Source organism: Thermonema lapsum (genome assembly GCF_011761635.1).
GTDB classification, from domain to species: Bacteria; Bacteroidota; Bacteroidia; order Cytophagales; family Thermonemataceae; genus Thermonema; species Thermonema lapsum.
Genome location: NZ_JAASRN010000002.1, coordinates 230,686 through 346,028 on the forward strand (window position 1 = coordinate 230,686; position 115,343 = coordinate 346,028).

The 115,343-nt window shown below is 47.5% G+C and carries 102 protein-coding genes and 2 tRNA genes (2 of these 104 only partly in view); 44 read left to right on the forward strand and 60 right to left on the reverse strand.

The window, feature by feature from the left end; all coding sequences use genetic code 11:
* The 3 genes from efp to FHS56_RS06335 form a co-directional block, all read left to right on the forward strand.
* Positions 1-220, forward strand: partial view of an elongation factor P gene (efp, locus tag FHS56_RS06325; RefSeq protein ID WP_166919058.1) — the 3' end only. Its footprint begins 341 nt before the window's first position; only the last 220 of its 561 coding nucleotides appear in the window; the start codon falls outside the window, past its left edge; it ends in the stop codon at positions 218-220.
* Positions 221-330: 110 nt separating this feature from the next.
* On the forward strand, positions 331-501 hold the full coding sequence (locus FHS56_RS06330; RefSeq protein WP_166919059.1) for a hypothetical protein: 171 nt from the start codon (positions 331-333) through the stop codon (positions 499-501).
* A 55-nt stretch (positions 502-556) separates the two neighbouring features.
* A complete protein-coding gene (locus FHS56_RS06335; protein ID WP_166919060.1) occupies positions 557-1,363 on the forward strand; it encodes a virulence RhuM family protein in 807 nt (268 codons plus the stop codon).
* 207 nt (positions 1,364-1,570) lie between these two features.
* Here FHS56_RS06335 and FHS56_RS06340 read toward each other — a convergent pair whose 3' ends face one another.
* The 5 genes from FHS56_RS06340 to FHS56_RS06360 form a co-directional block, all read right to left on the reverse strand.
* The gene (locus tag FHS56_RS06340) at positions 1,571-1,864 is read right to left on the reverse strand and encodes a Bor family protein (protein WP_166919061.1); all 294 of its coding nucleotides are present in this window, start codon (positions 1,862-1,864) and stop codon (positions 1,571-1,573) included.
* A gap of 993 nt (positions 1,865-2,857) precedes the next feature.
* Positions 2,858-4,291 carry a TolC family protein gene (locus FHS56_RS06345; RefSeq protein ID WP_243844171.1) on the reverse strand — a complete coding sequence of 478 codons (1,434 nt, stop codon included), beginning with the start codon at positions 4,289-4,291 and terminating at the stop codon, positions 2,858-2,860.
* Entirely contained in the window at positions 4,275-7,559 is a 3,285-nt protein-coding gene (locus FHS56_RS06350) for an efflux RND transporter permease subunit (RefSeq protein ID WP_166919062.1), read from the reverse strand. The genes FHS56_RS06345 and FHS56_RS06350 overlap by 17 nt, the downstream gene beginning before the upstream one ends.
* A 35-nt stretch (positions 7,560-7,594) precedes the next feature.
* Positions 7,595-8,680: an efflux RND transporter periplasmic adaptor subunit gene (locus tag FHS56_RS06355; protein ID WP_166919063.1), complete on the reverse strand. Its 1,086-nt coding sequence runs from the start codon at positions 8,678-8,680 to the stop codon at positions 7,595-7,597.
* Between the two features lie 125 nt (positions 8,681-8,805).
* Positions 8,806-9,195: a hypothetical protein gene (locus tag FHS56_RS06360; protein ID WP_166919064.1), complete on the reverse strand. Its 390-nt coding sequence runs from the start codon at positions 9,193-9,195 to the stop codon at positions 8,806-8,808.
* 160 nt (positions 9,196-9,355) lie between these two features.
* On the opposite strand from FHS56_RS06360, the gene FHS56_RS06365 reads away from it, so the two are divergent.
* Positions 9,356-11,029 carry a capsule assembly Wzi family protein gene (locus tag FHS56_RS06365; protein WP_166919065.1) on the forward strand — a complete coding sequence of 558 codons (1,674 nt, stop codon included), beginning with the start codon at positions 9,356-9,358 and terminating at the stop codon, positions 11,027-11,029.
* 189 nt (positions 11,030-11,218) lie between these two features.
* Here the strand turns inward: FHS56_RS06365 and FHS56_RS06370 are convergent, their stop codons facing one another.
* The 13 genes from FHS56_RS06370 to FHS56_RS06430 form a co-directional block, all read right to left on the reverse strand.
* Entirely contained in the window at positions 11,219-12,883 is a 1,665-nt protein-coding gene (locus FHS56_RS06370; RefSeq protein WP_166919066.1) for a type I restriction-modification system subunit M, read from the reverse strand.
* Positions 12,884-12,998: 115 nt separating this feature from the next.
* A complete protein-coding gene (locus tag FHS56_RS06375; RefSeq protein WP_243844172.1) occupies positions 12,999-13,394 on the reverse strand; it encodes a four helix bundle protein in 396 nt (131 codons plus the stop codon).
* 125 nt (positions 13,395-13,519) lie between these two features.
* A complete protein-coding gene (locus FHS56_RS06380) occupies positions 13,520-14,824 on the reverse strand; it encodes a restriction endonuclease subunit S (protein WP_166919067.1) in 1,305 nt (434 codons plus the stop codon).
* Entirely contained in the window at positions 14,821-15,429 is a 609-nt protein-coding gene (locus FHS56_RS06385; protein ID WP_243844173.1) for a GIY-YIG nuclease family protein, read from the reverse strand. Before FHS56_RS06385 ends, FHS56_RS06380 begins: the two co-directional genes overlap by 4 nt.
* A gap of 11 nt (positions 15,430-15,440) precedes the next feature.
* Entirely contained in the window at positions 15,441-18,431 is a 2,991-nt protein-coding gene (locus FHS56_RS06390; RefSeq protein WP_166919069.1) for a type I restriction endonuclease subunit R, read from the reverse strand.
* Between the two features lie 45 nt (positions 18,432-18,476).
* A complete protein-coding gene (locus FHS56_RS06395; protein ID WP_166919070.1) occupies positions 18,477-18,767 on the reverse strand; it encodes a hypothetical protein in 291 nt (96 codons plus the stop codon).
* A gap of 140 nt (positions 18,768-18,907) precedes the next feature.
* Positions 18,908-19,150 carry a heavy metal-binding domain-containing protein gene (locus tag FHS56_RS06400; RefSeq protein WP_166919071.1) on the reverse strand — a complete coding sequence of 81 codons (243 nt, stop codon included), beginning with the start codon at positions 19,148-19,150 and terminating at the stop codon, positions 18,908-18,910.
* Between the two features lie 13 nt (positions 19,151-19,163).
* A complete protein-coding gene (locus tag FHS56_RS06405; RefSeq protein WP_166919072.1) occupies positions 19,164-19,301 on the reverse strand; it encodes a hypothetical protein in 138 nt (45 codons plus the stop codon).
* A gap of 19 nt (positions 19,302-19,320) precedes the next feature.
* Entirely contained in the window at positions 19,321-21,108 is a 1,788-nt protein-coding gene (locus FHS56_RS06410) for an efflux RND transporter periplasmic adaptor subunit (RefSeq protein WP_166919073.1), read from the reverse strand.
* Positions 21,105-21,386, reverse strand: a complete 282-nt coding sequence (locus tag FHS56_RS06415; protein WP_166919074.1) for a hypothetical protein — start codon at positions 21,384-21,386, stop codon at positions 21,105-21,107. Before FHS56_RS06415 ends, FHS56_RS06410 begins: the two co-directional genes overlap by 4 nt.
* 4 nt (positions 21,387-21,390) lie before the next feature.
* On the reverse strand, positions 21,391-22,635 hold the full coding sequence (locus FHS56_RS06420; RefSeq protein ID WP_166919075.1) for a TolC family protein: 1,245 nt from the start codon (positions 22,633-22,635) through the stop codon (positions 21,391-21,393).
* A complete protein-coding gene (locus FHS56_RS06425; RefSeq protein WP_166919076.1) occupies positions 22,613-26,446 on the reverse strand; it encodes an efflux RND transporter permease subunit in 3,834 nt (1,277 codons plus the stop codon). The genes FHS56_RS06420 and FHS56_RS06425 overlap by 23 nt, the downstream gene beginning before the upstream one ends.
* A gap of 88 nt (positions 26,447-26,534) precedes the next feature.
* Positions 26,535-26,984, reverse strand: a complete 450-nt coding sequence (locus FHS56_RS06430; RefSeq protein ID WP_166919077.1) for an HYC_CC_PP family protein — start codon at positions 26,982-26,984, stop codon at positions 26,535-26,537.
* Between the two features lie 186 nt (positions 26,985-27,170).
* Here FHS56_RS06430 and FHS56_RS06435 point away from each other — a divergent pair, with 186 nt between their 5' ends.
* Positions 27,171-28,037: a substrate-binding periplasmic protein gene (locus tag FHS56_RS06435; RefSeq protein WP_166919078.1), complete on the forward strand. Its 867-nt coding sequence runs from the start codon at positions 27,171-27,173 to the stop codon at positions 28,035-28,037.
* Positions 28,038-28,051: 14 nt separating this feature from the next.
* Complete coding sequence (locus FHS56_RS06440) at positions 28,052-28,564, forward strand: NUDIX domain-containing protein (protein WP_166919079.1); 513 nt, start codon at positions 28,052-28,054, stop codon at positions 28,562-28,564.
* A 52-nt stretch (positions 28,565-28,616) separates the two neighbouring features.
* On the opposite strand, the gene FHS56_RS06445 is transcribed toward FHS56_RS06440, so the two are convergent.
* Positions 28,617-28,689, reverse strand: a tRNA-Phe gene (locus FHS56_RS06445).
* Between the two features lie 99 nt (positions 28,690-28,788).
* Between FHS56_RS06445 and FHS56_RS06450 the strand changes: the two genes are divergently transcribed.
* On the forward strand, positions 28,789-30,111 hold the full coding sequence (locus FHS56_RS06450) for a (Fe-S)-binding protein (protein WP_166919080.1): 1,323 nt from the start codon (positions 28,789-28,791) through the stop codon (positions 30,109-30,111).
* A 68-nt stretch (positions 30,112-30,179) separates the two neighbouring features.
* Positions 30,180-30,971: a (Fe-S)-binding protein gene (locus FHS56_RS06455; RefSeq protein ID WP_166919081.1), complete on the forward strand. Its 792-nt coding sequence runs from the start codon at positions 30,180-30,182 to the stop codon at positions 30,969-30,971.
* Between the two features lie 94 nt (positions 30,972-31,065).
* Here the strand turns inward: FHS56_RS06455 and FHS56_RS06460 are convergent, their stop codons facing one another.
* Complete coding sequence (locus FHS56_RS06460) at positions 31,066-31,869, reverse strand: cysteine hydrolase family protein (protein WP_166919082.1); 804 nt, start codon at positions 31,867-31,869, stop codon at positions 31,066-31,068.
* 38 nt (positions 31,870-31,907) lie between these two features.
* The gene (locus FHS56_RS06465; protein ID WP_166919083.1) at positions 31,908-33,305 is read right to left on the reverse strand and encodes a DUF4403 family protein; all 1,398 of its coding nucleotides are present in this window, start codon (positions 33,303-33,305) and stop codon (positions 31,908-31,910) included.
* Between the two features lie 81 nt (positions 33,306-33,386).
* Between FHS56_RS06465 and FHS56_RS06470 the strand changes: the two genes are divergently transcribed.
* Together FHS56_RS06470 and hisH are read left to right on the forward strand one after the other, a co-directional pair.
* A complete protein-coding gene (locus FHS56_RS06470) occupies positions 33,387-35,936 on the forward strand; it encodes a DUF5686 and carboxypeptidase-like regulatory domain-containing protein (protein ID WP_166919084.1) in 2,550 nt (849 codons plus the stop codon).
* Between the two features lie 62 nt (positions 35,937-35,998).
* Positions 35,999-36,592, forward strand: a complete 594-nt coding sequence (gene hisH, locus FHS56_RS06475; RefSeq protein ID WP_166919085.1) for an imidazole glycerol phosphate synthase subunit HisH — start codon at positions 35,999-36,001, stop codon at positions 36,590-36,592.
* Positions 36,593-36,600: 8 nt separating this feature from the next.
* On the opposite strand, the gene FHS56_RS06480 is transcribed toward hisH, so the two are convergent.
* Both FHS56_RS06480 and FHS56_RS06485 read right to left on the reverse strand, forming a co-directional pair.
* Positions 36,601-37,218 (reverse strand): RNA polymerase sigma factor, encoded by a 618-nt coding sequence (locus tag FHS56_RS06480; protein WP_166919086.1) that lies wholly within the window; start codon positions 37,216-37,218, stop codon positions 36,601-36,603.
* The gene (locus FHS56_RS06485; protein WP_166919087.1) at positions 37,209-38,342 is read right to left on the reverse strand and encodes a glycosyltransferase; all 1,134 of its coding nucleotides are present in this window, start codon (positions 38,340-38,342) and stop codon (positions 37,209-37,211) included. The genes FHS56_RS06480 and FHS56_RS06485 overlap by 10 nt, the downstream gene beginning before the upstream one ends.
* 165 nt (positions 38,343-38,507) lie before the next feature.
* Here FHS56_RS06485 and tgt point away from each other — a divergent pair, with 165 nt between their 5' ends.
* From tgt to FHS56_RS06500, 3 genes are read left to right on the forward strand one after another with little or no spacing between them, the layout of a single operon-like run.
* Positions 38,508-39,638: a tRNA guanosine(34) transglycosylase Tgt gene (gene tgt / locus FHS56_RS06490; protein WP_166920149.1), complete on the forward strand. Its 1,131-nt coding sequence runs from the start codon at positions 38,508-38,510 to the stop codon at positions 39,636-39,638.
* A gap of 34 nt (positions 39,639-39,672) precedes the next feature.
* A complete protein-coding gene (gene rsmG, locus FHS56_RS06495; protein ID WP_166919088.1) occupies positions 39,673-40,299 on the forward strand; it encodes a 16S rRNA (guanine(527)-N(7))-methyltransferase RsmG in 627 nt (208 codons plus the stop codon).
* 1 nt (position 40,300) lies between these two features.
* Positions 40,301-41,437 carry a lycopene cyclase family protein gene (locus FHS56_RS06500; RefSeq protein WP_166919089.1) on the forward strand — a complete coding sequence of 379 codons (1,137 nt, stop codon included), beginning with the start codon at positions 40,301-40,303 and terminating at the stop codon, positions 41,435-41,437.
* Positions 41,438-41,673: 236 nt separating this feature from the next.
* On the opposite strand, the gene FHS56_RS06505 is transcribed toward FHS56_RS06500, so the two are convergent.
* On the reverse strand, positions 41,674-42,558 hold the full coding sequence (locus FHS56_RS06505; RefSeq protein WP_166919090.1) for a DNA/RNA non-specific endonuclease: 885 nt from the start codon (positions 42,556-42,558) through the stop codon (positions 41,674-41,676).
* A 206-nt stretch (positions 42,559-42,764) separates the two neighbouring features.
* Here FHS56_RS06505 and FHS56_RS06510 point away from each other — a divergent pair, with 206 nt between their 5' ends.
* Both FHS56_RS06510 and FHS56_RS06515 read left to right on the forward strand, forming a co-directional pair.
* Entirely contained in the window at positions 42,765-43,208 is a 444-nt protein-coding gene (locus FHS56_RS06510; RefSeq protein WP_166919091.1) for an FKBP-type peptidyl-prolyl cis-trans isomerase, read from the forward strand.
* Positions 43,209-43,308: 100 nt separating this feature from the next.
* Positions 43,309-43,947, forward strand: coding sequence for a DUF4230 domain-containing protein (locus tag FHS56_RS06515; RefSeq protein ID WP_166919092.1), 639 nt, complete (start codon positions 43,309-43,311; stop codon positions 43,945-43,947).
* Positions 43,948-43,961: 14 nt separating this feature from the next.
* On the opposite strand, the gene cdaA is transcribed toward FHS56_RS06515, so the two are convergent.
* Together cdaA and folP are read right to left on the reverse strand one after the other, a co-directional pair.
* Positions 43,962-44,804 (reverse strand): diadenylate cyclase CdaA, encoded by an 843-nt coding sequence (gene cdaA / locus FHS56_RS06520; RefSeq protein ID WP_166919093.1) that lies wholly within the window; start codon positions 44,802-44,804, stop codon positions 43,962-43,964.
* 23 nt (positions 44,805-44,827) lie between these two features.
* Complete coding sequence (folP, locus tag FHS56_RS06525; protein WP_166919094.1) at positions 44,828-45,676, reverse strand: dihydropteroate synthase; 849 nt, start codon at positions 45,674-45,676, stop codon at positions 44,828-44,830.
* A 37-nt stretch (positions 45,677-45,713) separates the two neighbouring features.
* Between folP and FHS56_RS06530 the strand changes: the two genes are divergently transcribed.
* From FHS56_RS06530 to FHS56_RS06540, 3 genes are read left to right on the forward strand one after another with little or no spacing between them, the layout of a single operon-like run.
* Positions 45,714-46,307: a DUF1599 domain-containing protein gene (locus tag FHS56_RS06530; protein ID WP_243844174.1), complete on the forward strand. Its 594-nt coding sequence runs from the start codon at positions 45,714-45,716 to the stop codon at positions 46,305-46,307.
* Positions 46,294-47,424: a BT_3928 family protein gene (locus FHS56_RS06535; RefSeq protein ID WP_166919095.1), complete on the forward strand. Its 1,131-nt coding sequence runs from the start codon at positions 46,294-46,296 to the stop codon at positions 47,422-47,424. Before FHS56_RS06530 ends, FHS56_RS06535 begins: the two co-directional genes overlap by 14 nt.
* 30 nt (positions 47,425-47,454) lie before the next feature.
* The gene (locus FHS56_RS06540; protein WP_166919096.1) at positions 47,455-48,576 is read left to right on the forward strand and encodes an ABC transporter permease; all 1,122 of its coding nucleotides are present in this window, start codon (positions 47,455-47,457) and stop codon (positions 48,574-48,576) included.
* Between the two features lie 111 nt (positions 48,577-48,687).
* Here FHS56_RS06540 and floA read toward each other — a convergent pair whose 3' ends face one another.
* The 8 genes from floA to FHS56_RS06580 all read right to left on the reverse strand — a co-directional run bounded on the left by floA (position 48,688) and on the right by FHS56_RS06580 (position 56,491).
* The gene (gene floA, locus FHS56_RS06545) at positions 48,688-49,674 is read right to left on the reverse strand and encodes a flotillin-like protein FloA (RefSeq protein ID WP_166919097.1); all 987 of its coding nucleotides are present in this window, start codon (positions 49,672-49,674) and stop codon (positions 48,688-48,690) included.
* Between the two features lie 20 nt (positions 49,675-49,694).
* Entirely contained in the window at positions 49,695-50,177 is a 483-nt protein-coding gene (locus FHS56_RS06550) for an NfeD family protein (protein ID WP_166919098.1), read from the reverse strand.
* Positions 50,178-50,258: 81 nt separating this feature from the next.
* The gene (locus FHS56_RS06555; RefSeq protein ID WP_166919099.1) at positions 50,259-50,786 is read right to left on the reverse strand and encodes an OmpH family outer membrane protein; all 528 of its coding nucleotides are present in this window, start codon (positions 50,784-50,786) and stop codon (positions 50,259-50,261) included.
* 60 nt (positions 50,787-50,846) lie between these two features.
* A complete protein-coding gene (locus FHS56_RS06560; protein ID WP_166919100.1) occupies positions 50,847-51,392 on the reverse strand; it encodes an OmpH family outer membrane protein in 546 nt (181 codons plus the stop codon).
* A 3-nt stretch (positions 51,393-51,395) separates the two neighbouring features.
* On the reverse strand, positions 51,396-53,879 hold the full coding sequence (gene bamA, locus FHS56_RS06565; RefSeq protein WP_166919101.1) for an outer membrane protein assembly factor BamA: 2,484 nt from the start codon (positions 53,877-53,879) through the stop codon (positions 51,396-51,398).
* 4 nt (positions 53,880-53,883) lie between these two features.
* On the reverse strand, positions 53,884-54,630 hold the full coding sequence (locus tag FHS56_RS06570; RefSeq protein ID WP_166919102.1) for an isoprenyl transferase: 747 nt from the start codon (positions 54,628-54,630) through the stop codon (positions 53,884-53,886).
* A 94-nt stretch (positions 54,631-54,724) separates the two neighbouring features.
* Entirely contained in the window at positions 54,725-55,423 is a 699-nt protein-coding gene (gene porG / locus FHS56_RS06575) for a type IX secretion system protein PorG (protein WP_166919103.1), read from the reverse strand.
* Positions 55,424-55,495: 72 nt separating this feature from the next.
* Entirely contained in the window at positions 55,496-56,491 is a 996-nt protein-coding gene (locus tag FHS56_RS06580; RefSeq protein WP_166919104.1) for an outer membrane beta-barrel protein, read from the reverse strand.
* A gap of 178 nt (positions 56,492-56,669) precedes the next feature.
* Here FHS56_RS06580 and FHS56_RS06585 point away from each other — a divergent pair, with 178 nt between their 5' ends.
* Positions 56,670-57,518: a dienelactone hydrolase family protein gene (locus FHS56_RS06585; RefSeq protein ID WP_166919105.1), complete on the forward strand. Its 849-nt coding sequence runs from the start codon at positions 56,670-56,672 to the stop codon at positions 57,516-57,518.
* 148 nt (positions 57,519-57,666) lie between these two features.
* Here FHS56_RS06585 and FHS56_RS06590 read toward each other — a convergent pair whose 3' ends face one another.
* The 10 genes from FHS56_RS06590 to FHS56_RS06635 form a co-directional block, all read right to left on the reverse strand.
* A complete protein-coding gene (locus FHS56_RS06590; RefSeq protein WP_166919106.1) occupies positions 57,667-58,137 on the reverse strand; it encodes an ExbD/TolR family protein in 471 nt (156 codons plus the stop codon).
* A 2-nt stretch (positions 58,138-58,139) separates the two neighbouring features.
* Complete coding sequence (locus FHS56_RS06595) at positions 58,140-58,703, reverse strand: ExbD/TolR family protein (RefSeq protein WP_166919107.1); 564 nt, start codon at positions 58,701-58,703, stop codon at positions 58,140-58,142.
* Positions 58,704-58,711: 8 nt separating this feature from the next.
* A complete protein-coding gene (locus FHS56_RS06600) occupies positions 58,712-59,119 on the reverse strand; it encodes a hypothetical protein (protein ID WP_166919108.1) in 408 nt (135 codons plus the stop codon).
* Positions 59,120-59,160: 41 nt separating this feature from the next.
* Entirely contained in the window at positions 59,161-59,976 is an 816-nt protein-coding gene (locus FHS56_RS06605) for a MotA/TolQ/ExbB proton channel family protein (protein ID WP_166919109.1), read from the reverse strand.
* A 66-nt stretch (positions 59,977-60,042) separates the two neighbouring features.
* A tRNA-Ser gene (locus FHS56_RS06610) sits at positions 60,043-60,131 on the reverse strand.
* A gap of 119 nt (positions 60,132-60,250) precedes the next feature.
* Positions 60,251-61,327, reverse strand: a complete 1,077-nt coding sequence (locus FHS56_RS06615; protein ID WP_166919110.1) for an asparaginase — start codon at positions 61,325-61,327, stop codon at positions 60,251-60,253.
* Positions 61,328-61,330: 3 nt separating this feature from the next.
* Positions 61,331-62,107, reverse strand: coding sequence for a TatD family hydrolase (locus tag FHS56_RS06620; RefSeq protein WP_166919111.1), 777 nt, complete (start codon positions 62,105-62,107; stop codon positions 61,331-61,333).
* Between the two features lie 83 nt (positions 62,108-62,190).
* Positions 62,191-62,964 carry an AMP nucleosidase gene (locus FHS56_RS06625; protein WP_166919112.1) on the reverse strand — a complete coding sequence of 258 codons (774 nt, stop codon included), beginning with the start codon at positions 62,962-62,964 and terminating at the stop codon, positions 62,191-62,193.
* Between the two features lie 98 nt (positions 62,965-63,062).
* Positions 63,063-63,944 (reverse strand): prolipoprotein diacylglyceryl transferase, encoded by an 882-nt coding sequence (gene lgt, locus FHS56_RS06630; protein WP_317165658.1) that lies wholly within the window; start codon positions 63,942-63,944, stop codon positions 63,063-63,065.
* A gap of 3 nt (positions 63,945-63,947) precedes the next feature.
* A complete protein-coding gene (locus tag FHS56_RS06635; RefSeq protein WP_166919113.1) occupies positions 63,948-65,687 on the reverse strand; it encodes an AMP-dependent synthetase/ligase in 1,740 nt (579 codons plus the stop codon).
* 90 nt (positions 65,688-65,777) lie between these two features.
* Here FHS56_RS06635 and FHS56_RS06640 point away from each other — a divergent pair, with 90 nt between their 5' ends.
* The 18 genes from FHS56_RS06640 (at position 65,778) to FHS56_RS06725 (ending at position 87,382) form a co-directional block, all read left to right on the forward strand.
* On the forward strand, positions 65,778-67,106 hold the full coding sequence (locus tag FHS56_RS06640) for an MFS transporter (RefSeq protein ID WP_166919114.1): 1,329 nt from the start codon (positions 65,778-65,780) through the stop codon (positions 67,104-67,106).
* A gap of 102 nt (positions 67,107-67,208) precedes the next feature.
* On the forward strand, positions 67,209-67,556 hold the full coding sequence (locus FHS56_RS06645) for a 4Fe-4S dicluster domain-containing protein (RefSeq protein WP_166919115.1): 348 nt from the start codon (positions 67,209-67,211) through the stop codon (positions 67,554-67,556).
* A 126-nt stretch (positions 67,557-67,682) separates the two neighbouring features.
* On the forward strand, positions 67,683-68,303 hold the full coding sequence (locus FHS56_RS06650) for a fumarylacetoacetate hydrolase family protein (protein WP_166919116.1): 621 nt from the start codon (positions 67,683-67,685) through the stop codon (positions 68,301-68,303).
* An 18-nt stretch (positions 68,304-68,321) separates the two neighbouring features.
* The gene (locus FHS56_RS06655; RefSeq protein WP_166919117.1) at positions 68,322-70,211 is read left to right on the forward strand and encodes a M23 family metallopeptidase; all 1,890 of its coding nucleotides are present in this window, start codon (positions 68,322-68,324) and stop codon (positions 70,209-70,211) included.
* A gap of 149 nt (positions 70,212-70,360) precedes the next feature.
* A complete protein-coding gene (locus FHS56_RS06660; RefSeq protein WP_166919118.1) occupies positions 70,361-70,888 on the forward strand; it encodes a hypothetical protein in 528 nt (175 codons plus the stop codon).
* Between the two features lie 117 nt (positions 70,889-71,005).
* Entirely contained in the window at positions 71,006-71,770 is a 765-nt protein-coding gene (locus tag FHS56_RS06665) for an O-methyltransferase (protein WP_166919119.1), read from the forward strand.
* Between the two features lie 14 nt (positions 71,771-71,784).
* The gene (locus tag FHS56_RS06670) at positions 71,785-72,087 is read left to right on the forward strand and encodes a DUF202 domain-containing protein (protein WP_166919120.1); all 303 of its coding nucleotides are present in this window, start codon (positions 71,785-71,787) and stop codon (positions 72,085-72,087) included.
* Positions 72,088-72,159: 72 nt separating this feature from the next.
* Positions 72,160-74,598 carry a heavy metal translocating P-type ATPase gene (locus FHS56_RS06675; RefSeq protein WP_166919121.1) on the forward strand — a complete coding sequence of 813 codons (2,439 nt, stop codon included), beginning with the start codon at positions 72,160-72,162 and terminating at the stop codon, positions 74,596-74,598.
* 2 nt (positions 74,599-74,600) lie between these two features.
* On the forward strand, positions 74,601-74,771 hold the full coding sequence (gene ccoS, locus FHS56_RS06680; RefSeq protein WP_166919122.1) for a cbb3-type cytochrome oxidase assembly protein CcoS: 171 nt from the start codon (positions 74,601-74,603) through the stop codon (positions 74,769-74,771).
* 64 nt (positions 74,772-74,835) lie between these two features.
* Positions 74,836-75,063 carry a DUF2905 domain-containing protein gene (locus FHS56_RS06685; RefSeq protein ID WP_166919123.1) on the forward strand — a complete coding sequence of 76 codons (228 nt, stop codon included), beginning with the start codon at positions 74,836-74,838 and terminating at the stop codon, positions 75,061-75,063.
* 178 nt (positions 75,064-75,241) lie between these two features.
* Positions 75,242-76,486, forward strand: a complete 1,245-nt coding sequence (locus tag FHS56_RS06690) for a restriction endonuclease subunit S (protein WP_166919124.1) — start codon at positions 75,242-75,244, stop codon at positions 76,484-76,486.
* 286 nt (positions 76,487-76,772) lie between these two features.
* Positions 76,773-77,219, forward strand: coding sequence for a glycosyltransferase family 2 protein (locus FHS56_RS06695; protein WP_166919125.1), 447 nt, complete (start codon positions 76,773-76,775; stop codon positions 77,217-77,219).
* Positions 77,123-79,102 carry a glycosyltransferase gene (locus FHS56_RS06700; RefSeq protein WP_166919126.1) on the forward strand — a complete coding sequence of 660 codons (1,980 nt, stop codon included), beginning with the start codon at positions 77,123-77,125 and terminating at the stop codon, positions 79,100-79,102. The genes FHS56_RS06695 and FHS56_RS06700 overlap by 97 nt, the downstream gene beginning before the upstream one ends.
* 325 nt (positions 79,103-79,427) lie before the next feature.
* Complete coding sequence (gene tsaB / locus FHS56_RS06705) at positions 79,428-80,120, forward strand: tRNA (adenosine(37)-N6)-threonylcarbamoyltransferase complex dimerization subunit type 1 TsaB (RefSeq protein WP_166919127.1); 693 nt, start codon at positions 79,428-79,430, stop codon at positions 80,118-80,120.
* Positions 80,117-80,629, forward strand: coding sequence for a DUF2480 family protein (locus FHS56_RS06710; RefSeq protein WP_166919128.1), 513 nt, complete (start codon positions 80,117-80,119; stop codon positions 80,627-80,629). Before tsaB ends, FHS56_RS06710 begins: the two co-directional genes overlap by 4 nt.
* 9 nt (positions 80,630-80,638) lie before the next feature.
* On the forward strand, positions 80,639-81,640 hold the full coding sequence (locus tag FHS56_RS06715) for a YpdA family putative bacillithiol disulfide reductase (protein WP_166919129.1): 1,002 nt from the start codon (positions 80,639-80,641) through the stop codon (positions 81,638-81,640).
* Positions 81,603-84,920, forward strand: coding sequence for a PAS domain S-box protein (locus tag FHS56_RS06720; protein ID WP_166919130.1), 3,318 nt, complete (start codon positions 81,603-81,605; stop codon positions 84,918-84,920). Before FHS56_RS06715 ends, FHS56_RS06720 begins: the two co-directional genes overlap by 38 nt.
* Positions 84,921-85,000: 80 nt before the next feature.
* On the forward strand, positions 85,001-87,382 hold the full coding sequence (locus FHS56_RS06725; RefSeq protein ID WP_166919131.1) for an efflux RND transporter permease subunit: 2,382 nt from the start codon (positions 85,001-85,003) through the stop codon (positions 87,380-87,382).
* Positions 87,383-87,481: 99 nt separating this feature from the next.
* On the opposite strand, the gene purQ is transcribed toward FHS56_RS06725, so the two are convergent.
* Positions 87,482-88,174, reverse strand: coding sequence for a phosphoribosylformylglycinamidine synthase subunit PurQ (gene purQ, locus FHS56_RS06730; RefSeq protein ID WP_166919132.1), 693 nt, complete (start codon positions 88,172-88,174; stop codon positions 87,482-87,484).
* Positions 88,175-88,268: 94 nt separating this feature from the next.
* On the opposite strand from purQ, the gene FHS56_RS06735 reads away from it, so the two are divergent.
* The 3 genes from FHS56_RS06735 to porU2 are packed head-to-tail and all read left to right on the forward strand — an operon-like array spanning position 88,269 to position 95,282.
* A complete protein-coding gene (locus FHS56_RS06735; RefSeq protein ID WP_166919133.1) occupies positions 88,269-89,144 on the forward strand; it encodes a YicC/YloC family endoribonuclease in 876 nt (291 codons plus the stop codon).
* Between the two features lie 53 nt (positions 89,145-89,197).
* Positions 89,198-90,268, forward strand: a complete 1,071-nt coding sequence (locus FHS56_RS06740) for a putative type IX sorting system protein PorV2 (RefSeq protein ID WP_243844175.1) — start codon at positions 89,198-89,200, stop codon at positions 90,266-90,268.
* 4 nt (positions 90,269-90,272) lie between these two features.
* The gene (gene porU2 / locus FHS56_RS06745; RefSeq protein WP_166919134.1) at positions 90,273-95,282 is read left to right on the forward strand and encodes a putative type IX secretion system sortase PorU2; all 5,010 of its coding nucleotides are present in this window, start codon (positions 90,273-90,275) and stop codon (positions 95,280-95,282) included.
* Here porU2 and FHS56_RS06750 read toward each other — a convergent pair.
* Complete coding sequence (locus tag FHS56_RS06750; protein ID WP_166919135.1) at positions 95,267-95,440, reverse strand: DUF5522 domain-containing protein; 174 nt, start codon at positions 95,438-95,440, stop codon at positions 95,267-95,269. The genes porU2 and FHS56_RS06750 overlap by 16 nt on opposite strands.
* Positions 95,441-95,610: 170 nt before the next feature.
* On the opposite strand from FHS56_RS06750, the gene FHS56_RS06755 reads away from it, so the two are divergent.
* On the forward strand, positions 95,611-96,024 hold the full coding sequence (locus FHS56_RS06755; RefSeq protein WP_166919136.1) for a hypothetical protein: 414 nt from the start codon (positions 95,611-95,613) through the stop codon (positions 96,022-96,024).
* Positions 96,025-96,081: 57 nt separating this feature from the next.
* Here FHS56_RS06755 and FHS56_RS06760 read toward each other — a convergent pair whose 3' ends face one another.
* From FHS56_RS06760 to FHS56_RS06810, 11 genes are all read right to left on the reverse strand, one after another.
* A complete protein-coding gene (locus tag FHS56_RS06760; protein WP_166919137.1) occupies positions 96,082-97,269 on the reverse strand; it encodes a class I SAM-dependent rRNA methyltransferase in 1,188 nt (395 codons plus the stop codon).
* Complete coding sequence (locus FHS56_RS06765; protein ID WP_166919138.1) at positions 97,269-98,480, reverse strand: NAD(P)-dependent oxidoreductase; 1,212 nt, start codon at positions 98,478-98,480, stop codon at positions 97,269-97,271. Before FHS56_RS06765 ends, FHS56_RS06760 begins: the two co-directional genes overlap by 1 nt.
* A gap of 214 nt (positions 98,481-98,694) precedes the next feature.
* Positions 98,695-98,913, reverse strand: coding sequence for a YtxH domain-containing protein (locus tag FHS56_RS06770; RefSeq protein WP_166919139.1), 219 nt, complete (start codon positions 98,911-98,913; stop codon positions 98,695-98,697).
* Between the two features lie 61 nt (positions 98,914-98,974).
* Positions 98,975-99,874: an ACP S-malonyltransferase gene (fabD, locus tag FHS56_RS06775; RefSeq protein ID WP_166919140.1), complete on the reverse strand. Its 900-nt coding sequence runs from the start codon at positions 99,872-99,874 to the stop codon at positions 98,975-98,977.
* Positions 99,875-99,993: 119 nt separating this feature from the next.
* Positions 99,994-100,641, reverse strand: coding sequence for a LolA family protein (locus tag FHS56_RS06780; RefSeq protein WP_166919141.1), 648 nt, complete (start codon positions 100,639-100,641; stop codon positions 99,994-99,996).
* Between the two features lie 36 nt (positions 100,642-100,677).
* Positions 100,678-103,323, reverse strand: coding sequence for an FtsK/SpoIIIE family DNA translocase (locus FHS56_RS06785; protein WP_166919142.1), 2,646 nt, complete (start codon positions 103,321-103,323; stop codon positions 100,678-100,680).
* 50 nt (positions 103,324-103,373) lie between these two features.
* On the reverse strand, positions 103,374-104,408 hold the full coding sequence (locus FHS56_RS06790; RefSeq protein ID WP_166919143.1) for a quinone-dependent dihydroorotate dehydrogenase: 1,035 nt from the start codon (positions 104,406-104,408) through the stop codon (positions 103,374-103,376).
* Positions 104,409-104,417: 9 nt separating this feature from the next.
* A complete protein-coding gene (locus FHS56_RS06795) occupies positions 104,418-106,070 on the reverse strand; it encodes an ArnT family glycosyltransferase (RefSeq protein ID WP_166919144.1) in 1,653 nt (550 codons plus the stop codon).
* The gene (locus FHS56_RS06800) at positions 106,067-106,837 is read right to left on the reverse strand and encodes a glycosyltransferase family 2 protein (protein ID WP_166920158.1); all 771 of its coding nucleotides are present in this window, start codon (positions 106,835-106,837) and stop codon (positions 106,067-106,069) included. Before FHS56_RS06800 ends, FHS56_RS06795 begins: the two co-directional genes overlap by 4 nt.
* A 479-nt stretch (positions 106,838-107,316) precedes the next feature.
* Positions 107,317-108,171: a GLPGLI family protein gene (locus tag FHS56_RS06805; protein WP_166919145.1), complete on the reverse strand. Its 855-nt coding sequence runs from the start codon at positions 108,169-108,171 to the stop codon at positions 107,317-107,319.
* Positions 108,172-108,206: 35 nt separating this feature from the next.
* Positions 108,207-110,969 (reverse strand): carboxypeptidase-like regulatory domain-containing protein, encoded by a 2,763-nt coding sequence (locus tag FHS56_RS06810; RefSeq protein WP_166919146.1) that lies wholly within the window; start codon positions 110,967-110,969, stop codon positions 108,207-108,209.
* Between the two features lie 182 nt (positions 110,970-111,151).
* Between FHS56_RS06810 and FHS56_RS11990 the strand changes: the two genes are divergently transcribed.
* The gene (locus FHS56_RS11990) at positions 111,152-111,283 is read left to right on the forward strand and encodes a hypothetical protein (RefSeq protein ID WP_262886445.1); all 132 of its coding nucleotides are present in this window, start codon (positions 111,152-111,154) and stop codon (positions 111,281-111,283) included.
* A 40-nt stretch (positions 111,284-111,323) separates the two neighbouring features.
* Here the strand turns inward: FHS56_RS11990 and FHS56_RS06815 are convergent, their stop codons facing one another.
* Positions 111,324-111,749, reverse strand: coding sequence for a hypothetical protein (locus tag FHS56_RS06815; RefSeq protein WP_166919147.1), 426 nt, complete (start codon positions 111,747-111,749; stop codon positions 111,324-111,326).
* 262 nt (positions 111,750-112,011) lie between these two features.
* Here FHS56_RS06815 and FHS56_RS06820 point away from each other — a divergent pair, with 262 nt between their 5' ends.
* Both FHS56_RS06820 and trpA read left to right on the forward strand, forming a co-directional pair.
* Positions 112,012-113,028 carry a helix-turn-helix transcriptional regulator gene (locus tag FHS56_RS06820; RefSeq protein ID WP_243844176.1) on the forward strand — a complete coding sequence of 339 codons (1,017 nt, stop codon included), beginning with the start codon at positions 112,012-112,014 and terminating at the stop codon, positions 113,026-113,028.
* Positions 113,029-113,048: 20 nt separating this feature from the next.
* Positions 113,049-113,843: a tryptophan synthase subunit alpha gene (gene trpA / locus FHS56_RS06825; protein WP_166919148.1), complete on the forward strand. Its 795-nt coding sequence runs from the start codon at positions 113,049-113,051 to the stop codon at positions 113,841-113,843.
* Between the two features lie 110 nt (positions 113,844-113,953).
* Here trpA and FHS56_RS06830 read toward each other — a convergent pair whose 3' ends face one another.
* Positions 113,954-114,556, reverse strand: coding sequence for a DUF5606 family protein (locus FHS56_RS06830; protein ID WP_166919149.1), 603 nt, complete (start codon positions 114,554-114,556; stop codon positions 113,954-113,956).
* Positions 114,557-114,667: 111 nt separating this feature from the next.
* A protein-coding gene (locus FHS56_RS06835) for a GAF domain-containing protein (protein ID WP_166919150.1) crosses the window boundary here: on the reverse strand, positions 114,668-115,343 show its end. Its footprint extends 1,532 nt past the window's final position; 676 of the gene's 2,208 nt are visible here — the last part of the coding sequence; its start codon lies beyond the right edge, outside the window; its stop codon occupies positions 114,668-114,670.

Here is a 115,343-nt window from a genome sequence, read left to right on the forward strand (position 1 = left end):
CTATGACGGAGAAGAAGCCGTGATGGTAGAGCTACCGCCCAACGTGGATTTGGAAGTAACCTACACCGAGCCGGGCATTCAAGGCGACACTGCCACCCGCACCCTGAAGCCGGCAACCCTTGAAACGGGGCTGGAAGTACGCGTTCCCCTCTTTATCAACATTGGCGACGTGGTGCGCATCGACACCCGCACCGGCGAATATGTATCGCGTGCAAAATAAATGTACGCATCTACTTACACTTTTTGAAAGGGCACAAAAGGCAAGCTTTGTGCCCTTTTGATTTGCTGTGTGAACTAGCGCACAAAGTAAAGTATTAAAAGCCTTTGTGCATGGCTATTTTAGCAGGAGTGTTAACTAAAGAGCTTGTTTTAGAACATTTCAATAGAATGCAAGGGTTTGATTTTGCGCGGTTTTCAAACGAAAAGACGCTTTTTATCTTTGAAAGTACAGACCAAAAGTCAATACCCGAGATTTGGATTATAAACTCATTAAGCCGTTGATTTGGTAGGAGTAATTCAAATTGTTCCAAGATGGAACGGGTTGAAAAAATAAACCATGACAGAAAAAGAAATCAAAAAAGGTGAAATCATCATCTACAAGTCCGAAGACGGACCGAAGTTAGAAGTGCGGCTGGAAGAAGAAACCGTCTGGCTTACTCAAAAGCAGATGGCTTTGCTTTTTGATAAGGATGTAAGAACAATAAATGAACACATAAAAAATATATATAAAGAAGGAGAATTGCTTGAAAAAGCAACTATCCGGAAATTCCGGATAGTTCAAAAAGAAGGCAAAAGAGAAGTAGAAAGACAAGTGGATTTTTATAATCTTGATGTGATTATTTCGGTGGGCTATCGAGTTAAATCGCTTCGTGGCACGCAATTCCGCATCTGGGCAACTAAAACGCTCAAAGAACACATCATCAAAGGCTACACCCTAAACGAGCAACGACTACTTCAGACCCAAAACACACTTAAAGATTTACAGGAAACGATTGCCTTGCTTCAAGAGAAGGCAAAACACGAGTTGTTTGCCGGACAAGAACAGGAAATTTTAAGCTTGCTTTCAAATTACGCTAAAACACTGACTTTGCTGGAACAATATGATAAAGAAAAACTGACCTTAAAAAAGGGTGGAAAAGAAAAATTTATTTTACAGTGGGAGGAAGCAAAGGAAGTTATCAAAAATATCAAACAAGAACTGCTCGCAAAAAAAGAAGCAAGTGAACTTTTCGGTCAAGAAAACAACGAAAAATTCCAAGGTATTTTAGGCACTGACTACCGCATTTTTTGCATTGCTCTGTCAATTTGCATTTTTTTGCCAATCAGCTGTTTTCTTTTTGCTAATTCCAAAATAAATCAATAGCAATCCTATGACCAACAAAATTATTGAGCCCCAGAAGTAACCTTTACCGCATTCTGTCAGAGCGTTATAATCAGGAAAATATCTAAAGCCCTGAAAAAACGGTCAATGATGGAGCAATTCCTATTATTATAAGGGCAATCTTTTTCATTTCTTAAAATTTAAAATAAGTCAGGGCTACGGATACGCAACCCTGACTGTGGTTTAAAACTATTTTTTTACAATGGTTGTGGTTGGAGTATAAAGTCCAAAAGTTAAATAACTTATTAAACCATCAATAAATGTGTGTGTGATAGTTACGGTGTAATCCTTTGAATTGCCAGCCATTTTCGTGGGGTCAGAAGTTTTAAGTGGAGCTAACCCACCAATTAAATAATGGTTTTTCTCCCTAACCTCAACACCTGTTTTAGCTCCTTCGCCAACTGAATAAGTCAGGGTGTAGCAGGAAGTAGCTAGAAATGAAATAGCAAATGCAAAAACTAAATTTAAAAGATTTTTTTTCATACTTCTTTCATTTTAAAGTTGTCCCTACTCGTATGGCTTTTCGGAATCGCCCCGTTTTTTATAGTGGTTTCTGGTCTCCACTTTTCTTCTTTTAAAATACCAATCTATTACAATAATGTCAAGTCCTTGAGCCATATTTTTGAGTGCACATTGAAGAAATTCGCGACATACTGCCTCTTCTAAAATTAAGGAAAAAAGTAAAATTAGAGAGTGTTAAGTGAAGATAGATAAAAACTTGTTTGGAAAAATTTCATAGAATCCATATTTATTTAGACAACAGCTTATTCTTAATGAAATATCTATTCTCTCTATAGATTTTGATACTATCTTACTTTTTCTTGTTATCCGCCCAAGATAATGCCTTACATGCGAGTTGCTCTGCTCTATTTTATGCTTTGTATCAACTTATCTTCTGGTATTATCTTTTTATAAACTTCCCAATCATAAAATCTCTCAGCCTTGTCTTTTAATCGTTCACATAATTTCTTGAAGTTTTGAGCATCACGATTGCCAATAATCCACCGATGGTTTTACCTCTAAGACAATCCACAGCTTGCCAGCCTTATGCCTTTGGGTTCTACGTACGACTCACATTTACAAGTCGTGCTATCATTCCAGCAGTTGCTTTACCACTGTCATAAAGTAACAGAGTAAGAGCTTTTGTTTCTGGCTTTACTTTTCTCCTGCATCTCCAATGATAAAATTATAACCACAATGTTTGCATTACTTATGTCTGACTACCCCATTTTTTACTACGCTCTGACTACCGCATTTTTTGCATTTATTTGGCAAAGAGTTCATATGAGAAAATATTGAACAAAATACTTTATATAACACTCTCTAAAATTTTAGTCGTTAATTATATTTCACCAAAACCTCACTTTACACACTACACACTTTCTGGAACAGCATCAGCTACGGCTCAAAACAACAAAAACAGCACTACCCGAAGCAGGCAGTGCTGTTTGCATTTGATGGCTTGTGCACTCCTTTCTATTGCCAGCCACCTCCTAAAGCGCGATACAATTGCACCTTCGCTTGCAGTTGTTTTAGTTTCACTTCTACCAGTTCCAAACGGGCGTCCATGGCTTCGATTTGGGTAAGCAAGACCTCCAGATAATCGGCGTCGGCTGCCCGATACAAAGCATTGGCAATGTTAATAGACTCGGTCAGGATACGTACCTCTTCGCTTTTCAGCTGCAGACTTTGGGTGTAGTTGTCCAGCTTTGCCAGTTGGTTCACCACGTCGGTATAAGCTTGAATCAAAGTCTGTTCATAGGCATAAAGCGCCTGCAACTGACGGGCATTGGCTGAGTTGTAGGCGGCTCTTATGGCGTTCCGGTTGATAAGCGGTGCCATCAAATCACCGGCAAGGTTATAGAGCATGGATTCAGGCGCCAGCAGGAATGCCGGATTGAAAGCCTGAAAGCCTATGCCTGCGCGCAGGTCTAACGAAGGGTAAAACAGCGCTCTGGCTGACTGCACATCCAACTTGGCAGCTGCAAGTTCCAGCTCGGCACGGCGCACATCCGGGCGGTTTTGCAGCAAACGGGCGGGGACACCCGTCAAGATGGAATCTGCCGGCAACTCAAGGAAGCGCCCCGATGAGCGCACAATAGAATCGGGCAGCTGACCTGTCAAGAAACGCAGGCGGTTTTCGTTTTCGGTGATGCGTTGCCGGATGGCATAGCGCAGGTTTTTGGTTTTGAGCAAACGCGCCGCAAAACGATTGACTGCCAGACGGGTATCACGCCCTGCCTGTAGACGCTGACGCACCAGCTCCAAGGCATTTTCTTGTATACGGGCATATTCCTCGACAATAGCCAAGAGATTATCCAGCGCCATCAGCTCGTAGTATGCCTCTGCCACCTCGGCAATCACTTGGGTTTGCACGAAGCGACGCCCTTCAATACTTGCCATATAACGCAAGGCAGCTGCTTTTTTGGCATTACGCAAGCGCTTCCATATGTCTATTTCCCAAGAAGCATAAGCCCCCAGCTCGAAGTGCGAAAAAGGCTCGGGAAACACCTCGCCCGGACGTATGTCCAACTGTTTCTCTACGGCTCCGTAGCGGGTGTACTCTCCCACTTTGTCTACTTCGGCGGCGGCGCCCAAGCGTACGAAAGGCAGGTATTCCCCTTTTCGAGCAAGCACTTCATTCTGAGCGATGACGATTTCTTGCAGCAATATGTTCAACTCTCTGTTGTGATGGAGCGCCGAGTCGATGAGTGCCTGCAGCTGTTTGTCTTCAAAGAAAGTGCGCCAGTCGGGCTGCACCGTAGCAAGCGTATCGGCAGTTTTGCCGAAAGTGGCAGGCAACTGCACCCGGCTATCGGGCAGGGTGTAGCGCGGACCCACACATGCCCCTGCCAATACAAGCCACAGCACCGCCCACACATATATTTTCACCTTATGCATTGTCTTCATCGTCTTTTGAATTGTTTTTGTTTTCACTTCTGCTTTTAGCCTTGCGTTCGGCAGCTTTCCACACCACATCCAAATGCATCAACTTTTTCAACATGCTGGCTTTGCGTGCATCTTCTACTATTTCCTCACTCAGGGGCGATTCTTCTTGCTCTTGAATGAGATGCTTGCCTTCGGTCATCTTGGCAAAGAGATAGTAAAGCCCAGGAATCACGAACACGCCAAAGACGGTACCTATGAGCATGCCTCCCATGGCGGAGCTCCCAATGGTGCGGTTGCCTACGGCGCCGGCGCCATGAGCAATCACCAGAGGTATCAAACCTGCCACAAAGGCAAAAGAGGTCATCAAGATGGGGCGGAAACGCACCTTTGCCCCTTCAATGGCAGCATGTAGGATGCTCGTGCCTTGTTGATGCTTCTGGACAGCAAATTCGACTATCAACACAGCGTTTTTGCCTAAGAGCCCCACCAGCATGATAAGGGCTACCTGTGCATACACGTCATTGGCTAAGCCCATGAGCTTCAAGGCAAGGAAAGAGCCGAAGATACCCACTGGCAGCGACAGTATCACCGCCAACGGCAAAATGAAGCTTTCGTATTGAGCAGCCAGCACCAAATACACAAAGGCAATTACAATGATGAAGATATAAAGCGCTTCATTCCCTCGGTTTGCTTCGTCGTAGGACAAACCTTCCCATGCTATGTCGTACCCTTTGGGCAAGGTTTTAGCAGCTACTTCTTTGATAGCCTCGATGGCATCGCCAGTGGTATAACCCGGCGCTGGCAAGCCGCGAATCGCTGCAGAGTTGTAGAGGTTGTAGCGTGTCAGCTCGTTGGGACCCTGCCGCTTCACCATGCGCATGAAAGCCGAATAAGGCACCATCTCCCCTGCTTCGTTCTTTACATACAGGTTGAGCAAATCGGAAGGGAAGCGACGAAACTCCGGCGCTGACTGCACATATACTTTAAAGAAACGCCCAAAGCGAATGAAACCCTGCTCGTAGGTACTGCCTATAAGTATGTTCAGGTTTTCCATGGCTTTGCCAATAGAAACGCCCTTTTGCATAGCCACCTGATTGTCAATCATCAGTTCGTATTGCGGATAGTTGGCAGCAAAGAAGGTAAACAAACCAGTAAGCTCTTTTCGCTTGCGCAGCTCATCCATGAAGTTTTTGACGATGCGGTCAAACTCTTGATAATCGAAAGAGCCCGTTTTGTCGAGTAAACGCAGCGAGAAGCCGCCAGAGGTACCAAAACCGGGCACTGCGGGTGGTTCAAAGTATTCTATAATAGCCCCCAAGCCTTGCGACTTTTCTTCGAGCTCCTCCATGATTTCATGTACTGAACGTTTGCGCTGCGACCAGTCTTTCAAGTTCACCAGCACAGTACCAGCATTAGAGCCCCGCCCCTCGGTCATGATTTCATAGCCAGCCAGTGAAGTAACCGATTCCACTTCGGGGATTTTCTCACATATTTTTTGCAGTTGCCGCGCTATTTCGTTGGTGCGCTCTAGTGTAGAACCGGGCGGTGTCTGTATGATGGCATAAATGGTTCCTTGGTCTTCATTGGGCACAAAACCGGAAGGGAGTACTTTGTTAACACCCACGATACCGGCACTAAATGCCAACAACACAGCGAGCGTTACCAGACGACGGTCTACTATTTTGCTAAGGATGCTCACATATCTGCCGGTCAGGCGCTCAAACCAACGATTGAATTTATCGATAAACCACTCGACGGGTGTTTTTTTCTTTGCTGGTTTCCAATGGGGGTTTTTCAAAATCATGGCGCACAGCACCGGCGTAAGTGTAAGTGCCACGAATGCCGAAATGATGATGGAACTCGCCATGGTGATAGAAAACTGGCGGTAAAAGACGCCTACGGGACCCGACAAGAAGGTAATGGGCACAAATACCGATACCATCACGAGGGTAATGGCAATGATAGCCCCACTGATTTCGCCCATCACTTTCTGCACTGCCTGATAAGGCGACAGATTGTCGTGCTCCATTTTGGCATGCACGGCTTCGACCACCACAATGGCGTCGTCCACTACAATACCAATAGCCAGCACCAAAGCAAAAAGGGTAATGAGGTTGATGGACAAGCCCAGCAGAGAAATGACAAAGAAAGCCCCAATAAGCGACACAGGCACGGCGATGATGGGAATGAGCGTAGAACGCCAATCGCCCAAAAAGAGGAATACGACCAGTGCCACCAAGATAAAAGCATCGCGTAGGGTGTGCACTACCTGCTCAATGGAGGCATCCAAAAAACGCGACACATCATAGCTAATGCTATATTTCATGCCGGGCGGAAAATCTTTTTCCAGCTCTTTGAGCTTGGCTTTCGTCTGCTCGATTACCTCTTGTGCATTACTGCCTACGGTTTGTTTGAGCACAATAGAAGCCGACGGGCGCCCGTCTAAGCTGGAGTAGATGTCATAAAACTCAGAGCCCAGCTCTACGCTTGCTATGTCTTTGAGGCGCAAGATTTCGCCTTCTTCGGTCGCGCGTATGATGATGTTTTCGTATTGCTCCGGTTTGTTGTATCTATCTTGATAAATCAAGACGTATTCCAGCGACTGAGCCTGTTTGCCAGAACTTTGCCCCAAGCGCCCCGGGCGGGCTATGATGCTCTGCTCCATCATAGCTTCCATTACCTCTTCTGCCGACACATTGTAGGCACGCATGCGGTCGGGGTTGAGCCATACCCTGATGGCATAGATGCGGCTCCCCAATATTTTGGCACTGGCAATTCCTTTGATGCGTTGAATCTCCGGAATCATCCGGGTATAAGCGTAGTTGTAGAGGAATTTCTCGTCTGCTTCTTTGTCTGTGCTATATAAGTTCACATACATGAGCATACTAGGCTGAATGGGGGTGATAATCACCCCTTCGCGCTGTACCAAAGGAGGCAACAGAGGCATTACTTGGTCTACACGCGTTTTGACCCGCACCATCGCGTCGTTGGGGTCAGTACCCGGTTCAAAAATTACTTGTATAGTACCCTCACCGGCGCTAGTAGCGTCGGAGGTAATGTAACGCATGCCCTCTACCCCGTTGATGGCTGTTTCTAAGAGAATGATGGTGGACTTGATGAGCACGTCGGCACTAGCGCCCGGGTAGGCAATGAATATATTCACTGTTGTGGGGGCTATTTCGGGAAACTGCGATACTGGTAAACGATTGATTGCCAACAAGCCCGCAAACACTATGATGATAGACGACACTATGGCAAGTACTGGTCTATGGAGGATTCTGCTAAACATCTTTTTTCTTGTTTTGAAAGCTTACACCATCGAGCCTATTCGGCATACAACTCCAACTGTTTCCATGCTTCTGCTGGCGGAAGATATGCCGCCTTGATTTTTTCGCCTTCACGCACCTTGTTCAATCCATCGAACAGTAGGCGGTCTTTTTCGCTCACGCCTTCTACGGCATACAGATGCGGAAACTCAGCCACTACTTTTACAGGGTGTGCTTTCAAAGTGCCGTCTTTTTCTACCAGATACACATATTTTTTATCCATCACTTCGAAGGTACATTTTTGAGGGATGAGATGTACTCCCCGCAAAGGAATAGTTATCAGAATGTTGCCAGTTTCGCCATGACGCAGCAAGTTTTTGGGGTTGGGAAAGGTAGCACGGAAAGCCACCGTACCGGTTTTATTGTCGAACTCAGATTCTATGGCTGTTATCTTTCCTTTTTGGTCAAAAATTTGCCCATTAGCCATGCGCAACTGCACCTCCCGCGTATTGGCATTATTCGCTCCTTGCATGTAATCGAGATATTCAGGTTCTGGCATGTTGAAATACACCCACAATTGGCTTACATCCGAGAGGGTGGTCAGCAGTTCGCCTTCTTCGAGCAGCGAGCCCAAACGCACATGAAAGCGCCCGACCAAACCATCGAAAGGTGCTGTGATTTTGGTGAAAGAAAGATGCGATTGCGCCAGTGCCAGCTCGGCTTGGGCTTTCTTTAACTTGGCATACACCAGTGCCAGCTGTGCCGGCGAAATGATGTTGCTGTCGGCAAGCGCCTTCGCATTGTCATATTCTACTTGGGCATAATACACTTCGGCTTGTGCCTTTTGGAGTTCTGCCTGATAGACTATCGGCAGAATCTGAAAGAGCAATTGCCCTTTTTTCACCGGCATCCCTTCGTCTACATATATATTTTGCAGGTAGCCCTCTTCGAGCGCTCGCACTTCGATGTGTTGTATGGCGTGTATTTGGCAAACATACTCCCGAACGATGGAAGTGTCTTTGCGCAGAGGAGAAGTAACTGGCAACTGCACCACCTCCCCGTGGTGTTTTTTGTGCTTTTCACAAGCAGCGAGGTTAAATAAGAGTGCTATCAATACCCAATAAGTCCATTTTCTATTTTTCATGATGGGAAATGATTTTTTTAAAGTACAAAGGATAAAGAACGACAAAACAAACTGATGCACTTGCTTTTTTGGAAAAAGCAGTTACAGCCTGTGCCAGCCGAATGATAAAGGGGGTGGGAAAGCTACTAAGGGGCTTCGCTAAAGGCATACCATAGGTAGAGACGGAGAAAAGCCCGATGACATGGCTTGCTTGTAAGGGAGTTTTCATCGACCTTATTCTCTACCGGCAGTTTTCTGAAGGTAGAAAAAGCAGGGTGTGCTTCAGCGATTCCGCGGTACTTTTCCTCTTCTTCTTTCTCTTTTTCTTCGCCGGTGGTGCTGTCCTTGCTACCTATAAGTGCTACAAGCTCGCCTCGGGACGCATGAGGCAAAATGTCAGCATGATGAAAAGACTCACCAATGAATGCCTCGGCAAGGGCAGGTAGGTCGAAATCAAAAACGTGTGCGTGAGTTTGGGCAATAGGCACCAAGCTCAAAAGCAAACTCACAACCAACATGACAACTTTTCGCCCCATGCCCTGCATTTGTTTTTGGCGGCATGATTTAAAATGCCTTATTTTAACGTGTCAAAGGTAAAGATAGTCTCTCAAATATAAAAGTATTTTCATGTTTTTTGCGAGATGCTCACCTCTTTGTTATCTTTCTTTTTTGCTGAGGCTTGTAATTCGTAAAATCATGAGACGTTTTTTCTACATCTTATTGACAAACCACCTACTGTTCAGCATCTTATGGGCAGGCTATGCCCAAGCGCCTTTGTATGACTTAGACGAGGACTATACCCACCTGCTGCGCCGCTATGAGCTGAAAGGCAAGCACTGGGATACGCTTTGGCACTACAGCCAACTACCGGCAAGCAGGCAGGCAATACTCAACCTACTGCAAGACAGCAGCCGCTTTACTTCGGCTGCCGACCGCTTCAATCGTCATTATCTGCAAAAAGACAACTGGGAGCAAAGCGACAGCCTCGCCCAGCTTTACGAAAGAAAGACCGAACAAGGCTTTTGGGGGCAGTTCTATCGTCAACCGGCGGCGCTCTACAGCGCACGTGTGCCCAGCTTCTGTGTGGTCGTCAATCCGGTATTGGATTTACAGGTAGGCAAAGACAGCCGCCTTGAAACGTGGACATACCAAAATACGCGTGGGGTGCGCTTGCGCGGCACTATAGACCGGCGCCTCAGTTTCTTCACCTACCTGACCGACACCCAAGCGCGCTACCCCCTGTATGTGCAAGAATATGTGGACCGCTACCGGGCACTGCCCCATGAGGGCTATTTTAAAGACGGCGACCGCCCCTCGCCTACTACCTACGATTTCTTGACGGCGCGCGGCTATGTTGTTTTTCGCCTGCTGCCTTCGGTAGAGCTACAATTTGGGCACGACCGCAATTTTATTGGCTACGGCAAGCGCTCGTTGATATTGTCGGATTTTTCTGCCCCCTACACTTTTTTGAAACTCACCACGCGCGTGTGGAAGCTGCAATATCAAAACTTGTTTGCTGAAATGGTTGCCGACGTGTCGGAAGCCGACGGGCTACGCCCTAAAAAGTATTTTGCTTTTCATCGTTTGAGCACCCACCTAAACCCGCGCTTAGAAGTAGGGTTGTTTGAAAGTGTAGTTTTTGGGCGGCAAGGGGGCTTCGAGCTGCACTACCTCAACCCCATCATCTTTTACCGCAGTGTAGAACAGCATGTAGGTAGCCCCGACAATGCAATTTTAGGGGGGGACTTCCGTTGGATGGCGCTGCCTCGGCTGGCGCTCTATGGTCAGGTGGTCATCGATGAGCTGGTGGTGTCGGAAATACGCAGCGGCAAGGGCTGGTGGGGCAATAAGCAGGCGGTGCAGCTGGGGCTGCATTATGTCGATGTTTTAGGTATTGACAATCTGGACCTGCAAGCCGAAGCAAATATGGTGCGCCCCTATACTTACACCCAAGACGCTCTCACCAAGGCATACACCCACTACCGTCAACCATTGGCACACCCTGCGGGTGCTAATTTTTATGAGCTCTTAGGTGCGCTGCGTTATCAGCCTTTGCCTCGCTGGCGCTTCGAAGGGCAGGTGTTTTATATAGTGAAGGGCGAAGACCGCAGGGGTGAAAACTGGGGCGGTAATATTTTACTGGACAACCGCACCCGCATGCAAGAATATGGCAACCGTTTGGCGCAGGGTGTGCGCAGCACTACCACTTTGGCAGAGCTGCGTGCCAGTTATCAGCCCTACCAAAATGTGTTTTTAGAGGCGTCGTATTTGTGGCGACAGTTCAGCCAAGAGACAGGCACACGCAGCCATACTTCTTTTGTATCGGTGGGTTTGCGCGTGAATGCTGCCCGGCGGCGTGCAGACTTTTAGTTTCTGGTTGAGGCAAGCCAAAAGAGCGCTTCTCTCGCCTTGCTGCTTCGTCTCTGCGGGGGGATGGCTTTTTGTTTTGCCCTTGCGGTCTTTTTCTCCGCTTTGTTTTTCGCTCTTTTGTTGGGGATATGGCGGGGCAGCTTTGGGCTTCGGTTGGCTGCGCTGTCCCGCCATAGAAACCCATGGGCACTACATCAAAGGCGGCAAGCCCAATTCTTTGAGGTATTCGTTGTGCTTGTCTTTTGCTTCTTTTATTTTCCGCTCTATTTCTACCATCTTTTCATGCACTTGTAGCAAATCGATGGGTTCTTCGGCTACTGCTGTGCTTACATAGCGCGAAATGTTCAGGTTGTATTCGTTGGCGATGATTTCATCCATGCTTACCCTACGCGAGTAGCGCTCTTCTTCTTTGCGGTATTGGTAAGTAGAAACAATTTTTTCGATGTGTTCGGGCAGCAAGGTATTTTGCCGCTTGCCTTTTTCGTAGTGCTCGGCTGCATTGATGAACAGCACATCGTCAAACTTTTTGCATTTTTTGAGTACCAGTATGCAAACCGGGATGCCGGTAGAATAAAACAGGTTGGCAGGCAGACCTATGACGGTGTCGATGTGGCCATCTTCTAACAGTTTTTTTCTTATTTTTTCTTCTGCACCGCCTCGAAACAACACACCGTGCGGTAAGATAATCGCCATGGTGCCCTCTTTGCTTAAGAAGTGAAAACCGTGTAACAGAAAGGCAAAGTCGGCAGCCGACTTGGGCGCAAGCCCATAGTCTTTAAAACGGAAGTCTTCTGCCATGGCTTCGGTGGGCTCCCAGCGATAGCTAAAGGGCGGGTTGGCTACTACGGCATCGAATTCTATTTTTTTGGCGGGGTTTTCTTCCCTTAACAAGTCCCAATCATTGAGCAGCGTATCGCCATGGTAGATTTCGAACTCGGTGTCTTTCACGCCGTGCAACAGCATGTTCATGCGGCATAGGTTGTAGGTGGTAATGTTTTTTTCTTGTCCGTAGAGCTTGCCGATGGTTCCGCCCGAGTCTATCATTTTTTTACGCACATTCAACAACAACGAGCCCGAACCGCAGGCAAAATCTAACACGCGTTCTATCTTTTTCTTTTTGCCCTTACTTGGGTCTTGGCTGTCGAGCGTTACAATTTCTGAGAGGATGGTAGAAACCTGCTGCGGGGTATAAAACTCACCTGCTTTTTTGCCCGAGCCTGCTGCAAATTGACCGATAAGGTATTCGTATGCATCGCCGAGGATGTCGGTATCTGTTGAAAATTGCGCCAGCCCCTCAGCAATTTTTTGTATGATGTTGCAAAGTTTTTTGTTTCGCTCGGTATAGCTCTTTCCTAATTTTTCAGAATCGAGGTTGATTTCTGAAAACAAGCCTTGAAAGGTGTTTTCGAACGATTCGTTTTCAATGTATTTAAAACCTTCTTGCAAGGTGCTGAGCAGCTCGTTGCTTTGTGTTTTAGCCAAATAGACAATGTGGGTCCACAGGTATTGGGGCTTGATGACATAATGTATTTTTCTGCGCATGAGTTTTTCAAATTCTTCCACATAGTCGGGGTTTTGTTCGTACCAAATGGACAGAGGTGTTTTGCCCCCATTGCCGTGAAGGGTGGGGTATTCGTTTTTTAGTAATTCTTTGGCAGCTGCTTCGTAGTTGTCGCTCAGGTAGCGCAGAAACAAAAACGAAAGCATGTAATCGCGAAAATCGTCTGCATTCATTGACCCTCGCAGTTCGTCTGCAATTTTCCAAAGGGTTTTGCCTAAGTTTAATTGAGAATTGAAAGTTGAAAATTGAGAATTGAGGGTTGAGGGTTGAGGGTTGTTTTTGGTGGTATTCATTTTTTCCATGTTTTAGTTGAGAGTTGAGAATTGAGAATTGAGAATTGAAAATTGAAAATTGAGAATTGAAAATTGAAAATTGAGAATTGAGAATTGAGAGTTGAGAATTATTTTTTCATTTTTTTAAGTTCTTTTTTGATGACTTCACAATACTAACCAACAGCTTTAGCAATTCTTCGGAATCGGAATAGATGGATTCAAATTCTTTTTCACTGATAAAATCACTATCTTTTAGTAGGTGAAGCCAATAAGCAGTTTCATTCGCTTCTTTCAAAGCTATGTTCATTTTACTGATAAAATCGGCTTTTGATTGGGCGTGTTCACTTTCTTTGATTAAAGCACCGATGGCAGTGCCACTTCGTAGAAGCTGCTTACTTAAAACAAACTCCTTCTTTTCAGACGTTAAGTATTTATACAAATTGATTACCCTCAACGCAAAAGCGTAAGATTTATTCATTACAATATTTTCCCTTACCCTTTCCATTTCAATTTTCAATTTGAAATTTTCCATTACAAATTACAAATTCTCCATTATCCATTCTCCATTTTCCATTTTCCATTCTCCATTCTCCATTCTCCATTCTCCATTCTCCATTCTCCATTTTCCATTTTCCATTCTCCATTATCAATTCTCAATTATCCATTCCCCACTGGAAACAGCCCCTGCAACAGCCCCTTTTTGTGCTGCTCCAGCAATTCAATTTTTTCCGTTTGGGCAGCGATGAGGTCGTCTAAGGACGAGAGGCAAGCGGCGATTTTTTGTTGTTCGGATTTGTTTTTTGGGAATTTGATTTTAACATTTGAAATTCTTGTTGCTGATATTCCAAACACTTTTGCACCTTGTGCCTCTTTTTGAATTTGTTTTCTAACCCATTCTGATTTAAAGAGATAACCACCAAAACCAATGACTAAAAGATTTTCTTTTTGTCGAGCAAGTAATGTATGTAAGCCTGAAACGACTTTTTCATTATTCAAATTTATGATTTCAATGCTTTTGCCAACATCATTTAAGTCTTCTGATGCATCTGCAAAAATTATATCTCCTTCTTTACAATAACTTTCTTCTTTAATTTTTTCAATCGGTAAATATGGGTTTATAAAAGGAACTTTTTCTTTTGAAATGTCAAAAAGGGTATCAAACTTCGTATGAATATCTCCATAATGAATGTTCTTTACTAAACCATTTTCATAATTTAGACAATCTCTGGAGAAGGAATTTGTTGGTTTAAATTCATAAACCTCCCCCAACCTCTTCACCTCCCACTCTCCTGCATTTTGGAATTCCGGGAAGCGGAGGCGGGGCACGGTTTCGCCCTCTTGTGGGAAGAGCTGTTGCAGCAGTCCTTTTTTGTGTTGTTGCAGCAGGGCTAACTTTTCCCGCTCGCCTGCTATCACTTCATCTAAAGACGAGAGGCAAGCAGCGATTTTTTGTTGTTCGGGGAGGGAGGGGAACTGCACAATTATTTTTTTAAGTGCTTTTATAGGAAGAGCAAGCCTTGTTCCGCCTTGTGTTAATTTAAAAATTTGATTTTTTACTACTCTGGAAAAGTTAAGATAATAATACAAGAATAGTCGATTTGTATTTTTTTCTGAAATATAAAAGACAGGATATGCAGGAGAAACAATTCCTTTTTCTAATATACTCTGAATATTAAATGTAAAATCACCAGAATCACTCATTGAACGATAAGTAAAATCATTCCTGAAAATTATTTTATAACCAATGTTACTAAGACTTGCAATTTGTTTGTCAAAATACTCTTCTTGAAGGAAAATTCCTTTTTTGCTGGATGTAAGAAGAGGATATTGATTTTTTATAGTTGTTCTTTCGTTTCTTTCTTCTATTACCTCCCCCAACCTCTTCACCTCCCACTCCCCTGCATTTTGAAATTCGGGGAAGCGGAGGCGGGGTACTAGTTTATTTTGGTTGTTCTTACTCATGGGTTTTTGGGTTTTTTGTTCTTACTGTTGCTGGTGTTGTCGCTGCTGTTTCCTTCGCCGCTGCCGTTTCCTTTGCCGCTGCCGTTTCCTTTGCCGCTGCCTTCGACAGGCTCAGGCAGCGGCGAGGGCTCAGGCAGCGGATTATTTTCACCGGTGGCTGAGTTTATCGTTTTCCCGGTGGCTGAGCTTGTCGTTTCACCGGTGGCTGAGCTTGTCGAAGCCACCGGTATATTGCTACTGCCGCTGCCGTTTCCTTTGCCGCTGCTGTTTCCTTTGCCGCTGCCTTCGACAGGCTCAGGCAGCGGCGAGGGCTCAGGAAACGGCTCAGGCAGCGGCTTGGTATAACTCCTCGAAAGCTGTTTTAACAATTCATAGTCGCCTCTTATGAGGGCTTCTTTCTTTTTTCTGCTCCAGCCCTGCACTTGCTTTTCTCTGTAAAAGGCATCTTGTATCCGGTCGAAGTATTCACAATAAACCAGCTTCACGGGCAAGCGTTTTTTGGTGTGGTTGGCACCCTCGCCTGCCTGATGTTGTGCCAAGCGCCGTTCAAGGTTGGTGGTGCTACCGGTATAGTAGCTTCCATCGGCACATTGTAATATGTACATCCAACCGCCCTTCATCGGCTTTGCTCATAGGCTCTCAATCCACTAATTTCCCGACCTTCGGCTTTCTTTTTCAACCAAGGAATCAAATCTTGCATCAAGGCGGATTCTCTTTTAGAGAGTTCTCGCCAGTCAAGGTCTAAGGGTTCAAAGAGTTTGGTGAGTGCACCGCCATCAAGAATCATGCGGTCAAGGATGCTGTCGGTAAATTGCTGCAAAGTGGCAAGCTCCAAACCATGTTTGTGCGCTATTTCGGCTAATTGCTTGGCTGTTTTTTCTTCTTTAAATCTTTGATAGCCTTCTCTTATTTGTTGTTCATCGAGCGGCTTGCCTACTTCCAGACTGTTGATGTAGTCAATCATATCGTCGCGTTCTTCCATCAGGTTGGCGCTGCTGCTCAACAAACTAATGAGTTGTTCACGGGTCATTTGCTGCTTCTTGGCTGTGCCTTGCGTGTATTTGGCAATGAGTTTCATGATGTAGTCGTAGTCTACCAGCGCAGAGGCGAACAGCACAAATTCGAAGTCTAATTGCTGAATGTTCTCGGGGGCTTGGTTGCCTTCTTTTTGCTGAATGTCGCGAAGTTGCTTGGCAATTTCCAGATACGAGCTGCGGAAGGCACGCAATTGCTCTTCGGGCAACAATTGCTCAATTTCGGCTTTTTGTTCGTAGGTCAAGTCGGTGTATTGGTCAAGTTTTGTTTTTAGCCTTTGCACTTCTTTAAAGCGATTGATGAATTCGGCACGGGCGGCATCGCCTCTGATGTTGTACACCTCTTGTGGTTCGGCTACCATATCTTGTGCTGCCATCCATTCTTTCATTGCTTTTACAGCCTCCCGGTATTTTTCAATCACTTTGGGGGCGGGTTCAACCAGCCAGATTTCCTTAGAACGCTCGTCGTTTTCTCCGCTAAAAAGGACAATGGCTTTTTCTACTTCGTTCTGTTGTTGCCTAAAGTCTAAAATGTTTCCGTGAGGTTTGCTGCTGTTCAACACGCGGTTGGTACGGCTGAAGGCTTGAATCAAGCCGTGGTATTTTAGGTTTTTGTCCACATAGAGCGTGTTGAGGTATTGGCTGTCGAAGCCTGTGAGCAGCATATCTACCACAATCACTATATCAATTTTGTTCTTGTGCGGGTAGTCGGCATTGCTGAATTTTTGGGCTTTGATGCGTTGTTGAACATCCTGATAATACAAGTCAAATTCTGCAATGCTGTGGTTGGTGCCGTACTGTTTATTGTAATCGCTGATAATGGCTTCCAGAGCCTTTTTCTTCTTTTCGGGTTCTACTTGGTTGTCGGCTTTTTCTTGCTGTAAATCTTCCTGCAGTTGTGCTACATCTTTGTTGCCATCGGCGGGTGGCGAAAACACACAAGCGATGTTTAAAGGAATGAAGTTTTCATTTTCTTTGGCTTTGCGTGCCTGAATGTCTTTGAACAGTTCGTAATATTCAATGGCATCGTTGATGGAAGCAGTGGCAAAAATGGCATTAAAGCGCCGTTGGCTGGTGGCGGCATCGTGTTTTTTCAAAATGGTATTCACTACAGCTATTTTGTGCTCCCTACTTCCAATGGGCACGTCTTTTTCAGGCTTGAAATACTCAATGTGAAAGCGCAATACGTTGCCGTCTTCGATGGCGTTGGTGATGGTGTAGCTGTGCAGTTGTTTTTCAAAAATATCCTTTGTGGTTACATAAGAGCCAACGGTGCCGTCAACTTGCTTGTAGGTGGCATTTTCTTCGAAAATAGGCGTGCCGGTAAAGCCGAACAGCTGTGCTTTTGGGAAAAATTCTTTGATGGCTTTATGATTTTCGCCAAACTGCGAACGGTGGCACTCGTCAAAGATGAAAACGATGCGTTTGTCGCGAAGCGGTTGCAAGCGTTCTTTATAGTCATTCTTGCTTCGTGCTGAGCCTGTAGAAGGACTTGAGTTTAGCGCCAAACCTAATTTTTGAATGGTAGTAACGATTACTTTGTTGGCATAATCGTCCGAAAGCATTCGTCTTACCAGCGTTTCGGTGTTGGTGTTTTCTTCCACACAACCTTCCTGAAACTTGTTGAACTCCTCACGGGTTTGTCTGTCTAAGTCTTTGCGGTCAACCACAAACAAACATTTTTCAATGTTTGGGTTGTCTTTCAGCAAGGTAGATGCTTTAAATGAAGTGAGTGTTTTGCCGCTTCCGGTGGTATGCCATATGTAACCGTTGCCCCTATTTTGCTCGATACAATCTACAATGGCTTTTACGGCATAAATCTGGTAGGGTCGCATCACCACGAGCTTTTTTTCGCTGGCAACCAACACCATGTATTTGCTTATCATTTCGGCTAATGTGCACTTGCTCAAAAACTTTTCGGAAAAGTCGTCGAGGTGGGTAATTTTTTTATTGGCTTCATCGGCAAATTGATAGATGGGCAGGAAACGTTCTTCTGCATCAAAGTTAAAGTGTTCTGAGTTGTTGTTGGCAAAATAATAGGTATTGGTGCGGTTGCTCACAATAAACAACTGCACGAAGCAAAGCAATGAATTGGTGTAGCCATTACCCGGGTCGCTTTTGTAGTCCACAATTTGTTGCATGGCTTTGCGCGGGTTGACGTCAAGGCTTTTTAATTCAACCTGTACGACCGGAATGCCATTTATCAGCAATATCACATCATAGCGGTGATGACTGTTTTTGGTGTTTATCCGCAGTTGATTGACAAGCTCAAAATCGTTTTTGCACCAATCTTTCAAATTCACCAGCTGATAATGCAGAGAGGTTCCGTCATCGCGCAAAAAGGTGTTTTTCTCTCTTAGCCTTTTAGAAGCAGCAAAAACATCTGAGGTGGTTATTTCGTCTACCAACCTTTCAAATTCCTTATCGGTCAATTGTACCTTGTTTAGTTTTTCAAATTTTTCTCTGAAATTCTTCTCTAAACTTTCACGGTCACGAATATCAGGGCGGTAGGTATATTTCAGCTCGTCTTGCAGTTTGTCAATGAAGCGCTGCTCTATGTCTCTCTCTTTCATTGGACTAAGGGTTTATTGTGGTTCAACCGAACAGAAATAGACAGCTTAATTTAGCGATAAAACAAAAAAAAATCCTGCTTGCAAGCTTGTCATTGAACGACAAGGGCAGGCTTTTGGAAAGCGTAGCCAAATGGATGGAGGGTATTTTTTCGATAAAAACCACCCTAAAAAGCGCCCTTTGGGCAGATGTTTGATGAGGTTCATACCGGCAAAGCCTCCGCCAACAACCAGCAGACGGGGCAAGTTGGAAGCGGGCAAGCAAATGGGTTGATTGGGGTAAGCCATAGCTGTGATGGTCATGACTGTGATACCATAAATAAAATAAAGCATTGCCATGCAAGACAGGCTGCAGGCGCTGTGAGCAATAACAAGCCGAATAGGTAGTTCATGAGGGTTGAATGTATTTCTCAAAACAAGAAGCGGCAGGGAAGTATGTTTCCTGCCGCCTTGAGCTTGCCCTATGCTGTTTTGGGGGCTTAGTCTTTTACCTCTACTTTCTCCAGAGGCATACCGCAAACTGGGCAGTCGCCTTCTTCGTCGTACATCTTGTCTTCTTCGCACTTCATGGGGCACTGATACATCACCCCAGCTTGCTGCATGTGCTTTTTGTGCGTGGGCGTCTGCCCGCTTGATTGTTCTTGTTCCTGCTTTTCGATAGAGCAGGCAGTCAGGCTCATGGCAAAAGCCACGGCAAGGACTACTGCAATTTTTTTCATCATAATTTTTGTGTTTTTAAGGTTTAAAGATTTGAAAAAGAAATATGCTTAGCATCAGCAGCCCCAACAAGAGGCTAATGATTTGATTGAGCCAGTGCTTCCATGCCTTTGGGGGCTTGTGGTGGTGCAACAACTCTTTGCAACAGTCTTTCATCTATCAAGTGCTTTGGGTTTTATTTTGCGGGTGTAAGTGTCTGCTTCACCGAACCACAACGCAACATAGTGCTGCCAAAGTAAGGATTTTGTATGTTTTTTTCACGGCTAAGCCAATAACCTCCCTTGTTGTTGCTTGCCATAGGGCAGTACTGCAGGTATAAGGTATCTTCGGCTACGGGCAAACGGCTTGCCCAAGCAATAAAGGCATCTGAAAGCGTCAGGAAAGCCCGGCGCATGTCTTCTATATTTTGGGCTTTGGCGATGGTGGTGGCTGCCTCTCCGATGCGCTCAGCCTGTGGCATCCCAAAACGATGCATCTCTTCCTCCCATGTTTCCATAGGCACTTGTTTGAGATGATTCAGCATGCCTTGTGCTGCTTTGCGGGCAACCGCGGGTTTATCCTCTACCAAAGCATTTTTCAATTGGTCGTAGTCATCGAGCAGCTGCCGCAAGGGCTCCCTTAAAGCAGAGGGGACTGCTTGGCTTGTAGTGGAAGGTGTCGCCCCATGGGTACCGCCATGGTGCATATGAGGGCTAAGCATCACGCCTCCTTGGCGATTCATCATACTGGGTTTTCCGGCAAGTTGGGCTGCCGCATCGATGGCAAAGGTAGCATGAACGACCACCTCTTCGCCTTCTTGCAAGCCGCTTTCTATTTCGTAATCATCTCCCAAAGAAAGTCCCAACACTACTTCCCGCATTTCGAAATAAACCGCCTCTTGGCTACGGCTCATCACATACACCAAAGAGCGCTTGCCGGTCCACATCACAGCCGTTTTGGGCACGATGAGGGATTGAGGCGCTTGCTTGTGCCCGGCTTGCCCCTCTGCCACCACCAGCATGCCGGGCTTCAGTTGCCCGCCCGGGTTGGCTTGCACCACACGGGCGCGTGCCACACGGCTTTGGGGGTCTACCACCGGGTCCACGTAATCAACCGTACCTTCGAAGGTATTGCCCGGCAAGGCTTGTACATGATAACTGAGCCGCATGCCGGGCTGTATCCATGGAAGGTCTTCTTCATACACATCCAGCAGTATCCAAACGGTAGAGAGGTCGGCAATTTCAAAAAGGCTTTGTCCGGTGTTTACATAATCCCCCACATTTACCTGCTTGCGTAGCACATAACCTGTGGTAGTGGCAAGTACGGGAAAGACCGTTTGCACGCTGCCCGCTGCCAAAATATGGGCTATTTGCTGGTCGGAGAGTTTCCAGCTACGCAACTTCTCTTTGGCTGCCTGTGCCAGCGGCGAGGCTTCGCCCTGCAAGCGCACTGCCTGCAGCAACTCTTCTTGGGCACTTATCAACTCGGGCGAATAAATATAAGCCATCACCTGTCCACGTTGCACATACTGCCCAGTAAAGTTCACCAGCAGGCGTTCGACGCGCCCCGGTATGTGAGCCGGCTGGGTCGCCACGCTCTGCTCATTGACGGCTACCTGCCCGTTAAGACGCAATGGCTTGAACAGCTTCCCTTTTTTCACCTTGAAAGTCTGCACCTGTGCCAATGCCATGGCTGTGGGCGTCATCTTCACGGCATAAGCAGAGGCGTGCCCACCATCATCAAGCGCAGGGGCAGGCACCAAATCCATACCGCAAAGGGGGCACTTGCCCGCTTCGTTTTGGCGTATTTGGGGGTGCATAGAACAGGTCCACATTGGTGCCTGCGTGTGTTCGTGTTCCTCGTGGGCAACAGGCTCCTGAGCAGGGGTTGAACGACTGAGCCAATACCCTACCATCCAACCGGCAACAAACAAGAACAGAGCCTGCAGACGGCGACCTTTCAAATATCGAAGTATGGTTTTCATGACCAATGCCATTTTGCTTGTTTTTTCAATAATTGAGCATTCAAAGCAACCATAATGGTGCGTTCACACATTAACACAGCCCCAAAGGCAGCATGCAACATGATAGCAACACAGGCAACAACCAAAGCAAGTGCAGAGTAGGTATCAAAAGCAATCCCAAAGCGGTACCGGAAATCAGATGCCATCTGGGCATGATGGTCGTGCTCGTGGCAGGGCTCTTTTGCATCTCTATGAGCATGCCGTGGGTAGTCCTTGTGTTTAGAAGTGTTTTGATTCATGGCTTTAGTAGGTTTGTGTGTTCAGATACTCCCATTCGGCTTTGGCTTGTTGAAAGCGCACATAAGCCGATATTTGTTTTTTCTTGTATTCAAACAGCTGCTGCTGCAGACGAAGCACCTCCTCGAAATCCTGACCGCTTTGAGCATAGCTGCTTATCAAGAGCTGCAAGGTGGTATTGAGCTTCTCGATGCTACTGGCATAGAGGTAGTACCAGCGATAGCTTTCCCATAATTCAAAGCGAACCTCTGCCCAATTGCTTTGCAATTCATTGACCGTTGCCGTCAGCTCGTACTCCAGACGTTGCTGCCAAGCAATACTTTCCGCTTCGGCTGCTTGGTAGCGTTTCCCCCACAGAGGCAGCGACACCGACACCATAGGCATGAGTATGTCGCGCCCGTTTTGAGGCGGATTCATGTCCGATAGTTTACTTACCACCACATAGTCCAAGCCTACTCCCAAGCGTGGTTTGCGCAGCAGCTTAGCCAAAGTTCGCTGTTCTTCTGCCGCTGTCCATTGATGTTGTATTGCCTGCACTTGCGGATGGTCGTTCATCATCTGGCTATCGACCGCTAACCAAAGGCTATCAAGAGGGAATAAGGTATCGGGCGGCACGATGGAAGTGCTGTCTGGACGGTCGAGCATACGGTTCAACTTCACCTGCCACGGATAGACTTTCTGCTTGAGTGCTTCCAAAGCAAGGCGTACCTCTTGTAGACGCACATCCAAACGCAAGTAATCTGCCATAGAAGCCGCGCCAGCTGCCAGACGGCTGCGCAGTATGGGCTCGAACTGTTCTAACCACTGCAGGTTCTGCTCTTCGATGCTGTACCATGCCTGCCACTCGAACCAACTCCAATAAGTTTTGCTGAAGGTTGCCCATTCGCGTGCTGTTGCTGCTTGCAGGCGCATCTCTTGGCTATGATAGGCGGCGTCGGCAAGGCGGCGTTCAGCTTTTAAGCTGCCTGCCCACGGCAGCGTTTGATTCACTGAAAGGCGCAGACGCTGCGCGCCCAAGCGTGTTTCGACCGGCAGCAAAAACCAACCGGCACTCAAAGTGGGCTCCGGCAAATAGCCGCTTTTCAGACTGCGTTGATAGTAGGCTTCCACGCTCTTGCGTTGGGCTTGCAGTACAGGGCTGTGTTCGGTCAACTGCTGGCGATAGTGTAGTGGTATTTGAGCCCAAACATTGCCAAACAACAAGAGGGCAAGCAACAGCAGATGCAATCTATGTTTGATTTCGTTTTTCATCTTTTTTCAGTTTCAATGATTCGTGCCAATACACCAAAACAGGCACCAGAAAGTAAGAGCTGATGTCGATAAGCATACCCCCTATAGTAGGGATAGCCATGGGAATCATGATGTCGGCACCGCGCCCAGTAGAAGTAAGCACAGGCAGAAGAGCAATCACGGTGGTGGCAGTAGTCATAGCACATGCCCGGATGCGGCGAGCCCCCCCTTCTATGACTGCCTTTTTGAGGGCTTCCATGCTGACAGGACGGTTCTTTTTCAAAGACTGCTGCAAGTAGGTGCTCATCAATACGCCGTCGTCGGTGGCTATGCCAAACAGGGCAATGAAGCCCACCCATATGGCTACACTCAGGTTGATGGGATGCATGCTAAACAGCTGGCGAAGATTCTGCCCGAACAAACTAAAATCGGCAAACCAAGGCTGTCCCCAAAGCCAAATGAGCACAAAACCACCGCTGAAAGCTATTGCCACGCCGGTAAAGACCATCAGGGTCATGGACACCTCGCGCAGCTGCCAATAGAGAATCAGGAAAATAAGCAGCAAAACCAGCGGCACAATGACAGTAAGGCGCTTTTCGGCACGTACTTGGTTTTCGTAGCTCCCCGAAAATTTAAAACTCACGCCAGCAGGCACTTTTAACTCTCCTGCCGCCATGCGTTGCTCAATAGCCCGGCGGGCAGCTTCTACCACTTCTACCTCAGAGAATCCTTCTTTTTTATCAAACAACACGTAGCTCACCAAGAAGCCATCTTCACTCTTGATTTCTTGCGGTCCTTGGGTGTATGCTATCTCTACGACCTGCTCCAGAGGTATTTGTGCGCCTGTGGGGGCAGCAATCAACATCTTGGCGATGGATTCGGGCGTATCGCGCAACTCCCGCGGGTAACGCACCCGCACCGCGTAGCGCTCGCGTCCTTCAACTGTGGTGGTCAGGGGCATGCCTCCAATAGCCACTTCTATATACTGCAAGATGTCTTCTACCTTCAAACCGAAGCGAGCGGCTTCTTCGCGCTTGATGCGCAGTTGCAAATAAGGCTTGCCAATCACACGGTCGGCAAATACGGTCTCTGGTTTCACCAATGGTACTTGCTTAAGTATTTTTTCCAGCTCGAAGCCAAATTGTTCGATTGTCGGCAGGTCTGGACCATACACTTTGATGCCCATGAGCGCACGCATGCCTGTCTGAAGCATTATCAAGCGTGTTTCTATGGGCTGCAATTTGGGAGCGGCAGTGAGCCCCGGTATTTGCGTGCGTGCCACTATCTCTTGCCAAATGTCATCGGGCGATTGAATATGGGCACGCCAGTTGCGAAAATACAAGCCTTCATCATCACGAATGAGCTCCTGTGGCGACACCCCCGCCTGCAAGGCTTCTTCATGGGTGTATCTTTTGCCCGAGCGGGTGATGAAACGCCCCGCTTCATCTACCTTGAAACGCAGGCGATGCCCTCTTTCGTCGGTTACATATTCCGGCTTATAGTTGATGATGTTTTCAAACATCGACAAGGGGGCGGGGTCTAAGGCAGACTCTACCCGCCCGGCTTTGCCCACTACCGACTCCACTTCCGGAATGCTGGCTACCAACCTATCGACCTGCGCGAGTACCTCTCGGTTGTGTTCCACACCGGCGTGCGGCATGTTGGCAGGCATCAGCAAGAAGCTACCTTCATCCAACGAAGGCATAAACTCTTTGCCTATACCGGGAAAGGCATGCCACATGGTGCTCCACAGGGTAGTGGTGCGTATGTTCCACCCCACAGCATCGAAACCACGAGCCACCCACCCAAACAAACTTTCAAAGCCCAGCCACACCAGCAAGCCCCAAAGCAACAAAATTGAAGGAACTGCCAGATAAATATTTTTGTGTTCTATGCACCACGCAAGCATGGGACGATAATAGCGCTCCAGCAGCACAAACAACAACAACACACTGCCTGCCATCAAAGCCACCATCAACATATTTTGCCAGAAGGGGCGCGCAGCCCCCAAAGGCATCCAATAGTCTGTTAACAACCACAGCACCGCAAAGACGACAATCAAGAGGGCAGCATATTGGCGGTTGAAGGCGCTCACCGCCGAGGGAAGATACTTTTGTAAGAAGGGCAGTTCCAAAAGAGTGCGAAAAGCAAACAAAGACAGCACAACGGCAGCCCAAACACTTGCCCCCCACCAAGCAAGCAAAGCTACGGGAAGCAGCAGCAAGCGCCCCCAGCGCAATTTTCTTTTATCGAAACGTACACCAAAGAACCAATGAGCAAAGGCAGGCAGTATAAGCAAAGCCACCAAGAGGGAAGCCAGCAGCGCAAACGTCTTGGTATATGCCAAAGGGGTAAATAGCTTGCCTTCAGCCGCTTGCAAAGCAAATACCGGCAAAAAACTCACCACCGTAGTGGCGACGGCAGTTACTATAGCGCCCGAGACTTCGATAACCCCTTTGTACACTGTTTCGCGCATGCTTTGCCCCGGCGGTGCCTGCTCCATCTGCTGAATGATGCTCTCAGAAAGCACGATACCCAAATCGACCATGGTACCAATAGCAATGGCAATGCCCGACAGCGCCACAATGTTGGCATCGATGCCAAAAGAGCGCATAGCAATAAAGCACATCAGCACGGCTATGGGCAGTAAAGATGCAATCAGCATCGACGCCCGCAGATTCAACACCATTACCACTACCACCAGTATAGTAATAAGGATTTCGAGCGTCAGCGCTTCTTCCAAAGTGCCAAGGGTTTCGTAAATAAGCTTCGAGCGGTCATAAAAAGGCACGATGGTGAGCCGACTCACACGCCCATCTGACAACTCTTTTTTAGGCAAGCCGGGGGCTATCTCTCGTATCTTTTCTTTTACTTTTTGAATCACTTCCAGCGGATTGGCGCCATAGCGGGCTACTACCACGCCCCCCACCACTTCGGCACCCTCTTTGTCAAGCAGACCACGGCGAGGTGCTGGACCAACGCTCACCCAAGCCAGTTCTTTGAGACGGATGGGTGCCCCTTGTCGAACCGTTACCACAGCTTCTTCTAAATCCTTCACACTTTTGACATACCCCAAACCCCGCACCAAATACTCTACGCGGTTCACCTCGATGGTTCGAGCGCCACCGTCACGGTTCGAGCGTCGCACCGCTTCCACCACTTCTTCCAAAGCGATGCCATAAAGTTTCAGCGCCGCAGGATTCACTTCTATTTGATACTCTTTCACAAAACCACCAACAGAAGCTACCTCCGATACGCCCTCTACCGAATTCAAGGCATAGCGCACGTAGTAATCTTGAACACTACGCAGCTCGTGCAAGTCCCAACCTCCTGTAGGGCGCCCCTGCTCGTCGCGCCCTTCGAGGGTGTACCAAAAAACCTGCCCCAAAGCCGTGGCATCGGGTCCCAAGGCAGGTTGCACACCCGGCGGCAACAAACCTGCGGGCAGGGCACTCAGTTTTTCCAAGATGCGTGCCCGCGACCAATAAAAGTCCACCTCCTCTTCGAAGAGGATGTAAATACTCGAAAAGCCAAACATAGAGGTGCTGCGAATGGTCTTTACGCCGGGTACCCCCAACAGATAGGTCGTCAAGGGATAGGTGATTTGGTCTTCCACGTCTTGTGGGGAGCGTCCTTCCCACTCCGTAAATACAATTTGCTGGTTCTCGCCTATGTCGGGGATAGCGTCTATGGGCACCGGGTCGCGCGGCAAAGCACGCATAAAATCCCAGTCGAAGGGAGCAGTGAGCATCCCCCACCCCGTCAATAGCAGTAAAAGAAGGACAGTAAATAGTTTATTCTCAATAAAAAAGCGAATCATGGCGCTTAGCATACGTCTGTCTGTTTAGTTGAAACCACAAAAACAAAAGCATAGCCCGCAGGTAGCAAGTACCCGCCAGCTTAGTCAGACGTATGCCAGCTTATATTCTCCAGCAGCAGATATGAGACAACCAACGCCTACCCTTTCGCCGCAAATTGGCAGAAACGACAGCAGGCGGCAGTACTCGCGAAAGAGGGAAGACAAGAAAGGAAGGGAAGAAAACAAGCAACAGCAAGACCCACACCGGCGCACTGAGGGGCAACCCTGCCAATGCAGGTGTGTAGTCTTCCTTCAATTGAAAGACCATCAGCTCATTGCTGCAGCAGTGGGTTTTGGTAAGAGCTTCGCCCGAACAGTCTGCTGCCGCCTTTACTTGGCTTTGTTCCATGCCGCACCCCTTAGGGTGCACGACGATGCCCACTTGCTCATTTACCAGCCGAGTGCCGCAATAATGACGCGCCACACTCAAACCTATCTGGCTGAGCAGCGTCATCACGGCAAAACATATGGACAAAAAGGCTTTCATGAGCGAATGAGCAGAATGCTTCACTTTTTCGCGAAATTAAAAAATGTCGCACTTAGTTGCAAGATAACAACGAGCACAGGGCTTAGGTTTGTATATATACACAGCCATAAAAACCAAAGAAAGCTTTGTTCTTTATAGAAGTCTGGTTACCTATACAGTTTTTTTTCTAACTTTGATAAGGGTTCCATCCTCAAAATCAAAACCGTAACTATGCACTGGGTACCTCGATTGATTATGATGTGCGCCTGCACTCTTTTGTTTGCGAGTACCGCTCAAACGCAAACCATACGCCTGAGCGGCGACAGCTGGGAGCTTACCGAAAAACGCGGCGTGGGGCGTATCACCATCACTTATATAGAAACCCCTTTGTTCATTTACACCAACGAAGCAGGCAAGCTCAGTGGCGTGTGTGTCGATATACTCAAAGAGTTCCTTCTGTTTTTGGAGAAAGAAAAAGGAGTGCGCGTGGTGCTTTCTATCTACAAACCCAACGACGATTTCAACATATTTCTCAGCAATGTCATCAATGCCGAAGGTGGCGTGTTTGGCTTAGCCAACATCACCATCACCGATGCCCGCAAGAAAGTGATGAAGTTCACGCGCCCTTATATCAAAAACCGGGCAATGCTTGCCTCTCATAAAGACCTACCTACACTCTATAACTTGGACGACATGCCCAAAGTATTTGCCGGCTGCACTGCCTTTACCGTACGCAATTCCACTTTTGAACAAGACCTGCTAGAGTTGAAGCAAAAATATTTCCCCGACATGAACATAGAGTATGTGAGCTCAGCGGGTAGTTTGGCGTATAAAATAGCCGAAACACCCAAGTCTTTCGGTAAGATAGATTTTCCTTATTATGTGGAAGCCATACAAAAAAACCTGCCCGTGAAAGCACATCCTGTGGGCAGCTCTTATGAAGATTTTGGCTTCATCATGCCCCTCAACAGCGACTGGAAGTCGGTCTGGGATGAGTTTCTCGAGGCTTTTGTGCGCAGCGCGCGTTATCGTCAACTGCTCATAAAGCATTTTGGCGAAGCCCCCACCGACCTTTTACTAGGTACTGCCCAACCATAAAAACCACCGATTCGATGCCTTATACCTACGACTATCCACGCCCCGCCCTCACTGCTGACATTCTGTTGCTGGGTATCGCCCAAGACCAAACAGCCCACTTGCTGCTCATCGAACGGAAACACCCCCCTTTTGCTGGCTGTTGGGCACTGCCCGGCGGTTTCATGGACGAACAAGAGCCTATAGAAACTACTGCGATGCGGGAACTGAAAGAAGAAACGGGTTTAGAAGGCGTGCCGTTGTATCAGTGGCGCACCTACAGCACTCCCGGGCGCGACCCGCGTGGGCGTGTCGTGTCGGTAGTGTTCATAGGTGGTTGTCTCATAGAGCAACACCCAACCGTTGCCGCCGATGATGCCGCCGCTTTACGCTGGTGGTCCTTGCATGCCTTGCCTGCTATGGCTTTCGACCATGGGCAAATCGTGCGTGAGGCATTCGACTACCTGCGGCAATTGTCAGAGAGCAGCCTGCAATATCTCTACCCTGCCTTGGCAGTGCATCGCCACAGCTGGCTGAAATCTATTCGCTAAAAGGAAGAAAAATAAAAAGAGGACACTCCATTTTAAAGTGCCCTCTTTGCAGTGGAACGGGGCGGACTCGAACCGCCGACACAAGGATTTTCAGTCCTTTGCTCTACCACCTGAGCTACCGCTCCCTTTTTTGTTCGATTTGCCATGCAAATTTAGAGCAAACATTCTATATTTACAAACAATTCTATGCAAAAAAATTAACACAAAACTAAAAAACGTTGGCTATGAGTTATTTACCCCAAATTCTTTTTGTGCTATGTTTGAGCATAGCCGGCTTCTTTATCTACAAAAGGGTAAACTTTATCCGAAAAGCCATCCTGCTGGGCAAAAAAAAGTCGGTCAATGACAGAAAAAGCGAGCGCCTGCGCCATATGTTATTGCTGGCTTTTGGGCAGAAAAAAATGTTTGACAAACCACTGGTGGGCGTCATGCACTTTATTATCTATGCTGGCTTTTTAATCATCAATATCGAGGTGTTGGAAATTGTACTCGATGGCATCACTGGCGCACACCGCCTCTTTGCCCCCTATTTGGGCGAAGCTTACAGCTGGCTCATCAACTTGTTTGAGTTGTTTGCCGTAGGGGTGATTGTTACTTGTGTTATCTTCCTTATCCGACGCAATGTATTGAAACTACCCCGCTTTTGGTCGGCTGAAATGAAAAAGTGGCCCCGCTTGGATGCCAACCTCATTCTCATCTTCGAGATTACGCTTATGTGGTTTTTCCTTAGTATGAATGCAGCCGATTCTATTCTGCAAAGCCGCGGCGTAGAGCACTATGTGCAAGTAGGTAGCTTCTGGTTTAGCCAATGGCTGCAGCCATTGTTTGCTAATATGCAGACTTCAAGCTTGGTTTTTTATGAGCGTTTTGCATGGTGGTTCCACATCTTGGGTATTTTGGGCTTTGCCATTTATATTACCTACTCCAAGCATCTGCACATAGCCCTTGCTTTCCCCAACACCTACTTTGCCTCGCTGGAGCCCAAGGGCAAAATACCGAATATGGATGAGGTAACTAAAGAGGTTAAAATAGCCCTGGGACTAGCTCAAGCCGACGACAGCCCAGCCCCTGAGCGCTTTGGTGCCAAAGACGTAACCGACCTCAACTGGATTCAGCTGATGAATGCTTTCAGCTGTACCGAGTGTGGGCGTTGTACTGCCAACTGCCCCGCCAACATCACCGGCAAAAAGCTATCGCCTCGTAAAATTATGATGGATACCCGCGACCGTGCCGAAGAGTTTGTGCGTCAACTGGAGCAGGGCAAAGCAATCGAAGAGATTAAGAGCGAAAAAAGCCTCTATGGTGATTATATTACCAAAGAAGAAATCATGGCTTGCACCACTTGCAATGCTTGCGTGGAAGCCTGCCCAGTGAGCATCAATCCGCTGTCTATCATCTTGGATATCCGCCGCTATGTGGCTATGGAAGCAGGCGATACGCCCAACGAATGGAATGTGGTGTTCAACAATCTGGAAACCAGTATGTCGCCATGGAAGTTTCCGCCTACCGACCGCTTCAACTGGGTGGAATTGGTCAATAAAGACTAAAGCGGACGTTTTGCAATCCTTCATTCCTATTTTCAACTTCATCAAACTGAATTTAAAAGACTTGAATCATGAGCGAACCAATAAAAGTACCGACTTTAGCCGAATTGCAGGCACAAGGCGAGAGCCCCGAAATCGTTTTTTGGGTAGGCTGCGCCGGCTCTTTCGACGAACGATACAAAAAAGTAACTGCCACCCTCTGCAAGATACTGCACAAGGTGGGCATTAAGTTTGCCGTACTGGGCACAGAAGAGAACTGCACCGGCGACCCTGCCCGTCGTGCTGGCAATGAATTTTTGTTTCAGATGCAAGCCATCAGCAATATAGAAACGCTCAATATGTACGGGGTGAAGAAAATCGTAACCGCTTGCCCCCACTGTTTCAATACCTTGAAAAATGAATATCCCGACTTGGGCGGTAATTATGAAGTAATTCACCATACACAGCTGCTGCAAGAACTGATTGACAGCGGCAAACTGCGCATCAAAGAGGGCGGTCCCTTCAAAGGCAAGCGCCTTACTTACCATGACTCGTGCTATTTGGGGCGTGCCAATGATGTGTATGAAGCCCCCCGTCAAGTCATCGAAAGCTTGGATGCCGACCTTGTAGAGATGAAGCGCTCGCGCCGTTTCGGTCTGTGTTGTGGTGCCGGTGGAGCCCAGATGTTTAAAGAACCGGAAGAGGGCAAAAAGGATATCAACATAGAGCGTATAGAAGAAGCCTTGGAAACCCAACCCGAAGCGGTGGTTGCCAACTGTCCTTTCTGCTTGGTGATGCTCACCGACGGCGTGAAAAACAAAGAAAAAGAAGACAGCATCAAAGTATATGACTTGGCAGAGCTTGTTTGGATGTCGCAAGAATAGACACACAAGACAAGCAAGCTGTCAAAACGCAAAGCCCGGATGCTAAGCCGGGCTTTTGTTATGCCAAGCATAGAAGCCGCTTGACTTTCTGCTATTACACAGCTTTTAGGCTCAGCTCGCTGCTTTTTACGAAATGGGCACCTTGTGCCCTCAGCGCTTCGTATATAGGTTTTGCCAAATGCCCCAGCCCTTCCACATCGGACATGCAGTCTTCTATGATATGCAGTTTTTTGACCATCGCAGGACGATACTGCATGATTTGCTTGAGGCTGGTTGCCACACAATGCGATTTGGCTTCGCCGGCTACCCATAAGTGGTCATAGGCATCGAGGGCGTCCAAAAAAGCTTCGTTCAGTTGGGTCTCAGGCGCATCGGCACGGGGCACCTGCGCCCGAAATACCCCAAAGTGCTCGGTAAGCGGGTGCGTACCCTTCACCACCACTTCGTAGTTCTTGCCGCGGTGCCGCGCCCATATGGTGCAGGCTTCGGCTACGGACGGATACAATGCATTTCCTTTGGTGCCCCACAGACAGTGCTCGGGCCAAATAAAATGCGGGTATTCGCCCTGTGCTTCCAGCTGCTCAAGGTATGCCAACGCCTCATCGGGTGCAAAACGGGCTTTCCATTGCCCTGCTTTCACCTCGGCAGCCGTGATTTGTGTAAACGGCTTGGGATGGTTGCCGTGCGCATCTATCCAAAAAGAAGGATGCGCGATGTCGTTGACGTGGTGGGTGTCCAGCGTGATGTAGATGCCATCGATATGGTCGATTTCATGCAGTATGAAATTGGCAAGACGGTTCATGTCTTTATCGGCACCGGGCACATACAATGTCCCTTCGGGTGAACAAAAGTCTTGTTGTGCATCGATAATCAATAGCAAATGCTTTTTGCTGCTCATGGAGCTGTAGGGTTTTGAGGGTAAATTGGTACTGAAATTTACAAATTCAAACGGATATTAAGTTCACCTTTTGCTAGAAAAGTTACCAATAAGTTATCGGGTGTGATGCCTGTCTCATAGGGCTGCAATTCGTTTACCTTGCCATTGACCATCAACATTTCATGTGGTCGGTAGTTGCTCAGCAGAGTGTTTATCTGCCGGCGGGCTTCGGTCAGCTCGGAATCCAAAGAAAAACGGCAATAAGTTTCTATCTTTTTGCGCAAGTTGCCGTGCAACAACCAGTCGGCAGACTTCACCAAAAAGTTTTTGGTCTGCAAATCGAAATCAACCCCTTCCAGAAAAATCTCTTTGCTTGTGGCATCATAAGCCGGCTTACCTCTCAGATATACTTTCCCGTTGTAGCTACCTTCCATGTCCAAGACCACAATCAGCGCCCCATCGCTACCATAAAGAGCGATGTCGCGCATCTTGACCGACCTGCGCCCACTGCTGAAGGTTTCGCCTACGTATCGACTGCGCAGCAGCTCGGTTGCTTTCGTTAAGGAAATACCTACGGGCAAGTATATCTCAAAACGATTGTCTTGACTACTGAGATTTAAAAGAGGTGGCAGTGGCTTGCGTGCCGGTGCCTTAGGTTTCTCGCCTATGACCGTCTGCGAAACGAAACGGAGGCTAAAACTGCTGCTCAAGCCATGGGCACGCGCTTCAATAGGGGCTATGGCTATCGAACGGGGTTCTACTACTAACCATGCACTGTATTCAGGCGACAGCTCAAACACGCCATTCATAGCCTCCCAGGCGGGTTGTATGTATTCTTTCAGTTGTATGTTTTTTTCTATTTCCTCGTCTAACAAACGACTCAACTCTGTTTGCTGCTCTTCAATGAGCTTTCCGATGGGCTCTTCAAGCGAAAAATTCAAGCCAGCAATAGAAAATACCGGTTTTTCTACCCAACGAAAGCCATTGGGGCGCGTTTGGGCATCGGTAGCCCAGCCGGCAGTAAACGAAAGACGGGTAACAAAAGAAAGGTCTAAGGCAAAACTTAAACTCTTGGAAAGCGCCCACGCACTCACTTGCGCATGGATACGCAAGGGCACTGTAGTGATAATCTCCTGCCCTTTGCCATAAAAAGAGATGGGGGCACGTTTATATACTTGCAGATAAACAGTTTCTACGCCTGTTTGCGAAAAACGATTTTCGTAAAGCAAGGCAGGCGTTTGCGCATTGACAAAAGACGCCAAAGAAGCAAAGGGCAATTCCAGACGCGCACTTGCTGTAGAAACCAACGGCTCGACCGTAAGCTGCCGGTAATAAGAAGCAGGCGGCGGGGGCGACAACACTTGACGCTTCGAACGACACTGTGTCATAAAAAGCATGACACTCAATAGTAGCCATATCCATTTACCGTGCTTTGGCATAAAAGTAGCTGCAATCATGAGAGCGTGTTTTTGCCTTACAATTTCTTACATTTGAGTATTAAAACCAAAATCGGCAAAAAGCCTTAAAGGCTGATAGCTATGAGTAAACTTTTACGCAAACTTTCTTTGTGGCTGCCTGTGTGGGGGGGGCTTACCTGCCTGCTTTCGTTTAGTAGTATGGCGCAGCAAATCACCTTGCGGGGAAAAGTAATAGATGGCGAAAACGGTCTGCCCATGCCTGCCTGTAATGTGTATTTGAAAAACCACCCCTATATAGGCACCTCCACCGATGCAAATGGCACTTTTGTCCTTACTTTTGAGTTTGTGCGCGACACCTTGCTCATTGAGTTCATTAGTTACCAAACCATAGAATACCCCCTACTGAAAGCGCAGTCGCAAACGAATTTAGCTTTTAGCCTGAAACCCGATGTGCTCAGCCTTGCGGCAGTCGTGATAACCCCCGGCGAAAACCCGGCTTACCGTATCATACGTGAAGCCATCAAACGTAAGAAGCAACACGACAAGCGCCAATTAGAAGCCTACGAATACGAATCATATAACCGCATTGAGGGCTATGTTAAAAGCAGCGATAAAGGCATCAGCAAACTGCGTTTTGTAAAAGACATGCGCCGGGTAGCTGCTGGCTACGATATGCTACGCACCACCGAAGGTGATACGCTCATTCCCGTACTTGTCAACGAAGTAGTGAGCCGGGTATATATGAAACACTCGCCCTACAAACGCCGCGAAGACATTGAAGCCCAACAACTGTCGGGAATAGGTATAGAAGATGCGCCCACCCTGCAAAATATCCTTTCCAACACCTATCTTACGGACTACAACTTTTACCGCAATCAAATCAATATACTGGGCAAATACTTTCCTTCTCCTTTAGCCAATGGCTGGCGCTTGGTATATGACTATGAACTGGAAGATAGCCTCGAAGTAGGCGGATATGTCTGCTACCAATTGAAGGTAATTCCCCTGCGTGAAGAAGACATAGCCTTTACCGGCAGAATATGGATTACCAAAGAGGATTATGCCCTGCGCAAAGTGCAACTGCATATTACCCCCAATGCCAACATCAATTTTGTACGCTCACTTAGCATTGAGCAAGTGTTGGCGCCCACCCAGAGTAGCGTGTGGTTGCCAGAAAGTATGTTTTTTGAAGTCGAAATATCGGAATTTACCGACCTCATTCCCAGCATCGTGGCGCGCACCTATTCTCTTTACAAAAACTACCGCCTCAACGAAACCTATCCCAACAGCTTTTATGAAATCAGAGAGAACAATTTGCCCTCTAACAAAGTGCAGGAGGAAAAACTCATGGCATTTCGCGCCTTGGAAGGCGACAGTATCGGTTTTCGCCCGCAGATTCACTATTTGATAGATACCCTCAATCGGGTGCCCTCTGTCAAGCGTTACACCGGCATCATCAAGGTGCTTTCTACCGGTTATCTGCGCAAGGGAGGGATTGACTTCGGGCATTATGCCCGCTATTATGCATGGAACAACATAGAAGGGCACCGCATAGGCTTTGGCATGCGCACCAACTACCACTTGAGCCCCAAGTGGATGTTCAAAAGCTATGTGGCTTACGGTACTCAAGACCAACGCTGGAAGTATGACCTTCGTCTTTATCATGTGCTCAGCCGCAAACGCTTTACGATTGTGGGGCTGCGTCATCTGGCAGACATAGAACCGCTCATTCAGTTAGACCAAAGAAACGACCTGCCGGAGCTGTTCATCGCTTCTAACCGCTTTTTTGACCTCGCTGGGCGGCGTCCTTTCTTCCACACTGCCAATAGCCTTTGGATAGACAGCCGCCTGTCGCAACTTGTGCGCGCACAACTCACTTTGCAGCAAAACACCTTAGACCCGCTTTACCCCTTTGCTTATTATCCTACGCCCTCCGACACCCAAACACGCAACAGTAGCATTCATACCACCGAAATCATAGGTATGCTACGACTGCAACGAGCCGTGCGGCTCACACGCGATGCCAACTTCGACGAGATAGACATAGCCAACCGCAACCCACGCCTCACACTGTGGACTATTTTCGGTTTTAAAGGACTACTCAATGGCGACTTTCAATACCAAAAAGTATATCTGGAATTGGCACAAAAAAATGCCAATGTGTTAGGCATCGGGCATGCCAACTACAGCATCACTGCCGGCTATATCTTCTCAGATGTGCCCTATCCGCTACTGCGTACACATCTGGGCAACAACACCCCTATCCTTATAGAGCGCGCTTTCAACCAAATGAATGGCTTTGAGTTTGTAAGCGACCATTTCATAGCCGTACACTACGCCCACTATTTCGAAGGCTTCATATTGAACAAACTGCCGCTCATCAGACGCCTCAACGATAAGCTCGAATGGCGACTGGTAGGCTCGCTCAATGCCGTATGGGGTGGCTTGCGAGAAAGCAACCAAGCGCTCTTAGCGCAACAAACGGAGGATGGACAGCCCGTAGAAGGTTTTTCCAAGTTGGATTTGTACAAGCCTTATGTAGAGGTAGGCTACGGCATAGATAATATTTTCAGGTTCTTCCGGGTGGATTTCTTCCACCGCCTGACTTATCTCAACAGTCCGCAAGCCAAGCCTTTTGGTATTAAATTTTCCGCCGAAATCAAGTTTTAGCGGGCAATTGCAAGTGCCAAAAAGAATGCTTTTCTTTGCTTATAGTACACAGTCTGTAAAACATGCAAGTAGCTATTGTAAAATACAATGCCGGCAACATACAATCCGTTGTATTTGCGCTGCAACGTTTGGGTGTGGAGCCCATCATCACCGACAATGCCGAGCTGCTGCGCAGTGCCGACCGCGTCATTTTTCCGGGGGTGGGCGAGGCTTCCAGCGCCATGCAATACCTCAAAAGCAAAGCACTCGACAAAGTGATTCGTTCCTTGCATCAGCCAGTATTGGGCATATGCCTTGGCTTGCAGCTGCTGTGCCGCCATTCGGAAGAAGGTAATACCGACTGTCTGGGTATCTTCGATGTAGAGGTAAAAGCTTTTGACCGCAAGGGTAGCCTGAAAGTCCCTCATGTGGGTTGGAATACTATTGAAGAGTTGCACAGCCCCTTGATGATAGGCATAGAGGCACCCGCTTACATGTATTTTGTGCACTCTTACTATGCCGAGTGGGAGCCACGCTATGCCATCGCCCGCTGTGAGTACGGCGTGCCGTTTAGTGCCGGCTTACACAAAAACAACTTCTATGCTGTGCAGTTCCACCCAGAAAAAAGCGCTGAAGCTGGGAGTCAGCTGCTCGAAAATTTCCTAAAAATGCCTTAGGTGTATTGTTAAATGAGCTCTTTTTTGTCTTTAATCATGTCGAAAAGGAGCTCACGCGCTCGGTGAAGCTGCGCCTTTACGGTACCCAAAGGCAGGTCAAGTTCATCGGCTATTTCTTGATATGCCAGTTCCTCGAAATAACGCAGGCGCACCAAACGGCGATACTTGGAAGGCAGCTTGTTGACCAATTCCTGTATGATTTCAATTTTTTGTACTTTGATAACCTCCTCCTGCGGGTCCAAGCCGTCGTCTTTGATGTCTAAATTGGAGGTTTCGCCGTCTTTGTCGGTATAAAAGTCCTCGATGCTGGTCGTTTGTAGGCGTTTTTTACGGATAAAGTCAATACAGTTGTTGGTGGCTATACGAAAAAGCCATGTGCTGAACGTAAAGTCTTTTTTGAATTTATCTAAGTTCTTAAAGGCTTTGGCAAAAGCCTCCATAGTCAGGTCTTCGGCATCATCTACGTTGCGCACCATCTTCAAAAGCATATGAAACAAAGAGCGATTGTAGCGCTCCATCAACTCGGCAAAAGCACTTTGGTCGCCTTCCAAGGCTCTGTCAACCAGCGAAAAGTCATGCAATGCTTTGTCCGAGAAGTCTTTTGAAGCAAATTTATCTAATTCCATTTTTCCACTTTAGTGAGTAGTGCCCATAGTCCTATTACGCTAATATACAATAGGTAGGACAAATCTAAAAATGGCAACCATAAAATTGGAAGCGAGCTGCGCAGTTTTTTTGCCAACAGAAATAGACAAAGGGGGTGTAAGACAAGCAGCAAAACTACTTCCAGCGCTATCAGCTGCAGAATACCAAAAGAAGCCACGCCCCGCATATGCATCACGACCCACACCAGTGCCACGTAAAAACTCACATGAGATAGGAAAAGTAAAGCCAACAGGGCACGGTCTTGCAACTTATAATATTTACCCACACTCAGGTGGCGGCGCTTTTGGCGCCACCAGTCACGCCAGCGCTGCTTGGGCTTGCTTATGGTAATGGCATCGGCATGCAGGCACAAAGCCGTATTTTTGGCTGTTGCCAAGCGATTGACCAGCAAATCGTCGTCGCCACTGACCAAGCGCTGATGAGGTCCGAACCCTTTGTTTTTCAAGAAAAAACTGCGGCGATAAGCCAAATTGCGCCCTACACCCATATAAGGCATGCCAAGCAAAGCTGCTGTGGCATATTGCCATAAAGTGTAGAGCGTTTCATAACGAATCAGTGCATTGAGAAAGCCCGAACGCTGCTCATATAAAGAAGCCCCCAAAACAAATTGCCGCTTTGCCTTCCGGATAAAAGGCGCTACCATATAGCGCACCCACTGTTTGGAAACAGGACGGCAGTCGGCGTCTGTAAGCAGCACAATATCATATCGAGCAGCCTTCACCCCCATAGTAATGGCAAATTTCTTATGTGTGATGTGTTCGGGTGTTTGCTCTACACGCACCACGCGTAGCTGTGGATGCTCTGCCTGCAAATAATACAGATATTCATAAGAGTCGTCCCATGAGCGGTCATCGACAACAATCACCTCCAAAAGGGGGTAGTCTTGCGCCAATAAAAGGGGCAAAAGCTCGCGCAAATTGAGCAGCTCGTTATGAGCAGCTACTATCACCGACACCCCGGGCAGCTCGTCCCCTTCGGCAGGGCGTGAACGGTGGCGCACAAGCCACAGGCTCAACAGGTGCCACAGAATGCCTATACCAAGCAAAGACGCCAAAGCATACATAAAATAGAAAGTCCAATGCATAGTGATGCAGGTTGTAGTTCCGCACGCAAAAAAATAGAAATTTAAACAAAGGCAAAAGCATTGGCAAAAAAGTTCCTAAATTGCATGCCCGTTTGTTTGGTCAAAGCCATCAGCCGATTCTGTCTTTTCTCAACACTCGCCATAAACCAAGAATACATAGAAAGCATGCAGTTTGAAGTAATTGCACAAGACCCGAAGAGCAAAGCAAGAGCCGGTAAAATAACTACCCCCCATGGGGAAATACTTACCCCTATTTTCATGCCAGTAGGCACTGCCGGCACCGTCAAGGCAGTACACCAACGCGAACTGGAAAACGACATCAAAGCGCAAATCATATTGGGCAATACCTACCATCTTTATTTGCGCCCAGGCATCGAGCTGCTCAAGAAAGCCGGCGGCTTGCACCGTTTCAATGGATGGAAACGCCCCATCCTCACCGATAGCGGTGGCTATCAAGTCTATTCATTGACAGAGAACCGACAAATCACTGAAGAGGGCGTGTTTTTCAAGTCTCACATTGACGGCAGCAAGCACTTTTTCACTCCCGAAAAGGTCATGGACATAGAACGGGCTATAGGTGCCGACATCATCATGGCGTTGGATGAGTGCACCCCCTACCCCTGCGACTATGCCTACGCCAAGCAGTCGATGGAAATGACCCACCGATGGCTGAAGCGCTGCATCCGCCGCATCGAAGAAACCGAACCGCTCTATGGCTACGAGCAAACGCTCTTCCCTATTGTGCAGGGCAGCGTGTACAAAGACCTGCGCCAAGCTTCTGCCGAATTTGTGGCTGCATGCGAGTGCGACGGGAATGCCATTGGGGGGCTGTCGGTAGGCGAACCCGCCGAGCTGATGTATGAAATGACTGAGCTGGTATGCGACCTCTTGCCCAAAGACAAACCTCGCTATTTGATGGGCGTAGGCACCCCCGCCAACCTATTGGAATGCATTGCCTTGGGTGTCGATATGTTCGATTGTGTAATGCCTACCCGCAATGCCCGAAACGGTATGCTCTTCACCACGCAAGGCATCATCAACATACGCAATAAAAAATGGCAGGAAGACTTCAGCCCCATAGATGAGCCACTGGGCGGCTATGTAAGTACTTTTTACAGCAAAGCCTATTTGCGACACCTTATCATGAACAAGGAAATTTTAGGTGCACAAATTGCCAGTGTGCACAATCTTACTTTTTATCTTTGGTTGGTGAACCAAGCCCGTGAGCACATCCTCGCCGGCGACTTCTATGAGTGGAAGAAGCAAATACTACCCATCGTCTCGCAACGGCTCTAAGCCATCACAAAAAATACACAACCCAATACACCCCATGAAACTCATCACAAAATATTTCCCGGAAATAGACGACCTTCAGCGCAGCCGCTTCGAGGCATTAGAGCCTCTATACCGTGAATGGAACACAAAAATAAATTTAGTCTCCCGCAAAGACATTGACCACCTCTATGAGCGCCACGTACTGCACTCGCTGGCTATAGCGCGTGTCATTGCGTTTAAGTCTATGACTACCATAATGGATGTGGGCACCGGCGGTGGCTTTCCCGGCATACCGCTTGCCATCATGTTTCCTAAGGTAGAATTCCATTTAGTTGACTCTATCGGCAAAAAAATCAATGCCGTACAACACATCGCCGAAGCCCTGCAACTCGACAACGTAACTCCCCACCACAACCGCGCCGAAAAAGTAAATGTAGAGGTCGATTTTGTGGTAAGCCGCGCAGTGGCACCCGCCAAAAAAATATACAACTGGACACAAAGTAAAATTTCACCTAACAGTTTCAACAAATTTAAAAACGGTTGGTTTTTGCTGAAAGGGGGAGACCTCACCGAAGAACTACAAGAACTCAAACGCAAGCGCTACAAGATTTTTGAGCTGTCGAACTTCTTCGAAGAGGAATTTTTTGAAACGAAAAAAATACTTTACTTTCCCAAAGGATAGTATGTCTCAAAGCTACGACTATATCATTATCGGAGCGGGGGCGGCAGGGCTCAGCCTTGCCTACGGTCTGTCGCAGCACCCACAGCTATCTAAAAAACGCGTGCTACTCATAGACAAGGCGCACAAAATACGAAACGACCGCACTTGGTGTTTTTGGACTACCGAAGCGCCCCCTTTCCATGAGGTCATTTACCGCCGGTGGCAGCAGCTTGCTTTTCATAGCATGCACGGCAGCCGCCAATTTTCTATTGCCCCCTTTTTCTACTACATGATTCGTGGCATCGACTTTTACCGCTATTGCTTTGAGCACTTGGCTCCCAGCATTGACTTTTGTGTGGGGGAAGTATCGGAGGCAACCCCTGCAGGAGAGGTAACCCTACACGACGGCAAGCAATTTCGTGCCCAATGGGTCTTCGACAGCCGCTACCTTCTGCCACAAAAACCCGCAGAACTGCCCTACCCTTTTCTTCTGCAGCATTTCAAAGGCTACGTATTGCATGCCCCCCACGATATATTCGACCCCCATACGGCTACTTTGATGGATTTCCGTATTCCGCAAGGCGGCGAGAGTCGTTTTATGTACATCCTGCCTTTTTCGCCTAAGGAAGCGCTTGTAGAATTCACCATCTTTGGCAAGAAGTTGTTACCATCCAGCACCTACGACCACGAACTGAAGGCATACATCGAGCAGCACTATGGCGTTCTCGAAAGTTTGGAAATCAAAGAAAAAGAGTTCGGCGTAATTCCCATGGCTGCGCAAGGCTTCCGGCGTCCTGAAGGGGCTCTTATACCCATAGGTACGGCTGCCGGTTGTGCTAAGGGCAGCAGCGGCTATGCTTTTATCTTCATTCAAAAACATTGCCGCCAAATCGTTGAAGCCCTTGCCCACAACCAAAGACCGCCGGCTTACCGTCCGGCATGGCGCTTTCGCCATTACGACCGCATATTCCTTAATGTGCTCTATCATGAACGCATGGCAGGCGCCGAGCTTTTCAGTAAGCTTTTTTTAAAACTGCCACCTCAAAAAATTTTGCGTTTTTTGATAGAAGAAAGCAGCCTCTTTGATGAGCTTAGCGTGATATATAATCTACGTTCTGTTGCTTTTGTACAAGCTGCCCTACACGAAGTCCTGTCTTAGTAGTATCCCCTCCTCGCTCATGGATGGCTTCCCCTCTGTTGGTTTCTGGGCAAGCAAAGCAAAAAAAGCGGCAAGGCGCCGCGCATAGATGAAGAACAAAAAGAAAAGCAGAGCAATCCTCTGGGGCAGCTTAACAAAGCAGCCCAAAAGAAAGTAAGCCCCTTCGCAAGGCAAAGGGGCTTATCCTGTAACCTATGATAAGATGTTGGGCGAGCAAATCAATCGGATAGGTTGCATTAGAAAGTAGTTACATATTCTTCGGGTGCCACATATTGGTTATCTACCCTTGTTTCTATCACATCTTGAATCCACTGCGGCACATTCGACAAAAAGTTGTAGCCGGTCAGCCGCTCTACGTCGCGGATAGATACTCGGTAGGCGGTCCACGGTTTTTGATTCACATCTTGCGTGTTAGGCATAATCACGGCAATGGTACGGGTAGAGGTATTGATACGGCTCAGGTCATTGGAGCCTTCGGGAAGTACTACTATCACTTTCCACAGATGAGAAGGCACCGTAATGTTGCCATTGGCAATGGTACGTGCATAACCATTGCTGCCCTCACCACCCGTACCGCGGTTGCCAGCAATGATATAAAGCTCATAGCCTTGATCGACCAAGCGGCGGCAGTAGCTCTCGAGTTGCTCCCACGTTTGGCGGTTGTTGTTGGGGGCTTGTGGCAATATGTTGGTCATCAAGAAAGTGGCGGAGTTGTCTTCCACACTGGCAGTGCGGTCGGCTGAAGGGCACATGTGCCCCCTATCAAAGCCGCTATATTGGTAATCATTGGGGCTGGCACGATACCAGTCAGCTGGTAGAGAGGTATCGGTGCGGAAGTCGTTCTGGCGTGATACACTGCCCAGCCATGCTTTGTTCAAGTGCCAGCTCACCCAATTGGGTGTCGCTCGGTAGCGGTGATACGACATGGCATATTGCGGGCGCTTGATTAAGTAGTTATGATGGGCGGTGCCAGCACCACTGGGGTTGCCCAATGCCATGTTGTCTTCGCGTGCAGGTGCGCTGTAGCTTGTTTCCTGCACCGACACAGGCGAAACAAAAGTAGTACAAGCCGCCAAAAAACTAAGGAGCAAAACGTAAATGTAAAGTGTAAAAAAGCGCATAAGCGTTTGTTTTTTTAGGTATTACAAATGCCACAAAGCTAAAGACTTTAGTTGCCTGCATCTTCAACAAAACATGAACCTTGTGTTAAAAAATTGTGAGCAACATAGCACATATTTATTGCCGGCAATCGTGTGTGTTTGCCGATATTTTTTCGTATCTTTGTAATTCTTATCAACATTTATTTCCATCAAATTTTCATTTAATTATGCGTACAGCAAAAAATGGCGATGTAGTGAAAGTTCACTACACAGGCAAACTCACCAATGGTGAAGTATTCGACAGCTCGAAAGGGCGTGAGCCTCTCGAATTCAAATTAGGCGAAGGAGAAATGATTCCCGGCTTTGAAGCCGGTATAATAGGCATGCAAGTAGGTGAAAAAAAAGTCATCAACATACCGAAAGAGGAAGCCTATGGCGACCCACTGCCTCAACTGATTGCAGACTTCCCGAAAAGTGAACTTCCCGAAGGTTTTCCCATGGAAGAGGGTGCACAAATAGGCGTTACTTTGGCAGACGGGCGTCAGATTCCCGCAGTAATCACCGCAGTAAAAGAAAACAGCATAACCATCGATGCCAACCACCCCTTGGCAGGCAAAGACCTGATTTTTGAAGTGGAGCTTGTTGAAATAGGCAGTTCCTTGATTTTGTAAAACCGCTTAAAAAAAATTCACATTGCCACAGCTGAAAGCGACACTACATATGTGTCGCTTTTTTTATTACATTTAGCGGACTAAAAAAGTCTATCAAAACATGCGGCAAGTCATCATTATAGTGCTCTCTATGGTTGCCAGCATTGCCCTGTATGAGTTGGTACGCCAGCAATGGCAGTACAAAGGCAAGGTACCTATCGAAGCCCAGCACGACTTGATTTTGGAACAAGTGAAGCGCATAGGCAAGCTTGAACTGGTACGCTATCAACTCAAAGACATCGTGGAGGTAGCTCCCGCCGAGGTAACGCTCTTGGAAAGTTTTCTGATGAGCCAAGGGCTATATGAGCACAGCCGCGCCCTGCTTATCGTTACGGGCGAAGCGGTAGGATGCATAGACCTGCAAAAAATAAAAAAAGAGGATATTGTAGAAAACGACAGTCTGGTAGTGGTGCATTTACCCCGTCCTGAAATATGTTATGTCAAAGTAGACCATCAGCGCTCGCGTGTGTATGACATAAGGGTAGGATGGCTCGCTTCAGTGCGCGAGTCGTGGCTTGTGGAAGCCGGCTACCGTAGCGCAGAGGAGAAAATAGCACAAGCAGCGCGAGAGAGTCAGCTGCTGGAACAAACCAAAGAAAATGCATCGCTTGTTTTGCGCCCTTTCATAGAACAGCTAACACACAAAAAAGTAGTGTTTACCTTTGAAGACTTAGAAGGCAGCAGTATTCCTGACCGCTAATGAAAGCATATAAATCAAGCTGAGAGCGCTCCTTGTTGCTCCAACAACTCATCAACCGAGCTTTCTATCCAACCGCTGCTGCTCAGTAGTGCTTTCAATACTTTGCGCATCTCCTGCAACGTAAGGTCACGGTATATTTTACCATCCACCACCAGTGATATCTGTCCGGTTTCTTCCGATACCACCAACACCACCGCATCGCTCACTTCGGTGAGCCCTATTGCCGAGCGATGGCGCAAACCCAGCTGCGCTGGTAACTGGTCGTTTTCAGTAACCGGCAAGATGCAACGCGCCGCTATGATACGTCCATTGCGCCCCACAATCACCGCGCCGTCATGCAATGGGCTGTATTTATTGAAGATAGCCAATAACAAACGCTTCGAAAGCAGGGCATCGAGACGGTCGCCCGTATCGGCATAGAACTTCAAGTCGTTGCTCCGGCTCAGTACAATCAAAGCGCCCGTGTTGGTTGCCGACATGGCTTTAGCCGCTTCCAGTATTGCGCCTAAGTCCAAGCCGCTATCTTGTTTTATGCGCCACCACATCCACGGGCGTTCTTTGTTGAAGGTACTACGCCCTATAAAAAGCAAAAACTTACGTATCTCGGGCTGAAAAATAACGATGGCAGCCAAGCCCCCTACCCCTAAAAACTGCCCCAAGATGCTGCTGAGCAACTCCAAGCCTAAAGCATCTACAATAAGATAGACGATGTAAAGCGAAAAGATACCCAGCAGAATGGGTACGGCTATGCTGCCTTTCACCAGTTTGTAAAGGCGAAAGATTAGAAAGCCCACCAACAGAATGTCGAGGATATGAACAAACTTTATCTCTAAAAAACCAATAGCAAGTAAAAGCATAGTCTGTTTTAGCAACTCTGTATTTAAGACAACTTCAGGTAGTCGAATAAGGTAACAATTTCTTTGGCTTCTTTTACGTCATGTACCCGCAAAATTGATGCCCCGGCACATAGTGCCCAGCTATTGAGCGCAGTGGTTCCATTGAGCGCTTCAGCGGGTGTTATCCCAAGTGCTTTGTATATCATGGACTTGCGCGACACCCCTACCAAAATAGGAGCACTCAACTGCCGAAAACATGATAAATTACGCAGCAGCTCGTAGTTTTGTTCAAGTGTTTTGGCAAAGCCAAAGCCCGGGTCCACGATGATGTCATGCACCCCACAAGCCCTGCAGCGTGGCATGCGTTCCGAAAAAAAACGCAATACTTCCAGCGTTACGCCTTCCGGATAGTCGGTCATCTGTTGCATGGTTTGGGGCGTGCCTCGCATGTGCATCATCACATAGGGCACGCGGTGCTGCGCTACCAACTCCCACATGGCTTCGTTGCCCCCGCTGATATCGTTTATCATGTCGGCACCTGCCTCCAATGCCGCACGAGCCACCTCCACACGGAAAGTATCGACCGATACGCACACCCTACTGCCATACTCTTTTTTCAATGCTTCCAACACAGGCAGCACACGTTGTTTTTCTTCTTCGGGCGTTATGTCCAGCGCTCCGGGGCGCGACGAATACCCGCCCAGGTCTATCCAGTCAGCCCCCTCTTTGAGTAAGTGGGCTGCGCGTTGCAGCGCTTCCTCGACGCGCCGATAGCGTCCCCCGTCAAAAAAAGAGTCAGGCGTTACGTTCAATATGCCCATCACTTGCGGGCGCTCAAAGGTTTTTAGCTGACCACGAACACAAATAGAAAGATGCGTTTTTGAAAAATTCATATCTTTGACAATCGTAGAAATTCATGTGTAAACAACGATGACCAGCATTATTGAGTGTATGCCAAAACATGAAAATACCTCTTTCCAGCATACGGAAAGCGAATATAAAGAGAGCATCAAAGAATGTAAAAAAGTCTTTGAAAAGAAGTATCACGATTATGGTACGGCTTGGCGCATCTTGCGCCCCAGCTCTTTGACTGACCAGATATTTATCAAAGCCAAGCGCATACGGTCAATTCAAGAAAAAGGTACACAAGCCATTGAAGAAGATATTAGACAAGAGTTCATTGGCATTATCAATTACTGTGTGATGGCTCTTATTCAGTTGTCCTTGCCGCCCGATGCCCCCTTGTATATGGATTACGACACCATCAGCCGCTTGTATGACAAGCAAATAGAGGCTACATGGGAATTGCTGCGCCGTAAAAACCACGATTACGACGAAGCATGGCGGCAGATGCGTGTCAGCTCCATGACCGACCTCATTTTGATGAAAATCTTGCGAATCAAACAGATAGAAGACAAGCAGGGGCAAACGCTCGTGTCGGAGGGTGTGGAAGCCAACTACCAAGACATACTCAACTATGCTGTCTTTTGCTTAATAAAACTAAAAGCAGATGAAAAAGATTGACAAGCTCATCATCCTGCTGGTAGGGGCTCTGTTCATATTTTCGGGACTTATCAAGCTCAACGACCCGGTAGGTACCCAAATTAAGCTGGAAGAATACTTCGAGGTATTTGCTCAAGATGTGCGCCCGAGCAGTGGTCAAGACAATTGGGCAAGCCTCTTCTTCGAGCGCTTGATTCCTTATGCCCTCTTTTTGTCTGTAACGCTCAGCGCTCTGGAGGTGATACTGGGCGTCATGCTCATCAGTGGTTACCGGCGGCGCCAAGCCATCGTTGCGCTGCTGGCAATGATTGTGTTTTTCACCTTTCTCACTTTTTACTCTTGGTTCTTCAACAAAGTAACCGACTGTGGCTGCTTTGGCGATGCCATCAAACTCACCCCCAAAGAGTCCTTCATCAAGGATGTAGTCTTATTGCTGATGATTGCCTACTTGTTTTTGCGTAGAACCAACCTACCAAGCCACACCAGCCGCAAGGGCTTACTGGTTACTGTGGGCAGTATGGGTGCAAGCGTAGGGCTGGCATTGTATGCCATCGCTTATCTACCCCCTCTGGATTTCCGCCCCTACCGTGTAGGCAATCATATCCCTTCTTTGATGAAGCCTTCGGCGCCTTTTGAGTATGAATACATCATGGAAAAAAACGGCAAGCAGTATCGCTTTCGGGAATACCCTACCGACACCACCTACCATTTCGTGGATATGAAGCTACTCAACCCCGAAGCATTGCCCAAAATCACAGATTTTAGAGTATATGAGGGCGAAAATGACATTACCGACAGTCTTTTCCGCGGCACCTGCTTCCTTGTGGTGATACATAATACCGACGACAACGAGGCACTGGTTCGCAGACTTAGCAAAGCCAAAACTGTCATGGATGCACTACTCGAGGCGCAAGTACAGGTAAAAGTAGTAAGCCCAGCTGACCCCAATGCTCTGCAGCAAGTATTGACGCAAGCCGGCTGGAACCGGGTGACAGTAGCATCCATAGACCACACCGTAGCCAAAACGATGGTGCGCAGCAATCCAGGGTATTTGCTCCTCAAAGAAGGTCGTGTACAGGGCAAATGGTCTTTCCGGGCTTTGCCAGACTTCCACACGCTACAAAGTAAACTAAAATAAATCGTTCGTGCGGATAGAATTTTTGGGTGTATGAAACTGATAAAAAAACTTTTACAAAAAGGCTATGGCTGGGGCTATAATCTGCTAAACCCAGTATTTTGGCGTTATGTGATAACACATCTTCTGGAGGGTGTGTTAGTCATATTTGGGGTAATCATTGTGGTTTTTCTTCTTTACTATGCCCTGCCCGGTGACCCAGTCAGTATGATTGCCGGGCAACGCACCGATGTTATGACCAAGGAAGCAATCAAAGCAGAACTGGGGTTGGATAAGCCACTCTTCACACAGTTATACCTCTACTTACGCGACCTGTCGCCTGTTTCTATACATGAAGATACCCCCCAAGAGCGCGAGAAATACGATTATGTACCTCTGTTTCATGTAGGTGAGCAGGTGCTTGTGCTTAAGGCTCCCTATATGCGTCGCTCATTTCAAACCAAACGCCCAGTAAGCGAGCTTATCCTGCAGAAGCTAACGCTCACCATTGTTTTGGCGATAGCAGCCATAGCTTTTGCCACCGTCGTAGGTATTTTTTTAGGTGTATGGGCTGCCACCCATACCAACTCTTGGGTCGATAATGTTATTATTGGGGGCTCGGTAGCAGGCATATCCACGCCTTCCTTTGTGTCGGCAAGTCTCATCTCTCTGTATTTGGGATACAAGTTGGGTCCCTACATAGGCTTGAACGGCACGGGCAGCTTGTGGGTAGATACCATCTATTATGGGCGGCAACTGCAACTTCAAAACCTAATTTTACCGGCATTGACGCTGGGCATACGTCCCTTGTCTATCATTGTGCAGCTTACACGCAGCTCCATGCTCGATGCCCTCTCGCAAGACTACATACGCACGGCATACGCCAAGGGCTTGTCGCGCCGACAGGTTATCTGGCGTCATGCCTTTCCCAATTCCTTGAACCCTGTGATTACGGCGATTTCCAATTGGCTGGCTTCGCTTATGTCCGGGGCGTTCTTTGTAGAGCTTATTTTCGACTGGAAGGGCTTGGGCTATGAAACTGTACAAGCAGTGCGCACCTTAGACCTGCCGGTGCTTATGGGTGCCACCATCGTGATTGCAGCTATCTTCGTAGTCATCAATCTCATTGTCGATATACTATACGCTATCATCGACCCGCGCGTAAGCCTGCAATAAGCAGCATAAAGCATTCACAGTTGTATTAACGAATCATCGACAGGCAAAAAAACCAAAAAGGAGCGCATTCCTCCGATACGCTCCTTTTTTACCGGCTACTGTTTCGCACTCTTAGTTGTAAGGATTTTTGTCGTTATCCGGGGGTGTATCAATTCCTCCTATGCTTTTACGCATAGAAGTATCGGCTTGTATGTTTTGCATACGCAGATAGTCCATTACGCCCAAGTTGCCTGCACGCAATGCTTCGGCTATGGCTTTGGGTATTTCGGCTTCGGCAGCTATCACCTCAGCTCGTGCTTCTTGGGCTTTGGCTTTCATTTCCTGCTCCAAGGCAATAGCCATGGCACGCCGCTCTTCGGCTTTGGCTTCGGCTACTTTCAAGTCAGCTTCGGCTTGGTCTTCTTGCAGCTTGGCACCTATGTTTTCGCCCACATCGATATCGGCAATGTCTATTGAAAGAATCTCAAAAGCAGTGCCTTCATCTAAGCCTTTAGAAAGCACTAATTTTGAAATCTTATCGGGGTTTTCCAGTACTTCTTTATGGCTCTTGGAAGAACCAATAGAAGTAACAATGCCCTCGCCCACACGCGCCAGGATGGTGTCTTCGCCTGCCCCACCTATCAAACGGCGAATATTGGCGCGTACAGTCACCCGCGCCACGGCTATCAGCTGAATGCCGTCTTGGGCTACTGCAGCCACCTTAGGTGTGGTAATCACCTTAGGATTCACCGAAATCTGTACTGCCTCGAACACATCACGCCCAGCAAGGTCAATGGCTGCTGCCTGCTCAAAACTCAACTCTATATTGGCTTTATCGGCAGAAATCAAAGCACTGATGACTTTTTGAACATTCCCTCCTGCCAAGTAGTGCGATTCCAAGTCGTTGCTGGTAATTCCTTTTAGTCCTGCTTTTTCGGCAGTAATCAAGGCATCTACTATAACCCTTGGGGGCACCCGCCGAATACGCATGAAAGTCATATCCAAAAGACCAATCCTTACTCCCGAAAACTGAGCAGTAATCCACAAACTGATGGGGAAGTAAGAGATGAAGATAAAGAACAGAACAACTGCTACTGCAACTATAACAAGAATTTCCATATGGTTATTTTTTTATTGGTCTATTTCCTTGTTTGTTCCTTTGAAGAGGGAACGGCTCTTACAAGATAATATTTTTTTTCAGCTTTGACTACCTCCACTTCATTGCCGCTGGAAATATAGCCACTCAATGAGCGTGCATCATACTGCCCGCCATTGGGCAACTCTATGCGTCCGTAAGGTTTCAAATCAGAGATAGCCAGAGCACTGCCAAGATAAGACGGTATTTCGGCAGGTGTATCTTTGCCACTGGGCAGCGAGCTTTTCAAACTAAAGCGCTTGAGAAGGTGCGAAGTAGGGAAATAGCGAAGTCCTAATGCGCCCAGCAAAAGACTGCCTACAGTTAAGGCAGCTCCCCACTCCGGCGACTCCATAAAAGCCCACACCACGGCAGTAATCCAGCTCATCAACGCAAGAAGGGCAGCGATGCTGGTGCCGGGAATCACAAAGATTTCTAACAAAAACAGCAACAAGGCAACCAGCAGTAAAGTAAAGATAACAATCATAGAACTTGCTTTGCAGTTTCGTAAGTAAATATAAAAAAAAGAGGGCAATAAGCCCTCCTCGAAAAAAAATTACGGGTTACTCTATTTTGACTTTACCGAACTGACGCCCAGTTTCTTCAGCACCAAGTCAGAAATATCGCCAGCACCATCCTCCGGCTCATACAACAAAGCCTCACGACGCAGAATGTAGGTGTAGCCATTTTCTTTTGCCACTGCCACAATGGCTTCTTCTATTTTTTTATAGATGGGTGCCAAAAGGGCATTTTCTTTCTTTTGAATAGATTCGGCTGCACTGGATTGAAACTCCTGCAACTGCTCTTGCAACGAACCCAATTCTTTTTCCAAAGCTTGACGGGTAGGCTCGGGCATCGAAGCCCCTTCGTTCAGATACTTTTGATATTTGGCTTGCAACTCTTGCTGCTTGGCTTTAAAATCTTCTTCCAACTTGTTTTGATAAGATTGCAACTCAGACTGAGCCACTTTGAAGTCAGGCAGTTGAGGCAATACGTAGTTCAGGTCGAAATAACCGATTTTTTGCTGAGCCAAGGTAGCAGAAACGCTAAACAGCACAAAGCAAAGAACGCTGAATACAACAAACTTTTTCATCATAAACTTTCTTTTTTATTTATTGCTGAAACGGATTTCAATAACTATACCAAAGATACAAAATTAACGGTTCGCTCTTTCTTTAGGATTGTCTTCTGGGTCGCCCAATCCCAGCTCTTCAAGCACATAATCGGTGTAATCGTGGCGAGGGTCGAGATAAACCACCACAAAATCGCCCGACTTGTCGTAAATTACCTGCAGCTGATGCCGGCGAGCCACCCGCTCTATTGCTTTGTTTAATTTTTCACGCAGTGGGGTCAATAATTCTTGTTTTTTCAAGAAAATGAGCCCTTGGTGTCCGAAAGTTTTGTGCTGCAACTCCCGCGCTTCCTTTTCTTTTTTTGCAATTTCTTCAAGGCGCTCGCGCTTCATTTCGTCGGTCAGCAAAAGCTCTTCGCTGTTGTATTTGCGTTTCAACTCCTCTACTTCTTGGAATTTGGCTTCAATCTCTTGCGTAGCTCTTTGCACAAAGCGGTCAAAGTCTTGTTGCACTTGTTGGTATTCGGGCATCTTACGCAAGATGAAATTGATATCCACAAAACCAAATTTCTGCGCATGAGCTACATGCAGGCAGACAAAGAAGAAGAGCAAGCAAAAGAAAGGCTTCATACTTTATCGTATTTGTTGACCGATGGTAAAGTGGAATTGCCCCCCATTGGCACCCGGGTCGCCGCGCACCTCGTCGAAGCCCACTGCATAATCGATACCTATCATACCAAAAGCAGGCATGAGCACCCGCGCCCCAATACCAGCAGAGCGGTAAACATTGAAGGGGTTGAAGCGCCCGAAATCTGCCCAGTTGTTGCCCGCTTCCACAAACGATAAGACGAAAATGGTAGCTGCCGGATTCAACGAGAGCGGATAGCGTAACTCCATCACATACTTGCTGAATACCGTACCACCAGTGCCGGCATTTACCCCCGTAGAGAAAGGAACTATGGAGCGGTCTTTATAACCACGTAAAGCGATGATGTCGGAACCCAACAAGAAATTGAAACCCGACAAGCCACTACCACCCAAGATAAAGCGTTCAAAAGGTCCTACCTCTTTTTCTTTGCTGTAAGTTTGCAAAAAGCCGAAGTGTGCGCGAGTATTCAATACCAGCTTGCCTACTATGGGAGTAAAGAAAGAGGCGTCTAACATCCATTTATGATACTCAATCCATCTAAAACGTTCCTGTGGGCTCAAGGCATCGTAGTTTGCTCTGCCTTCTATGTTATCGAACAGAGAGAAAGGCGGTGTCATGGTTACACTCAATGATATGTTCGAACCAGTGCGTGGGAAAGTAGGGTTATCTATGCTGTTGCGTGCCAGTGTGGTGCTAAAAGTAATGCTACGAGAAACCCCGTTGTTGTATCCCAAGCCCGCATTGTAGTTGTCAATGGTGTACTGGCGGAAACTCAAGGCATTGCTCAAAACGAAGTAGTCATCAGGGAAGTTCAGACGTCGCCCCAAGCTCATAGTAGCACTCGTAACTTGCAAGCCCCCCAACACCCGGTTTCTAAATACATTACGCTGCACCGAGTGGCTTAAGTTGACCGAGAAGGCATTGGGTTTCTTACCGCCCAACCAAGGCTCGGTAAAGGTGAGCGAGTAGGTTTGAAAAGCACGCCCGTTGGCTTGGATGCGCAAGGCAAGCTGCTGCCCATCGCCAGCAGGCACCGGGCGCCAGTTGCTTAACTTGCCAGCTTTACGCAAGGAGAAGTTGTTGAAGACAACCCCCACAGTGCCAACAAAGCCAATGCCACCGCCCCAACCACCGGAAAGTTCCAGCTGGTCACTGGGTTTTTCTTCTACGGTGTAATTAATATCCACGGTTCCAGTTTCCAGATGTGGAACCGGCTCGATTTGTATTTTTTCAGGGTCGAAATAGCCCAATTGACTCAGTGCCTGATTGGTACGTATAATCTCGCGGCGGCTGAACTTACGCCCTGGTATGGTACGTATTTCACGTAAAATCACATGGTCGCTCGTGCGTGTGTTGCCATTGATAAAAATGCTGTTGATGGTTGCCTGTGGTCCTTCATAAATACGCATTTCGATATCAATGGAGTCGCCCTCCACCTTGGTTTCCACAGGGGTAATCCGGAAGAACAAATAGCCATTGTCCATATACAGGGAGCTGATGTCCTGCTCTGTCAAGCTAAAATTGAGGCGTTTATCCAGTTCTTCACGGTCATAAATATCCCCTTTTTTGATGCCCAACACCTGCGACAGGTATTCATCCGAATACACGAAGTTGCCTTTCCATGTGATGTTGCGATAATGATACTGCGGTCCTTCGTGTAGTTTCATGTATATGTTTACCCGATTGGGCTTTACAAAATACACGCAGTCTTCCAATATCTGCGCATCGCGGTAGCCTTCTTTTCCATACAGCTTAATAATCCGCTCTTTGTCTTCTTTATATTTTTTGGGTACAAACTTCGAAGAGGTAAAAATACGCGGAAAGCGCTTTTCTTTTATTTTCATACGCCGGTGCAGGCGCTTGTCCGATACAGCTTGGTTGCCTTCAAAAATAATTTCGTCTGCCTTCACTTTCTTACCTCTTTCCACTTTCAACTTCAATATCACACTATTGGAGAGCAGCGTATCTTTTGGCTGAGTGGCATTGACCTTCACGGCATAAAAGCCTTTGTCTTTATAGTACTTTTCTACTGTAATCAAGGCATTTTTCACCAGTGGGTCGGAAATAATTTTGCCCTTGATGGCTTTGATTTTATCTTGTAGCTTATCGGCATCGCCCTTTTTCACCCCTTCAAACTGAATGCGTGATACTCGAGGGCGTTCTTGCAAATACAGATTCAAATAGACCTTGTTGCCTTCAAACTTGGTAGCTGTAATTTCCACATCCCCGAAAAGCCCTGTTTCCCAAAGCTTTCTGATGGCTGTGGCTGTGCGCGTACTGGGAATTTCCAAAGTATCACCTACTTTCAAGCCTGCCATATTGAGCAGGGCATTGCTGTCGAGAAACTTGATACCACTAATATTGATGCCAGCAATGACATACTCGCCGGAGCGGTTCTGTGCATGAGCCAAGCCACTCAGCCACAAAAAGCACACAACTACCCGAAAACTCTTCAAAAAACGCTGCATTGTTTTATTCTGATTTTACTTGTTCACTGATTTTCCCAAAACGCCGTTCTCTTTGTTGAAAAGAACGAATGGCTTCAAACAAATGTTGTTTGCGGAAGTCGGGCCACAAGATGGGCGTAAAGTAAAGCTCGGTATAAGCCAGCTCCCACAACATAAAATTGCTGATGCGCATTTCGCCACTGGTACGAATCAGCAGTTCGGGTTCTGGCATGAAGGAAGTAGAAAGATACCGCCCGATGGTATCGGCAGTAATGGCTTCGGGTTGGAGGCGTCCATAGCGTACATCCTCCGCCATGCGCTGCATGGCTTGAGTCAGGTCCCAGCGTCCACTATAGCTGAGCGCCAGCGTGAGAGTAAGTCCGGTGTTATGTGCCGTCAGCGCTATGGCGTCTTGTAGTTCTTGTTGAGCGGTCGGCGGCAAGTCGCTCAGTTGCCCTATGGCTTTCAGACGCACATTGTTTTCATTCAGCTTTTTCACCTCTTGGCGTATAGTAGATACCAGCAGGCTCATCAAGGCATTCACCTCTTGGCGAGGGCGTGCCCAATTTTCTGTAGAAAAGGCATAAAGGGTAAGAAACCCTACCCCCGCTTCGCCGCATCCTTCTACAGCTGCACGCACTGCCTCAACAGCATTTTGATGCCCAAAAACACGGGCTGCTCCCCGTTGTTTAGCCCAGCGCCCGTTACCATCCATGATAATAGCTATATGCTTGGGCACTGCCTGTTTTTTAATTTCTTCTAATGAAACCATTCGTTTGTATTCTTAGGAATAAGCCCGTACCCAGTCTCTTGCTTCGTTAAGAGGCTGCAATTTAGCAAGAATCTGGCATTTGTTCTTAGCGATTTTAAAACTTGTAAAAAGAAGGGCAAGGCTTAGCGTAGAAGGTGTAGGTCAAATGAATTGCTGAAAAAAAGTACCAGTCTTTGTCATAGGTGTTGCCGGTGTAGTACTTAGCAGGGCGAACAGGTAGAAGCCGCTCATTGGTATAGAGGTCATCGAGGTAGTCTGTAAATGTCTTTCTAGCCCCAACTTCAGCATTCAAATTCCAATGTTTACCCAAAACCACTTTCATGCCCACCCCCATGGGCACTGACAGCTGGTAAAGGCTATAATCTGGCGATATATTTTGAGCAGGATTCATGCGAAAAGCAGCAACGCCCATCAATAAATAGGGGCTCCAGCCTTGAAAATGGCTGGGATTTCGGTAATAAAAAAAATTATATTCTAAAATGGCTGCCAACTCAGTCAGTTCTGTTTGAAAGCTATATTGACGACGACGTGCCAAGGGGGTATTTAGGTCACTGTCGTGGGCTTCGATGTTTCCATAACTAAAGCTCAAGCGCGTGGAAAGGGCTTCATTCCAATTCTGACGCCACAAGACCGAAAAACCCAAGCGCGGCGATTGATAGTTGATATAAGGTGCCAACTCGCCTTTGTAATTCCAAACGCCCACACCGGCACCTAACTCATGACGCTGCCCGTAAGAAGGGGCAGCGCCAGCCAGCCACAACACAATAAAAACAAGTATATTTAATTTCTGCATTGGTAAGTGTGTTCTTTTTCAATGAGACAAAACCCAAATGCCTGTGGTAGCGCCTTGATACAACGGCAGAGATTAACGGAACTTAGGACAGCGCACCTTGCCGGCAAAGATATAGGTAAGTTTAAAACCTAAGGTGATGACTTTGTCCAACTCCTTGCTGTTTCCGCGTTGGTCACCGCCTCTACCGAAGCCTACCACTGTGGGGTTACCCAGCTCGTCGGTAGTCAAGCCGCCGATACTGTCTGCTACTGGTCGAAAGTCGCGAGTTTTGCCGGTGATGGGGTCACGCGTTTCGGTGGTGCGGTTTGCCATTATCACTGCCAAAGGACCTACTTGGTCCAAGAGGTCACGAGGGTCGGCATAGTTGCCGCTTACGTCGTCGAGGTAATCAGTAAAGGTGTAGTGATATACAAACTCAAAGCTCAAATCGAAGTTATCGTTCAGCTTATAGCGCACACCAGCACCAAAAGGCACTGAAAACTGAATCAAAGAGTAGGGCTTGCTCGGATATTTCAGGTTGGGGTTATAGTTCGGTGTCAATCCTTGCCCTTCGGTGCGCAGCGGTTGAAGAGCTACCCATTCGCCATTGGGCGTCATCCCTTTGGGATTATGATAGAAAGCCCCTACCCCAGCAAATACATAAGGACGCCACATGGGACGGCGATAAAAATACCCCCGTGAAGGAATCAAGTCAACAGCCAAGCGCACAGACAGTTCAAATATATCGTTACGGAAGTTGGCATTGCGCAAGTAGCGATATTTGTGCTGTTGGTCATTAGGGTCAGCATTTCTGAAGTCCGATGCCATAATGCGCAGATAGTCAAATTCTGCCTCAAGCTGCATGCGGCTATTAAAACGGCGTGCAACGCCCGCCATTACACTGGGACGGGTATAGGCTATGTTGGTACTGGCAGGGTTATCGTCCGGAGCCAGGTCTCCGAAATAGTTGGCGGCGCCCAAACCGCCATAGATAGCCCAATAATCGCCTCCGCTATTAATTCGTTGTGCCTGTGCACCCCAAAGGGTACCTGCAACACAAAAAACCACAAAACAGAATTTGCGCATCATTTTGTTTTTAGGTTAAAACTCTTCAAAAATTGTGCCTTCTCACTATACGAGTTTTTGAACAAAAACCTTCTCATTCAAAGGTATAAAAAGAAAGGAATAAGTTCAAGTATTTCTATTCAAAAACTTTTATTTTCAGCATAAAGTATTAAATTGATTGAATTCAAAATTGAACAGAGTTATGAATAGACTGCTCACAATACTTATTTTAAGCCTGCTGTGCAGTGGGCTCTATGCCCAAACGCCAGCTTGTTGCACAAGTGCTACTCGAAGCTTTGCTGCTTTCGCCTCCGACAAAAGCTTCAACAGCCAACACGAAATCCCTCTCCCCTACCGACACAATAGCGACATAGGCAAAGACATCACCTTTCCGGTTGAAGACGGACAAGCAGCGCATGCCTACGAGCTACGTGCCCAAAAGCCCTCGCCTCTATGGCTTTTTGTCTTCCATGAATGGTGGGGGCTCAACGACCATATCAAAAAAGAAGCGGAGAAATTATACAAGGACTTAGGAGGCAAAGTAAATGTACTGGCATTGGACCTTTATGACCGCCAAGTAGCCACTACACGCGAAGAGGCTGCCCAACTCATGCAAAGCGCACAAGAAGCCCGGATAAGAAGCATCATTCGTGGAGCTGCACAATATGCAGGCAAGAAAGCCCATATTGCCACCATCGGATGGTGCTTTGGGGGTGGCTGGTCAATGCAAGCAGCGCTCATGCTTGGCAAGCAAGCGCATGCCTGCATCATCTATTACGGCATGCCGGAGCAAAACATAGAAAAATTGAAAAGCCTCCGGGCACCAGTGTTGGGCATCTTTGCCACTCAAGACCGCTGGATTAACCCGGAAGTAGTCAAGGCATTTGAACAGGCAATGAAGGCAGCGGGCAAGGCATTAGAAGTGTATAGCTATGACGCAGACCATGCCTTTGCCAACCCGAGCAACCCTCATTATCAGAGTGAAGCTACCGCCCAAGCTTATGATAAGACTTTAAAGTTTTTGCAGCGCCATCTGCTTGGCAAAGATTAAACAACGGAGGAAAACCACAGCGTAGCCTTCCTGGATATTTCACAAATAACTTCAGGAATTACTATACATACAAAGCTAACGAAAACGAAATGGATTAGAATAAAAAAGGGAGCCCAAAAGGCTCCCTCAAAAGTTATGATATAGCTTCCTATTGCTCTGAAGCACTTGCCTTCACCGCGTTGAACAACACCATACGTAATTCGTTATCACGCAGGGTATTGGTCACGTCGCTTACCACGCCCATTTTCACATCCTTATCTACTTTGAGCGAGACAATCATCCTTGCACGTTTTTCCAAAGGCAAGGCAGCCTGCTCTTCCAGCAACAAGGGGGCAATGGCATTAGGCTCGAGCAGCACGTCGTTCACCTGCACGCGCGGCTCAGAACCAAAAGCCGCTTTGTTGATAGGCGGTCCGATGTACACATAACTCACCACGGTAGGGTCATCTACCTCTTGTATTTGGCTTGCATGCGGCAGTTCTTGCTCTACAAGTACCTGCTCAGGCTTCAACTGAGTGGTTACCATAAAGAAGAACAAGAGCATGAAGATGATATCGGGTAGTGCCGCCGTGGGTATCTCCTGTTTTGCTTTTGTTTTCTTCTTGAAATGCCCTTGCATGATTATTTCTTTTTATTCGGGTCAGCAATTGAAATCATCATCGGGATGCGCTCCTTCACCTGCTGATATTTTTGTTTCATATCGGGCGGGAGCTTATCCTCTTTGATAGCCAAGTATTGCTCTACAGTAATACCCAAGGCTTCTGCTCTGGCTTCATGATAAGCCTGCTTTACCCTGTCCAGTACTTTGATGTACATATCGTAGCTGGTACCACGGTCCACTTTTATGGAAACGACCGCCTTTTGAGGGCTGTCTGAAAGTTTAGGGTCGCGCCCGTTGTTAGTAATATGACGCTTCACCGCCTCTTTCAGGTTTGCCAAATCCATGATTTCATCCTCTACCAGCAGTTCGTCGTTACGGTTCACCAGTATTTTGAAGAGGTTGCGGTCGTTGATTTCCTTCTGCAGCTGTTCCTGATTGGGGTCTTTCTTGGGAGGCAAGACCATAGGTATCCCTTCTTCGGCGGGGAACTGGGTGGTCACCAAGAAGAAAATCAGCAACAGGAAGGCAATATCTGCCATGGCGCCTGCACTAATCTCCGGTGCTTGTCTTTCTTTTTTTGCCATGATGCTGATTATCTAAGGGTACGTAGTACTTCGGTCAATATGATGCTAAGGAAAGCAACTGCCAGCAAGATGTAGAAGGTGATGATAACCCCTCCATATAGTTTGAAAGCCCCAGCAGTTACGCCGAAACGCTCTACCAATTGAGCCGGTACATCAGAGCCAGCTATTGCCCAGCCAAGAAGGAATATCACGCCCAGCACCAACACACCGATACCGGTTTTTGCCAGCTTTTTGGGGTCGGGGTTGGTCACGATAGGCAAGAAGATAGCCAGCAATGCTGCCAAGCCAATGGCAATATACGCCAAATAAATCAGAACAGAAACAAAGCCGGGCACTTCTTCTCCTCCTTGTGCATAAGCGAAGTTCGGTATATTGGATACGCCCCAAAGGGCAAGGATACTCAAAATTCTTTTCATAATATCTTGGGTTAAGATTTAGAGAGAAACGGAAGCATGTATTACTTCAACAAACCGGCTTTATGACGCACCAAGAGGTCAACCAAAGAGATAGAAGCATCTTCCATTTCATTGACCATGCTATCGATTTTCGATACGCAGTAGTTGTAGAAGACTTGAAGAATCACCCCTACAATCAAACCGCCAATGGTAGTCAAAAGCGCCACTTTGATTTCACCGGCAATCAAGGAAGCGTCGAGGTTACCGGCTTGCTGGATTTTGTCGAAAGCAGCCACCATACCCAATACAGTACCCATGAAACCAAGCATAGGAGCAATGGCAATGAAGAGCGATACCCACACCAAGCCGCGCTCCAATTTACCCATCACTACCGAGCCGTATGCCAATACCGACTTTTCTACCATTTCGATGCCTTCATCCACACGCATCAAACCTTGTGCGAACAGAGAAGCCACAGCACCTTTTTGATTTTGAGCTACTTTCAAAGCGCCATCGGTACCTTGTGTTTTCAAAGCCTCTTCAATTTCGGTCAACAGTTTCTTCGTGTTGGTAGAGCTCAGGTTCAAGTAGATGATACGCTCGATAGAGATAGCCAAACCAAGAATCAAACAGATGAGGATGATGGACATAAATTCCACGCCACCCTCGATAAACTTCTCAAGAACAAATTGATGAAACGATTGTTCTTTAGCTGCGTTTGTTTCTTCCTGCACAGTAGCTTCTTGTGCTGTTGTTTTTGTTTCAGCCGGAGCCACCTCTTCAGTAGCAGCAGTCGTGTCGGTTTCAGTTTGAGCAAACACTGGGGTTTGCACATACAAAAGACCAGCTAAGGCGAAAATAGAGAATAGCTTTTTCATACTCAACACTTTATTAGTTGCTTAAATGTTTAAATTTTGAAACCATTGATTTGCTTAAAAAAATAGCAGAGAGGACGGGATTCGAACCCGCGATCCCGGTTTTCCGGGATACACGCTCTCCAGGCGTGCGCCTTCGACCACTCGGCCACCTCTCTGTACTTTCAAAAGAAACCCGAAACAGAAGTGATATAGCCCTGTTTCGAAGCTTCCGATGCAAATATGATTATTTTCCTAATTCCATGCAAATTTTGTTTGGTAGTATCTTCATGTACCATCATTTGGTGATTTCGCCGCGCAAATTCTCTTTGATTAGTCTTTTTAGCTCTTCTTTAGGGCTTTCTTTTCCGAGCAAAAACATGAGCTTGGTGATTGCCGCCTCTACTGTCATGTCTTCGGCACTCAAAACGCCTATTTTTTCCAAGGTGTAGCTGGTTTCATAGGCGCCCTGTACCACCCGCCCGCCATAACACTGCGACACATTCAACAAGATTTTATCGGCTTGCAAGGCTTTTTCCAAAAGTCTTAAAAAATGGGCATCGGTAGGGGCAGTTCCCGAGCCGTAGCTTTGTAAAACCACTGCTTTGGCTGCCGGGTGTAACAATACTGCTTCCATCAACGACAGGGGCATGCCGGGGTACAAACGCACCAACGCCACGGCAGGGTCAAAGTGCTTATGCACCTGCATCGGCTTTTCCGAAGGGTGCGGCAAGATGTAACTATCTTGAAAACGAATGCGAATGCCTGCTTTTGCCAGAAAAGGATAATTGGGCGAATCGAAAGCATCGAAATCTTCGCTCTCTACCTTTTTTACGCGATTGCCACGCCATAGGTGGTAGTCAAAATACACACAGACTTCGGGCACCCGTGCGCGCCCATCGGTGTGCTTCATAGCAGCTATTTCGAGAGCGGTAATCAAATTGGAGCGGGCATCGTTACGGGCTTCACCTATAGGCAACTGTGCACCTGTAAAGATGATGGGCTTAGTGAGGTTCTCAAACATGAAGCTCAATGCCGAAGCACTATACGCCATAGTATCGGTGCCATGCAAAATCACAAAACCATCATAAGCGGCGTAGTGCTCTTCAATAATAGAAGCCCACTCTTGCCAGTGTGCGGGGGTGATGTTGGCAGAGTCGAGCAAGGGGGTGAGGGTAATGACCGTAATCCGAAAGTCGAAACGCCGCAATTCGGGCAGGCGTTCCAGCGTTTGGCTGAAATCGAAGGGTACTAAATATTGCCCGGAGGGGTCGTATTGCATACCTAAGGTGCCACCGGTGTAAAGCACCAACACATGGGCACGGGGTGGCTTAGGCAGCGCCGTATCTATTTCTATGACTTGATGAACAGGCATTTCTTATGATTTTTGGTCAAAAAACAGGCGTTGCACGTTTTCTTCGGTTTGTGCAGAGAGTTGCTCAAGAGAGCAGCCCAGCAGCTCAGCCACTCGCTGGGCAATAAGTGGAATATATGCTGGTTCGTTGCGTTTGCCTCTGTAAGGCACAGGGCTTAAATAAGGCGCATCTGTTTCCAGCAAAATGCGGGCGGGGTTCAGCTGGGGCACTACCCGCTCCATCCCTGCTTTTTTGAAGGTAGTTACTCCTCCCAGCCCTACATAAAAGCCAAGTGCTTCGATACGCGCTGCCTGTTCGACCGAGCCGTTGAAACAATGAAAAACGCCTTGCAAGCTACCGTCTTGCAATTGTTCGAGTAAGTCTATAGTTTCATCCATCGACTCGCGGCAATGGATAATCAGCGGCAAGCCCATTTTTTTTGCCCAATTGGCTTGAATCTTAAAAGCCTCCACTTGCTGCTCCCAGAAGGAAGTATCCCAATAGCGGTCGGTACCCATCTCCCCTATTGCCACAAAAGGACGGCGGTGTAGCCACTCTTCTACCAGACGCAATTCCTCTTCAAAATTTTCTTTCACGGAACAGGGATGCAAGCCCATCGCAGCAAAACATTGCCCCGGATAAGCCTCTTCTAAGCGTAACATACTGCCAATAGAATTGCTGTCAATATTGGGCAATATGATGCGGTGCACGCCTTGTGCAAGGGCAAGACTGACTACCGCCGAGCGGTCGTTTTCAAATTCTGGTAGATACAAATGACAATGTGTGTCGGTCCAGTGCATGCTCAAAAAGGTATTTTATTTTCGAAAAAGCAAATAAAACAAGAACTGCCGGTGATTCCTACCGGCTCACTTTGTTCTATTGCTTATTCGAAGCGCAGATGCTTCACCGACTCACCCGAAATAGCCAGTTCTGTAAGCGAATCGATGCCTATTTGCAGATGGATGGGGGCAAACTGACGCGTCACGTACTTGTCGCTTTCAGAGGTTTTCACACCTTCCGGAATCATGGGCACATCAGACACGAGCAGGAGCGCCCCATGAGGTATTTTATTGACAAAACCTACAATAAACAGGGTGGCAGTTTCCATGTCGATGCCCATCACACGCGTTTTGCGCAAATACTCTTTGAAGTTAGTATCGTGTTCCCACACTCGGCGGTTGGTAGTGTACACTGTGCCCGTCCAGTAATCCAAGTTGTTTTTCACAATCATGGCAGACACCGCCTTCTGCAAACGGAATGAAGGTAAGGCAGGAATTTCGGGCGGCATATAATCATTGCTTGTTCCTTCGCCTCGTATGGCGGCAATAGGTAGGATGAGGTCACCCACGCTAATGTCTTTCTTCAAACCGCCGCATTTACCCAAAAATAAAACGGCTTTGGGAGCTACAGCAGAGAGCAAGTCCATGACGGTTGCCGCCATGGCACTACCCATACCGAAATTTACAATGGTAATCAAGTCAGAGGATGCTGTTTGCATGGGTTTGTCAAGCCCACGAATAGGTACATTGAATTTCTCGGCGAACATTTCCACATAGCTGTGGAAGTTAGTGAGCAGTATGTAATCTCTAAACTCCTCCAGTGGTGTGCCTGTATAGCGCGGCAGCCAGTCTCTTACGATTTCTTCTTTTGTCTTCATACGATGTATTTTTAGGTTGAAAATAAATGAGTAAGGATATGCCAAAACCTCCCAAGAACTTCCAGGGAGGTAGTACAAACAAATATGCGCAATGTCAACTATGCTTGTTTGCTTGCTTCTTTCTTCCAGGCACGTGCCATCAGCCACAGACCAGCCAGCACAGCCGGAACACTCAAAATCTGCCCCATATTCAGTGGCAGCTGGTCTTCAAAAGGTACTTGATTGTCTTTGACAAATTCCACTAAGAAACGGAAGCCAAAAACCATCACCAAAAACAGCCCCAACAAAGCTCCGTGGGGCAGCTTGGTTTGGTATTTTTGATAGAGACGCCAAAGAACATAAAAAGTAAAGAAGTAAAAGAGCGATTCATAAATCTGCGTCGGGTGGCGGGCAAAGTCTTCTCCGTTGCGCACAAAGATGAAGCCCCAGGGTAGGTCAGTGGGTTTACCCACAATCTCCGAGTTCATTAAGTTGCCCAAGCGCACAAAAGCGCCGCCCAGTGCCACGGGAATCACCACACGGTCGGTAACCCACAAAAAGGGCTGACTGGGGCGAGAGCGGCTGTAGAGGTACAAAGCCGTGAGTATGCCTATGGCAGCTCCATGGCTGGCGAGTCCCCCCTCCCATATTTTCAGAATCTCCATGGGGTTTGCCAAATAATAGTCGGGCTGGTAAAAAAGGCAGTGCCCCAAGCGTGCCCCCACGATGGTGGCTATAATCACATAAACTGTAAGCTTATCTAAGTCTTTTTCGGGCTTTCCTTCTATCTTAAATATCTTGGCAAGAATATTTGACCCCAACAAAAAGGCGATGGCAAACATCAATCCGTACCAACGAATTTCTCTTCCAAAGACTTCCACTATGGCGGGGTCCACATCCCAGCGGATAAAAAGCAAATACATAGGCAATTCTTTTGCCCAAAGATAGCAGTTCACAGACAAAAAAGAAAAAAACAGCATGCCTATGCTGGCAACTGCCACAGACTACTCGTCTTTTTCATGGAGATGACTCAGCTCTTCTTTAGACACAAAAACCACTTTTTCGGGATGATTCAACCAAGTAGGAAGTAGCGCTGCGTAGCGTGCATAAATAGCTTTGCGCCGTATTTTCATGGTGGGCGTTAGCAGCCCATTTTCCACAGTCCATGCCTCGGGCAAAATAATTACCTTTTCTATCTGCTCTACATCGGAAAGCTCTCCGTTTATCCGGTTCATGGTTACTTCCATGCCCACTTTCAGGACAACATCGGGTTCTTTTTGCCCTTTCTCCGACAAAGTAACAAGTGCTACGGGCTTTAACAACCCTTCACCAATCACACACACCTGCCCTATGTTTTCATTCAATGCAAAAAGAGGCTCTATCACATTAGGGTTCACAAATAACCCTCTCACTGTTTTGAATTCATCGCTCAGGCGCCCTTCCAAGACCAGGTGCCCGTCTTCGGTGAGGTGTCCACGGTCACCGGTATGATACCACCCTTCGGCGTCTATAGCTTCGGCAGTCTTGCGACTGTCGCGATAATACCCTATGAACATCCATGGTGCCTTGACAACAATCTCTCTGCTATGGGGGTCAATACGCAGTTGTACCATAGGAAAGGGCTTGCCCACCGTGCCGGGGCGTACATCTCCTTTTCGATGTATGCACACAGCTGCTGCCATCTCCGTAATTCCATACACTTCTTGTATTTCGAGCCCCAACTCACCAAAAAAACGATGGAGGTTGGCAGGCATGGGCGCAGCGCCTGTAATCACCATATGCGCTTTGTGCAAACCCAAGCCTTGCCGTATTTTTTTCTTCACCAAACGATTGAGTAGCGGTATTTTCAGAAGCATTTTTAAACGCGAGGCAGGCATCTTCCTCACAATGCCCTCATAGAAGCTCTGCCATACGGCAGGCACTGCCAAAAAATGGGTGGGTGCTGCTTCACGCAGGTTTCTTAAAAACGTTTCGCGGTGCTCGAAAAAAGACACGGTGCCCCCACTCTCTAAGCTAAAAGCCTCCACTGCGGCGCGCTCTGCCGAGTGAGCCAGCGGCAAGTAAGAGAAAAAGCGGCACTCGCCTTCTAACTCCAGCAAAGAGCGATTGACTTCCAAACAAATGGCAACAGCAAAGTGGGTGAGTTTAACCCCTTTGGGGTTCCCTGTAGTGCCAGAAGTGTAAATAACCGTAAACAAATCGTCGAAATCAACATTTGGATAGCCTTCGATGGGTGAGTAGTTATTGCGGATGCGTTCCCAGTTTTCGAGCCCCATAATGTTGGAATCGGGCAAGGCAAGGATGTGCTTCACCGCGAATTGAGCATCATAGAACAGCTTCCAGTTTTCGAGCTTGCCCACCAACAGCAGCTTAATGTCGGAATCTCGGATAATATATTCCAGCTGTTTGCGGCTTATATTCGGATAAATAGGTACTGACACATACCCCCCCATCATAATAGCCAGGTCTGCAATAATCCAATAGGCATGATTCTTGGCGATGATGCCGATATGGTCGCCTCTTTTCAAGCCAAGAGAAGCAAAATAAGCCGCCATGCGGCGCGCCTCCTTGCCTACTTCGGCAAAGGTCATTTCTTTCCACTTCTGCCCATAGGGCTGGCGAAGATACACGCTTTCGGGACGCTCCCGCTCCCATTTGTAAAACTTGCCTAAGAGTGTTTCCTTAGGCTTGATGCCCTCTATAAAATTAGGCACGCTGTCGCTTGTATGAGATGCCTCTTTCATATATGTTGCTTTTTTAAATAGTTACCTTTTACCTTTAAGATAAGGTATTTTCTTTGTCTATACAAAGAAACTAAACCAATAGTTTAAAACATGGAAGCAATCGACGAAAAGCAAAGAAAACAAGCCCAACGGGCGTGGGTGCTCTACGACTGGGCAAACTCGGTTTTTTCGCTGGTCATCACCTCTACCATATTTCCCATTTATTACGAAGCCATCGTGCAAGACCATGTGCCCACTGTTTTTGGGGTGTCAGTATCCGGCTCGGCACTTTTTTCCTATACCGTATCGCTTGCTTTTTTGATAGTAGCCCTCCTTTCGCCTTTTCTGACAGCCATTGCTGACTATAGCGGCTGGCGGAAGCAGTTTATGCAACTCTTCTGCTATTTGGGCAGTGCTGCCTGTATGGGGCTTTTTTTCTTCAAAGACCTCGATACTTTGTACTGGGGGCTAAGCGCTTTCTTGTTGGGACTGGTCGGCTTTAGTGGTAGCATTGTCTTCTATAACTCCTACCTACCACGCATTGCGCCCGAAGAAGCCTACGACCGTTTGAGTGCCCGCGGCTTTGCTTGGGGCTATGTGGGTAGTGTGTTGCTGCTCATCATTTGCCTGCTGCCCATTTTGAAGCCAGCATGGTTTGGCAACATAAGCAGCAGCATGGCCTCGCGGCTTTCGTTTGTACTCACCGGCTTATGGTGGATGGGGTTTGCACAAATCACCTTTCGAGGGCTGCCCAACGACCACAGCCAGCACCCGCACAGCAAACGCTGGATACTCAACGGCTTGCGTGAATTGCAGAAGGTCGTGGCAGAAATCAAATATCAACGCTTACTCAAGCGCTTCGTGGTGGCGTTTTTCTTTTTCACTATGGGTTTGCAGACGATTATGTATGTAGCCACGCTTTTTGGCACCAATGAGCTGAAACTGGCAGCAGACAAACTCATCATCACCATTCTTATTTTGCAGCTTATTGCAGTACCCGGAGCGCATCTGTTTTCTTTCCTTTCTTCCTTGTGGGGCAATGTGCGTGCGCTGCAGCTGGCTCTTATCGTATGGGCAGGGGTTTGTGTGGCTGCTTATTACACCTACACCGAAAGCCAGTTTTACGGCTTGGCAGCAGTAGTAGGTTTGCTTATGGGGGGCACGCAGGCATTGGCACGGGCTACCTACGCCAAACTGATGCCCGACGATACCGACGATACCGCCTCCTATTTCAGCTTTTACGACATCAGCGAAAAGCTGGCTATTGTGCTGGGCACCTTTACCTATGGCTTTATAGACGACCTCACCGGAAGCATGCGCAACAGTGCGTTGGCACTCATGTGCTTCTTTTTAGCCGGCTTTTTCTTGCTGTGGCTGATTCCTTCACGCAAAGTTTACCGCTTCAGCCTGAAAGACATACCCACCCAAACGCCGAAATAAAAGCAAGCCAACAAGAAACTTTTTTGTTTGTTCAAGGTTTAGTTACTTTGTAAAAGCAATTTACTTTTTCAACCGACCATCCTTAAAAAAGGACCGATTATTATGGCTATAATGATAACAGAAGAATGCATCAATTGTGGTGCATGTGAACCCGAGTGCCCCAATACCGCCATATATGAAGGAGGCGTAGAATGGCGTTGGGCTGATGGCACTGCCCTCGAACAGGTAGAGCTCGAAGACGGCACGGTAATCGATGCACACGAGCCGCAGCCCCCCCTCTCCGATGAGTTTTATTATATCGTATCTGGCAAATGTACCGAATGTATGGGCTTCCATGAAGAACCTCAATGCGCGGCTGTATGCCCCGTGGACTGCTGCGTGGAAGACCCCGATTACGAAGAAACCGAAGAAGAACTGCTTGCCAAAAAGGCATGGTTGCACGGAGAGTAAAGCCATTCGCTTTAGTTTTATCACATATACAAAGGCGGCTTTTTTGAAAGCCAGCCTTTTTTTATTTCCTTTCATCTGCTTTTTCTTCTAAGTTTGTATGTCATTTTTTTTAAAACGATACCCCTTATGAAAATACTGGCAGTAGGTAAAAATTATGCAGCGCACATCGAAGAGATGCAAAGCGCTTATGACAAGTTTTCAGGCGAACCGGTCATTTTTTTAAAACCCGATACCGCCCTCTTGCGCAACAATGCACCTTTTTACTATCCGGACTTCAGCAAAGAAATACACCACGAAGTGGAAGTGATTGTGCGCATATGCAAAGAAGGCAAACACATAGATGAGCAGTTTGCGCACAAGTATTACGATGCGGTGGGGTTGGGCATCGACTTCACCGCACGCGACATACAAGCCAAACTCAAGCAAAATAGCTACCCTTGGGACATAGCCAAGGGGTTCGATGGCTCGGCGCCCATCTCGGAGTGGATTCCGAAAGAAACCTTTGCAGACCTGCAAAACCTCCACTTTCACCTCGAAGTAAACGGCGAAGTGCGTCAACAAGGCAATACTTCCCTGATGATATTCAAAATAGACTTTCTGATAGCCTACCTGTCGCGCTTCTTTACACTCAAAACCGGCGATATTATCTTCACCGGTACGCCGTCGGGCGTAGGTCCTGTCAAGATAGGCGACCGCCTGACCGCTTACCTCGAAGGACGCAAAATGCTGGACTTCGAAATAAAGTAATACATATCTGAAAAGCCTATGCGTTTTTCTTTGCTTGTGCAGTGCCTGCTGTTGCTGTGGCACCCGGCGGCTTTCAATAATCTCTTGAGCGCGCAGCCCTCGGAATACAAACAGGATTGGCTGTACCCTTTGCCCAAAGAGTACAGCTATCTTACGGGCAATATGGGCGAGCTGCGCAACAATCATTTTCATGGTGGCTTAGACATACGCGCACCCATAGGCACGCCTGTGTATGCTTCTGCCGACGGTTATGTGTGCCGAGTGAAGGTATCGAGCAGCGGATATGGGCAAGTGGTGTATTTGCTACACCCCCAAAGTAGGCACATGAGCGTATATGCCCATCTAAGTGCCTTTGCCCCTAAAATCAAAACCTATGTGCGTGAGGCACAATACGCCCAAAAATCTTTTTTTGTGGAGTTGTTTCCCTTGCCCGGCGCTTTGCCCGTGAAAAAAGGCGAAATCATAGGTTATGTAGGCAATACAGGCTTTTCGTTTGGTCCACACTTGCACTACGAGATACGCAATGCCAACGACAATGTGCTGGACCCACAACGCTTCTTTCCTTGGCTCATGCCCGACCGGCGTCCGCCCCATGTGCAGGCAATAGCCATCATGCCCCTGCGGGCACACAGCCGTGTGCAGCAGGGCATTGAGCGGCGTGTGTTTGGCTTGGTGCACAAAGGAAACGGGCGTTATGAGCTGCCCAATGCCGTCGGTGCCTATGGCGACATAGGCTTGGAAGTAAATGCTTGGGACTACATGACAGCCGCCCAGCACCGCTACGCCGTACGCAGCCTGCATGTAGAGGTAAACGGAAAACGGCTCTTTGCTTGGCGCATAGAAGATTTTCCTATGGATGAAACCTTTTCTATCAACCGGCACCTCAACTATGAGGTTTATTTGAAAAGCAGGGCTTTTTTTCAACGTGCCTACCTTACACCCGACAATCGTTTGGGCATTTATGAAGGCGATGGCATTTTGCACATAGAAGCGGGCAAAAGCTATCGGGTGCGTATGGTATTGACCGACGTGGCAGGCAATGAAAGTACGGTTGAGTTGCAACTCTATGGTCAAAAACCCGAAGCGGCGATACCTAAACAATTGCCGGTGGTGGCTCAACCCCACATAGAGTGGCACATCGAAGAGCATGGGCGTTTGCGCATGGAAGTCAGCGGCATAGGCATGCCCCCCAGATTTTTGTTCCTCTATCGCAACGGCTTGCCTTTTAAGGTACCGCTGGCTGCTATTCGATACCCCAAGGCGGTTTATCTGTGGGACATAGGCGACGCCGTGCCCGATTGGGTGGAAGTCAATCAAGAACGTTTTTATTTTCCTTTCTACCAACTACCGGCAGACAAAGCAGACACCTTGCGCTTTCCTAAATTGCAGTTATATGTGTATCCTCACAGTTGCTACGCCCCTCTTTTTGTGAAGGTGGCAGAAACGGCTCCGGGGCAACTCAAAATAGGCGAAGCACACCAATTGCTGGCTCGTCCTATTAAGATAGCCTATGCCTTGGGGCGCCCCCTCAAAGCGGGCGAATGCTTGTATTATGTAAACCAAGGAGGGGGGGTTTCCAAAGTAAAAGAAGTACAACAACGAGGCGATACACTTTATTTCGAAGCTGCACGGCTGGGCGAATACCGACTCATAGAAGACCGACAAGCCCCAAGTGTTGTTTTAGTGCGCCGCAGTGCACGACAGCTCTTTTTCCGCATAGCCGACGACTTCTCGGGTATTGAGCGTTTCGAAGCCTATCTGAACGGACGCTTCTTGCTCATGGAGTATGAGTCAAAAAATCACAGCTTATGGAGCGACCCAGAACGCCAAGAGCCGCTGCGTGGTAGCTTTGAGCTGCATGTATGGGATGGTGCGGGCAACCGACAGCTGGTGCGCCTGAACCTTTAAAACTGATAAAGAAAACCGCCCTCATTTGTGGTAAATTTGCTTGACTCTTTCGCAAGAAGGAATGGCTTAAGGGCAACAAGTAATTTTATATTGCAGTAACCCAAAATCACGACAGCTCGTAAGCATGGTGGTTTAAAATAGGTGGCGATATGAAAAAGGAACTTTTGATTGACAAATACATGCAGCAAATGCACCGTATGTATCTGCTGTTGCTTGGCGGACAAGTACTGCTCACCGCCTTTTGTTATTTCGAAGTCGAAGTGAAGCATGTATTTCACCCCCACCCAGCGCTGAACATCGCTTTCGGTTTACTTGTGCCATTGCTTACCATAGCCATGATGGTGTCGGTACGTCTTTTGGCTCAAACCAAGCTCAAAAGCATACAAAGCCATTCCCATATAGAAGAGAAAGTGCGCTTGTACAGCCAAATGCTTGTAGTTACCTATGCAGTGGTAAGTGGCACCATCCTGTTCGTATTGCTGGCTTTTTGTGTCACCCAACATTGGTTTTTCTTGGTGGCAGCCCTATCGGTCATTGTGTTCTTTGCGATGATGTATCCTACAAAAGAAAAAGTGTATGCCGACTTGTCGTTTAGCCGAATAGAACGCCAAATGATGGACCACCTGCCGGCATCGCCTTTTGTTGGGGAATCCCCTTCCGAGCAATCTTTTTCCTGATAAAACCAAGACAACCTACAGGCATGCAACAGCGCCCCCCTTCGGACGGCTGCTTTCTTGGTAGTGTCCCGATGAGTTTTTTTAAATTGCAGCTGTATTGAACCAGCGTTTTTCCGCATGCTAAGTGCTTACCTATTGCATCGGCTTCGTGCCAAAGATGAGCATAGTCTTCACTCGCCCTTCGTCTTCGATTTTTACATGAAGGTTATCAAGGCAAAAGAGGGCTACTATGCCTTTGATGAAATAGAACAGCTGCGCCGCGAACTGCTACGCGATAGGCAGCAAGTGGCATTGCAAGGTTTTGGTGCCGGCTCCCGCTTCCCCAGAAATACACAGTTGAAGCGTTTGGTGCGACGGGCGGCAGCACCTCCCAAATTAGGGCAGATGCTTTTTCGTGCCGCTTTGTACATGCACGCACGCCATATCGTAGAGCTGGGCACTCATGTGGGCATCGCCACTGCCTATCTGGCAAAGACTTCTTCCCAAGCAAAAGTATATACCTTTGAAGGAGAACCCTCCCTACTGGAAATAGCCCAAAAAAACTTCCAGAAATTGAACTTACACAACATCGAGCTTGTGCAAGGAAATATAGACGAAAGCCTGCCTTCATGTCTGCCCAAAATTAAACGTATAGACCTGCTTTATGTGGACGCCAACCACCGCTACGCCCCCACTTTGCGTTATGTGGAACAATGCCTGCCCTACCTGCATGAAAACAGCCTTGTTGTTCTGGACGACATCCACTGGTCTGCCGAGATGGAAAAGGCATGGGGCGAATTGCGCCAACAGCCGCATTTCGGTATCAGCATTGACTTGTTCCGTGCAGGGCTGTTGTTTTTGCGACAAAAGCAACCCAAACAAAATTTTGTATTACGTTTCTAAGACATTGTTGCCCTATGACACACCCTGCAAAACCCAAAGAAGACCGACACAGTCCCCCCTTGGGGGTTGGCGATAAGCTGGCATTGGAGCGTACCCGTTTAGCCAATGAACGGACTTTTTTGGCTTATTTTCGCAGCTTCGTAGTTTTTCTTAGCTCTGGCATTGCCATTCTCAAGGTAGGCATCATGAAAGAAGTCAGAGAGTTGGGCTGGGGTCTGCTGTTTTTAGCTCCTTGCCTGCTGTTGATAGGTACTTACAGATTTTTTCATGTAAAAAAGAAACTCCAGAAATTCTACCATATGCAAGACGATGACTGACGGCTGTCATTGCCCAGCTGCACCGCCGTGTGTAGTTTCGTTTTTGATATTAGAAGCCGAAAACTACACCATATGGCAAAGATAGAACAACAACTGCGGTGTTATCACTGCGGTGATGGCTGTAGCGAAACGGATGCCTTGCATTATGATGAGAAAACCTTTTGCTGCCAAGGCTGCCAAGCTGCCTACATGCTACTACAAGCCAACGGGCTATGCGACTATTACAAACTGAGCGAAAAGGCGGGCGTAAAGGTAGAGCAAGACCGTTGGGAAGAAAAATACAGTTTTCTTGACAGTGAAGAAGTAGTCAATAGCCTACTCGACTACCGCGACGAACAATTGGCTGTTGTGCGCCTCTACATTCCTTCCATCCATTGCAGCTCTTGCATTTGGCTGCTCGAGCACCTGCCCCGCCTGCAAGAAGGCATTGAAGAGGCGCGCCTTTTTTTCTCAAAAAAAATATTGCAGATACACTACCACCCGGGGCAACTGGCGCTTAAAGCCATTGCCGTGCTGCTGGCGCGGCTGGGCTATGCCCCACTCATACGCATGGACAATGCGGCTGCCGAAAACCAAACAAAAAAACAAGATTACCGCCTGTATTGGAAACTGGGACTGACTGGCTTCTGCGCCGGCAACATCATGTTGTTGAGTTTTCCAGAATATTTTTCTCTGCAGGAAATAGTAGAGGGGCAATATCTGCGCTTTTTTCAATACTTGAATGCTATGCTGGCGCTGCCCGCCTTCTTTTATGGGGGCAGCGATTACTTGCGTGGAGCGCGCCATTCGTTGCGCAACTTCTTCTCGGGCAAAGACCGTCAGTTAAGTCTGGACGTGCCCTTGGCGCTGGGTATGTGGGCGCTGCTGCTGCGCAGTGCTTACGACACCTTTATAGCCGGACAAGCCGGCTACTGGGACAGTCTGGCAGGGTTGGTTTTCTTTTTGCTCATTGGCAAATGGGTGCAAAACAAAACCTACGAACACCTGTCTTTTGAAAGAGACTACCGTTCTTATTTTCCCTTAGCAGTGCAGCGCAAAAGCCCCAATGGCTACTACCACAGCGTACCCATCCGCCAAGTAGAAAAGGGCGATTGGCTACGCCTCCATCACGAAGAAGTGCTGCCTTGCGACAGCCGGTTGCTCAGCAAGCAAGCTTACTTGGATTACAGCTTCGTAACGGGTGAATCGCATCCGGTAGAAGCCCGCCAAGGCGACCATTTGTATGCTGGCGCCAAAGTGATTGGGCAAGCCATCGAAGTAGAAGTGGAAAAACCCGTAGAACAAAGCTATCTGGTATCGCTCTGGGACAACTTCCGCAAAAAGCGCCCTACCCACCGCCGCTTCGTAGACCTCGTGGCTCAATATTTCACTTTTGCCACCTTGGGCATAGCTACCCTTGCCGCTGCCCTTTGGTGGTGGCTTTCTCCCAATACTGCCCACTGGTGGATGGTAGGCAGTGCCGTATTGATTGTGGCTTGCCCCTGTGCCCTCTCGCTCTCGACCCCCTTCACGCTGGGCGCCGCTATGACCGTGCTTGCCAAGCGGGGCTTGTTTGTGCGCAACCAAGAAGTAATAGAACAGCTGCGCGAAGTGCAGCATATTGTAATGGATAAAACCGGCACACTCACCGAAAGCAGCCGTAGCGATGTGGAATGGCAAGGGCAAGCGCTCGACGAAAACGAAAAGCAATTGTTGGCGTCGTTGGTGGCTCAATCCTCACACCCGCTAAGCCGCAGCATTGCCCAGCTGCTGGGCAACTTGCCTTTGTTGGAAGTGAGCAACTTCCGTGAACAAAAAGGCAAGGGCATTGCTGCCGAAATAGCCGGCGACATCGTCCGGATGGGAAGCGCCTCTTTTGTAGGCTTGTCTGCCTCGCCCCAAGGTGCCGAAAGCTATGTATATGTAGCCATCAACACCCGCATATTAGGATATTTCCGCGTGCGCCCGGTATATCGCCGTGGCTTGGGGCAAGTGTTGCAATCGCTTCGTGGCATGGGGTACCGCCTCAGCCTTCTGTCGGGCGACCATGCGCACAGCGCCCAACTGTTTAGCCCTTTCTTTCAAAAAGAAGAGATGCACTTGGAGCAAAGCCCCCACGACAAAAGCCGCTTCATAGAGGCTTGCCGCCAAAACGGCGAAAAAGTGCTGATGCTGGGCGACGGCTTGAACGATGCCGGGGCGCTGCGTCAAAGCGATGTGGGCGTAGCCATTTCAGAAGAAATACATGCCTTTTCGCCTGCTTGCGATGCACTGCTCCAAGCTGAGGCATTCGAGCAGCTGCCCGCCATGCTTCGTTATGCCCGTGCCAGCCGTTACGTGGTCTATGTCAACTTGGGGCTGTCGCTTCTCTACAACCTCATAGGTATCTCTTGGGCTATAAGCGGTGCGCTCTCGCCTGTGGTAGCGGCTATCTTAATGCCTCTGAGCTCGGTATCGGTGGTAGTAGTGGCAACCCTGAGCGCCCAGTGGTTGGCTTTTCAAATATTTTCGCAGAATAGCAAAAAGAAATAGATATGTCTGTGATTGTTTTGTTGGTATTGGTGAGTACAACAGTTGCTGCCTTGTTTGTGGGTATCTTCTTTTGGGCTGTGCGCAGCGGGCAATACGAAGATGTAGAGAGCCCGGCGGTACGCATCCTTTACGAAGACCAGCCCAAAGAACAGCCCCCTGCCCGCTTTACATAAAAAGCGGGTTTGGAACCCTCCGCGCCTTGCAAGCTGTTTTCACCAAAAAAATCAGAGAAAGCCTATGCAAGAAACCCCCAATATAGGCAAATGGCTGATGGTGGTCGGTGGCGCTCTGTTTGTGTTAGGGTTGATATGGTGGGCTGCTGGTCGTTATCTTTCTTTTGGCAAACTGCCCGGCGACCTCATCATCAAGCGCGACAATTTCACTTTTTACTTCCCTTTAGCCAGCTCGTTGCTTTTGAGTTTATTGCTATCGCTGGTGTTTTGGCTCATGAGCCGCTTGCGTTAGGCAATTGCGAAGGCAAAAGCCGAAAGTGTTCAAAGATACAACAAGCACGCAACGCAGCCCTTCCAAAGGCAGTTGTGAAAGGGCACGCAAGCGGTTTTTTTATTTTTTCAGTACTTTTGCCCTAAAGGGCACTTCATAACTTTTTGGGCACAAGTTATCAAATCCGAAAATCGATGCCATGAAAACGCATAACGACAGCCCCCGCATCCCCCGCCTCCGCTTCCCCGAATTCCAAAATGCAGGAGAGTGGGAGGTGAAGAAGTTGGGGGAAGTGGCTAATTTTTTGAAGGGTAGAGGTATCTCAAAATCTGATATTAACAATAATGGAACACAACCGTGCATAAGATATGGGGAGCTTTACACTCATTACAATGAGGTGATTAAAGAAATAAAGTCATTTACTAATCTTAATGGAGAAGGTTTAATCCTAAGTGAACCAAACGATGTGATTATTCCTTCATCAGGAGAAACAAAAGAAGAGATTGCCACAGCATCTTGTGTTAAGTTAGGTGGTGTTGCTTTAGGAGGCGATTTAAATATTTTAAGGTCTTCACTTGTAAACGGGGAGTTCCTCGCTTATTATTTAAGTCACGGATTGAAAAAAACCATTTCAAAAATTGCCCAAGGCGATACAGTAGTTCATTTGTATGCAGCACAATTAAAAAAACTCACTATTAGAGTTCCAAAAGCAAAGGAGGAACAAGAAAAAATCGCCGCCTGTCTCTCGTCTTTAAATGAAGTGATAGCAGGCGAGCGGGAAAAGTTAGCCCTGCTGCAACAACACAAAAAAGGACTGCTGCAACAGCTCTTCCCACAAGAGGGCGAAACCGTGCCAAAACTGCGGTTTAAGGAGTTTGAGGATAGCGGGGAGTGGGATTATTTTAATGGAGATAAATTATTTGAACCCATTGTAAATAAAAATCATAATTCAGATTTACCAATACTCGCAATCACTCAGGAACATGGCGCAATTCCAAGAGAAATGATTGATTATCATGTTTCTGTTACAGATAGGAGCATTGAAAGTTATAAAGTGGTTGAAGTTGGTGATTTTATAATTAGTTTAAGGTCATTTCAAGGAGGAATTGAATATTCTAAATTCAAGGGATTGTGTAGTCCAGCCTATGTAATTCTTAGGAAAAAGACTGAATTAGAGAATGATTTTTACCGTCATTATTTCAAGACAACATCTTTTATTCAAGATTTAAATAAAAACCTTCAAGGCATAAGAGACGGCAAAATGATTAGCTATAAACAATTTTCGGAAATTCTTATCCCCTTCCCTTCCCTCCCCGAACAACAAAAAATCGCCGCTTGCCTCTCGTCCTTAGACGACCTCATCGCTGCCCAAACGGAAAAAATTGAATTGCTGGAGCAGCACAAAAAGGGGCTGGTGCAGGGGCTGTTTCCAGTGGGGAATTGAGAATTGAGAATGGAGAATTGAAAATTGAGAATGGAGAATTGAGAATGGAGAATTGAGAATTGAGAATTGAGAATGGGGAATGGAGAATTGAGAATGGAGAATTGAGAATGGGGAATGGGGAATGGAGAATGGGGAATGGGGAATGGGGAATGGGGATGAGGAAAGTTCATTTTTTGAAATGAGTGGAAAAGAGGTGTTTTGCCGTTGAAGGGGAAAGCTATAGCCGGCGTTCGTTTAAGTTAAAACTTTAACTTAAGTTTGTTGCATCATTTACAAGCAACGCACAATGCCAAAAATTTCAGCAGTAATTGTTACGCTCAATGAAGAGCAGCATCTTGAACAGTGTTTGCGCTCGCTGGTGGGAATTGTTGATGAAATAGTGGTGGTGGATAGTTCCTTAACCAACAAGACAAAAGAAATAGCTCTACAATATAATGCACGACTTATCCAGCACAAGTTTGAGGGATATATTGAACAAAAGAATTGGGCTACTGAACAGGCAACTTACGATTACGTTCTATTGCTCAATGCAAATGAGCAACTATCGGATACATTAAAAGCTTCGATTGCTGAAGTAAAGCAAAACTGGACACACGACGGCTATACATTCAACCGGCTTACCAATTATTGTGGGCGATGGATGCGTTATACAAGCTGGCGTCCCTCACGCACGCTTCGGCTTTACAATCGTCGTATGGGGCAGTGGGCAGCTACTCCCCCCACGATGCTTTGATTATGAAAAAAGGTGCACGAATCAAGCATTTAAAGGGCAACCTATTGCATTACTCGTTCCATACCATTGGACAGCAAATCACCCAAATCAATAAATTTTCGGAGTTACAATCAGAAACTTTTTACTATAAGGGATACAGCGCCAGTATCTTTTCCATTCTACTGAAACCTCTCTGGCGTTTTTTCTGGGAATATTTTATAAAACTGGGAATTTTAGATGGTTTTTATGGCTTTGTTGTAAGCGTCAATGCTGCATACGAAGTTTACCTGAAATATGCTAAGCTGAAAAAGATAATTGACTTTGAGAAAACCCGTACGCCTCACAGGGTTTGTTTTTTTACTTCAAATGTTCCAACCCGCAATTTTGAATTTCAATACATCACCGATATAAAAACAGCAGAGGAGCATTGCACCCAAATCGTACTGTTTAGCTCCTACCAATCTGGACTAATTCAAGAATGCAAGCAAGCAGGCATTCATTGTATTGAGAAGCGGATAAAATTCTATGTATGGTTGGGTCCTTTGTTCATATATCTTCTTTATAGGATATTTGAGCGTTTGCGTATTCGCGCCTTTGTAGTTAATAATTTGTTCGACGCCCAACTCATTCACTTATGCATAAAGTTTGGGCTAAAAGCTGAGATATACTACCATATTGGGGAAAAACCGGAAGATGAGGAAAAAGTATTACGATACATTTCCGCCCATCATCCAATAAAGAAAATTTTAATTAACCATGGGGTTCCTTTGTCTAACTCGCATTTGCCAGCCAGTAAATTGGTATATCTAAGCAATAATCGAATTACGCTGGAACACTTGAGGCATCAACCGAAAGTAGCCATCCTGCTCGACAAGATACATCGCCCCAATTGTGGCTTAGGAAGGGTTTCCATCGATTTTAGCAAAGCACTCTCGGAACAAGCTGCTCAGAATAATTTCATAGAATTCAGCTACTTGGTATATGGGGAAAACGAACCCCAACATCTAAAAAGCAGACAAGTCTTTCGCTTAAAGGACATACATCGTTTTATTCCTGCGCATTACGATAATTTTGACATACTGCACATACTGCATCAAACGCCAGCATTTCGTGTGGCATGCAGTGGCAAAAAAGTGCTCACCATTCACGACCTCAACTTTTTGTTTACAAAGAGCAAGCGAAAGGCACGGCGCTATTTAAAGGAAGTTCAACACATGGTGGACAATGCCGACGCTGTGGTTTTTATTTCGCAGTTTACCCGCAAAGTTTGTGAACAACATTTGAAATTTTATCCGCATCAAATTTTGCGAGTTATATACAATGGCGTGAAGTTACCCCAAGAAACACCACAGCGACCGGATTTCTTAAACTTCGACGAGCCCTATCTATTCACCATTGGTCAATGTTTGCCCAAAAAAAACTTTCATGTGCTCATCCCCTTTGTGAAGAGGCTCGAAGGTCGCTATCGATTGATTATTGCAGGGGAAAATGATACTGCTTATGGATTGTATCTTCGTAAGTTAGTAGAACAATACAATTTGCAAAACACGGTAATATTACCGGGTCCAGTGAGCGAAGCCGAAAAACAGTATCTGTATCAACACTGTACTGCCTTTGTATTTCCTTCATTGGCTGAAGGGTTTGGTTTGCCTGTTATAGAAGCAATGTTGAACCATAAGCCCGTTTTCTGTTCCGACCGAACCAGCTTGAAAGAAATTGGCAGTACTCATGTATTTTTCTGGCAAACGTTCGAACCTACGGATATGAAAGCGGTTTTTGAGTATGGTATGAGTGTTTTTGATGATGCCCACAGTGCCGCAGCCTACGCATATGCACAGCAATTTAGCTGGCAAAAAAACGCTCAAGAATACTACAAATTATACAAGGAGCTATTGCAAGCTTAAACAAACAGGCAAAAGCCAGACTCTGAATCGGGGCAGTACCAAGGGCATTGCTATTTCTTTTCCCTGTGAATTGCTCACACACTAACCCTCTCGAATGTAAAGCCCGTTACATTTTGGCAACATCTGCGAAATAGTGTACTTTTGTTCTTGCGTTAGATGTCCCATCTTGCAATCTATTTTTGTGGAACTTAACCATCACCAACGACGAGGGGAATCATTTTGCTTTCTCTCTCGTCTTGAAAAAATTAGGTATTGTTCAGTACCTAAAATTCATTCCCCAAAAAGTTGCATCTGCAATGAAATGCTAAGCTTTATTTCTTGACTTATGATTTTAAGCATAGAAACAGCTACCGATGTTTGTTCTGTTGCGCTGCACCAAGAGGGGGCGCTGCTTGCTTCGTTTAGCCTGCACCTGCCACAAGCCCATGGCAAGCATCTGGCATCGCTCATAGACAAGATGAAGCAAGAGTTGTCGCTGGATTTAAAGCAGCTCAATGCCATTGCCGTTTCCAAAGGTCCCGGTTCCTATACCGGCTTGCGCATAGGCGTAGCCACCGCCAAAGGGCTCTGCTATGTTTTGCAAAAGCCTTTGATAGCTGTCAATACGCTCGAAGCTATGGCACACCGTGTACAGCAATTGAAACTCATCAAAGAAGCATGGATGTGCCCCATGATGGATGCCCGCCGCATGGAGGTGTATTGTATGCTCATAGACGAGCAAGGCAAAGTGCAAATGCCCACCGAAGCCAAAATCATAGACCAAAACAGCTTCGGCGAACTTTTATCTACGAAATATGTTATTTTTTTTGGGAATGGCATGCCCAAGTGCCGTCCTTTGCTCGAAGCTCATGAACGGGCGCTTTTCATGGAACACATCATCCCTCATGCCGAAGATGTGGGCGCTTTGGCATGGCAACGCTTCCAAGAAGGTGCCTTCGAAGACATTGCCTACTTCGAGCCTTTCTATCTGAAAGACTTTATCGCCGGCAAACCCAAATCCAAACTAAACCCACAATGAAAGAAGAACCTATCATAAACCGTGTGGCACTCAGCCCGCTTGTGAGCCTCGACTTGCAAGACTTTTACCCAGAGGGCGAGTGTGTGTGGATTGACCTTGCGCCGCAACTTTATCAAGGCATGATACTGCGTGAAAAAGATTTCCGAGAATATGTAAAAAACGAAAACTGGAGCCAATACGAGGGCAAAAACGTGGCAGTGGGCTGCAGCGCCGATGCCATCGTGCCCATGTGGGCTTATATGCTGCTGGCTACGGCTCTGGCGCCCTATGCCCGGCATGTAACCTATGGCACCCTCGAAGACCTGCAACGTGAACTATGGTTGCAGCAAATTCAGAAAATCGATGTCAACAGTTTTAAAGACAAAAAAGTAGTGGTCAAAGGCTGTGGCAAAAAACCTATTCCAGAATATGCCTTTACATTGCTTACCGCCCGCCTGCAGCCTCATGTAAGTAGTCTTATGTATGGCGAGCCCTGCAGTACCGTGCCAGTTTACAAACGAAAAAAATAAACCCTGCCCATGCCTAACTTCTACGATGTCATCATTATAGGTGCTGGTCCTTGTGGCTTGGCGTGTGCTATTGAAGCACACAAGGCGTCGTTGCGTTATTTAGTGGTGGAACAAGGCAGCATAGCGGAGTCCATACGCCGTTACCCAACGCATATGCGCTTTTTCTCTACTGCCGACAACATCAGCATTGCCGGCATTCCCTTTGCCATTGCCGAAGCCAAAGCCAATCGCAGTGAAGCCTTGCAATATTACCGCAAAGTAAGCGAGTATTTCCAGCTAAAACTTAAATTACATACGCGCGTTGAACGCATCGAGCCGCAAGAAACGGGCTTTGTTTTGCATACACAGCGCAACGAGCCCTTGCATTGCCGGGCGGTGATTGTGGCTACCGGTTACTTCACCCGCCCGCGCCTCTTGCAGGTAGAAGGCGAAAACTTGCCGCATGTGTCTCACTACTACAAAGAGCCTTTTGAATACGTACATCAAAAGGTGGTCATCATCGGCGGGGGCAACTCGGCAGTAGAAGCAGCCCTTGACCTCTACCGCCATGGCGCACAGGTGCACATGCTGCTGCGGGGCAACGACTTCAAGCCCACAGCTAAATACTGGCTGCTGCCCGATTTGAAAAGGCGCATCGCCGAAGGATATATACAAGCCTCCTTTGGATGCCAAGTACAGCGCATCACTCCCGATGCCGTAGAATATAGGCAGCATGGACAACTGCAACGCCTGCCTGCCGACTTTGTGTTGGCACTCACTGGTTATCTGCCCGATGACAAGCTGCTGCGCCAAGCAGGTGTAAAAGTGGACGATGAGCTGGTGCCTCTGCACAACGAACATTTCGAAACCAACGTAAAAGGCTTGTATGTAGCAGGCACTGTCATCTGTGGAATACACACCGAAAAGGTCTATATCGAAAACGGGCGTTTACATGCCCCCGTCATCATTCAACACCTAAGCCGGCAGTTACACAATGAACTTGGCATCAGCACCCAAAGAAGTACTCATTGACTATATACGCCAGCTGGAGCAAGAAGTCTCTTTTTTAAAAAAAGACCCGCAGGGTATTTACAAAGAGCTGCAGCGCACGAATGCCGCCCTGCTCGACCTGTTCGACAACGCACACGATTTGATATTTGTAATTTCCCGCTCGGGCGATTTCCTGTTTTATAACCGTGCCTGCCGCGAAAAACTCGGCTACACACAAGAAGAACTCGCCCGCCTACGGATTCAAGACCTCATTCACCCACAGTATAAACACGAAACCTATCAACAGGTGTTTGTCCAAGCACGTGAAGGGGCGCCCTATCGCCTACCCTTTCACACGGCACTCATACATAAAAGCGGCAAAACCGTTTACCTCGAGGGGCACATCAGCCTGCGCTATGAGCAAAGCCGCATGACTGCCATCCGCGGCATCTTGTACGACGTAACCGACCGAGTAAAAGCAGAGCAAGCCCAAAGCCTGTACAACAGCATAGCACGCTTAGCCATAGAAAGCGACAGCATGCGCGAGCTGTTTCGCAACATACACATCGAGCTAAGCAAAGTAATGGAAGTAGAAAACTTCTACATCACGCTTTATCACCCCGAAGAAAACACGCTGACATATCCCTACTACGTGGACCAATACGCACCAGAAAACGCCTTGGCAGGACGCCGCCCCATTGGTAAGGGCTTGGTGGAGTATGCCCTGCAGCAAGAAAAGCTGGTAGTACTGGACAAAGCTAAAATTGAAGCGCTCATAGCGGCGGGCGACTTGGAGCTCAGCAACCGCCAAACCATCCCTTTGGTGTGGGTAGGTATTCCCTTGCGTACCAAAAAAGGCACCTTGGGCGTACTATCGCTCAAGTCTTACCGCAACCCGCATGCCTACACCCAACAAGACTTGAAACTGCTTGAGTTTATTTCGGGACAGGTAGCCTTAGCTGCCGAGCGCAAACAAACCGAAATGCAACTGCGCAACCAAACGGCGCGTCTGCGTGCTATCTTCGAAAGTGGCTCTCATATCATGTGGACGGTCAACCGGAAGCGGCAGTTTACTTCTTTCAACCAAAACTATGTGCGCACGCTGCAAGAGCAGTATGGCATCACCCCAAAACTTTATGAATATCCACAAGAGTTGAAAGCGCTCATGCGCCAAGAGCAAATAGATGGCTTTTGGAAAGAAAAATTCAAACAGGCATTTGAAGGCAAGGCGCTGCACTTCGAAATGACGGTCAAAGACCTAAAAGGCAATGTGCGATGGAGGGAAATATACCTAAATCCCATCCCCAACGATGAAGGAGAGATAGAAGAAGTGTCTGCCATTGCCCATGACATCACTGAAAAAAAGTTATCGGAAATAGCACTCAAAGAAAGCGAAGAGAAATTCAGAACCATTTTCGAGTCGTTCCAAGATATTTATTACCGCTCCGACCTGAAAGGACGCATATTGATGATTAGCCCCTCTATTAAAGAGTTGGGCGGTTACCAACCCGAAGAGCTCATAGGCAAGCCCGTCACCAGCTTTTATACCCGGAACATAGACAAGCGCTCTGCCTTCAGAGCCATCCGAGAACTGATGCGCAAGGGGCGGCTCAAAAACTTTGAAATAGGCTTGCGCCGTAAAGACGGCACCGAAGTAGAATCTATTTCCAACATACGCTTGCTCTATGACGAGCAAGGTAAGCCCTACGGCATCGAAGGCGTCGTACGTGATATCACCGAGCTCAAGCGCGCCTCGGAGGAAGTGATGCGTGCCAAAGAGCTTGCCGAACACTCGCTGCGTGTCAAAGAGAACTTCCTTGCCAATATGAGCCATGAGATACGCACCCCCATGAACGGCATCATCGGCATGATAGACCTGCTGGACAGCACGCCCCTGAGTGCCGAGCAACGCGAATATGTAAACATACTGAAAGAATCATCTGAAACGCTACTCAACATATTGAACGACATCTTGGACTTGTCGAAAATAGAAGCCGGCAAGATGCAGCTGCGCCCCCGCGCCTGCTCTGTGCACTCTATCGTAGAACGTGTACACCACCTGTTTTTGCCCAGGGCTCACCACCGCAACAATCAACTGCGCTTCCGTATCGACGAAGCCGTGCCCCCCTATGTCGTAGCCGACGAAACACGACTGGTGCAGGTACTCAGCAACTTGGTAAACAATGCCATCAAATTTACCGAGCAGGGCAGCATCGACATTTTGGTAAAAGTGCTTGAAGAACACAAACAACAGCTCACACTCTACTTCGAAGTAAAGGACACAGGCATAGGCATTGCCCCCGAAGACCAAAAAAAGCTGTTTCGCACTTTCAGTCAATTAGACACCTCCACCAAAAAAGCCTACGCAGGTACCGGCTTGGGCTTGGCTATCGCCAAACAGCTTGTAGAGCTGATGGGCGGAAGCATTGGCTTACACTCCAGCCCGGGGCAAGGAAGCCGTTTCTTCTTTACCATACGCGTGCGCCGACACAACCAACCCGTAGGCATCCCAGCCAAAGACCCCATGCACCGCCTCTACGACATATTGAAACAACGAAGCCCCCGCTTACTGGTAGTCGATGACAACGCAGTGAACCGCAAAGTAGCTGCCGAAATCTTGCGCCGTGCCCACTGTCGTGTACATCTTGCTCAAGATGCACATGAAGCACTTGCGCTCATTCAAAATCATGAGTTTGACCTCATACTAATGGATATTCAAATGCCGGAAATTGACGGAATCGAAGCCACACAAATGATGCGCGACTTGCGCCATGATTTACCGCCCATTGTAGCCATGACTGCCTATGCCATGCCAGAAGACCGGCAACGCTTCCTTCAGTTGGGCATGGACGACTACATAGCCAAGCCTCTGCGAGCACATCAGCTATTGCAAAAAGTAGTAGAGCTGACCACACTTTCAGCCCCACCGCAACAAGAAAACATGCCCTCCCAGCCATCCTCGCAGCAGACGGCACTGCCCCCTACCCTCGATGAGGAAAGCATTGAGCAGCTGACCAAATACGGCGGGCAAGAGGTCGTGCGCAGCAGTATGGCTGAATTCATAGAAGAAACACAAAGCATGCTCGAAGAAAGCCTTCGCCTATTAGAACAGCAAGACTACGAAGGCATTCGTAAAATACTGCACACTTTGAAGGGCACTGCCGGCACTTTGGGCGCCAGCCGCTTGGCACAGGCTGTTACCCAAACAGAAGCTTTACTCAAAAAAGAAGTACCCAAAGACCTGAGGGAAAGGCTTTTGCTTTTCACTGAACTACTGCAACAGCTTCATGAAGAATGCCGCCGGCGCTTCACTTTACCTTGATTTTGCGTAAATTGCCACTCCTTGCCAAAAGAGGAACAGCCTTTTCTTTTTTTGTTCTCTAAAAAACTTTATCAATACTTATGTGGTCTAAGCTTGCACGATTCATTTTGGTTTATCGTCTCCCGCTGCTCATCGTCATTTTACTGCTTACTGCTTTCATGGGCTATATGAGCCGAGGCGTAGAGCGTGCCTATGATTATGCTGCCGTAGTGCCCGATAAAGACCCCGACATGCAGTATTTCAAGTTTTTCAAACAGAAGTACGGCGAAGATGGCAATATTTTAGCTATTGGCGTCCACGATAGCAGCATTTACCGCTTAGACAACTTCCGTGCGTGGGCTGCTCTTGCCCGCAAACTCGAAACCATCGATGGCGTAGAGCGTGCCATTTCTATTGCGCATTTGCAGTATCTGCATAAAGATACCGCAGCCGGTGTGTTCCGCTTCCGTCCTATTTTTGACCCCATGCCCAACACACAACAAGCGCTCGACAGCCTGCTATCATTCACCCGGCAGCTGCGTTTTTACAGCGGGCAAGTATTCAACCAAGCCACTGGCGCCACCGTGCTGCTGGTCTCTATCGACAAGCAGGTACTCAATACAGCTTATCGCGAAACGGTTATCCGACGCATAGAAGAAGCATGTGAAGCTTTTCAAAAGCAAACCAACATTGAAATTCACTACGCAGGCTTGCCTTATGTGCGTTCAACCATGGCAACCAAAGTAACCGATGAGCTAAACCTGTTCCTGATTCTTTCGGTCCTCACTACTGCTACTGTATTGTTCCTGTTCTTCCGCTCATTCAAGGCAGTGCTGTTCCCACTCATTATTATAGGCATCATCATCACCTGGACCTTAGGCTGGATGGGTATCCTCCATTATCAAATCACCTTGCTCACGGGTTTATTGCCCCCCATTTTAGTGGTTATTGGCATTCCCAATGCCGTGTATATGCTTACCAAATATCACCAAGAGTTCAAAAAACACGGCAATAAAATATTGGCACTGGTGCGAGTGATTCAAAAAATAGGGGTGGTTACGCTCATCACCAACACCACCACTGCCGTAGGCTTTGGCGTGTTGATGTCCACCAATATTGCCATTCTGCGTGAATTCGGGGTAGTGGCAAGCATCAATATCTTTTGCACCTTCTTGCTAAGCATCATTTTAATCCCTGTTTTTTTCTCTTACCTACCTGAGCCCAAAAGCCGACACTTGCGCCACTTAGACGGACGTATGCTCAACGGGCTCATCAATACCTTTGTTCATTGGGTAACCCACAAGCGCCCCTATATCTACGCTGTGGTTTTGGTATTGCTGGGGCTTTCTATTTACGGCACCTACAAAATCAGGGCGATTTCCTACATGGTGGACGACATCCCCGAGCACAGCCGCCTGCGTCGAGACCTTGCTTTCTTCGAAAAGCATTTTAAGGGGGTGATGCCCTTAGAAATCGTAGTGAATACAGGTAAGCCCAAAGGTACGCGCAGCTACAGTAGGCTCAAGAAAATCAACGAATTTCAAAATGCACTCGACAGCATAGGCATTTCGCCACCGGCACTTTCCATGATTACTTTCTTGAAAGCAGCCCGTCAGGCTTTTTACAACCAAGACAGCGCCTATTATGATTTTCCAAGCAACAGAGAGCTGCCTTTCTTGATGCGCTACTTGAAAGGTGAAGAAGACAAGTCGGCGCTCACCCGCAGTTTTCTTGACTCCACCGAGCAGGAAGTGCGCATCTCCATGAAAATTGCCGACATAGGCTCCGTAAGCATGGATTCACTGATTCACCAAGTCATTGCCCCCAAAATCAAACGCTATTTACCTGAAAAAGAAGGCTTTAAAGTTCACATTACCGGCACTACGCCTATCTTCATCAAAGGCAACAGCTATCTGATTCGCAACCTAAAGCAAAGCATCTTGCTGGCATTTGTCTTGATTGCCTTTATCATGGGGCTCTTGTTCCGTTCGGTGCGCATGGTTTTGGTGTCGGTCGTTCCCAACTTTATCCCGCTACTCATTACGGCGGGCATCATGGGATGGTTTGGTATTCCACTCAAACCGAGCACAGCGCTCATCTTTAGCATTGCTTTCGGTATTGCCGTAGATGACGCCATTCATTACTTGGCTCGGTTCCGCAGCGAGTTGTTCAGTCGGCGTGTGAGTGTGCAGGAAGCGGTGGTGGTAAGCTTGCGCGAAACAGGACAAGGCATGGTTTACACTTCTATCATCTTGTTTTTCGGATTTGTCATCTTTGTAGGCTCCAATTTTGGCGGAACGGTAGCCCTGGGGCTGCTTACCTCCCTCACGCTTTTTACTGCTATGCTCACCAACCTGATTTTGCTCCCCTCGCTTCTATTAAGCTTTGACAAGTATGACCGCCGTCGCTTGGCATGGACTGAAAGTTATGATGAAAGTAAAGAGCCGAAAACTTCTACCATCACTTCGGAAAAAGAAACGTAAAAAAAATCAAAGCATGACTAACAAACAAAGCCACCGGTGTGCTTGCATTTTCCCGGTGGCTTTGTTCATGTGATTGTATAGATAAGAAGCAAGGCGTATTTACACAGCTACATGCGCCAAGATGCTTTCGAAAAAGGCACGCCCGTCTGTGTTTTTCAGCAGCTCGTCGGCAGCCCGTTCGGGGTGGGGCATCATGCCAAACACATTGCGCTCTTTGTTGCATATGCCTGCGATATTCAGCAGTGAGCCGTTGGGGTTTGCCTCCTCGGTTACTTTTCCCGATGCATCGCAATATTGGAAAAGAATCTGGTCGTTGTCTTGAATACTTTTGAGTATGTCTTTGGGAGCATAATATCGCCCTTCACCGTGGGCAATCGGTATTTTGTAAGCTTTTTTCTGCGACAAGCCGGCAGTCAAGATAGTATTGGGGGTTGCTGGTTTTATATATACGTTCTTGCAAATATAACGCTGGTTTAGGTTGCGCAACAAAGCGCCTTCGAGCAAGCCCGACTCGGTCAAAATCTGAAAACCATTGCAAATGCCCATCACATAGCCCCCCTTCTTCGCATGCCGCATGACTTCCTGCATGATAGGCGAAAAACGAGCAATAGCACCGGCTCGCAAGTAGTCGCCATAAGAAAAGCCACCGGGCAGTACTACAAAATCGACACCCTGCAAATCTGTATCTTTGTGCCAAAGCTTTACGACTTCCTGCCCCATCACATGACGCAGGGTGTAAATCATATCTTCGTCGCAGTTTGAGCCGGGAAATACCACTACTCCAAATTTCATTTCTCTTGGATTTGTTGTTAAATTGATGGCAATTTAGGGCTTTTTCCGTGTTTTTTAAAAACTAAAACAAGGCATTTTTCAAACCTTCAATTGTATGCTATTATCTATGACAGGATATGGGCGCGCCGAGTATCAAGACGCCCATCTGTGCATCAAAGTAGAGGTCAAAACCCTCAATTCCAAACACCTCGATTTGAACCTACGCAATGGGCAACTGCTCAACAGCAAAGAAATAGAGCTGCGCAACCTCGTGCAACAAAGGCTACAGCGCGGCAAGGTGTACATGAGCATCGACTTTGAGCGTATCGACTTAAAAAACCTCCTCCAGCTCGACGAAGCACTCATCACCCAAGCATACCAGCAACTGAACGCTCTTGCCGACCGCCTGAACGCCCACAAGCAAGACCTGCTGCGGCTGGTCATACAGAAAGTAGAGTCAATCAAAAAACAAGAGGAAGAAGCCCTCAGCGACAACGAATGGCAGCAGCTGCTTGCCGTAGTAGAACAGGCGCTTGAGCAATGCGAACAATTCCGTCGTCAAGAGGGTGAAGCGCTCAGCCGTCAGATTAGCGAAGAACTCAAACGCATAGAGCATTTCCTGCAGGAAATTGACCAACTGGACCCACTACGTCTGCAACACATACGCGAACGTATCCAAAAGCACCTGCAGGAAATCAGCCAGCATGAGCAGTTCGATGCCAACCGCTTCGAGCAAGAGATGATTTACTACATCGAGCGCCTCGACATCAGCGAAGAAAAAGTGCGTCTGCAAAATCATATCCACTATTTCCGTAAATTGATGGAGAGCAACGAAAGTCAAGGCAAAAAACTTAACTTCCTTTGTCAGGAAATGGGCAGAGAAATCAACACCATCGGCTCAAAAGCCAATGACGCACAAATTCAACAACACGTGGTGCATATGAAAGACGCACTCGAACGCATCAAAGAGCAAGTGCAAAACATATTGTAGCCTTGCAGTAATGCTCATTTACCTTATTACCATCCCAAAGAATAAAAGAAGGTATGCTTCGACGACTCGTATTACTGCTGCTGTGGCATTTAACTACCGGGTACTTGGGGGCTTTTGCTCAAAATACCCCCAAGTATAGCAATGAGTTTCTCAACATAGGTGTAAATGCACGTGCTATGGCGCTTTCAAATGCTCAGACCGCCACGGTTGCCGACGTAAGCGCCGGCTATTGGAATCCTGCTGGTTTGGTGCATAGCACCTACCACTATGAAGGGACGCTGACTCATGCCGAATACTTTGCCGGCATTGCCCAATATGACTACATGGGCTTCAGCACAAACATAGACAGCAGCAGCCGCTTAGCAGTCTCGCTCATTCGTTTTGGAGTGGACGATATCCCTGACACGCGCTTCCTCTATGATGCCAACGGCGCCATCAATTACAACAACATTCGCTATTTCTCAGCATCGGATTATGCCTTCCTGCTTTCCTATGCCAAAAGAACAGCACTCGAAGGTTTAAGCTGGGGCAGCAACTTCAAAATCATTTATCGACAAGCCGGCGATTTTGCCACTGCTTGGGGCTTCGGCTTGGATATGGGAATGCAATACCGGCGTGGCTCATGGTTTTTAGGTGCCATGGCACGCGACATCACCGGCACTTACACGACCTGGAGCCACAATGTAACTCTACTCTACAACGTATATGCACAAACGGGCAATAAAATACCCAAAAACTCCGTAGAAATCACCTTGCCTCGTTTGCACATAGGCATAGCACGGCAGTTTCGGTGGAAACAGTTCGGTATATTGCCGCAAGTCGAGTTGCCACTCACCTTCGACGGCATGCGCAATACACTCATACGCAGTGCTTCCGTATCCATAGACCCGTCTATGGGTATCGAATTAGACTACCAACGGATGGCATATCTTCGCTTCGGTGCCGGCAACCTGCAGCAAATAAAGGATTTTGACGGCAGCCGCTCATGGAGCTATCAAATCAACTTTGGTGCGGGCTTCCGCTTTAAAAGCTTTACCATAGATTATGCACTCACCGACCTAGGCGACAATGCCGAAGGTTTATATTCTCATGTGTTTTCCCTTAAAGTAGGCTTTAATAAATAGCACCATGATAAACAAGGCTATACAATCCCTCGTCCAATGGCTTCTGTTTGTCTTTGCACTGCCGCTTTGTGTGCAGGCGCAATATGGCAACGAGTGGATAAACTACCAGCAAAGCTACTGGAAGCTGAAAGTTGTGCAAGACGGATGGTATAGGGTGAGCGCTGCCCAATTGGCAGCTGCCGGCTTCCCTACCGCAAGCATCGACCCACGCAAGATACAGCTGTTTTACCGGGGGCAAGAAATGGCTATTTATGTGAACGGTGAACAAGACGGTGTTTTTGATAACACGGACTACATAGAGTTTTACGGAAGAAAAAACGACGGCGCCAATGATGCCGATTTATACTATCCCAACACTGCCAATCACCTGAACCCTTATTACAATCTGCACAGCGATACAAGTGCCTACTTCATCACTTACCGCTTAGATGCTGGCAACGGCAAGCGCATAGCACAAAGCAACTTGCCGGACAACAGCTACCCCACTCTATCTTATGGCTGGACAGAGCGTCTGCAAGTGCCTGCCGAGCAGTGCTCGCCCGGTAGAAACTATGTAATCAGTGGCAGCTATGTTTTCATCAGCAGCTACGACGTAGGCGAAGGCTGGGCAAGCAATCCCATCGGTGCAGGCAGCAACCGCATTTTAAGCTTCAACATTCAAGCGGCTGCTTATGGCATAGCTGAAAAACCCATCATTGAAGTCAAACTGGTCAGCCGAAGATACTACACCGCTACCCTCAGCATCGACGTAGGCAGTGGAAACAACTACCGCACCGTGGGCTCTTTGAACGTATCCAACTATGCACCCAGTACTTTCACACAGACTTTAGAATGGAGCGACTTCCCCGGCAGCAGCGGTACATTCAACGTACGCATCCGCAATACTTCGACCAACGGGATGCAAGCTTCGATTGTGTATGTGCGCCTGCGCTATCCAAGAAGCTTCGATGCACAAAACAGTGAATTTTATTTCGAGATTTCGCCGCAAAGCAACCATATCAAAATACCTTTGAGCAACCTGCCCAGCAATGCCCGTTTATTTGAACTGACGGACCTCTACAACATACAAGAAGTAAGCCTCAATGCGGGGGTAGCCGTGCTGCCCCCCAGCAGCAGCACCCGGAAATTCTTACTGCAGAGCAATGTGCTCAATGTAGCGGCTGTAGAAACCGCCAACTTTGTAGCCATCGACCCTTCGGCTTACAACTACCTGATAGTATCGCATCCTAAACTCATGCAAGCTGCCGGAGGCTATAACGACCCAGTAGCCGCCTATGCTGCCTACCGTGCCTCAGCGCAGGGAGGCAGTTATTCGCCTCTGGTTATGAATATCTTCACACTCTATGACCAATTCAATTACGGCGAGGTCGGTCCACTGGCTATCCGCCGTTTTGCCCGCTATATGTACGACAACGGAAATCCGCAATTTCTTTTTCTCATTGGTGAAGGGGTTACCCTTCCTTTCCTCGATGCTGTGTTCGGCAACGTATCTACTGCTCTGAATATACGCAATAACCCTACTGATTTTGCGCGAAACTTAATACCCACTTGGGGTTATCCCGGCTCTGACCTGCCCATCACAGCAGGTTTTGACCCCACTTATCCTTATGCACCGGCTATACCCACAGGGCGCGTGAGCTGCAATACGGCAGAGCAGCTTGCCAACTACCTCAACAAAGTAAAAGAACACGAAAGCACAAGCTGTGCTCATTGGCGCAAGCGCCTGCTTCATCTGAGTGGCGGTGTGAGTGTGAGCGAACAAAACGCTTTCCGTTCGTTTGTTGACTTCTATAAAAGTATTGCCGAAGGCGATTATTTGCATGCTGAAGTCAAAACCCTTTCGAAAAAAAGCACCGAAACGGTGGAGTTCATCAACATATCCGAAGAAGTCAACCGAGGCGTGGCTTTGGTTACCTTTTTCGGGCACTCAGCAGCCACCCTCACCGACATAGACATCGGGTTCGTGTCTGCCGATGGCAACGGCTACCGCAACCAAGGCAAGTATCCTATGATTTTAGCCAATGGGTGTAGTATTGGCGATGTTTATTCTGCCAAAACTACCTTAGCCAACGATTGGCTATATGCTCCCAATCGTGGAGCCATTGCATGGAAAGCCAACTCTTCCTTAGGCGGCGCGGCTTGGCTGCACAACTACTCTACCCGTTGGTATAGCATTGCTTTTGCACAAGACGTATCGTTTAGCGCCCCCTTGGGCAAAATAGACCAATACGTAGCACAGAGCTACGGTCCCGGCTTGGGTCCGGGTATTGACCTTGCCCATGTGCAACAAATGATTCTGCAAGGCGACCCGGCTTTGCGCCTCATTGGTCCCAACCTGCCCGACTTGTGTACCCAAGATGCATGGCTTTCGCTGGAATCTTTCGACCGAGGGCAGCCGGCAGCACAAAGCGACTCGCTGCGCTTAAAACTGATAGTAGCTTCAGCAGGCAAGCATAGCAACCAAAGCTTCTCTGTGAAAGTAACACGTACCTTCCCCGATGGCAGCAGCCAAGTGTTTTACCCTATTGAAAAATATGGACCCATAGAGCGCTTCGATACCCTGTCTATTACCATCTACCAACCCAAAGACATCAACACTGCCGGCTTGAACCGCTTTGAAGTGGAAGTGGACGGGCTGTCGGAGATTGAAGAGTCCAACGAAAACAACAATACTGCCGTATTGGAATACAACTTACCCGGCATTGCAGTCATTGCACGCTTCCCTGTCGAATATACCATTGTCTCACAACAGCCAGTCAAGCTGGTAGCACAAAGTAGCAACCTGTTTGCCAACAATGCTGCAGAGGTAATTTTTGAAATAGATACCACCGCTTTTTTCAACAGCCCCGCCAAGCAAAGCGCTATCCGCCCACTTGAAGGGGGCACTGCTACTTGGGAAGTCCATTTGCTCACCGACCAATACCCCTCTGACAGTCTGGTTTACTTCTGGCGCGTCAACTTAGCCAATGCAAGCTCGAACCCCAACGCCCTTTGGAGTGAAAGCTCGTTCACCTACATTAAAAACAGTCCCGAAGGATGGGCACAGCGCCATTTTTACCAATTCCGCAAAAGCGTAGACCAACAGATAGAAAAAGATTTTGCCACCCGACGATGGAAGTTCGCCCAAGTGAACAATACCATCAAAGTGCAAACCTATGGCGCTTCTCATCCCGATGTAAACAACAGCTCGCTTTATATCAACGGCTTGGGCATTGTGTTCAACTACCCGAACAATACCTGCGCCAACAATCGCCTGATTGTCATGGCTATTGACGGCAAAACCAAAAACCCCTATGTATTGAGCAATTACGGCTTATGCGGACGCATACCCGGTTATGTCAGCTCGTTTACCAACAGTGATTTACAAAATGGCTTGTTACAAGCCTATGTTAATACACTGCCCACCGGCGATTATCTGGTGGTGTTCAGCAAAGGGCAAATATCTACAACTGCATGGCAGGCTGCTCAAAGTGCTTTGTTGCAAGTAGGCGCCTCACCGGCAAAAATCGCCACCCTGCAAACCGGGCACCCCTACATTCTCATCGGGCGTAAAGGGGGACCTGCACTGGCAGAAGTGATTTCCTCTTCCATCAGTGCTCCGGCAAGTGATGCCATCAGCGCCGAAGTGCAACTGGGCGGTGGATTCAACAGCGGCACGGTTACTTCTTCACTCATAGGACCCGCTGCCCAATGGGGCACTGTCTTTTTTGAATGGCGCGCACAAGAAAGCCCCTCTACTGACCAAACCAGCATCGATGTTGTCGGTGTACGCTTCAACGGGCAGGAAGATTTGTTGATGAGCAATGTATTCAGCGGGCAGGACCTTAGCAGCATCGACGTGCTCACCTACCCCTACCTGCGCTTGCGCATGAACACCAAAGACGAAAACAACCAAACCCCATCGCAGCTGCGGCAGTGGATTGTCCGTTATCAAGGCGTAGCCGAAGGCTTTTTGAATATAGAAGCCGCTGGTGGAGCCGCTGTCTATCAAATCCCCGATAAGCTCGAAGGCGAGCCTCTCAGTATTCCTTTCGTCTTTGAAAATATTTCAGAACGCTATTTTGAAAGCGATTCCCTGGAGGTGGAATACACTTTGCGCAATAGCACCTTAAACAAAAACCAAACCTACACCTTAAAAATAAAAGCACCGGCACCCAAACAGCAAAGTAGATTCTCGATAGAGATACCTACTGCCGAATGGAGCGGCAACAATCGACTGAAAGTGTATGTAAACCCCAAAAAAGTACCAGAACAGTACTACGACAACAACCAAATGGAGCTTGATTTTAAAGTATTAGAAGACAACAAAAACCCTAACTTGGAAGTAACCTTCGACGGCATCCGCATCATGAATGGAGATATAGTATCGCCCAATGCGCTTATACGCATACGTTTGCACGATGACAACCCCTATCTTATCAAGCAAGATACCAGCGGTATGAGCGTCGAACTGCGCCGCCCCTGCGAAGGTTGTGGCTTTGAACGCATTTACTTCTCTAACCCGCAGGTACGATGGAGTGCCCAAAAAGGAGAGTTTGTAGTGGAATATCAAGCAAAAGATTTGGAAGACGGGCTCTACGCCCTGCGTGTGCAAGGCACCGACGCCAAAGGGAACGCTGCTGGCACGCAGCCCTATGAGGTAGAGTTCGAAGTGGTCAACGAAACCAGCATTTCGCACTTTTACCCCTACCCCAACCCCTTTTCAAGCAGTTGCCGTTTTATCTTTACCCTGACAGGCAAGGAAGTGCCCCAAGAAATCAAAATTCAAATCATGACCGTGAGCGGTAAAGTGGTGCGGGAAATCACCCAAGACGAAATCGGTCCCATCCATATAGGAAACAACATTACACAATATGCGTGGGATGGCACCGATGAATATGGCGACCGTCTGGCAAACGGTGTGTATTTATACCGGGTGCTTGTGCGCCTGAACGGCAAAATGATGCCTTTGCGGGCAACTGCCGGTGATAGGGCTTTTAAGCAAGGCTTTGGTAAGCTTTACATTTTGCGTTGAGTTGGTTTTTTGAAACCATAAGGGCAATGCTTACATCCGTTCTTGCAACAGTAGCCCCGTTTGCGTAGATAGTGTGCAGTGAGCACCATCAAGCCCTTTTCGTTAAAGTAGTAATCTACACCTTCTTGCAGTCGTGTGTCTTTCTTATGCTTTGCCATGAAGCACACTTGTTTGGTTTATTACAAAAATTCCACCCAAAATGGAGTAAAAGTAAGCATAAAAGAAAAAGAACAAAATATTATTACACAAAAAAAGCACAAATTAAGTATTTCCATAACTTGAAGCAGCATTTCTGTTAAAAAACATAAGGTGTAAAAACTTCTTTCTTATGGAAACTATTTACGAGAGCAAATACCAGCGGATACTCTACAATCCTCAACTTAACATTTTCGAAGAAATATGGCTTCCTGAAAGTGAGTTCATGAATGATGACATTTACAAGCAAGAGTTCCGGGATATTCTAAAAGCCGCCCAACCCTATCGCGGAAAAACTGACAAAATATTCATTGATGCCGTAAATGCCATGTATGTAGTAAGCCCGGAGCTACAAGAGTGGCACAATCAAAATGTGTTTGCCAAATTGATAGAGATGGGCATTACACGTTTTGCTGTCTTGTTAAGCAAAGACCTTTTCACACAGGTTTCTTACGAGCAGACCTTCGAAGAAGCCGAAGATGCTGGCTTTTTGATTGAGTATTTCGACGACCGCGAAAAAGCCCGTAATTGGCTGCTTGATAAATAAAACACAGATAAGCAACGTATTGAGTAAAAGCAGAGTGTAGGATATTATACTCTGCTTTTACTCTACATAAAGTACCAACCCTTTCAGGTACTCACCTTCCGGGTGGTAAATATTGATAGGATGGTCGATGGGTTGCGTCAATTGGTGCAAGATACGCACCTTGCGACGGGCATCGGCTGCTGCGGCAAATACCGCCTTGCGAAACAGGTCTTTATCTATATTTCCAGAGCAAGAAAAGGTAAAAAGCAAGCCCCCTTTCTTTATCTTTTTCAACGCCAAAAGATTCAAGGCTTTGTACCCTCTCATAGCATTGGGTACAGCACGGGCATTTTTGGCAAATGCCGGCGGGTCTAATACAATGACATCGTAAAAATCCTGAGGTGTTTCTTTCTCCAGATACCTGAAGCCGTCCATAGCAAAGGCTTCATGCTTACCTTCGGGGATACTATTCAGAGCTATATTTCGGGCAGCGGTTTCCAGCACAGCCGGGGCTATATCTACTGAGTGTACCAATTCAGCTCCATGAGCCAAAGCATATATGCTAAACCCACCGGTGTAGCTGAAGGTATTGAGCACCTTCATGCTGCGGCTATACCTTCCTAATAAATGGCGGTTGTCGCGCTGGTCCAGAAAGAAGCCAGTTTTCTGCCCCTGCTCCACATCTACAATAAATCGCAAACCGTTCTCTTTGATTTCTACTTCAGAACTTGCCGCTGTACTACCATACCACCCCTCTTGCAACTCCACCTGCTCGATGCGCTGAGCAACCTCTTTTATATTCAAATATACGGCATGCACACCATAAGCATACAAGCCTTCGGCTATGACAGGCAATATTTTTTCTACTCCCTTAATGAGCAGCTGCACTACTGCCACTTTGCCGTAAATATCAACAATAAGCCCCGGGAAATCGTCGCCCTCGGCATGTATGAGACGATAGGCGTTGGTGTGTTCGCTCACTACAAAGCGCTCTCTGAGCTGGTAAGCCTTTGCCATTTTCTGCTGCCAAAAAAGCGCATCTATGGTGAGCAGTTCGTGCCCAAAATGAAAGATACGACAGGCTATTTGGCTTTGGGTAGAGTAAAAGCCAAATGCCAGACGTTCGCCCCGGTAATCCTGAACTTGTACTATATCACCGTTACCTGCTTCCACGGAGCCCTCGATGGCACCCGAAAATATCCAAGGGTGGCGATGCAATACGGAACGCTCTCGCCCCTTTTTCAACTTCAACACCGGATAATTCATCAGCTCTTGCCTTCTACGTAATCCTGTAAATATGCATAGCGGGGGGTCAACTTGCCGTCTTTGGCAATGGTAGCCCGGGTAAGCACCCCCTCTTTGTCGCCGTTCATAAAATGGGGAAAAACATTTTCTATAAACTGCCTGCCAAATAAACGTGAGGCATCCAATGGCAGCTCACACGGCAAATTATCTACTGCCATGACGGTTACAAAGCGCGCATTGCTGAAGGGCGCCCGTTCTTTACCCGTGAAGGGGTCGAAATCGTAAACTGGCGACTCGATGGTGGTGGCACGAATTGTAGAGGGTACCGACCCACGTATATCACAAGTAATGTCGGCAATGATTTTTATTTTGAATGCCGGCGACTGCATGTCGTCCACTGTAAAAAGTGGTTCGGAACGTGGATTCCAAAAGTGCCCGGTAATCAGCATGTCGGCAGTAAGGGCATATTTCAAGAAGTCGCTATGGAAGCGCTCCGGATACAAATAAAACTCTTTCTCGTCGAAATAAATGCCTTCATTGGGGGCATAGTAGTCTCGCGAGGCAAGTTGTGCATAAACCGGCTTTTCGAAGGTCTGCCCCACAAATTCCTGTGGGCTCACTTTGCGAATGCCTGCGGCATCCAGCACTTCGGCAGCTCCATTGCCTACACGCCCGCGTCCGGTGAGAACTATTTTGTAATTGGTAGGCAACTTGACTTTTTTAAGCTCCTGCTTCAGCTCTTCGTAGTCTTTGCACTCATAGGCACGCTTCAACTCATAGGCGCCAAAGCGCTTGCCGTAGGTCCACAAGGCATTGTAAGCCCCTACAATGCCGGCAAAGCGCCCGAAGGCAATCAGGCGGTTGCCATCCTCGTCGGTCAAGCATTCAAAATCAATAAGAGTAATATGTTTCTGAAGAATGGTTTGCAGCAGTTTACGGTTGTAGGGTTGTTTTTTAATAGTATGCGAAAAAAACATATAGGTCTTTTCGGGAATGAGTGCTTCTATTGGTACCTCCTTTATGCCCAAAAGCAAGTCAGCCACGCTGATGTTATCTACTACGGGCAAACCTGCTTTCTCATAATCTGTATCAGGCACGCAGCGTACCGGACTTTTTTCTACATATATTTGAACCTCCGGGTAGCGCTCTTGCAAGAGCAAACATTGCTCCGGCAATAAAACCACACGCTTATCCGGAGGTGTTTTCCCTTCTCGTATTAAACCGATTTTCATAGGAAATACCTTTTAAAAAAACTGCTCACGCAGCCGGGTTTTCAAAGGTGCGAATTTAGCATAAATATGGCAAAGAGTATAGGAAAATTACAATTTTATTTGGCTTTTTTATAAAGCTATCTGCATGAAATGCTCCATAAAACAGAAAGCAAGCTGCTTTTACAAACAGCTTGCTTTCCATGCTTACCACCCCCGATAAGCAGTGAATGCACGATTACTTTTTAGATACAGGTGTATATTTTTCTGCCAATTCTGTCACTTTATGTGACAGCTGACTGACCTGCTCTTGCAAGTCATACTGCAAGTCTTTGGCTTTGTTTTTCAGACGGCGCCGGGTTTCAGCACCGCTATAAGGTGCAACCAATATACCTGCAACAAAACCAACAGCAGCACCTGCCAAAAAAGATACAAGAAGAGAGGTTGTTTTACTCATGGTCTAATTTTATTTTCAGGAGTTTAAGAAAGATTCAGCTCTTCTTAATAACCTGCAAAAACTATGCAATCACTGCGCTTTCTGTCTGTGCTGCCTGTACTATTTTCTTCACCAGCCCCTGCAGTACCTTGCCGGGTCCACACTCTACAAAGTGCACGGCACCGTCGCGATGCATATTTTGCACGCTTTGTGTCCAACGTACGGGGGCAGTCAATTGTGCAATGAGGTTTTTCTTGATGGTTTCCACGTCGGTAGCTGGCTCTGCGTTTACATTTTGATAAACGGGGCAAAGCGGAGCTGCAAAGGCGGTGGCTTCGATGGCAGTTTGTAGCTCTTGGCGAGCGGGCTCCATCAGGGGTGAATGAAAAGCCCCTCCTACCTGCAATACTAAGGCGCGTTTGGCACCGGCTTCCTTCAGGCGCTCACAAGCGCGGTTTATCCCTTTCACAGTACCCGAGATGACCAACTGCCCGGGGCAGTTGTAGTTAGCCGGCACCACCAGAAATTCGTCGCCTTCGGCACTTACTTCTTCGCATATTTTTTCTACAGTGGCATCGTCCAGTCCCAAGATAGCCGCCATGGTTGAAGGTTGTTGCTCGCAAGCCTTTTGCATAGCTTCGGCACGCTTGGCAACCAAACGCAAGCCGTCCTCAAAAGAAAGCGCACCGGCTGCCACCAAAGCAGAGAATTCTCCCAGTGAATGCCCTGCCACCATATCGGCTTGAAAAGCGGGCAACAGGCGTGCCATCACCACCGAATGAATGAAGATAGCAGGCTGCGTGACGTTGGTTTGCTTGAGCTGTTCTTCGGTTCCTTCAAACATAATGTCGGTAATGCGAAACCCGAGTATGTCGTTGGCTTGCTCAAATAATGCTTTTGCTTTGGCGTTGCTTTCGTAAAGCTCTTTGCCCATACCAGGGAACTGCGCCCCTTGTCCGGGAAATACGTATGCTTTTTTCATTTTTTCCATTTATTTTTAGCATTTACCAATGGGTAAAGATAAGAAAGGATGGCTGAATGATACAAAAAAGACCTTGGCAGTGCCAAGGTCTTTCGTCTTTACAAAGCATGAAAGAGTTTTTATCTTAAATCCACCACTTCCACACCGGGATAATCTGCAGGATTGAAGGTGAAATACTTGTCGTCCACCTTCACATTGAACTCCAGACGTGTAAAAGTATATTTATAGCGGTTTTGATTTTTTTCGAATATTTCGAAGCTCTTGATAGAATTCGAAGCTTCATTTATATGCAAACGGATTTTAAAATGGTTTTTGTTGCGGTCAATCGGCTGCAAATCAATCACATCGTATATTTTGCCCCGCTCGGCAACACGTTCTACCCAGATGTATTTGTAATCGCGCTTGTATAGGGTAAAAATTTTATCGGGTGTGATTTCCGCCTCGTCGGGTTCATAGTTAGAGATATTCACCTCGTTGGTTTGTTTGAGGTATGTCCAAAGAGTGCTTCCGTTGTTAATGACTTCTTGCTCAGGCAAAATCAAACGATATTTGTTGCCTTTCATTACGAATGTTCCTTCGGTTTTTTCATATACGTTGTGTATAGAATTGCGCATTTCATAGGTAAAATAAGCACGCAATGCTTCTACGCTCTTATATTTTTTTTCTACCTTTTGCAGAATTTCTGCTGCTTTTTGCTCGTATGAAGTTTGTGCATAGCCAATTCGGGCTATAAGCAAGACAAGGCACAGGAATAGGCGTTTTTTCATGATTCTCATTGCTTTTTATTTTCACTTTTTACAAGGTCAAGCATGTTTTTTGTTTAGTTCATTCAATAACTGTTCCAAAGCATACTCATCGGGGATGAGCACCTCGCGCGCCTTGCTTCCTTCAAAGGGTCCTACAATGCCGGCTTGCTCGAGTTGGTCGATGATGCGCCCGGCACGGTTGTAACCTATTTTCAGGCGGCGCTGCAAAAGCGAAGTGCTTCCTTGCTGGTGCATCACTACAATACGGGCTGCTTCTTCGAAGAAGGCATCGCGTTCAGACAAGTCCACCTCTCCGACTTCGTTTTCACCCGACTCGCCCACGTATTCAGGCAATAGGTAAGCCGAAGCATAGCCTCTCTGCTCACCAATAAAGTTGCAAAGGGCTTCCACTTCATGCGTATCGATGAAGGCGCACTGCACACGCACCAAGTCTGCTCCCATAGAAAAGAGCATATCCCCCATACCAACCAGTTGTTCGGCGCCACCCGTATCCAAGATGGTGCGCGAGTCCACTTTGGATGTTACCCGGAAAGAAAGGCGTGCCGGGAAATTGGCTTTGATGATGCCGGTAATGACGTTGACCGAGGGGCGTTGGGTAGCCACCACCAAGTGAATGCCGATGGCACGTGCCAACTGCGCCAAACGGGCGATGGGCTGCTCTACTTCTTTGCCTGCGGTCATCATCAAATCTGCCAGCTCATCGATGATGAGTACGATATAGGGCATGAAACGGTGCCCATTTTCGGGGTTGAGCCGTCGCTCCAAAAATTTTTTATTGTATTCTTTGATATTGCGGCAGCCTGCTTTCTTGAGCAGGTCATAGCGTGTATCCATCTCGATACACAACGAGTAGAGTGTGTTGATGACCTTAGATGTGTCGGTGATGATAGCTTCTTCCTCGTTGGGCAGTTTGGCAAGAAAATGGCGCTCTATTTTATTGTATAAGGTAAGCTCCACCTTCTTGGGGTCCACCAGCACAAACTTCAATTCGGCAGGGTGCTTTTTGTAAAGCAAAGAAGCCAAAATTACATTCAAGCCTACCGACTTACCTTGTCCTGTCGCCCCTGCAATGAGCAGATGCGGCATCTTGGCAAGGTCAACCATGAATATCTCATTGGTTACGGTTTTACCAAAAGCAATGGGCAGGGCATATTTGGTATTGCGGAATTGCTCGCTCTCTAAAATGGGGCGCAATGCCACCAACTCACGTTTTTTGTTGGGTACTTCAATCCCTATGGTTCCTTTACCAGGGATGGGCGCAATGATGCGAATGCCCAAAGCAGAAAGACTCAATGCAATGTCGTCTTCAAGACTTTTGATTTTAGAAATACGCACCCCTGCTTTGGGCACCAACTCATAGAGCGTAACCGTAGGACCGATGGTCGCCTTGATAGACTCGATGCCGATGCCATAGTGCCCGAGGGTTTCCACTATCTTGTCTTTGTTGGCTTCCAGCTCTTCGCGTGTTACTTGCACACTTTCGGCAGGTGCTGCATCGAGCAAAGAGGTGGGCGGCATTTGATAGCGCGACAGCTCCAGGCGAGGGTCATAGGCGAAATCTAAGCTGCCTACTGCCGGTACAGCTTCCGCTTCTTCGTCCTCTATGTCACTGGCTACATCATTCACTACCGATGACACAGACGGCGCCTTTGTAGTATTGACTACCTCTACAGTAAGAGGCGTATCTTTTGAAGCTTGCTTTTTCTGAGTTTCATCAACAGAGAGGGCAATAGATGTAGCTTCGTCTGCTCTCTCTTCTTTGTTATTAGCATCATCATCATCTTCTTCATCTACTACCGCACGGAGGCTTTGAGCATCGGTTGTGTTACTTATCTCGTTGCTTTCTTCGTGCTCCTCTTCTTCCTCTTCTCCAATACGCAGCAGCTTAATGCCCATTTTTTCGATTTCCTCCTCTATCTTTTTTTCATCTTCATAAAGCAGGCGGCTCACTTCTGCTTCCTCCTTATCGACTTCTTCTTCCTCTTCCTCTTCACTATCGTTCAGAGAAGGGGTTGGCGGTGGCACGGGGTGCGTGGTTTGAGCATCAACCATACGTTTCACAATGCGCCACCGTTTCCAATCCACGCTTGTGATATTCCAGAAGTAGATGGCAAACACAATAAAACAGAGTGCCAGCCATAAGGGGGTGCCCCATCCGATGAGGGCGTGAGTCCAGCGTGCCAACTCGTAGCCTACACCGCCGGCAATCAAAGTAAAATAGTTACCCTCGGGCAGAGTTACTGCCAAGTATCCTAAAAGATAGCTAAACCAAAAAGCCAAAAAGAGAAAAAGTAAGAATGTACGTTTGAAGGCGAACAGGCGCACACGGAATATCAGGTCCACAGCGGTATGCAACAGCAGAGGCACGAGAAAAAAAGCGCCTAACCCCATCCAACGAAAGATAAAGCGGTAAGAGAGCAGCGCCCCATAGATGCCCAGCCAGTTTTCTACTTCATCGCCAGCTTCAATAACACCGGTGTTGTCGATTGCCTCCACTACGCTTTGGTCTGCCTTGGCAGTGAACAAGTAAGACGTAAACGCCAAGAGTAAATAAAAAGCAGCAAAAAATAAAGCAAAGCCAAGCGTTAGTTGCAAACGTCTGTCTTTCAGCCATCCTATACGCCTTTTGGCTTTGCGCAGCGGCTCGTTTTTAGGGGTATTCTTAGGTGTATTTTTAGTCATAGCGTCAAGAAGCAGGCATGTTTTGCAAAAGCTAATTTAACGAAATCCTTTCAATTTTCTTCACGAAGCAGCTGTTTGAGGCTACGCTTCACCAAAGCCGGACCAGCATAAACAAAGCCAGTATAAAGCTGCACAAGGTCGGCACCCGAACGCAAGCGGCGGCATACGTCGGCGGGTTCCATGAGCCCCCCCACCGAAACAATAGGAAAGCCATTGCCCGCATATTTTCGTAGCAGCTGCAGCACTTCACAGGAGCGCCCTTTCAAAGGCGCGCCACTTAAACCTCCTGCCCCGAGGGTCTCTACTTCCTCTTGTGGCGTACGCAGCCCTTGCCTGTCAATGGTGGTGTTGGTGGCTATGATGCCGGCAATGCCCGTTTGTTTGACTATCTCAATCACATCTTTCAGTTGTTCTTCATTCAAGTCAGGAGATATCTTCAATAAGATGGGTTTAGGCTGCGGCTTAGCCACATTGCGACGCTGTAGCTCCCCCAAGAGTTGTTTCAAGGGCTCTCTTTCTTGTAGTTCCCGCAGGTTGGGTGTGTTAGGCGAGCTCACATTTACCACAAAGTAATCTACATAATCAAAAAGCTTTTCAAAGCACATTACGTAGTCTTCGGCAGCACGTTCGTTGGGGGTGTTTTTGTTTTTGCCTATGTTGCCGCCTATTACTATGTTCGATTTACGTTTTTTCAGACGCTCCACGATGGCATCTACCCCATCGTTGTTGAAGCCCATGCGGTTGATGAGGGCTCGGTCGCTCACAAGGCGGAAAAGACGGGGACGGGGATTGCCCGCCTGTGGGCGTGGCGTAACGGTGCCTATCTCTACAAAACCAAAACCAAAGTATTCCCATACATCCAGCAGAAGGGCGTTTTTATCGAAGCCTGCCGCCAAGCCTATGGGATTGCGAAAACGAATGCCCCAATATGCACGTTCCAAACGCGGGTCTTCTACCACAAAAAGCCTCTTACACAAGGATTTGACAAAGGGCAGACGCATCAACAGGCGCAAACAGACAAAGGTAAAATGGTGTGCCTGCTCGGCAGGCAGTAAGAAAAGCAAACGGCGAACCAGTGAATACATCCCTTCGCTTTATTTTTTAGGTTCTCGAACAAAAAAAGCAAAACCGCCTTTTTCACCTATTAGTTTCACATCGGCATAAGGTGCCATGCGGTCTTTTTGATTGGCTTTTACCACAAAGTAAGCAGGCTTGTCTATGTCTGCCTGCAACAACCACAACTCGTCTTTGCTTTTGGGATTGGCTTGTGGTTGCATGCGGGCATAGAAATAGTGGGCATAGCTCTTAAAGCCTACCGGGCGCACATACACGTCCTTTCCTTGCAGGCTTTTGTAAAACTCAATAGCCGGTCGCTGAGAATAGGCTTCTATCTTGGGCACTATTACCACCAAGTAGCCCATCAGACACACTGCCGTAGCATAGCAAAGCCACAGCAAGCCGGCACGCAGGCGGTGTTGCCATATCCAGTAGATACCCACCGATGCCAACACCACATAAAGCAAGCCCATGAGGAACTCCCAGCCCCCCCAGGGCACCTCCACCTGCAAACAAGCCACCGCAAAGGGGTCTTTGATAAAAGCGTAGAACGACTCCTTGAAATAAGCAAAAAGCGGCAATGCCGTAAGCAAGAGCCCAAACACAGTGCCTACTACCAGCAATAGCCGGCGCACATAGAGAGGCAAGGGCGCTTGCTCTTCCATGTGCCAATAGACCACATATGCTGCCAAAAAGGAAAGCGGGAAATAAGCAAGTGAAGAATAATGCACAATTTTGGTTTTCACCAAAGTAAATACAATCATGACCACCCAAAAGAGCCCCAACATCCAACGGCGCAGATGCAAGGGGTCGGGGTGCTGTTCTTGCTTGCCAAAAGCGGGCAGTGCCAACACAGACATAGGGAAACAGCCCAAGAATACAACCACAAAATGATAGAAAAAGGGCTGTTCATGCCCTGCATCGGGGGTGGTCAGCAGGCGTATGTGATAGCGAATAAACTCTTCGATGAACCAAGTGCCGTGCTGAATCAACTCCAGCCCGTACCAAGCAAAGGAAGTAACAAAAGCAGCAAAGGCAAAGGCGAATACATCTATGAAACGTGCTACGCGACGAAAACCATGCCACGCCCAAAAAACCAAGAAACTAAGCCCTACCATCAACAACCCCACAGGTCCTTTGGTAAGGATAGCCATGCCGGTAAATGCTCCTGCCACCGTAGCCCACTTCAAAGCGAAGGGCGTTTTGTAAGCCGCCACGGCACGCGCCAGCCCATATACTCCCAAAAAAATAAAATAGTTGAACACGGGGTCTATGATGGCTGACTTAAAGTAGAAATGCGGCAAAAAAGAGCCCAAGTAACACAAGCCCCAGATAAAACCAAAGCGACCGTCATAGTGGCGTTTGCCAATGAAATAAAAAGTAAGCAAGGTAATCACCCCAAAAACGGCATTGGGAAAGCGGGCTGCCCATTCGTTCACGCCAAAGACCTTCATACTGAGCACCTGCAACCAAAAGAAAAAGGGCGGCTTTTCCCAAAAAGGTTCAAAGTTGATTTGTACACGCGTATAATTGCCTGTAACCAGCATTTCCCGCGCCGACTCGGCAAAGTTAATTTCGTCCCAGTCGAACAGGTGTACTTTCCCCAAGAAGGGAAAGAAAAAGACCATCCCGGAAAGCATCAAGATGAGCCAATGGTAGGGATAGTCTTTATCGAAGATGCGCTTTATCATGGCTTTTGTTTTGTTGTGGATGGGTTGTTTTGAAGCAGTTTCCAAGACCATATACCCCAACGATGCAAGCGATAACGCAACGACACGCGCAACACACCCAAACCATAAATCACGCTCCGCTTGAAATTGATAGAAGAAGCCTCTTCAAAATAGCGCGTGGGGCAGGTTACTTCGGCGATTTCATAACCCGCGTTGAATATCTGTGCTATGATTTCGTTGTCAAAAATGAAATCGTCAGAGTTTTGTTCGAAGTCGATGCTGCGCAGCACCTGTGCCGAGAATGCCCGGTAGCCCGTGTGGTATTCCGACAGCTTTTGGTTCAGCAATAAGTTCTGAAAGAGCGTAAGCGCACGGTTGGCTATGTATTTATACACAGGCATGCCGCCCTTCAAAGCTCCTTTGCCCAAAATACGCGACGCAAATACTACCGGATACACCTCCTCGCCTATGATAGACACCATGGCAGTAATCAGCTTGGGCGTGTATTGATAATCGGGATGCAGCATTACTACAATGTCGGCACCCAGCTCAAGGGCGGTTTTATAGCAGGTCTTTTGGTTACCGCCATAGCCTTTATTCTGCTCGTGCCGTATCACATGACGAATACCCAGCTTGCGTGCCAAATCAAAGGTATCGTCCGAGCTGGCGTCATCGACCAATATCACTTCATCGACAATATCGAAAGGGATTTCCCGATAGGTTCTTTCTAAAGTACGGGCTGCGTTGTAAGCAGGCAAAACAACAGCTACTTTCTTTCCTGAATACATGTTTGTTGAATGGTTTTGGCACACAAATATAAAAGCATTTCGGGGCACTACCAATTGGGTAAACAAAAAGCCGGATGCAGCAAGCTGCACACCGGCGGTCAAGGGCAAACCGTCGAAGTTATATAAGCAGGCAGCATAGAAGTCTTTTTGGTCAGGTCGCACCTACGCTTTTTTGACCTTAAAGCAAAACAAAAGAAGAGTACAATACCCTGATGAACTTAAACCAAGCACTTGAAAAACATAGGGCTTCACAGTATTTTGAAGCTTAGACACCCCCAACATTACAGCCAAAGCATTTTTATTTCAATTTTCAAAAAATCAGCCCATGCAAGCATATTCTCAAGAGCGCCCAATCCAAGAGCGAGCGACTTGGTCATGTCAGGCACAAGGTGCTAAAAGGCAGCAAGAAAATCGAGCAGGATATTGAAAAGGAGCACAATAAAACTTGCGCTCCTTTTCAACACAGAAAACACTGAAGGCTACTTCCAATAATCAAGCTCCCGCCACACTTTGGAAGCTTCTTGCAAGGTAAAGGGCGAAGAAGCCTCTTTCACCATCCTCCGTTTGCGGTTTTCCTCTTCTATCCGCTTTTTCAAAAAATCTTTACGCGTCGCGTAATATGAAGCATGCTTTATTTTTTGCTTAACCTGTGCCACCCTTTCTTTCAACTGCGCCTCTTGCAGGTATTCGACCCCCACCAATTGAAAGACCAAGCGTCTATTCTGCTCGTACGCTTCCAATACCAAGCCCGGAAGCCCCCTAAGCTTCCATGGACCATAGGCATAAGGTATGGAAGGTGCATACCATACTACATATTGCCGTCCCCGGAAAGTCCCCGTTGCCTTCTTACAATCGACACCCGATATGTTGCGCTTTTCTGCCGGCTGAGGTGCCCACTCTATTTTCAAGGCATCGCAATTTTCTTGATAGCCCATAGAACTACTTGCCACCCACTCCCAAGCTTCATTCCCGCCATGGCATTCATTGTAAAAGTAGTACTCCCATGCATCCAAACGAAACGGCATATTTTGAGCGTTGATAGTCACTTTGCCTTCATCAGATGCTCCTTCCATTTGTTTGATTATCCACTGCATAGTCTCCTCTTCGGAAGCAGGCTCGGCTTTTTCCACATAAAACGAAGCGTTTTGGTCAAAATACAAGTCTGCATACCACGCATTTTTCTGTGTAGCTTCGGGAAAATGCAGGCTGTCTTTCCACCGCCAGTCTTCAATTACCAAATAGCGGACATGTGTGAGCTGTGCACGGGCAGTAGTGCAAAGGAAACAAAACCAAAGACTACACCAATACAAGATTGTTTTTTGTTTTGCATTCATATCTTTTCTGAATTTAAGGTAGCACTTTTCTTTGTTTACCAAGACAAACGACACCCCAGCAGCACATAGCGTGGCAGCAAAGCAAAGTTTTGCGTGCTGTTCGACACATCGTTTGAGTTATTGATTTGAAACAGCTGTTGGTTGGTGAGGTTATAGGCTCGTATGAATATAGGGAAACGTCTCTTATGGTGCCAATCGACCGAAAGCTCTGTATCGAGGAAATGATAGGTTTGCCTCTGAGCGGGCAAATAAAGCAGCTGGTTTTTAATACTCCACTGAAGGCGCTGTTCCCAAAAGCGCAGAGAAAAATTCAAACGGGTATCGAAGTATCGGTTTTCAAAAGAGAGACGATTGGTTGCTTCTTCCACCGAAGTAAGATTTTGTATCATCGCCACGCTCAAAGTATAGTTAAACCATCCAAAAAAGCGGGATTCTATTTTAGCAACCGGCTGCCATGTGTTCACCACGAACCGCCGCTCCCCCACGCCTATGCCTTCGTTCAAGCTGCTTGTGCGTGATGCATCGAGTCGCAGCTGTATTTTAGAATAAATAAAGAACAAGGGGAAATCCCATGCGACGCTTTGCCCCAGTGTGCTGATGTTGCCTACCCAGAAGCTTTGAGTGTAATCGAGCAGTGGTGCCAATCGAAAGCGGATAGAAGTCGCCGGGACATTATGGGTATAGTACACCTCCCACTGCAAGGAAGAAGCAAAGCTATGGTTAAGCCTGAAACCAAGCTGTACATTGTGGCTTTGCAGAACTACCAAGCTATCGGCTCCGGTGTTGATACGGTCGAAGTTTTGAAAAAAAAGCATGTTGTGCACCGTACGCAAATCGGGCAAGCGGGTGCTGTAGTTGTAAGTAAGCGACCAAGTAGAAGCCGTCTCCTTCTCTTTTTTCTCATATGTGAGTCCGGTGGTAGCGTTAACCAACCAATACGAAGGATTTTCTGCTGCATCTGCCTGCCTGCGCGTTACGTCTGCATAGCTAAGGTGCAAGTTACTTACCCAAAGTAAGGGTTTGGTAAGGGCGTAATGGTGCTGTAAAGATACGCCCCCCTCTTGCACTTTTAAGCGCTGCGGGCTACCGAAACCCTCAGGCACAAACTGCTCATTGTTGTTGCCGCCTACGATGGTGCTTCCCTGCAGGCGCTCCTGTCGCCCCGCATAATGCAGGGCATACTCCCAGTAGCTGCGTGGGCTTAGGCGATACACTCCCTGCAAGTGCGCCCCCCAACGTTCAAAATAACTGTTCACCTCTTGTTGTAAGCCATTGGCAGGGAAGTTCAAAGAAAAAAAAGCAGAATAACGGTCTGTTAACATATCGGCGTTCAATGCCTCACGCAAGGAATCGGCATGATAGTAAGCAGAGACCACCCAGGCATGCTGCCCACTCCACCGCTTGATAAACTTTATTTCATGGTCCTGTGCGAAATAGTATCGCCGTTGTGCTTGCAGCAGGCGGTCGCTCAGCACCGCATCTATAAACGTGCGGTTGTTTTGAGAAAAAGGGCGGTTGTCGTATTGCCACACATTATTCAATTCTACATTCGCCGATTGACTTAACTCTATAAACTGTCTCAGGCGTAGCCCTCCCATCCATTCTTGCAGCTGCTCGGCACGCTCATAAGCACGCGTAAAGGCAACTCCGCCCGTCTCGTAACGATAATTTTCGCTGTAAGCCTGCCGCACCCGGTCTTCGTAATACAGCACAGTAGCCGTAGTCTTCCATTGTTCCATAGGGCGGAATATCAGTGTATTCAATGACTTCAAGCCGTTGTTGAACAAGCTGCGTTGCTGCTGCATGGCTCCCGGCAATTGAAGATAGAAATCGTTGAGATAGCCATTGCGCACATCTCCAAAGTGAAAGGGGTTGCCGCCAAAAGGGTCAAAACTGTAACGCCCCATCAGGTCATCACCCGTGTTGTTGTGCTTGTTCAGGCTCACCAGCTTATTCACCCGCTGTTTTTCTTTGACTTCTTCGGGGCTTTGACCTTTCGCCCATAGGTATAGCAAAGAAGAAGACAGTTCGCGATACCAAGTGCCTGACTCACCACTCAGCTCGGCACCAGAGGCAAGGCTGACAGAGCCTATGAACTTGCTAAAACGGTTCTTCTTTACTTTTAAGTTCAAAATCAGCTCGTTGCTTTTCTTCAAGCCACGCAGCGCAGGATTGTCTTCGTAGTGGTCCACGAAGTGAAACTCCTCTAACAAATCGGCAGATAGATTGCGAGTAAGCAGGCTATAGTTTGAACCGGTGAGGTCGTCGTCTTCGAGCATCACCTTCGATACCCTCTTACCACGAAAGTAAATGACCCCATCTTTATTTACTTCTACCCCGGGCAAGCGCTTCAAGGCATCTTCCACATTGCGTTCGTTGCCTTGCAAGAAGTCATCTGCTTTGTAGATGGTGCTGTCGCCATTTTCTTTGATTTCATATCGCTGCCCTTTGATGACTACCTGCTCTATGTTCATCTCAAAAGGCTGCAACACGATATTACCCAGACGAAGCAGCGAAGTTTCCTGTTTGTCAATGTTGAGGCGTTTTTCTTGGAAGCCCAGTGCCTCTATAATCAAAATGGCAGGCAGCGGATAGTTGCCCGCCATACGGAAATACCCCTTCTCGTCTGTAACTTGCTGAGCATGCAGCTGTAAGCTACTATCGACCAAAGACACAAAAGCCGAAGCTACGGGGCGTTGCAGGCTGTCGCGCACCCACCCTTCCAGAACCAGCTGCTGCGCCTGCCCTACCAACGCATAAAAGCAAAAGAGCGCTGAAAGGCAAATGCTGCCTTTCACCCTGTTTATGTTCTTGATTATGCAATCATTTCGCTTCAACAGAAACATTACCACACAAATTATGAAAGTGCTTGTTTTTGTAGCTACGTATAAAACTCTGGAGCAAAAAGCATATTTCACTTTGAAGCTGCCCTGCGCAGGGCGTCTTCCTTTGCTTTTAGATGTGTCAAAATAAAAAAACCATGCGAACAGCAAAGCACAAAGCACATCACTCGTTCCGCTCGCCAGGCGGTGCCCCCGCTTCACTGAATGCACCGACCACAGCAGCCACTCAAAACCAAACACCTCTTGCTGTTCTACAAGCAGCCCCCTAAGACATGCTAAACCTTAGGGGGCTATCGACTATTTCGGTTTTTAATCTGCCAACTCAGGTGGACAAGCGATAGTCACTGCTACCCATGTTCCACCCACATACCCAATAGTTACGCAACCACCTGTTTTTTCTATATATTTTTTCACACACAGGGCAAAATCGATAGCATTCCTATCTCTACATACTGCCTTTCCTTCCTCTGCCTGGCTTTCCAACTCAGCCAGTGCAAAACCAACCACAAAGCCATCTTCTTCTATTGCGTATTGCGGTTTGCCTTGTTGGAAGCCAATGAACATCACTTTGCTCTCGCCCAGTGTTTCCAACACTTCCGCTATTTGCATAGCAGAGGCATCTGGCGAGTCAGCCGGTGCAACGTGCTCTTGTTGATTGCATGCATACAGCAAAAACATGCTGCCCAAAATTACTACTAAGAAAGTTACTACATGATTTAGACGTACCTTTTTCATCTTCTTCTAGTGGTTTAAATTACAATTATCATCCCCATTCACACCATGGGACAGGTGCCCTTTCCGGGAAACGGAAATGGTCGTTGAACTGCGCAGCGGAAAGCTTTCCTTTATCAACAACCGACATGCAAAGCAAAAAAAAAAAAAGAATCAATACTTACGATGTGTTTTTTTTTACTAAAAGTACACAAGTCGACATTTCTTTGCGGCAGCATTTTCAAAAAGTCGCCTGTCTGGTTATATTTGTGAAAGACCTGTTAAGATGATGACCTTAGTAAGTCAAAACATACGCTACTTACGCCGTCTGCATGGCTATACCCAAGAGCGTCTTGCTCAAGCCATAGGCATCAAGCGCTCACTGCTGGCAGCTTATGAAGACGGGCGTGCAGCGCCCAACTTAAAGAATCTGGTGCGCTTTGCCCGTCTTTTTGACATCAGTGTGGATGAGCTCATCACCATAGATTTGGCAAAAGTGAAACATGCGGCAAGTGTGGTGCCCGAAGGCATCCCCAAAGAGGATACGCCTACTACTCCTCTTTTTGAAGAAGATGAAGAAGAAGAGCCTACAGAAGCAGAGGATGAAGCGCAATGGATAGAAGAAGACAGTGATGAAGACGAATTCCACAGCAGCAGCGCCCCCTCTGCCAAGCGTGCAAATAAAGAGCACAGCAGTAAATATTTGTTTGACGACGAGCCGGAAGAAGACAACCCGCCTTTTGAGAAAAGAAACAAGCCTTCTTCTAAAAGCCACAGCGAGCGTTATCCTACCTTAGACGAGCTGTTCAAAGAGAGTCCGGTCAGCACCTCTGCCGACATACCGCTGGTGCGCAGCCGTCAGCTGCCCGACTATCTCGCCTATTTCGATGACAACGACTTTGTACAGGCGCTACCCAAAATACAAATCAGCCTGCTGGACAGGGGCAAGCAATACCGTGCCTTTGAAAGCACCGAAGAGATGGGCTTTAAGAACGCATTGTTTGTGGGCGAGTATGTACGCAACTGGTACCGACTACAAGACCAAAGCCCCTGTCTGCTGCTTACGCAGCGCCATGGCTTGATTTACGGACGCATAGAAAACCGACTGCGCGACAAAGGATACCTGCTCATGCTGGATGGCGAATGGGAAGGCATGCGTTTCAACTTACGCGAGTTATTCGAGGTGTGGCAGGTAGTGCTGTTCGTCAGCCGCGAGGTGCCCATGCCTACCACACAAAGCGAGGAACTAAGAGATATGTGTTTGAGCCTTCAAAAACAACTGCAACGCTTTTTGAAAAAATAAACCAAAACATCAACACAGCTATGAATCGCCTGAAAGAAGTGTTTTTAAAAAAGCAAGGCAACTTGCTGAATGTATATTTTACAGCCGGTTATCCGACACTGAACAGTACCCGCCCGCTGTTAGATGCCCTGCAACACGCAGGGGCAGATATGATAGAGATAGGCATGCCTTTTTCCGACCCCTTAGCCGACGGTCCAATAATACAAGCCAGCAGCACCCGCGCACTCAACAATGGTATGACCATAGCCCTGCTATTTGAACAGCTTGCCGGCATGCGTGAGCACATACAGCTGCCTGTTTTATTGATGGGATATCTTAACCCCGTCATGCAGTATGGTATAGAGCGTTTTTGTGCCGATTGCGAAAAAGTAGGCATTGACGGACTGATTTTACCCGACCTGCCCCTTGATGAGTATGAGCGCGAGTTCAAAACGCTGTTTGAAAAACATCACTTGGCAGCGGTTTTTTTGGTTACTCCCCAAACCCCCGAAGCACGCATACGCAAAATAGATGAGTTAAGCACGGCTTTCATTTACTTAGTATCGAGTGCCAGCACTACTGGCACCAAAGACGCCGCCCAAAGCCAAACCCAAGCCTATTTGCAACGAGTCGCTTCTATGGGACTGAAATCGCCTACGATGGTGGGCTTTGGCATCAAAGACAAAGCCGGTTTTGAACTGGCTTGCCGCTATACGCAAGGTGCCATTGTGGGTTCGGCTTTCATCGAAGCACTCGACGGGGCACAAGAAAAAGACTTTCCGGCACTGTGTAAAAGCTTTGTCGCTCGATTCAAATCGCCAGTGTCAGCCACTTAATATGGTATTGAGCAGAAGGCTTTGTTCTTTCAAAGCTGGTCTTCTGTTTTACAGGCACAACAAAAGGAAGGGGTAGTCCTTCCTTTTGTCTTTCTGTTTTTAATGCCGTTTTATTCTTCGTTTCCTTCCGATTTATTTTTTACAGTGCGTTTGCGGGTAGCTTTTTTCTTGGGCTGTGCTTCTTCGGCTAACGCTTCTTCTGCTGCGGGTTCGTCCGCTTTAGCAGCCTTTGCCTTGTTGGTGCTGCGCTTGCGCTTGGGCTTTTCTTCGTTTTCCTCTGAGTTCTCTTCTTCTTGGGCACTTTCTTGTTTCGGGCGCTCCAACACCGAAGGAACTTCTTTCAAGAGTATTTCGTACCATTTCAGCAACTTGCGCACGTCGGAAGCAAAGACACGCTCGCGGCTATACTGCGGCAGCACCTCGGCAAAGAAAGCCATTACTTCTTCGTCACTGCTTTCTTTGTGATGCACAGGCAGTTGTGCTCCGTATTTCTCTTTCATGGTATAAAGAACCTCTACCAAAGGATAAGCTCCTTCAGCGTCATCGGTGTAGAAAGTAATCTCTTGTAAAATAGCTACCTTGGCAGATGCCCCCAAAGGCAATTTCTTCTTTTGGGCATCAAGGCTTTCCACCAAAATACCATTACGCATGGGCTTCAACACACGGTAAAGCCCGGGTTTTCCGGTTACGCAAGCAATTTCTTTTAACTCCATAGAATTCTTGTCTGTTATGGCTTTACGTTTAATGAGCTCACAAATTTAATAATAAAACGCAGAGTAGATGTTTCTTACTCTGCGTTTTTGGTAAAGAGCCAGTAAAAAAGCTCATATGCGAATGGCATCATCGTTATCGGTGCTGTCGTCATCAATAAAGGTGATGTTTATATTTTCTTCTTCGCCCACAGGCACTTCATTGAACAAGAAAACATACACTATTTTCGTATCGATTTCCAGCTTGCCTGCCATCATCTGTACAGGATGCATCTTGCCTTCCGAATCAATCACTTTGCCCGTAACATTTTGAGTAAAGGACTTGTAATTCAGCTGAAAACGACGATGCCGCAGGTCTATGATGTTGTTGTAATTGGTTTCTATGAGAATATCTACGGGTTGTCCTTCCAGCTCTGTGCGGCGGTAGCCAAAGCGCTTCAACACATAGCGGTTCACTTTGGTAATGATGAAACGCTCGTTGGTCAAAATGATGCCCTCGTAGATACGATTGATGATGCTGCGGTAAATATGCGCTTCTTCGGCAATGGCATTGAGCTTTTTCTCGAGCTCGCGTATCCATTGGTCGTATTGTTGTACCTTCACTTCCAGCTCCTTCTCTTTGTTCTTGAGCTCTTCGGCGTATTTGCGCGAAGCTTCCAGCAGTTTGGCGTTGCGCTCGTTGGCACGCACTGCGGCTATGGTGGAAGCAATACGACTCGACAAACGCTCTATAAAATCAATCTTATCTTCTTCTATCAAACGAATCGATGCCAACTCTATCACCCCTACG

Excerpts from the sequence above, each read along its gene's own strand:
- FHS56_RS06330 (WP_166919059.1), top strand. The coding sequence starts at position 331 with ATGGCTATTTTAGCAGGAGTGTTAACTAAAGAGCTTGTTTTAGAACAT.
- FHS56_RS06335 (WP_166919060.1), top strand. The coding sequence starts at position 557 with ATGACAGAAAAAGAAATCAAAAAAGGTGAAATCATCATCTACAAGTCC.
- FHS56_RS06340 (WP_166919061.1), bottom strand. The coding sequence starts at position 1,864 with ATGAAAAAAAATCTTTTAAATTTAGTTTTTGCATTTGCTATTTCATTT.
- FHS56_RS06345 (WP_243844171.1), bottom strand. The coding sequence starts at position 4,291 with ATGAAGACAATGCATAAGGTGAAAATATATGTGTGGGCGGTGCTGTGG.
- FHS56_RS06350 (WP_166919062.1), bottom strand. The coding sequence starts at position 7,559 with ATGTTTAGCAGAATCCTCCATAGACCAGTACTTGCCATAGTGTCGTCT.
- FHS56_RS06355 (WP_166919063.1), bottom strand. The coding sequence starts at position 8,680 with ATGAAAAATAGAAAATGGACTTATTGGGTATTGATAGCACTCTTATTT.
- FHS56_RS06360 (WP_166919064.1), bottom strand. The coding sequence starts at position 9,195 with ATGGGGCGAAAAGTTGTCATGTTGGTTGTGAGTTTGCTTTTGAGCTTG.
- FHS56_RS06365 (WP_166919065.1), top strand. The coding sequence starts at position 9,356 with ATGAGACGTTTTTTCTACATCTTATTGACAAACCACCTACTGTTCAGC.
- FHS56_RS06370 (WP_166919066.1), bottom strand. The coding sequence starts at position 12,883 with ATGAATACCACCAAAAACAACCCTCAACCCTCAACCCTCAATTCTCAA.
- FHS56_RS06375 (WP_243844172.1), bottom strand. The coding sequence starts at position 13,394 with ATGGAAAATTTCAAATTGAAAATTGAAATGGAAAGGGTAAGGGAAAAT.
- FHS56_RS06380 (WP_166919067.1), bottom strand. The coding sequence starts at position 14,824 with ATGAGTAAGAACAACCAAAATAAACTAGTACCCCGCCTCCGCTTCCCC.
- FHS56_RS06385 (WP_243844173.1), bottom strand. The coding sequence starts at position 15,429 with ATGTACATATTACAATGTGCCGATGGAAGCTACTATACCGGTAGCACC.
- FHS56_RS06390 (WP_166919069.1), bottom strand. The coding sequence starts at position 18,431 with ATGAAAGAGAGAGACATAGAGCAGCGCTTCATTGACAAACTGCAAGAC.
- FHS56_RS06395 (WP_166919070.1), bottom strand. The coding sequence starts at position 18,767 with ATGGCAATGCTTTATTTTATTTATGGTATCACAGTCATGACCATCACA.
- FHS56_RS06400 (WP_166919071.1), bottom strand. The coding sequence starts at position 19,150 with ATGATGAAAAAAATTGCAGTAGTCCTTGCCGTGGCTTTTGCCATGAGC.
- FHS56_RS06405 (WP_166919072.1), bottom strand. The coding sequence starts at position 19,301 with ATGAAAGACTGTTGCAAAGAGTTGTTGCACCACCACAAGCCCCCAAAG.
- FHS56_RS06410 (WP_166919073.1), bottom strand. The coding sequence starts at position 21,108 with ATGAAAACCATACTTCGATATTTGAAAGGTCGCCGTCTGCAGGCTCTG.
- FHS56_RS06415 (WP_166919074.1), bottom strand. The coding sequence starts at position 21,386 with ATGAATCAAAACACTTCTAAACACAAGGACTACCCACGGCATGCTCAT.
- FHS56_RS06420 (WP_166919075.1), bottom strand. The coding sequence starts at position 22,635 with ATGAAAAACGAAATCAAACATAGATTGCATCTGCTGTTGCTTGCCCTC.
- FHS56_RS06425 (WP_166919076.1), bottom strand. The coding sequence starts at position 26,446 with ATGCTAAGCGCCATGATTCGCTTTTTTATTGAGAATAAACTATTTACT.
- FHS56_RS06435 (WP_166919078.1), top strand. The coding sequence starts at position 27,171 with ATGCACTGGGTACCTCGATTGATTATGATGTGCGCCTGCACTCTTTTG.
- FHS56_RS06440 (WP_166919079.1), top strand. The coding sequence starts at position 28,052 with ATGCCTTATACCTACGACTATCCACGCCCCGCCCTCACTGCTGACATT.
- FHS56_RS06450 (WP_166919080.1), top strand. The coding sequence starts at position 28,789 with ATGAGTTATTTACCCCAAATTCTTTTTGTGCTATGTTTGAGCATAGCC.
- FHS56_RS06455 (WP_166919081.1), top strand. The coding sequence starts at position 30,180 with ATGAGCGAACCAATAAAAGTACCGACTTTAGCCGAATTGCAGGCACAA.
- FHS56_RS06460 (WP_166919082.1), bottom strand. The coding sequence starts at position 31,869 with ATGAGCAGCAAAAAGCATTTGCTATTGATTATCGATGCACAACAAGAC.
- FHS56_RS06465 (WP_166919083.1), bottom strand. The coding sequence starts at position 33,305 with ATGATTGCAGCTACTTTTATGCCAAAGCACGGTAAATGGATATGGCTA.
- FHS56_RS06470 (WP_166919084.1), top strand. The coding sequence starts at position 33,387 with ATGAGTAAACTTTTACGCAAACTTTCTTTGTGGCTGCCTGTGTGGGGG.
- hisH (WP_166919085.1), top strand. The coding sequence starts at position 35,999 with ATGCAAGTAGCTATTGTAAAATACAATGCCGGCAACATACAATCCGTT.
- FHS56_RS06480 (WP_166919086.1), bottom strand. The coding sequence starts at position 37,218 with ATGGAATTAGATAAATTTGCTTCAAAAGACTTCTCGGACAAAGCATTG.
- FHS56_RS06485 (WP_166919087.1), bottom strand. The coding sequence starts at position 38,342 with ATGCATTGGACTTTCTATTTTATGTATGCTTTGGCGTCTTTGCTTGGT.
- tgt (WP_166920149.1), top strand. The coding sequence starts at position 38,508 with ATGCAGTTTGAAGTAATTGCACAAGACCCGAAGAGCAAAGCAAGAGCC.
- rsmG (WP_166919088.1), top strand. The coding sequence starts at position 39,673 with ATGAAACTCATCACAAAATATTTCCCGGAAATAGACGACCTTCAGCGC.
- FHS56_RS06500 (WP_166919089.1), top strand. The coding sequence starts at position 40,301 with ATGTCTCAAAGCTACGACTATATCATTATCGGAGCGGGGGCGGCAGGG.
- FHS56_RS06505 (WP_166919090.1), bottom strand. The coding sequence starts at position 42,558 with ATGCGCTTTTTTACACTTTACATTTACGTTTTGCTCCTTAGTTTTTTG.
- FHS56_RS06510 (WP_166919091.1), top strand. The coding sequence starts at position 42,765 with ATGCGTACAGCAAAAAATGGCGATGTAGTGAAAGTTCACTACACAGGC.
- FHS56_RS06515 (WP_166919092.1), top strand. The coding sequence starts at position 43,309 with ATGCGGCAAGTCATCATTATAGTGCTCTCTATGGTTGCCAGCATTGCC.
- cdaA (WP_166919093.1), bottom strand. The coding sequence starts at position 44,804 with ATGCTTTTACTTGCTATTGGTTTTTTAGAGATAAAGTTTGTTCATATC.
- folP (WP_166919094.1), bottom strand. The coding sequence starts at position 45,676 with ATGAATTTTTCAAAAACGCATCTTTCTATTTGTGTTCGTGGTCAGCTA.
- FHS56_RS06530 (WP_243844174.1), top strand. The coding sequence starts at position 45,714 with ATGACCAGCATTATTGAGTGTATGCCAAAACATGAAAATACCTCTTTC.
- FHS56_RS06535 (WP_166919095.1), top strand. The coding sequence starts at position 46,294 with ATGAAAAAGATTGACAAGCTCATCATCCTGCTGGTAGGGGCTCTGTTC.
- FHS56_RS06540 (WP_166919096.1), top strand. The coding sequence starts at position 47,455 with ATGAAACTGATAAAAAAACTTTTACAAAAAGGCTATGGCTGGGGCTAT.
- floA (WP_166919097.1), bottom strand. The coding sequence starts at position 49,674 with ATGGAAATTCTTGTTATAGTTGCAGTAGCAGTTGTTCTGTTCTTTATC.
- FHS56_RS06550 (WP_166919098.1), bottom strand. The coding sequence starts at position 50,177 with ATGATTGTTATCTTTACTTTACTGCTGGTTGCCTTGTTGCTGTTTTTG.
- FHS56_RS06555 (WP_166919099.1), bottom strand. The coding sequence starts at position 50,786 with ATGATGAAAAAGTTTGTTGTATTCAGCGTTCTTTGCTTTGTGCTGTTT.
- FHS56_RS06560 (WP_166919100.1), bottom strand. The coding sequence starts at position 51,392 with ATGAAGCCTTTCTTTTGCTTGCTCTTCTTCTTTGTCTGCCTGCATGTA.
- bamA (WP_166919101.1), bottom strand. The coding sequence starts at position 53,879 with ATGCAGCGTTTTTTGAAGAGTTTTCGGGTAGTTGTGTGCTTTTTGTGG.
- FHS56_RS06570 (WP_166919102.1), bottom strand. The coding sequence starts at position 54,630 with ATGGTTTCATTAGAAGAAATTAAAAAACAGGCAGTGCCCAAGCATATA.
- porG (WP_166919103.1), bottom strand. The coding sequence starts at position 55,423 with ATGCAGAAATTAAATATACTTGTTTTTATTGTGTTGTGGCTGGCTGGC.
- FHS56_RS06580 (WP_166919104.1), bottom strand. The coding sequence starts at position 56,491 with ATGATGCGCAAATTCTGTTTTGTGGTTTTTTGTGTTGCAGGTACCCTT.
- FHS56_RS06585 (WP_166919105.1), top strand. The coding sequence starts at position 56,670 with ATGAATAGACTGCTCACAATACTTATTTTAAGCCTGCTGTGCAGTGGG.
- FHS56_RS06590 (WP_166919106.1), bottom strand. The coding sequence starts at position 58,137 with ATGCAAGGGCATTTCAAGAAGAAAACAAAAGCAAAACAGGAGATACCC.
- FHS56_RS06595 (WP_166919107.1), bottom strand. The coding sequence starts at position 58,703 with ATGGCAAAAAAAGAAAGACAAGCACCGGAGATTAGTGCAGGCGCCATG.
- FHS56_RS06600 (WP_166919108.1), bottom strand. The coding sequence starts at position 59,119 with ATGAAAAGAATTTTGAGTATCCTTGCCCTTTGGGGCGTATCCAATATA.
- FHS56_RS06605 (WP_166919109.1), bottom strand. The coding sequence starts at position 59,976 with ATGAAAAAGCTATTCTCTATTTTCGCCTTAGCTGGTCTTTTGTATGTG.
- FHS56_RS06615 (WP_166919110.1), bottom strand. The coding sequence starts at position 61,327 with ATGCCTGTTCATCAAGTCATAGAAATAGATACGGCGCTGCCTAAGCCA.
- FHS56_RS06620 (WP_166919111.1), bottom strand. The coding sequence starts at position 62,107 with ATGCACTGGACCGACACACATTGTCATTTGTATCTACCAGAATTTGAA.
- FHS56_RS06625 (WP_166919112.1), bottom strand. The coding sequence starts at position 62,964 with ATGAAGACAAAAGAAGAAATCGTAAGAGACTGGCTGCCGCGCTATACA.
- FHS56_RS06635 (WP_166919113.1), bottom strand. The coding sequence starts at position 65,687 with ATGAAAGAGGCATCTCATACAAGCGACAGCGTGCCTAATTTTATAGAG.
- FHS56_RS06640 (WP_166919114.1), top strand. The coding sequence starts at position 65,778 with ATGGAAGCAATCGACGAAAAGCAAAGAAAACAAGCCCAACGGGCGTGG.
- FHS56_RS06645 (WP_166919115.1), top strand. The coding sequence starts at position 67,209 with ATGGCTATAATGATAACAGAAGAATGCATCAATTGTGGTGCATGTGAA.
- FHS56_RS06650 (WP_166919116.1), top strand. The coding sequence starts at position 67,683 with ATGAAAATACTGGCAGTAGGTAAAAATTATGCAGCGCACATCGAAGAG.
- FHS56_RS06655 (WP_166919117.1), top strand. The coding sequence starts at position 68,322 with ATGCGTTTTTCTTTGCTTGTGCAGTGCCTGCTGTTGCTGTGGCACCCG.
- FHS56_RS06660 (WP_166919118.1), top strand. The coding sequence starts at position 70,361 with ATGAAAAAGGAACTTTTGATTGACAAATACATGCAGCAAATGCACCGT.
- FHS56_RS06665 (WP_166919119.1), top strand. The coding sequence starts at position 71,006 with ATGCTAAGTGCTTACCTATTGCATCGGCTTCGTGCCAAAGATGAGCAT.
- FHS56_RS06670 (WP_166919120.1), top strand. The coding sequence starts at position 71,785 with ATGACACACCCTGCAAAACCCAAAGAAGACCGACACAGTCCCCCCTTG.
- FHS56_RS06675 (WP_166919121.1), top strand. The coding sequence starts at position 72,160 with ATGGCAAAGATAGAACAACAACTGCGGTGTTATCACTGCGGTGATGGC.
- ccoS (WP_166919122.1), top strand. The coding sequence starts at position 74,601 with ATGTCTGTGATTGTTTTGTTGGTATTGGTGAGTACAACAGTTGCTGCC.
- FHS56_RS06685 (WP_166919123.1), top strand. The coding sequence starts at position 74,836 with ATGCAAGAAACCCCCAATATAGGCAAATGGCTGATGGTGGTCGGTGGC.
- FHS56_RS06690 (WP_166919124.1), top strand. The coding sequence starts at position 75,242 with ATGAAAACGCATAACGACAGCCCCCGCATCCCCCGCCTCCGCTTCCCC.
- FHS56_RS06695 (WP_166919125.1), top strand. The coding sequence starts at position 76,773 with ATGCCAAAAATTTCAGCAGTAATTGTTACGCTCAATGAAGAGCAGCAT.
- FHS56_RS06700 (WP_166919126.1), top strand. The coding sequence starts at position 77,123 with ATGGATGCGTTATACAAGCTGGCGTCCCTCACGCACGCTTCGGCTTTA.
- tsaB (WP_166919127.1), top strand. The coding sequence starts at position 79,428 with ATGATTTTAAGCATAGAAACAGCTACCGATGTTTGTTCTGTTGCGCTG.
- FHS56_RS06710 (WP_166919128.1), top strand. The coding sequence starts at position 80,117 with ATGAAAGAAGAACCTATCATAAACCGTGTGGCACTCAGCCCGCTTGTG.
- FHS56_RS06715 (WP_166919129.1), top strand. The coding sequence starts at position 80,639 with ATGCCTAACTTCTACGATGTCATCATTATAGGTGCTGGTCCTTGTGGC.
- FHS56_RS06720 (WP_166919130.1), top strand. The coding sequence starts at position 81,603 with ATGAACTTGGCATCAGCACCCAAAGAAGTACTCATTGACTATATACGC.
- FHS56_RS06725 (WP_166919131.1), top strand. The coding sequence starts at position 85,001 with ATGTGGTCTAAGCTTGCACGATTCATTTTGGTTTATCGTCTCCCGCTG.
- purQ (WP_166919132.1), bottom strand. The coding sequence starts at position 88,174 with ATGAAATTTGGAGTAGTGGTATTTCCCGGCTCAAACTGCGACGAAGAT.
- FHS56_RS06735 (WP_166919133.1), top strand. The coding sequence starts at position 88,269 with ATGCTATTATCTATGACAGGATATGGGCGCGCCGAGTATCAAGACGCC.
- FHS56_RS06740 (WP_243844175.1), top strand. The coding sequence starts at position 89,198 with ATGCTTCGACGACTCGTATTACTGCTGCTGTGGCATTTAACTACCGGG.
- porU2 (WP_166919134.1), top strand. The coding sequence starts at position 90,273 with ATGATAAACAAGGCTATACAATCCCTCGTCCAATGGCTTCTGTTTGTC.
- FHS56_RS06750 (WP_166919135.1), bottom strand. The coding sequence starts at position 95,440 with ATGGCAAAGCATAAGAAAGACACACGACTGCAAGAAGGTGTAGATTAC.
- FHS56_RS06755 (WP_166919136.1), top strand. The coding sequence starts at position 95,611 with ATGGAAACTATTTACGAGAGCAAATACCAGCGGATACTCTACAATCCT.
- FHS56_RS06760 (WP_166919137.1), bottom strand. The coding sequence starts at position 97,269 with ATGAATTATCCGGTGTTGAAGTTGAAAAAGGGGCGAGAGCGTTCCGTA.
- FHS56_RS06765 (WP_166919138.1), bottom strand. The coding sequence starts at position 98,480 with ATGAAAATCGGTTTAATACGAGAAGGGAAAACACCTCCGGATAAGCGT.
- FHS56_RS06770 (WP_166919139.1), bottom strand. The coding sequence starts at position 98,913 with ATGAGTAAAACAACCTCTCTTCTTGTATCTTTTTTGGCAGGTGCTGCT.
- fabD (WP_166919140.1), bottom strand. The coding sequence starts at position 99,874 with ATGAAAAAAGCATACGTATTTCCCGGACAAGGGGCGCAGTTCCCTGGT.
- FHS56_RS06780 (WP_166919141.1), bottom strand. The coding sequence starts at position 100,641 with ATGAAAAAACGCCTATTCCTGTGCCTTGTCTTGCTTATAGCCCGAATT.
- FHS56_RS06785 (WP_166919142.1), bottom strand. The coding sequence starts at position 103,323 with ATGACTAAAAATACACCTAAGAATACCCCTAAAAACGAGCCGCTGCGC.
- FHS56_RS06790 (WP_166919143.1), bottom strand. The coding sequence starts at position 104,408 with ATGTATTCACTGGTTCGCCGTTTGCTTTTCTTACTGCCTGCCGAGCAG.
- FHS56_RS06795 (WP_166919144.1), bottom strand. The coding sequence starts at position 106,070 with ATGATAAAGCGCATCTTCGATAAAGACTATCCCTACCATTGGCTCATC.
- FHS56_RS06800 (WP_166920158.1), bottom strand. The coding sequence starts at position 106,837 with ATGTATTCAGGAAAGAAAGTAGCTGTTGTTTTGCCTGCTTACAACGCA.
- FHS56_RS06805 (WP_166919145.1), bottom strand. The coding sequence starts at position 108,171 with ATGAATGCAAAACAAAAAACAATCTTGTATTGGTGTAGTCTTTGGTTT.
- FHS56_RS11990 (WP_262886445.1), top strand. The coding sequence starts at position 111,152 with ATGCGAACAGCAAAGCACAAAGCACATCACTCGTTCCGCTCGCCAGGC.
- FHS56_RS06815 (WP_166919147.1), bottom strand. The coding sequence starts at position 111,749 with ATGAAAAAGGTACGTCTAAATCATGTAGTAACTTTCTTAGTAGTAATT.
- FHS56_RS06820 (WP_243844176.1), top strand. The coding sequence starts at position 112,012 with ATGATGACCTTAGTAAGTCAAAACATACGCTACTTACGCCGTCTGCAT.
- trpA (WP_166919148.1), top strand. The coding sequence starts at position 113,049 with ATGAATCGCCTGAAAGAAGTGTTTTTAAAAAAGCAAGGCAACTTGCTG.
- FHS56_RS06830 (WP_166919149.1), bottom strand. The coding sequence starts at position 114,556 with ATGGAGTTAAAAGAAATTGCTTGCGTAACCGGAAAACCCGGGCTTTAC.